Here is a 114880-nt window from a genome sequence, read left to right as displayed (position 1 = left end):
TCGCCGCGAGATCCACGAGGGCACGCTGAGCCGGTTCGACCAAGCCATCTTGCCGGTGCTGGCGGCATTCGGCGGGGTCGTCGTTCCAGCGCTGATCTATCTGAGCTTCAACGCCGTTCCGGGGCGCGGCCACGGCTGGGCGATACCCACCGCCACCGATATCGCGTTCGCTGTGGGCGTGCTGGCGTTGCTCGGAAAATCGATTCCAGGCAACGTCAGAGTCTTTTTGCTGGCGCTTGCGATCATCGACGACATCATCGCGGTGCTCATTATCGCGCTGTTCTACACCAGCGGAAACGATCCCAGCGGCCTCGCGGTCGCGGCGCTCGGCGTTGTCATGGCGCTCGTCTTTCAGCGCCTCGGGATTGGCTCTGCCTATGTCTATGTCGTGCCGGCGTTTATCGTCTGGGCGGGGTTTCTGATGACCGGGGTTCATCCGACGTTGGCAGGGGTCGTACTTGGCCTGATCACGCCGGTGTGGTCGCTCCGTCCCGAGATCCTGCCGCCCGTTATCCGCGTGGAGACGGCGCTGCATCCGTGGGTGGCCTACGTCATCATGCCGATCTTCGCGCTGGCGAATGCGGGGGTCAGCTTCAAGGGCATGGAGCTGTCAGGTGGCCCTCAGCTCGTGACGCTAGGCGTTGCGCTTGCGTTGTGCGCGGGCAAGCCGATCGGCGTGATCGGTACGACATGGCTTGCGGTGCGCATCGGTTGGTGCCGCCTTGCGCCTGATGTCTCATGGTCGGGCGTCTGCCTCATCGGGCTCCTAGCCGGCATCGGCTTCACCATGTCAATCTTCATCGCCATGCTCGCGTTCACGGACGAAAAGTTATTGGATGCGTCGAAGTTTGGCGTGCTGTTCGGCTCGCTTATCTCTGTTACCTTGAGCCTTGGATGGGGGGCGGAATACGCTCATCGGCAACAAAAGGGTGAACGATGAAGGGGTCCGGTTGTGGCCCGAGACCGACATCCAGATGCACGACTTCAACGTCGCCTTGTGACAGCACACCGGACGCGACGAAACCACCCGTAGCTTACGCCCGTCGCATCAGCTTGAGCGACGCCGCAAGGCGCAGGCTGCGCTTGCCGGCGAGCGCAATGCCTTCGAGCTCGCCGCTGTCGGCGGTGCAGGTCCCGGAGAAGCCGATCCCGACCTCGAGACCGCCAAACACGGGATTGTCGTCTTTCGCCGGCGTGTGCTCCTGGTTCAGCATCTCGCCTTTCCAGCGGCCGTCCGCCGAGGAATAGGAGCCGAGATAGTAGAAGAACGCATCGCCCCCGAGGATGCGGCCGTCCATCAGCAGCATCACGCCGGAGAGCCCGGCATCGACGCCGTCGAGCGCGCGGATGTGGATGGCGTAGAGCCCGTTGACGATGCCGTCGGGACCGACCGTGCCGCGCGGCGGCAGAGCCTCGTCGTCGAGCGGCGCGAGATTGGCCCAGAACACGTTGCCCGGCATCGGCTCCGCCCTGCCCTCGAACAGGATCGTCGATCCTTCGGTCCGGCCGCGCACCTTGATCGCAGCGATGTCGGTGCCCATCAACGGCTTGTAATTGGGATCGTCGTTGTGGCGCTCGGTGATGACCTCGCCTTCGATCACGCCGTCCCTGACCTCATAGGAACCGAGATGGGCGAAGGCGGAATTGCCGCCAAGCAGCTTGCCCTTGTGCATGCACATGATGCTGCGGCCGAAGGCGCCGCCAACGCCGTATTCAACCTTGTAGAGCCCGTCCAGCAATGTCATCGACCCGCAAAATCAAAAAAAGAATCGTGGGCTACCTAGCACCGGCGCCCGACCAAGGCCATCCGGCTTTTCCGCGCAGGGCGGCTCGCGGAACCCACTCAGGCATGGTGCCATCATGCCCCTGTTTTGCCCGACGGGTCAAGTTTTAATTCGGTAAATCCGTATCAGGCGATTTCAACCGCCTGGCTACTGTGCATGGGGTTGTTTCGATTTTCTTGTTCGCGCGGCGGGTCGCGCTTCAATGACGCTTGAAGTATTGCACCTCGCGCTCGTGCTTCTCGGCCGCCGCGCGGCTCTTGAACGTGCCGAGGTTGCGGCGCTTGCCGGTCTTGGGATTCACCTTGCGTGAATAGAGGCGATATTCGCCGGATGCGAGTTTGCGGATCATGGCTGCACCTCCCGCTCGTTGCGATGTCAACGGCCCGCACCGGCGCTGGTTCCTTGCGCTCGAAGCTCGGTCGAACCCGTTGGCGCCGGCGCGCGACGAAGAGGCATGACCCAGACAGAGCCATCAGCCGAACAGCAGATCGGGGAATTCATCGCCAGCGCGGCGAAGCAGCCGCTGCTCGATGCCGCCTTCGAACTGTGGCGCTGGCGCTATCGGCTCAATTCGATCAAGGGGCGCCCGACCGCCGAAGAGGTCCGCATCAATCGCACCCTCACGCCGCAGCAGATGTCCGAGAAATACCGCTACGACCGCGACCACGCCCATGAAGGGCCGATGTTCGGCTATCTCAAGCGCGCCCATCCGCGCGCCGATGACGATGCGATCCGGCGGGCCATCATCACCGCCGTCAAGTTCGAAGATGCCACCTTCGAGCACTTCAACTGGAACGGTGATTTCTGGGAATGCGTCGTGCGCGCGGTCGCGCGCGCGGCCGCTCGATATCCGGACTTTCTCGATACGACTTATCGCGACGCCCGCAACAACGTCGCCTACTACTACAAGTGAGCTAGAAGCACAGGGTCGTGACGAGCTGGCCCTGCTTGTTCTTGATCGCATAGGGACAGCGCAGCCGCTCCAGCGCCTTCTTGGCATCCTCGTCGCCGAGCGCTGCGGCGCGCTCGTAATAGGCCTTTGCAGCATCCTTGTCCTTGGGACCGCCGCGGCCTTCCTGCGCGAAGGCGCCCATCCGCTCCAGCGCGCCGGGATGGTTTTGCGCCGCCGCCTTCTCGAACAGCGCGCGCGCCGCGACGTCGTCCTTCTCGCCGCCATTGCCGCTCGCCAGCATCAGGCCGAGCTGGTACTGCGCCTCCGCATTGGTCTCGGCGGCCTTGCCGAGCAGCGCGCGGGCCTGCACGGGATCGGCCGGCGTGCCGCCGCCGGAGCCGCCGAGCGCGGCGAGATTGCTGACGCCGCGGGGATTGCCTGATTGCGCCGCCTTCTCGAACAGTTTTCGCGCCTGTGCTTCATCCTTGGCGACACCAGCGCCGGTGCCATACGCCACGCCGAGTTCGACCATCGCCGCGCTCGATCCCTTCTCAGCCGCCTTGCGCCAGGCAGCGATCGCCTCGTTCGTCTGGCGGTTGGCCGCATAGGCGCGGCCGAGCGCGAACATCGCCCGCCGCGAGGATGACGCGGCCTGCTTGCAAAACCTGATCGCGGTCGCGATGTCAGAGGGCGCGATGTCCGTCACGCCTTTCACATCGGCCGGCTTGTCGGGATCGCTGGGATCGGCGGCGACCCTGTCGCACAGGACGAGATCAGCCGATTGCGCATGCGCCGCCAGCGGCGCCGCGAGCGTCAAGAGGATGGCAAGGAAATAGGTTCGCATGAACGCCACGTTGCGTCCCCGCCCCGGCAAATTCAAGGCTCGAGTCCCGATTGGCGCAACACTGGCACGACCTCAGGCGATGCCAGGTAGCGGAGCAGACGATCCGCGGCCTCCGCATGCTGCGCGCTGCCGATGCGGCCGGCGGAGAACACGGCCGGAGTTTGCAGCTCATGCGGGACCGCGCCGACCACCTCGATGCCATCAACTTGCTTCAGCTCGCTGATCTGCTGCACGGCAAGGTCAGCCTCGCCGCTGACGAGCCGCTCCGCCGTAAACCCCTGCTCGACGATGGTGGCCCTGGCGTTGATCTTCTCCGCGATCCCCATCCGCTGGATCAGCTGGGCGAAGTAGACGCCGCTCGCGCCCAGCCGCGAATAGGCGACGGACCGCGCCGCGAGCAGCGTCGTGCGTAGCGCGGCTTCGGTTGCGATGTCGGGATGGGCCTGCCCTGCCCGCACGGCAATGCCGACAAAGGAGCGCGCCAGATCGGCTGCGCTGCCAGCGATCACGCGGCCCTCACCGATCATCTCGTCGAGGCCTTCGCGCGTGAGGATGACGAGATCGGCGGCCTCGCCGTCGCGCAGACGCTTGAGCAGCGCCAGCGTCGGCGCGAAGTCCGCATCGACATGGATGCCGCTGGCGGCCTCGAACGCGGAGGCCAGGCTGCGCATCGCGCCCATCAGGCCGAGCGTCGAGAGCATGCGAATTGTTTCCATGGGCAATTCCTAAGGGTGCGATCAGGCGCGGTGCATCAGCTTGAGCGCGGCGGTGAGGCGCAGGCTGCGCTTGCCGGCAAGGGCGGTCGCCTCCAGCACCGCCTCTTCGCCGTCATAGCGGCCGGAGAAGCCGATGCCGACCTCGTGGCCGCCGAAGATCGGATCATCCTTGGCCGGCGTGTGCTCCTGGTTCAGGATCTGACCCTTCCAGCGGCCGTTCGCGGCGGTGTAGCTGCCGAGATAGTGGAACGCGGCATCGCCGCCGAGGATACGGCCCCCCTTGAGCAGCATCACGCCGGTGAGGCCGCCGTCGACGCCGTCGAGCATGCGCAGATGCACCGAATAAAGCCCGTCGACGATGCCGCCCTCGCCGACACCGCCGGCGATGGGGACCTCGTCTTCGGTGATCGGCGTCATCACCGACTGGAATGGCACGCCCGGCAGCTCCTTCAATTCGCCCTTGAAGCGATAGAGATTGCCCTCGGCCCAGCCCTTGGCAAGCAAGGTCGCATCGTCGGTGCCCGCCATGGCGCGGTAGTTCGGGTCGGGGTTGTGACGGACGGTCTTGATCACGACGTCGACGCCGTCGTCGGTCTTCTCGTAGGTGCCGATATGGGCGAAGGCCGAGTTGCCGCCGAGCATCTTGCCGTGGCCGGCATGCATCACGCTCCGGCCGACCGCGTCGCCGAGTTGAAACCGCACCTTGTAGAAGCCTTCAAACACCAGCCGTGTCCCCGGCCCTCGCGCGCATCCCGCTGGCACTCTATCCCGGTTTCGGCGGCGGTGGACAGATTTCAAGCCGGCATGGCCGGCAGACCGCAAATGATGGACGTCATCAAAATGAAAAATCCGCCGGAGCTTGTCTGCTCCGGCGGATTGAAGACCAACCCGGGCCAGCCCCCCAGCCCGGACCGGGAGGATGTTAGGCCACGGCCTTCTTGTCGGTCGGCACGGACGAGATCGTCTTCAGGATCTGCGAAGCGATCTGGTAGGGGTCGCCTTGCGAGTTCGGACGGCGGTCTTCCAGATAGCCCTTGTAGCCGTTGTTGACGAAGGAGTGCGGAACGCGGATCGAAGCACCGCGGTCGGCCACGCCGTAGCTGAACTTGTTCCAGGGCGCGGTCTCGTGCTTGCCGGTCAGACGCTTGTCGTTGTCCGGGCCGTAGACGGCGATGTGGTCCATCAGGTTCTTCTCGAACGCGCCCATCAGCGCCTCGAAATACTCCTTGCCGCCGACTTCGCGCATATAGGCAGTCGAGAAGTTGGCGTGCATGCCCGAGCCGTTCCAGTCGGTGTCGCCGAGCGGCTTGCAGTGGAACTCGATGTCGATGCCGTACTTCTCCGTGAGACGCAGCATCAGGTAGCGGGCCATCCACATCTGGTCGGCAGCGGTCTTGGAGCCCTTGCCGAAGATCTGGAATTCCCACTGGCCCTTGGCGACTTCCGCGTTGATGCCTTCATGGTTGATGCCGGCAGCCAGGCAGAGGTCGAGATGCTCCTCGACGATCTTGCGGGCGACGTCGCCGACGTTCGAGAAGCCGACGCCGGTGTAGTACGGGCCCTGCGGCGCCGGATAGCCGGCGGTCGGGAAGCCGAGCGGACGGCCGTCCTTGTAGAAGAAGTACTCCTGCTCGAAGCCGAACCAGGCGCCGGCGTCATCGAGGATGGTGGCGCGCTTGTTGGACGCATGCGGGGTCTTGCCGTCGGGCATCATGACTTCGCACATCACGAGCACGCCGTTGGTGCGCGCGCCGTCCGGGAAGACGGCGACCGGCTTCAGCACGCAATCGGAGCTGTGGCCTTCGGCCTGCTGGGTGGAGGAGCCATCGAAGCCCCAGAGCGGAAGCTGCTCGAGCGTCGGGAACGACGCAAATTCCTTGATCTGGGTTTTGCCGCGCAAGTTCGGAGTCGGCGTATATCCGTCGAGCCAGATGTACTCGAGCTTATACTTGGTCATTGAGCCTCTCTGTAGATGATGCGAAAGGTGGGGTTGAGAGCCCCCGCACATTTGTACCCGGCCATCATCGGCCGCCGCCTTATAAGCACGTTGCGTGCCAAATGGCCGCAGCCCGGGAGGTTTTCCACCACCGTCGGCCTCGGCCCGTTGGGGGCGGACTGTCCACAGCGACGTGCGTCATAGGCGCGCACCTTCGCGTGAAGCTGCACTGCAAAAATCCCGCGGAAAACGCCCGATTCTGAAGCATGCCGACCGTCGCCGGAGGTTGCCGATCAAACGCGCATCAACGTCCGGCAATTTTCGTAAAGCGATGGGCCCCTGCCTAGCAACCTTTGGAATGGCACAGGCGTTGATCATCCCGACGGTGCCTTAGGGGGTGCAGAGGGTCGCCTGCCCACAAATTAGGCTGCAACTGATTTCCTCTTGGGCACTTTCCAATTCGGGAAGCGCGGCCGATATGGGGATTCCAGTAACCACAATCGAACGAGTCGGGCGCACCATGGAGGCCAAGGCGCTTTGACCAAGGAGAAATCGCAATGATGAACAATGGTCTGAGTCAGGGATCTGCAAAGATCTATCAATTTCCCGTCGGGGGCCGTGCAGCTCTCGCCGGACGCCGCTATGGCGAGACCCGCCTTCCCGCCGATCAGGCTTCGCTTCCCGCGAACGTCTCGATCTGCAGCGACAGCTGGTATCACCAGGACGCGGTCGACGAAGCCAAGCCAAAATGGGACCGCTAATGCCTGTGGCAGGGTTGATACCGCCGCGCTCTCTCGAGCGACCGGCGGCAGTTTGAAAAAGGGTCGAAACAACGGTGTTTCGACCCTTTTTGATTCCGGGTGGCCTCCCGTCTAGAGCTGAGGTCTTTCGATTACCGCGCACGCCGTGACTGGCCGCTTGAGGTGCTTGACCGTGGTCGCTCCGGTCTTGCCAATCTTCAGCGTCACCCCTGCCCCCGAATAGCGCGCGCCAGACAGCGTGAGCCGCTTCGCCAGCGTGACCGGTTCGCCGTCGATCTGGAGGAAGGCGCGCTTGTCGTAGTCATAAAACCCCACGATGAATTGCGTACCATCGGCGCAGCGGTAGGTCCGGAACGTCTGCGCGTCGGCCTGCCGCGCGCCGGAAATTCCGCCCGCCAACATGGTGATCGCCAAAACAATGGCCTTGTGCCGGTCCATGATCGCCCCCGTGATAGACTTGAAGGACGCCAGCCGTGCGTCCAGTGGAACCATAACCCAAGCTGATCCGATGCAAGACTCTTCCTTAAAGCACTCCCCTGCCCGTCACCTCGCCTTGCAAGGCGCCAGCAATTTTCGCGATCTCGGCGGCTATCCGACCACCGACGGCCGCACCACGCGCTGGCGGCACATCTTCCGCTCCAACCATCTCGGCCAGCTCACGGCCGCCGACGTCGAGATCATCCGCGCACTGGGCGTGCGCAGCGCGTTCGACTTTCGCGGCGTCGAGGAGCGCGCGGCCGGCATCTGTGTGGTGGAGGAGATCACCGTGCATTCGCTGCCGATCGAGCCGACGGTGGTCGCTGCGCTACGCGCCGAGCTCGTCGCGGGCAGACTGACCGCGCCGGTCGCGAGCGAGATCATGCGCGACTCCTACCGCAACTATGTCCGCCACAACACACACAGCTTCCGCACGCTGTTCGGCCATCTGCTGGAAGACCGTGCGCCGCTCGTGATCCATTGTACCGCCGGCAAGGATCGCACCGGCTTTGCCAGCGCGCTGATCCTGCATGCGCTGGGCGTGCCCGACGACGTCATTGCCGAGGACTATTTGCTGACCAACCAACACTACAAGCGCGATGCGCTGGCCGCCATCGACCTGCCCGAGGATGTGCGCAATGCCATCGGCAGCGTCGAGGCGTCATATCTTGCCGCGGCTTTCGAAGCCGTCGGCAAGGAATATGGCGACCTCGAAACCTATTTGCGCGATGGGCTCAGGATTGGCCCACCGGAGCAGGAGGCGCTGCGGGCGCGTTATCTGCAGTCGTAATCAAGCACCCGCATTTTTTCGTGGCTCCGGTGGCTTTGAGGATCGCCGAACGAAGGGCACGGGCGATGTGCATTGTGCTCCAGTCGCTCTGGTGCAGCTGCAGATCATCGTCCGGGGCAACGAGCTGCTCGAACGACGCCTTGTTGGAGACGTGCCAGTGCCGCATCAGCGCCCACCGCTGGAACAGGTTGACCTTGGCGTCTTGCGCAGCGGTTCGGATCGCTGAAACCATCTTTTCGGCCAGCTCGGCGTTGTCGTCGAACAGCATGGCCGTCGTGTATTGCGGATCGATCAGCACGACATCGATGGTCGGATGGTCGTGCAGGAGTTTCAATCCCTCTGCGATCTTGCCGACCACCTCATCGAAGTTGAACTGTTCCTTGCGAAAGACGGCGTTGGTTCCAACCTGCCAAAGCACAAGCGATGGATTGTCAGCAAAGATGTCGTCGTTGAACCGAGGCACTTCCAGGTTCGCTTCTTCGCCGCCCTTGCCCCGGTTGAATACGTCGATCCGGATGTTCGGACGCTGATCGTGGTCCTTGAAATGTCTTCTCAAATACAGTTCGAGCCGTGCGGGATAGGCAACGACATTGTCGAGTCCGGCCGTCGAAGACGATCCCATCGCCACGATGCGTACGGGCCCCGTTCCGGCCAACGCAGCTCGGAAATTGTCCAGCGGATGTTTGAGATCAACGATCGAAGCGGGAAATTCGAGGGCAGGAAAATTGTCAGGCATGGAACAACCTCCTCTACGATCTAAAGTTGCATTTATAGCCCAGTTTGAAAGCCGCCGCCATTGCAAGTCCAATTCAAGCGGAGCAATAGTCGGCCCGAAGTGAACGAACGGAGTGTTTCGTGCAGGGAAAAGTCATTGTCGTGACCGGTGCGCTCGGCGCACTCGGCAAGGTGGTCGCCGAGACCGCGCAGTCGCGCGGCGCGCGCATTGCCGGCATCGACTATGCGCCCTCGCAATTTTCGGCAACGCCTGAGCGCATCGAGATCGGCGGCATCGATCTGTCCGACGCTGCGCAGGCGAAGACGGCGATCGAGGCCGCTGCGAAGCATTTCGGTCGGCTCGACGCGCTGATCAACATCGCCGGCGGCTTCACCTTCGAGACGGTCGGCGACGGCGACATCAAGACCTGGCAGCGCATGCATGCGCTCAACGTGCTGACGGCGCTCAACGCCTCCCACGCTGCGCTGCCGCATCTCGCCGCCTCGAAGGCCGGCCGCATCGTCAACATCGGCGCGATGGGCGCGCTCCAGGCCGGCTCCGGCATGGGCCCCTACGCCGCGTCGAAGGCCGGCGTGCATCGTCTGACCGAGGCGCTGGCGAACGAGTGGAAAGGCAAGGTCACCGTGAACGCGGTGCTGCCCTCGATCATCGACACCAAAGCGAACCGCGCCGACATGCCCAAGGCGGACTTCTCGAAATGGGTGACGCCGCAAGAACTCGCCGAGGTGATCCTATTCCTCGCCAGCGACGCCGCGAGCGGCGTTACGGGGGCGTTGATCCCGGTCGGCGGGCGCGTCTAGTCCGGCACCAGCAGCCGCAGATCACCCTTGAAGCGGATGCTCTGCTTGCCGGCGAGCGCGATGCCCTCGCCATAGGCGGTCTCGTCGGTATAGGTGCCGCTGAAGCCGATGGTCACCACCTTGCGGCCCCATACCGGGCGCTCGTCGAACGAGGGCGAGTGCTCCTCGTTGGTCAGCTCGCCCTTCCATTTGCCGTTGGCCGAGGCGTAGCTGCCATACGCGAAGAAGAATGAATCGCCGCCGCGCATGGTGCCGTCGCGCAGCACCATGACGCCCTGATTGCCGCCCTCGATGCTATCCAGGAACTTGATGCGGATGTGATAGAGCCCGTTCCTGATCGTCATGTCGCAAGCCCGCCCACCTGTTCCCCGTCCGCAGCATAATCGCACCTTCTGTTCCCGATCAAATGACGCGGAGGGCGAGTCTGATCCGGGTTAGACTGCCGGCAACTGATTCTCCGATCGGACGTCCCGTGGAAACCGCGCTCTATCTTCCCGTCAAACGCTTCCTCGAAGAGCTCGGCTTCACCGTGAAGGGCGAGATCGGCGGCTGCGATCTCGTCGGCCTCAGCGCCGGCGATCCGCCGGTCGTCGTGATCGGCGAGCTCAAGCTCGCGTTCAATCTCGAGCTGATCCTGCAGGCGGTCGATCGTGCATCGGCAGCCGATGAGGTCTGGATCGCCGCCAAGATGTCGATCCGCGGCAAGGGGCGCGAGAGCGATGCGCGCTATCGCAATCTCTGCCGCCGACTCGGCTTCGGCATGCTCGGGGTGACCGATCGCGGCCAGGTCGAAGTGCTGGTGAAGCCGCCGACCGCGGCGCCGCGCCGCGAACCGAAGGTGCGCTCACGTCTCGTCGCCGAGCATCAGCGCCGCCAGGGCGATCCCGTGCTCGGCGGCAGCACGCGCGCGCCGATCATGACGGCGTATCGCCAGCAGGCGCTCGCCTGCGCATCGGCGCTCGCCGACGGTCCGCGGCGCGTGCGCGAATTGCGCGAGCGCTGTCCCGATGCCGGCAAGATCTTGCTTAACAATGTGTATGGCTGGTTCGAACGGGCCGACCGGGGAATCTACGGGCTGACCGAGGCCGGGCACGTAGCCCTGAAACGCTGGCCACAGCAGCGTGTTGGGGTCGACGCCGGTGTCGCGTCACCGCCCTGACACCCGACCGGCGCATAGCTGTGATGCCACACCGATTCCATATTGCAATGCAACATCGGTAGCACTAGGTATCCCGGCATCGAAATGAGGCCGTTATGAGCGCAGACTGGAATACCAAATATGGCACGCGGCGCGTGCGCCACGATCCGCCCACCCTGGACGAGGCGATCTTCGCCGCCGTCGGCATCACCGACGACCAGGAGCAGCAGGCCGAGATCGCCGCAGCGCTGATGGGCATGCCGCTCGACGTCGTTCAGGCCGAGGTGAAGAAGCAGGCCCGCACCAACAGCCGCATTACCGCCACGCGCGTGATCGCCGGCGAACAGGGTGCGCAGCGCTCCGTCGTGGTCGAACGCCGCGTCGTTCGCCGCTTCGGCAACGACAAGCGCACCGGCACCTGAGCGCTCATTTCACGACCCCAAAATACGAAAGCGGACCGGTTTTGCCGGTCCGCTTTTTGATTCGTCTGCTCTTCGAGCTAGGCGGCGCGACTGCCGTACATGCTGGAGATGATCTTCCAGCAGGTCGAGTTGAAGCTGAGAAGCGCGCGACCGGCCTTGAACGGCGCGGCGGCGAGATCGGCGAGCTCGTCTTCGGTCGTCTTGGTGAGATCGATCGTCCCGGTCGATTCGCCATGGCGGAATTGCAGATGCGCGCCGAACTTCCTGGCGAGCGCCCGCATCGCGTGATTCTCGGCGCCGGTGGTGATGCGCAGGCGCTTGAAGCCCTTCCAGCGCGCTTCGGCGATCAGGCGGCTGAACAGGATAGTGCCGACATTCTGGCGGCGCACTGATGCTTCCACGCTGAAGGCCACTTCGGGCAGCGAATCACCTTCCGGCGGATGCAGCTCGGCCGCGCCGCGCACCACGCCATCGACGATGTAGGCGACGATCGCGGTGCCGTCCTCGGCGCAGCGGGCGGCGTAACGCTCGATGAAACTGTCGTCGAGAAAACCGTTGAAGCGGTCGTGCCGGCTTGCGGCATCGAGCCTGAGCAGGTGATCGCGCAGAAGCGGCAATTCTTCCTGCTGGCTCAGGGTCCGCACATAGCCCGGAACGGACCTCGTGCGGGCGGTGTCTTCAAGTACCACGTCAAAACTCCTCTTGGTGTCCCTCGAGGAGGCGTTCGAATCCCTAGGCCTCCAATATTGTGCGTCGCAACAAATTTTTCAAGACGGGAACCTGCCCAACTTAGAGGCATCGGAAGCGACTAATTCGTTAACAAAATCAAGGCCCCGTAATCTTACAGGACCAGCTGGGTCTGGGTCACGATCGCGACCAGTTTGCCGTCCTCGGTCTCCAGCCGGGTGGTCCAGACCTGGGTCCGCCGGCCTCGGTGCACCGGGGTCGCGGTGGCGATAACAGTGGTTCCCTCCTTGGCGCCGCCGATGAAGTTGGTCTTGCTCTCCAGCGTGGTCGTACCCTTGGCGTCCTCGGGCAGGTTGATCACGGTCGCAGCCGCGCCGACGGAATCAGCCAGCGCCATCACCGCACCGCCGTGGATGGTGTGGTGAAGCGTGCAGAGATCGGGGCGGACCGTCATCCGCGCCACCACGCGATCCCTATCGGCCTCGACGAACTCGACGCCCTTGAGCTCGGCGAACGGCATCTTCATCGCTTTAAGTTTCTCGAGCGGCGTCATCAAAAGTCCTCCCAATTTCTTGTTGTCTCAGGGTGAATGGCTTCGCGCGGCAAAGCAATGACGTCCGAGGTAATGGCCGCCGTGACATCGGAGCCCGCATTTGCGCATATGCTCCTCCCATGCGCCACTTCCCGCCCCGCCGCATCGTCTGCCTGACCGAAGAGACGGTCGAAACGCTGTACCTGCTCGGCGAGCAGGACCGCATCGTCGGCGTCTCCGGCTACGCCGTCCGACCGCCGCAGGTGCGGCGGGAGAAGCCGCGGGTGTCGGCCTTCGTCTCCGCGGACATTCCAAAGGTCCTCGCACTGGAACCGGACCTCGTGCTGGCCTTCTCCGACCTCCAGGCCAGTATCGTCGCCGACCTTGTGCGCGCCGGCATCGATGTCCACGTCTTCAACCAGCGCAACATCGCCGGAATTCTCGCGATGATCCGCACGCTCGGCGCGCTGGTTGGCGCGAATGGGCGCGCAGAGGACCTCGCGCAAGGTTTTGAGCAACGCCTCGCCGCGATCGCCGCAACGCCCCGCCCTTCGTCCCGGCCAAAAGTCTATTTCGAGGAGTGGGACGATCCGCTGATCTCGGGCATCGGCTGGGTCTCCGAGCTGATCGAGATCGCCGGAGGCGTGGACGTGTTTCCGGAGCTGCGGCATCGGCAGGCCGCGAAGGATCGGATCGTGACGGCCGAGGCTGTGCGCGAGGCCGCGCCCGACGTGATCCTTGCTTCCTGGTGCGGCAAGAAGGTTGTCCCTGGCCGTATCCGCGCGCGTGAGGGGTGGAGTGACATTCCGGCGGTGCGGCATGATCGCATCGTCGAGATCAAGTCGACGATCATTTTGCAGCCGGGGCCGGCGGCTCTAACGGACGGGCTGGATGCGATCGTGAATGCTCTGTGGGGTGAACGCGCAAGCACCGCCTCTCTGGCGCCGTCATCCTGAGGTGCGAGCTGCGCGGTGCGCAGCACCGTGCAGGGAGCCTCGAAGGATGCACGGCCCCGATGCAGCTCGGCCGTCGCCCTTCGAGGCTCGCCCAGCGGCGCGTCGGCGCCGCCCAGCTCGCACCTCAGAGTGACGGTGATAGATCCTTTCACGTCACCGCATTGACGACCTGATACTCCGGCCGCCGCCACACCTCGCCTGCGATCACCTCCTCGATGATCTCGGCTGCGCGGATGATTTCATCTTCTCCAATATACAGCGGCGTGATGCCGAACCTCATGATGTCAGGCGCGCGGAAGTCTCCGATCACACCGCGGGCAATCAGGGCCTGCATGGCGGCGTAGCCGCCGTCGAAGGCGAACGAGACCTGCGAGCCGCGGCGCGCATGCGCACGCGGCGTCACCAGCTTCAGAGACGGACAACGGCGTTCGACCTCGGCGATGAGCAAATCACCGAGCGCCAGCGAACGCGCGCGGACCTCGTCAATATCAACCCGATCCCAGATATCGAGCGAAGCCTCCAGCGCCGCCATCGCCAGCACCGGCGGCGTGCCGACGCGCATGCGCTCGACGCCGCCGGCAGCCGCATAGCCAAGCTCGAATGCAAAGGGTTTTGCGTGCCCCATCCAGCCCGACAGCGCAGCGCGTGCATCATCGGCATGGCGCGGCGCGACGTAGAGGAAGGCCGGCGCGCCGGGGCCGGCGTTGACGTATTTGTAGGTGCAACCAGCCGCAAAGTCGGCGCCGCAGCCGGCGAGGTCAACGGGCAGCGCGCCGGCCGAATGCGCGAGATCCCACACCGTGACGATCCCAAGCGCATGCGCCTTTGCGGTGAGCGTGGCCATGTCGTGGCGGCGGCCGGTGCGGTAGTCGACCTCGGTGATGTAGAGCACCGCGATGTCCTCCGACAGCGCGGCCTCGATCCGCTCCGGCGCCACCAGGCGCAATTGATGGCCGCGCCCGAACGTCGCGATCAGGCCCTCGGCCATGTAGAGATCGGTCGGGAAATTGCCGGTGTCCGACAGGACGATTTTGCGCGACGCGTTCATATCGAGCGCGGCGGCGAGCGCCTGATAGACCTTCAGCGACAGCGTGTCGCCGACCATCACCGAGCCGGCTTCCGCGCCGATCAGCCGCGCGATGCGATCGCCAACATGGCGCGGCTGGGCATACCAGCCGGCCGTGTTCCAGGCGCGGATCAGCTCATGGCCCCACTCGTCCGTGATAACACGATTGACGCGCTCGGCGACGCCCAGCGGCAGCGCCCCGAGCGAGTTGCCGTCGAGATAGATCACGCCGTCGGGCAGATGAAACAGCGCCCTGGTGTCGTCGTAGACGCGAAGCTTGGTCATGGACATCTCTAGAGAATGGTACGCACGCGCCAGAGCTCGGGGAACAGCTCGACCTCCAGCATGCGCTTGAGATAGCTGACACCGCCGGTGCCGCCGGTGCCGCGCTTGAAGCCGATGACGCGCTCGACCGTCGTGACATGGTTGAAGCGCCAGCGGCGAAAGTAGTCCTCGAAATCGACCAGCTTTTCCGCGAGCTCGTAGAGCATCCAGTGCGTCTCCGGTGCCTCGTACACGATCCGCCAGGCCTGAAGCACGCCTTCGTTGAGACTATGAGTTTCGCGGACGTCGCGCGCCAGTACAGCCGCCGGCATCTTCAGCCCATTGCGATCGGCGAGCCGCAACACCTCGTCATAGAGGCTTGGCGTCGCGAGCTCGTCCTCAAGCAGCTTCGTCGTCTCCGCATCGTGCGCGTGCGGCTTGAGCATGGCGTGATTGCGGTTGCCCAGCAAAAACTCGATCAGCCGATACTGCCGCGACTGGAAGCCCGAGGACTGGCCGAGCTGGGAGCGGAAGCGCGTGTATTCGCTCGGCGTCATCGTTCGCAGCACATCCCAGGCGTTGTTGAGCTGCTCGAAGATGCGCGACATGCGCGCCAGCATCTTCATCGCGGGCTGCACCTCGTCTTTGGCGATGGCGCGGCGTGCGGCGCTCAGCTCGTGGATGGCAAGGCGCATCCACAGCTCGGTGGTCTGATGCTGGATGATGAACAGCATCTCGTCATGCGCTTCCGAGAGCGGGTGCTGCGCGCCGAGGATCGCATCGAGCGCCAGATAGTCGCCATAGGACATGCGCCGGGCGAAATCGGTCTCGGCGCCTTCGCTTGCAGGATCGTAATCGTTGGACGTCATGACAATCCCTCCCGATCGATCACATCCCTGCCCTTGCTCAGTCGAGGCCGATCAGGCGCGCGGTGATCGGCGACGACGGATCCTTCAATCCGTCGATCACGGTGAAATGGTTCAGCCCGGGATCGACGACGAGGCGGGTCGGCACGTCGAACCCGGTCCAGACATTGGCCATCAGATCGGACTGGCGGATGAACTCCGGCCGCTCGCTGCCGCCGACCCAGGCGGTCACAGGCGAATGTCCGCGCGGCAGATGCAGCGCGGCGCTTTCGAGGCTCGCCTCCTCCATGGTCATGCGCAGCGTGTCGTTCATCTTGGTCTTCAGCAGTGGACGCAGATCGTGCAGGCCGCTGATCGAGAGCGTGCCAGCGATGCGGTTGTAGATGGCGCCTTCGAGCCGGCTGTCGTCGCACAGCATGCGGGTGACCAGATGGCCGCCGGCGGAATGACCGGCGAGCCGGATCGGGCCTGCGACAAGCGAAGCCGCTTTCGCAATCGCAGCGGTGATCTCCGCGGTGATGTCGGAGATGCGCGCCGCCGGCGTCAGCGTGTAGCTCGGCAAGCAGACCGTCCAGCCGTGGTGCCGTGCGCCCTCGGCCAGATCCGTCCAGGTCGATTTGTCGAAGCGCATCCAGTAGCCGCCATGGACGAACACGACGAGGCCCTTGCTGTCGCCGTCGGGCAGGATCAGGTCGAGGCGTTGGCGCTCGCCGGAGCCGTAAGCGATGTCAGGGCGAAAATGCTTCAGCCCGGCGCGGTAGGCCGCCGCCCGCTCCGCCCATTGTGCCGGCATTTTGTCGGAGCCCGGGATATGGGCCGAATTGGCGTAAGCATCATCCCAATCGCGCATTGTTGCTCCCGAGGACTCGTCCACCGAACCGGGCGCCAGTCTGCCACCGCTAAAGGCCGCATCCTAGTCTTTCTTTTAAGCTTAAAGGATTTGGGCGCGCCATTGCTTCGGGCAACTGGGCGCTCCAGCCAAGACGTCGTAGGGTGGGCAAAGCGAAGCGCGCCCACGCCCTGGTCATGTCGGATACAACTGGTGGGTACGGCGCAAATCCGCCTTTGCCCACCCTACGAGGGCTGTGACTGCGGCAACGCCTACGCCTTCTCCACCCCGCACCATTCCGCGATGAAGAGCGCCATCGCCTTGGTCGATTGCTTCAGCGAGTCCAGATCGACGAATTCGTTGAAGCCGTGCATCTCGCCGCCGCTGGCGCCGAAGCAGAGGCTGGGGATGCTGTAATTGAGGCCATAGAAGCGGGTGTCGGTGAGCGCGGTGAAGACGAGATCCTCGACCGCGCCGCCATAGACCTTGTTGAAGGCCTTGCCGAACGCGGCTTCCGGCGCGGCGGCGTCGGTCAGTTCATAGCCTTCCGACAGGAAGCCCGACCATTCGACCTCCGGCGGATTGTTGGCAAGAAAGCGGTGGTTGCGTGCGGCGGCGGCGACGCAGGCCAGAATTTCCTTCTGGTGATCGGCCACCGACCAGCCCGGCAACACCGCGATGCGGCAATCGACGTCGCACCAGGCCGGTACGCTGGAGGCCCAATCGCCGCCCTTGATGATGCCGGGGTTGAAGTTGATGGGATGGTTGAGCGTCTTGAAGTGCCGATCGGCTTTGGCACGCTCGTTCCACTCGATCTCGAGCTTCTGCAGCGCCTGGATCAAATGATAGGCCGCCATGATCGCATTCGAGCCCGAGCCGGCAAAGGCAACATGGGTCGGGTGGCCCTTCACGCGCAGGCGAAACCAGATCACGCCGACCTGCGAGCGCACCATCTTGCCGCCGGTCGGCTCCGGAATGAAGCAGGCATCCGCGCGATAGCCACGTTGCAATGTCGAGAGCGCGCCGACGCCGGTGCTCTCCTCCTCGATCACCGACTGGAAGTGGATCCGGGCCGTCGGCTTGAGGCCGGCCGCCTTGATGGCATCCAGCGCATAGAGCGCGCCGATCGTGCCGGACTTCATGTCGCAGGCGCCGCGCCCGAACATCTTGCCGTCCTTGATGACCGGCGAGAACGGCGGGGTGTCCCACAATTCCAAAGGTCCAGCCGGCACCACGTCGCAGTGTCCCTGGAGGATCAGCGATTTGCCGGCCTCGGTCGCGGGACGATAGGTGCCGACCACGCTGCGCGCCTTGGAAAAATCGTGCTCGATCGGGCCGAAGCCGCGCAGATCCTTGAGATCGTCGACGTTGATGTGCCAGTCGTCGACCTCATAGCCGCGCGCGCGCAGGAGGTCGCCGATCATGTCCTGGCACGGTCCCTCCGCACCGCGGGTCGAAGGGATCGCGACGAAATCGCGGGTGGTCGCAAGCTGGGCTTCGAAGCCGGCGTCGACGGCGTCGAGAATCCTTTGCTGCGTTTCGGCATTCATCAGGCAACTCCAGGCATTTCAATGATCCTTGGGAGCGCGAAGCTAGCCGATTTCAGCTGTTCGGGTACTCCACAAAATAAGCATCCCGCAATGCATCTTCGAGCAACCGGCCTTCCGAATAGCCATTGAGCGTCGCAGGGCGCGTTACGCCGTCGAGCAGGCGCGGGCAAGGTTCCGGCGCGCCGAGCACGGTACGGACAGGAATGCGCTCGGCATAGATCGGCAGCGCATAGTCCTCGTCGTCGTCGGCAACCCCCTTGGCGCGGACCTTGGCCGAGGCTTCCTCGATCTCCATCGCGATGAAGGACGTCGCCTTGATCTCCTGCGTGTTGCTTGCCCGCAAGGTGGCGGTGCGATCCGGGAAAAAGCGGTCGACCATGGCGACCACCGCCCGCTTCTTCTCTTCCGCGTCGGTGACGAGATAGGCCGTGCCGAACGCCATCACCGCGCGATAGTCGGCGGAATGGTTGAAGCCGCACCGCGCCAGCACGAGGCTGTCGAGATGAGCGACCGTCAGGCAGACGCGCTCGCCTTTGGTCTGGTTGCGCAGCATGCGGCTGGCGCTCGAGCCGTGCCAATAGAGCTTCGTGCCCTCGCGCCAGAAGAAGGTCGGCGTGCAATAGGGCTGGCCGTCGATGACGTAGGAGACGTGGCACAGCATCGAGGAATCCAGGATGCGATGAACCGTCTCGTGATCGTAGAAGCCGCGGTCATGACGGCGCTTGACCTGGTTGCGCGCCGACGTCGGGTAGGAATTTGGGCTTTCGGTCTGGCTCACGGCCGCTCCTGTCGAGATTGGAACAATTCCAGGAGAGTTGTAGCGGCCGATTTGGTCTGCGATAGTGCCAATTCCATGCAAAAAATTCCGACCAATTCCTCTGCGCCCGCCAAAGCCGAGCTGCCGCTCGATCTCACCGGGGCGCACATCACGCCAGGCGCTTCCGCCGCGCACCGGCTGTACCAGGCGCTGTGCGAAAAGATCGTCTCCGGTCTCGTCAAACCGGGCGAGCCGTTGCCACCATCGCGCACGCTGGCGAAGCAAACCGGCTTCCGCCGCAACGCCGTCGTCACCGCCTATGAGCGTCTGATCGCCGACGGCTTTGCCGAGGCGACCGTCGGCTCCGGTACGTTCGTTGCGGCGCGCATTCCGGCGCGCGCGACTGAGCCGAAGAGTTCGAAGATCGTAGTCGAGGCGCCCCGGCAAGGAGCGTTCGCGCTTGGCTGCACCCATATCGACGAGCGCGCGGTGCAGCGTTTTCGCGCCTTTGTCGGCCGGCGCATGCGCGCCTTCGGGTCCGAGCATCTGCATTATGGCGATCCCCGCGGCAGCCGCGAGCTGCGCGCGGCGATTGCCGATCATCTGCTGTCGGCGCGCGGGCTGCGCTGCGACCCTGATCAGATCATGCTCACGTCAGGTACGCTGCATGCGCTGCGCATCGTGTTGAGCGCAATCCTGAAGGCTGGCGATCAGGTCTGGTGCGAGGACCCCGGCTACCCTGCCGCACGCAAAACCATCGCGCATTGCGGCTATCGCGCGGTCCCCGCTCCCGTGGACGAGCATGGGATGCGTGTCGCCAAGGGGCGTACCGCAGCGCCGTCCGCGCGCGCGGCCTATGTGACGCCATCGCACCAGTTTCCGCTGGGCGTGCAGATGTCGATGCCGCGGCGGCTCGAGCTGCTGGACTGGGCGAGGCAAGCCGACGCCTTCGTGCTGGAGGACGATTACGACAGCGAGTTCCGCTATGACGGCGCGCCGCTGATGTCGCTCGCCGGCATCGACCACCTCCAGCGCGTGATCTACATGGGCACGTTCGCCAAGACGCTGTTTCCGGGCCTGCGCATCGGCTATTGCGCCCTGCCCGAGCGCCTCATCGCTGACGTCGCCGCCGCGCGTGCTGCGCTCGACCGCTTTCCCGGCACGCTGATGGAAGGCGCGGTCGCGGACATGCTCAATTCCGGCGCCTTCGCCGCAAACCTGAAGCGGGTGCGAAAACTCTATCGCGAAGCGCGCGACGTGCTGGCCGAGACGTTGGAAGCCACATCCGAGGGCGCGTTGTCGGTGCCGGTGCCCTCGCAAGGACTACATCTGGTCGCCCGGTTCGATCCAGCGGTCGATCTGTCGGTCGCGGCAGAGGCCAAGCAGGCCGCCGGTGCGGAAGGCTGGCTGCTCGCCGACACCTATTCGCGCGCCCGTCCCCTGCCCGGCTTCGTGCTGGGATTTTCGGGGCACGCGGTTCCTGAGCTCGTCGCCTCTGCCCGGCGGCTGGCGCGGGAATCGCGCGCAGCCTTGCGCGCCAGAAGCAAATCGGCCCGGCGGGCGTGACGAAGGTTCACTATCAGAATCGCGGGCCCGTCCCTACATTGCGGCATCGATGCCGGGACCTCTCATCATGCTTCTGCGCCGTGCAGCCTGCCTCTCGCTCCTGATCTCCGCCGCGCTCGTGACGACGGCGCATGCCGTCACCGTCGGACGCGAGCAGGACATCACCGATCTCAAGCTCGGCCAACGCGTGCAGGTGGACGACGGAACTTGCCCCGCCGGACAGGTCAAGGAAGTGCGGGGCTCGAAGATGACCGACAAGGGCGTGGCGCGGACCGCCACCTGCGTGCCGCGCTATGGTCCGAAATCGAAATAGCGGATCAGGATTTCGCCGGATCGAACATGCACTGAAGGGTCGGCTTGGCGATCTTGGTGAAGGTCGGGCCGATCTCGCTCTGCTTGGACGCCGGCACCCAATCGGTCTCGATCGTCGGCACGCCGGTTTCACTGATGCCGCGCAGCAGCGCCTCGCGCAAATCGCGGTCCTCGACGGCGGCGGCGGCATGATCATGCAGGCAGCCGCACACCTCCTCCGGATGCTCCCAGCGCCCGAGCATGCGCGGCGCACACTGGCGCACGAATTCGCTGCGGGGATCCGGTAGCCTTGATGGAGCGCGCACCTGCGCCTGGGCAGCGCTGATCGTCAGAACAGCTACGAATGCGGCGACGCAGAAACGAGCAATCATATAATGGCCTTCATCAGCTGATGTTCTTGAAGGCGATCAGAAGCGCGCGGCGACCACGATCGGCTGCGGGGCCGGAGTGATGGGCGAGCCGCTGTACTGGAAGGTTCCGACGCCGGGCAGGTTGCCGTCCGGCGTACCCGCAAACGAGGAACCCGCGAGCACGAAACCGAAAGCAAGGATGAAGCTGAGTGCGCGCATGATCGTCTGTCCCATTCGATGGCCGGCGGTCCGTCGTCGTCGTTGGGACGCTGATAACCATGCGTCGTTTCGCGCGTGATGCGCCAAAAGCGGAAAATGGTTTCGTCTTCGTGATAATTGTTTCGTCGCGGCCGGAGCGACGAAACATTCGGCGGAAAATCCCAATCTTTTCAGATGGCTCGCCCGGCCGCTCAAAGCCGATTCGCAAGCACCGTCCACACCGGTAGGGATGCCACGCACCGCACGCCGTCACGCCCGTGCCTTCCGCACTTCACATGCATTTTACGTTTTTCTGCTGAAGAGAAGCCCGAACGAAGGCTGGGCCAAGTCGAACGCGAGACGCATCGGCAGCGACCCAAGCCATCGAAACCAGGACGCCCGGTACACCGGGCGCAATCACGTGAGGGATGGCCATCATGATGGCGCAAGATCGCGCAGCGGCGCGCGACGCAGAGACGGGCCGCGCCGAGCAACAATCCATGCGCAACAGCGTCGCTTCCGTCGGCGCGATGTCGCTCCAGTCAGGCCGCGGCTATGACGCCGCGCCGCAAGCGTTCGTGCGGCTGACCGGCTCGCACCTCGTGCGACCGCAATCCAGCCGCGCCACCGTCACCGGGTGAACACAACTACGTCACTGAGTGAAGAACTCGCCGCACTTCTGGACGTTGGCGTCGGCCGGTCCCCACGGCATGATCGGCACCGTCGAGGTCGAGTTTTTCGGCGAGCCCTCGATCAGCTTGTCCGAATAGACCATGTAGACCAGCACGTTGCGCTTGGCGTCGCAGCCGCGCACGATCTGCATCTTCTTGAAGAACAGCGAGCGGCGCTGGCGGAACATGTCGTCGCCCTGCTCCATCTTGTTCTTGAACTTGATCGGTCCGACCTGGCGGCAGGCCAGCGAGATGTCCGAGACCTCCTCGGCCAGGCCCAGCCACCCCTTGAAGCCGCCCTTCTCCGGCACGGTAAAGTGACAGGCCACGCCCTCGACTTCGGGATCGTCCAGGCCATAGGTCGCGAGCTTGTCGTTCGGGCTCATCCATTTGAACACGGTGGAGCGGCGGAAGATCAGATCAGGCTCATCGGCGGCGGATGCGGAAGTGGCCGGCAGAGCCAAAGCCAGGAGGAATAAAGCGAGGCCCTTCAAGCGGATGCCGGAAAGACCGGGGAAACGAGATGACATGAAGTTCTCCGGTAACAAGTCCCCGCAATGTAGGGCGCGGCAGGCGGACAGGAAGACGACGGCCCGCCAGGCCCGGCCGCCGTTTACCGCTCTGTGAGGCTTTTTTGCTACGTCTTGGACAAAAGTAGCGGACCGCGGAACCGCCGCGCTGGTGAACGCATGACCCCTCTGCGAGACTAATGTCTGATTTGGATTGTGGATTCGAGGATGAACAGCGTGAACGGGTCCGGTTTCTCTACCAAGCCGGCGCGGCTGTGGCAGGTCGCCATTTTGGCGGCGGCGGGTGCGTTCGGCATGACCAGCCGGGCGGACGCAGCGTTTTATTATTGGACGGATTATTCTGACGGATCCTATTACGCCCGGCAGGAGCGGCATCCCGAAATCTCGCGCCAGAAGCCGCAAAGGCAGGGCGTCTCCAGCAAGAAAAAAGGACTCGTCGCCGAGAAGGAAGCCGGCACGAAGCCGCAAGGGCCACTCGTCATCGTCGTCTCGATCGAACGGCAGAAGGTGACCATCTACGACAGCAACGGCGTGTTCGCGGAATCGCCGGTGTCGACCGGCATGAAGGGCCACTCGACGCCGATGGGTGTGTTCAGCGTCATCCAGAAGCACAAATTCCACCACTCCAACATCTATAGCGGCGCGCCGATGCCGTACATGCAGCGGATCACCTGGTCCGGTGTTGCGATGCATGCGGGCGTGCTGCCGGGTTATCCCGCTTCGCATGGTTGCATCCGCATGCCGATGGCATTCGCGGTGAAGATGTGGAACTGGACCAAGATGGGCGCGCGCGTCATCGTCGCGCCCGGCCAGATGTCGCCGCAAAGCTTCTCGCATCCGCTGCTCGCCTCGGTGCGCGTGCCGCCGCAGCCCGCCGCCAGCCTCGAGCCGCAGACCAATGCCGGCGACAAGGCCGACAAGGGCGCGGCCGACGTCAAGGCCGCTGAAGCAAAGCCGGTCGAGACGAAGACTGCGAGCGCCGATGGCGCGCTCGAGCTGCGCGCGTCGGTCGGTCACACCGTGATGTCCGACGTGACGACCGGCAATGCATCGGCCCGCGAGGAGGCAAGGGCGCCGACCGACAAGATCGAAGCGGCCACCCAACCCGAGATGAAGATGGCCGAGGCGTCTGATGCGGCCAAGCCGCCGTCGGACGAAGCCGCCAAGCCGGCGCGTGCCGAAGCCAGGCCCGCGGCCTCCGCCAACGAAAAGCCCGCGGACAAGGTCGAGGCCACCAAGACCGAGCCGGCGAGCGCACCGAAATCCGAACCGGCGAAGTCCGAAGCTGCAAAGTCCGAACCCGCGAAAGCCGAAGCCGCCGACACCGCCAAGAAGCCCGACGCGGCCGTGACCGCGACGGCGCCTGCGCCGGACGCCAAGAAGGATGAGACGCGGGTCGCAGACCCTGCGCCCGCGGCAAAGCCGGAAGCGCCCAAGCGGGCCGGCCAGATCGCGGTCTTCATCAGCCGCAAGGATTCCAAGGTCTACGTGCGGCAGAACTTTGCGCCGCTGTTCGAGGTGCCGATCACGATCGCCGCGAGCGACCGCCCGCTCGGCACCCACGTCTTCACGGCCGAGATCGACAAGACCGATTCCAATGCGCTGCATTGGTCCGTGGTATCGCTGCCGGTCTCGGTCCGCGCCGCCGCGCGCGAGGACGACGGACGCGTGTCGCGCCGCAAGGGTGGTGCCGCCGTGATCCCGGTCGCGGCCAAGCCCGTGGTCACACCGGATAGCCCGGCGGAAGCGCTCGACCGCATCACGATCCCCGCCGACACCATGGCGAAGGTCAACGAGATGCTGACATCGGGCGGCTCGATCATCGTCTCTGACCAGGGCATCAACCAGGGCGAGACCGGCGAAGGCACCGACTTCATCGTTCGCCTGTATTAGCCCGCGCGTCGCCACGTCCGATAACGCGGTGTTGAGCGGCCCGCTCGCGCCGGCGGAGTAACATCCGCGCCGGATTCATTTCGGGGGACGCCGTCATGATGAACCGCAGGACGATGTTGATCGCGGCGCTGGCAGGCACGCTCGCGCCGGCAGGCCGCGCGCTCGCCGACGGCGGCATGAGCCGGATCTCGGCCTACGCCTTTTCCTTCCCCGCTCTGTCAGGCGACGACATCCGCCTTGCCGCTTTCACCGGCAAACCCCTGCTGGTGGTCAACACCGCCTCGCTGTGCGGCTACACCCCGCAATATGCCGGCCTGCAGGAGCTCTGGAGCGAGTTTCGCGAGCGCGGACTGACCGTGATCGGCGTTCCCTCCAACGATTTCGGCGGACAGGAGCCCGGCGGCACCAGCGAGATCACGGAGACCGCGCACCACCAATACGGCGTGACCTTCCCGATCACCGCCAAGTCGGTCGTGGTCGGCGCGAAGGCGCACCCGTTCTACAAATGGGCAGCCGAGGTGCGCCCCCGGGAAGTTCCGCGCTGGAACTTCCACAAATACCTGATCGGCCGCGACGGTTATATCGCCGAGGTATTTTCATCCGCGGTCGAGCCGGCCGACACCCGGGTCAAGACGGCCATCGCGAAGGCACTGGCTGACAGTTGAGGCGCCGCGCCGCAATCCGGCTGGGCACAATTGTGGCGGGGCGCCAAACAGCCGTTGCAATGGCGAGGGCCCACCATCTAGGCTAGGATCGTTTGGGGCAGGATGGGTTTTGCCGGAGGCGAAAAGCCGCGGCGGAACAACGGGATCAATCTCGAGGACAACACCATGCGTGTGGCGGCAGGACTGATTTTGGCAAGCGCGATGTCTCTTGCAATGACCGGCGCGGCATGGTCGCAGACCCCGGCCGCGAAACCCGCAGCTGCGACGCAAGCCGCGCCGGCGGCGGCGCCCGCTGCTGCAGCTCCGGCAGCTGCTCCCGCGGCAGCCGCAGCGCCGGCAGGCTTCGTCAATCCGCCCCCGCCGCAACAGGCGCCGCAGCCGGCGCGCGCGGCCTGCAACACGCCGGGCGCGCTCGGGGTCGCCCGCACCGTCGAGATCGACACCACCGGTGGTCCCGGCTTCGGCTTCGAGCACTTCAAGGAGCTCGACTTCCTGCGCGACCACGAGGTGGTCCTGACCTTCGACGACGGCCCCTGGCCGAAGAACACGCCCGCCGTGCTGAAGGCGCTCGCCGATGAATGCACCACCGGCATCTTCTTCTCGATCGGCAAGCACGCGACCTACGAGCCGGAGATCCTCAAGCAGGTCTATGCAGCCGGCCACACCGTGGGCAGCCACACCTGGTCGCACGCCAATCTCAACAACAAGAAGCTGACTGAAGCGCAGCGCAAGGAAGAGATCGAGAAGGGCCTGTCCGCAGTGAAGTGGGCGCTCGGCGGCATCTCGCCCTCGCCGTTCTTCCGCTTCCCGGCACTCCAGCATCCGCCGGAGATGGTCACCTATCTCGGCAACCGCAACATGGCGATCTTCTCCTGCGACATCGACTCATTCGACTTCAAGGCGTCCAAGCCCGAGAAGGTGATCGAGACCGTGATGAAGAAGCTCGAGGGCAAGGGCAAGGGCATCATCCTGATGCACGACTTCCAGAAGCACACCGCCGAAGCCCTGCCCGAGCTGCTCAAGCGCCTGAAGGCCGGCGGCTACAAGGTGGTGGCGATGCGCGCCAAATTCCCGGCCTCGACGCTGCCGGAATACGACCAGGAGCTGATGAAGGACGTCAAGCTGCCGACAGTGAGCCAGCGCCCGGTCAATTCCGTGGTGACGACCGTTTCCGAATAGCCTGCACTTGTCTTTCCGTTTCGAAGGCTACGTCATCATCTCGGCGGACGGCATGCTTGCCGATCCGTCGCACATCATGCCCTCAACGCTGGTGTTCGAAGGCGACAAGCGCTTTTTCGAGCAGGCGCTCGATCGCGCCGCGATCATCGTGCACGGCGGACACTCGCACGAGCAGCAGCCGAACTCGCCGAAGCGGAAGCGGCTGATCCTCACCCGCAAGATCAAGGCACTCACCGTCGATCCGGAGATGCCGAACGCGACGCTGTGGAATCCGGAGCATGCGAGCTTCGAGGAGGCCTGCGCCTTCGCCGACGTCGCCTCCGGCACCGTCGCGATCATCGGCGGCCCCGTCGTGTTCGACATGTTCATGGACCGCTACGACACGTTCTGGCTGTCGGAAGCTCCGCGCGTGCGGCTGCCCGGCGGTGAAGGTTGTTTCGTCGGCGTGCCAGAGCGGACGCCGCACGAGGTGCTGGCGTCGCATGGGATGAAGCCGGGCGCGCCGTATCTGCTCGATGCGGCGCATGAGGTGACCGTGACTCCGTGGCGGCGGGCCGGAGGCGCGAACTAGACTCCCAAAACAACCCCATGCACAGTACCGGTGCCGTGATACCGGTACGTATCTCACGTTCCCACCGCGGATATCGGACTTCGCGCGTGGCGCTACCGGGCGCTTGATCGGGTCAAACTGCCCTTCTCGAGTTCAGCGCGCACGTCCTGGAGGACGCTGCGCCAATCGCCGGGTTGAGGCTGCCGGAATTGCCGGAGCGTCGGATACCAGGGGCTGTCGTCGCGGTTCAGCAGCCAGCGCCAGCACCGGTCGAAGCGATTGAGCAGCCAGACAGGGCGGCCAAGCGCACCCGCAAGATGCACCACCGCAGTATCAACACCGATGATGAGGTCGAGTGCCTCGATCAGCCCGGCGGTCTCACCGAAGTCGTGGAGATCATCCGTCCAATCGTGCAGGACCAGACCAGGCGGCGGCGACTGGCTCGCCGCCGGCCCCTTCTGCAACGAGACGAAACTCACCCCCGGCAGATCCGCCAGCTCTGAAAATCGATCGAGCGAAACCGATCGGCGCTGATCACCGCTCATCGTCTGATTGCCTGCCCAGACGAGGCCGACCCTGAGGCCGTCGAGCTGCCCGACTCGCTGCCGCCAGGCCGCCGCGCTTTGCGGGGCGGCCTGCAGATAGGGTACCTCTCGCGGGATGGTTTCCAGGGTGGTGCCAAGGGCGCGCGGCAAGCTCAACAGCGGGCAATGCAGATCGAACGTCGGCAGCGGATCGCCGAGCGCGACGATGCTTTGAAGTCCCGGCAGCTCCGCCAAGAGCGGCGCAAGGAGCGGCAGCAGCGCCCGCTGAACCTCGAGAACGACGCGCCACTTCGCCGCAATGGCCGGCACGAAGCGAACGAACTGGAGCGTGTCGCCCAGGCCCTGCTCCGCATGCAGCAGCAGGACCCGATCACCGATGTCTTCTCCACCCCAGAGCGGCTGGCTGAAGCCGCGCAGATGCGGCTTTTTCTTCGCCTGCTTCCACCGCCACTCATATTCCCGCCAGCCTTCGTCGAACTGGCCGGCCAGCAACAGTGAGGCCGCCAGGTTGAAATGCGCGTCGGCATAATCCGGCCTTTGCGACACCGCCGCTCGCAAGGTCTGAATGGATTCATCAGGCCGCCCAAGATCGAACAGCACGGCGCCGAGATTGTTGAGCGCCTCCGGCAACGCCGGATCGTGAGCGAGAGCGACCCGATAGCACGGCTCTGCGTCGTGGAAACGACCGGCCTCGCGAAGGGCATTGCCGAGGGTCAGTTGCGCGGGAAAATAGTCCGGCTCCAGACGCAAAGCTTCCCTGCAGCAGGCTTCCGCCTCGTCCAGCCGCCCCTGCAGTCGCAGCAGGTCACCGAGATTGTTCAGGGCCCCGGGGAAAACTGGCTTGAGCTTGCAGGCTTCGCGAAGATTGACCTCCGCCTCGTCGAGACGGCCCAACTTGATGAGAAGACCACCAAGGTTGTTATGGACATCCGCAAATGCCGGATCGAGGCGCAGGGCTTCACGATAGCAATGCTCGCATTCCTCGAAAGCGGACAGCTCGAACAGCACAGCTCCAAGGTTGCAATGGGCCGCTGCAAAATCCGGGCGCTGCCGCAGCACATGGCGAAACTCGCCGATCGCATCGTCGAACTGCTTCCGCCTCGCCAGCAGATTGGCGAGATTGAAACGGGCATCGACATGCGCGCGCGCGACGTTGCGGTCGAGGCCGGCGGGATGTCGCAGCACGAGCCGATAATGGGCCTCCGCGCCCGCGACGTCGCCGCACTCGCCCAGCAGGGCGCCGAGCTGATTGTGCGCATCCAAGTTGTCGGGCTTGTGCAACAGCGCTTGCCGGTAGCTCGCGATGGCCTCGTCCCTTCGTCCCAGAGCGCGCAGAGCGCCAGCCATGTTGCTGTGATGGACGCTGTTGGAAGGCTGAAGCTTGACGACGCGGATGATGACATCGAGCGCCCTGTCGGGGTGGCCTGCCTGGAGCAAAGCAACTCCCAGCAGGTGCAGACAGTCGGCATGATCCGGCTGGGATGCCAGGATCTGCCGATAGATCGCCTCTGCTTGCGGCAAGCGGCCTGCGCGATGGTGCGCCAGAGCGGCCTCGAATGACACGGAACCCGACGACGCTTCAGCATACATTGCGATGGGCCCTCATCGATGAGATTACGAGAGGTGCGAGGCAGATGCCCCTTCGCGCATTTGAATGCTGAGGATTCCTCGAATCTGCCTCACACCTCGCTCCCCGCCATTCTGCGGCAGCGACCTTGCGTGAAGCTGGGCCCGTCGCGTGCGACCTGCGAGCCTAGACGTCCCCGTAGGCGGACTCGGCCGGGCGCGTGGTGCGGCCGTAGCCGATGATCATGCAGAGCGCGCCGATGATCGCGAGATTCTTCAGCGCGTCGACCACCATCTTGGCGTTCTCGGGCGCTGCCAGATTCCAGAAATCGGCGGACAGGTAGGTCGAGACTGCGATGTAGATGATCATCAGCATCGCGAAGAAGCGTGCGCCGAAATTCAGCGCGATCATCAGGCCCGCGATGATCTCGAGCCCGCCCACCGCGATCGCCAACAGCTGCGGCGTGGTCATCGCGGTCGCCGTCTCGATCTGCTTGGCGTAGGGCTCGATCGCCTCGGGCACCACGATCTTGCTGGCGATGAAATCCGCCGTTGCCTGGATCGCAAAGAGCTTGGTCGCGCCCGTGTAGATGAACAGCACGGCGAACAGGATCCGCCCGAAAGTCACGAACGCTGGCATGATCGGCCTCTTGGCTCAGGCTTATTGAAAATCGGAATTTGGACGAACGCGCCCGGCGATTATGAAGAGTCGTGCGCCGGTTTACAAACGGGGAAATGGAAAACTGAAAGTAATTCAAAGTTGGCGGCGCGGACGTTGCCCCTTCTCCCCTTGCGGGAGAAGGTGGCGTAAGCGGCCTTTGGCCGCCGTTCTTAAGAACGCCGAAGCGAGGCTTCGGCTACGGCGCCGGATGAGGGGTATCTATCCGCGGATCCAATCGTGAAAGGTACTCGCGGAGAGAAACCCCTCACCCGTCTCGCCGCTCCGCGGCGATCCACCCTCTCCCGCAAGGGGAGAGGGTAAGAACGGCGCGCAGTCGCGTGCCTACGTAAACAAAGTCGGCTGCTGCCGCGACGCACGCTCCTGCGCTTCCACCACGGCGACCGCGGTCATGTTCAGGATACCGCGCGCCGTCACCGAGGGGGTGAGGATATGGGCGGGGCGCGCCGGGCCGATCAGGATCGGGCCGACGGGCAGTGCGTCCGCCAGCGACTTGATCATTTGATAGGCGACGTTGGCGGTGTCGAGACTCGGCATGATCATGATGTTGGCCTCGCCCTCGAGCTTGGAGTGCGGCAGTACCATTTTTCGCGCTGCAGCCGAGAGTGCCGTGTCGCCCTGCATCTCGCCGTCGGCCTCGATCTCCGGATGCTTCTCCTTCAAGAGCTGGGTCGCCCGGCGCATCTTGCGCGAGGAGTCGGTGTCATAGCTGCCGAAATCCGAATGCGAGACGAAGGCGATCTTCGGCTTGATGTTGAAGCGCTGGACGTGAACCGCCGCGAGCGAGGCGATCTCGGCAAGCTCCTCCGCGCCCGGATTGGGCCGCACCTGGGTGTCCGCGATGAAGAACGCGCCCTTGGTGGTGATCAGCAGCGCGAGCGCCGCATAGTCGCTGACCCCGGCCGCGAAGCCGACGATCTCGCGGACGTGACGCAGATGGTGCATGTAGCGGCCCTCGACGCCGCAGAGCATCGCATCGGCCTCGCCGCGCGTCACCGCGAGCGCGGCGATGACCGTGTTGTTGGTGCGCACCACCGTGCGCGCCGCATCCGGCGTCACGCCGCGGCGGCCGGCGACCTCGACATAGGACTGCACATAGGAGCGGTAGCGCGGATCGTCCTCGGGATTGACGAGGTCGAAATCCTTGCCGGCCTTGATCGACAGGCCGAAGCGCTTGATGCGCGCCTCCACCACCGAGGGACGTCCGACCAGGATCGGCCGCGCCAGCTTCTCCTCCAGCACCACTTGCGTGGCGCGCAGCACGCGCTCGTCCTCGCCTTCGGCGTAGATCACGCGCACCGGCTGGGTCTTGGCCTTGGCGAACATCGGCTTCATGACGAGGCCGGAGCGGAAGGCGAAGCGCTCGAGCAGCGCGGTGTATTCGTCGAAATTGGTGATGGGGCGCGTCGCGACGCCCGACTCCATCGCCGCCTTCGCCACCGCCGGTGCGATGCGCAGGATCAGGCGCGGGTCGAAGGGGCTCGGGATCAGCGAGCCCGGGCCGAACCCTTGCGTCTCGCCGGTGTCAAAGCCCTGCGCGACCGCGTCCGACGGCGCCTCGCGCGCCAGCTGCGCGATGGCTTCGACCGCGGCGTGCTTCATCTCCTCGTTGATCGCGCTGGCGCCGACGTCGAGCGCGCCGCGGAAGATGAAGGGAAAGCAGAGGACGTTGTTGACCTGGTTCGGATAGTCCGAGCGGCCGGTGCAGATCATCGCGTCCGGGCGTACCTTGCGCGCCTCCTCCGGCATGATCTCCGGTGTCGGATTGGCGAGCGCCATGATCAGCGGCTTGTCGCCCATCGCCTGGGCCATCTCCGGCTTGAGCACGCCGGGCGCCGAGAGGCCGATGAAGATGTCGGCGCCGCCGATGACGTCGGCGAGCGTGCGCTTGTCGGTCTTCTGGGCATAGACCGCCTTCCAGCGGTCCATCTGCGTATTGCGGCCGTCATAGACCAGGCCGTCGATGTCGCAGACCCAGATGTTCTTGCGCTGCGCGCCCATCGACACCAGCAGGTTGAGCGTCGCGATCGCGGCCGCCCCTGCCCCCGACGCGACGATCTTGACGTCGGACAGCTTCTTGCCGTTCAGGCGGAGACCGTTGGTGATGGCGGCGGCGACGATGATGGCGGTGCCGTGCTGGTCGTCATGGAAGACCGGGATCTTCATGCGCTCCTTCAGCCGGCTCTCGATCTCGAAGCATTCCGGTCCGCGGATGTCTTCCAGATTGATGCCGCCGAAGGTCGGCTCGAGCGCGGCCACGGTCTCGACCACGCGATCGATGGTGTCGGCGGCGATCTCGATGTCGAACACGTCGATGCCGGCGAACTTCTTGAACAGGACCGCCTTGCCTTCCATCACCGGCTTGGACGCCAGCGGGCCGATATTGCCGAGGCCGAGCACCGCGGTGCCGTTCGAGACCACGGCGACCAGGTTGGCGCGGGTGGTGAGCGAAGCGGCTTCGGCCGGGTTCTTGGCGATCTCGGTGCAGGCGGCGGCGACGCCCGGAGAATAGGCCAGCGCGAGGTCGCGCTGGTTGGCAAGCGGCTTGCTTGCCTGGATCTCGAGCTTTCCGGGGCGCGGCAGACGATGATAGGCGAGCGCCGCCTGGTGGAGATCTTCAGAATAGGACGACATGCGGTGTCTCGCCTCGCGTTACCGGCCTCAGAATGCACGATCCCGAGCTGCCGCCCAAGCGGACGGTATTTCCGGGTCATGGAAACGGGATGAAGCACGGCCGAAGCCCCGGTGGCAACATCCGATTGCGCCCCCATCAACAGGGCGCATGGTCAAATATCTGATAGCGCTAGCTTTCCCTGGACCGTGCAGCGTTTCCCGAATATGGCAGGTTGCGCGCTGCAAAACGAGCAACTGGAGCTGGGAATGAAGCGAATCCTGATCGGCCTGTTCGTGGCAGCCGTGCTCGCCGCCGGCGGATGGTTCGGCTTCAATCTCTACGCCAAGCACCGGGCGACAGCCGAGATCGAGGCGGCGTTCGAGCAGATCCGTGCGGGCGGCGGCAAGGCGAGCCACGGCAGGATCGGATTCGATGTGATGAGCCGGACGCTGACGATCGAGGACATCAATCTCGAACCCGCCCAGCAGGACCTTGCCCACGTCAAGATCGCCAAGGTCGTGGCCGTCGGCGGACGTCAGGCAGACGATGCCCGGTTTTCGGCCGACAGCATCGACGTGTCAGGGGTCGAGGTCGCCTTCATGTACACCGAGAAGGCAAGGCTGAAAGCGAACTACAAGATCCCGCAGATCACCGCACGCGATTTTTCCGGTCCGACCCGTCCGGCCAACGCGCCGCTCTCCGGTTCGATCATCGACATGTACCGATTCATGCTCGCGCAATACGCAACTGTCTCGGCGTCCTCGATCGTGGCGCCAACCGTTGCGGTTCACGTCGATGCGGGCACCGGCAATGCCGGCAGCGGAGACTTCGCCTATTCCGGTCTTGCGGTCCAGAACGTCGATCGCGGCAAGGTCGAGACGGCGAAAACCGACCGCATCACCTACTCGCTCGACGTCAGCCAGCCGGGCAAGCCCGCGAAAATGACCGGCGAGCTGTCCGGTCTGGCCGCCTATGATTTCGACGCAACCGCAGTGACGGCCGCGCTCGATCCGCTGGGATCGAGCGACGACGGCTTCCACCGGGTCTATCGACGCATCTCGGCCAATTCATACGCCGTCGCAATGGCGCAGGGCGTGCGTGTGCAGATCGACAACATCGCCATCGACGACATTGCGATCCGGCCCTCGAAATTCCGTATGGCCGACATCATGGCGCTCATGCCGGCTGATGGCTCGATCCCGACGCCGGCGCAATCCCGCAACATGATCGAGAAAGTGGCCGACTTGTTCGAGGGCCTTCAGATCGGCAAGGCCGAAATCGGCAAACAAACGGTCGAAACCCCGCAAGGGACGGCAAAGCTCAACGCCGTCAAATACGATCAAGATAGGATTGCGGTGGAAGGCCTCGACATGCCGTCCCCGCAGGGACAGTTCAGGATGGAGCGCTTCGCGCTGAAATCATTCAGCGCGGCCAATCTGATGCGCTGGGCCGGCAGCCTCAGCAATCCCGGCCAGGCCCCCTCGCCCGACCAGATGCTGGGCCTGTTCCGGGTGCTCGCAGGCGCTGAGATCAAGGGCGTGGTCTCGCCGTTCAAGAACACGCGGCAGTTCGTCACCATCGATACGATCAGCCTGGACTGGGGCCAGCTGATCGGATCGATCCCGAGCAAGGCCAATCTGGTCGTGAAGATGGTCACGCCGACCGATCCCACCAGTCCGTCGCAGCGGGCCCTGGTCATTGCCGGCGTCGACAAGCTCGCGATCGACCTCGACCTCGGCGCGGCCTGGACGGAGTCCTCCGGTGCGTTCGCGCTGGCGCCGGCTACGATCGATCTCGGCAATCTCGCCAGGGCGCAGGCGCGCCTCGCGCTCGCCAACGTGCCGCGCACGGTGTTCACGGCCGATCCGGTGCAGGCGATGAGCCAGGCCGGACAGATCGAGGCCGGCGCGATCGAGCTCACCTTGCGCGACAGCGGCGTCGTCGATCTGATCGTGGCGCAGTTCTCGCGCATCCAGAATGTCAGCCGCGACGCCGCGCGCAGCGCCATCGTCGAGATGATCCGGGCCCAGGGTGAGAAGATGGCCGCGTCCAATCTCGATGCCAAGGCCGCGGCGGACTCACTGGCGGATTTCGTCGCGACCTCGGGGCAGACGCTCACCATCAAGCTGACCCCGCTCGGCAAGGTGCCGCTGGTCCAGCTCATGGATGTCCTGAACAGCGAGCCGGTCGTCGCGCTGGCGCAGTTCAGGATCGAGGCGTCGACGGGGCTGTAGGCAACACAGCGGTGGTGCGCTCCCTCGCCCCGTTCTTACGGGGAGAGGGTTGGGGTGAGGGGCTGCTTCCGCAATCACGGTGAGGGTTGGACTCGCGGAGAGTCCCCCTCACCCGCATCGCATCTTCGATGCGACATAGCCGAAGCTACGCTTCGGCGTCTCTTTAGATCGGCCGGTGAAAGCGGCCTACGCTCTCCCCGCGTGCGGGGAGAGCGAAGAGCCTCACTTCTGCGGCAGGTTCACCCGCACATGCAGCTCGCGGAGCTGCTTGGTCGTGGCTTCCGACGGCGCGCCCATCAGGAGGTCCATCGCCTGCTGGTTCATCGGGAACAGCGAGATCTCGCGCAGGTTGGTGGTGCCGCACAGCAGCATCACGATGCGGTCGACGCCGGCGGCCATGCCGCCATGCGGCGGCGCGCCGTACTGGAAGGCGCGGTACATGCCGCCGAAGCGATCGACCACTTCCTGCTCGCCGTAGCCGGCGATCTCGAACGCCTTCACCATCGCTTCCGGCACATGGTTACGGATGCCGCCCGATGCGATCTCGTAGCCGTTGCAGGTGATGTCGTACTGGAACGCCTTGATGGTCAGCGGGTCCTGGCCCTTCAGCGCATCGAGACCGCCCTGCGGCATCGAGAACGGGTTGTGCGAGAAGTCGACCTTCTTGTCGTCCTCGTTGTACTCGTACATCGGGAAGTCGACGATCCAGGCGAGCTCGAACCGCTCCTTGTCGGTGAGGTTGAGCTCCTCGCCGACCTTGTTGCGGGCAAGGCCTGAGAACTTCCAGAACTTGTCGGGATCGCCGGCGACGAAGAAGGCGGCATCGCCTTCCTTGGTGCCGATCTGTGCACGGATCGCGGCGGTGCGCTCGGGCCCGATGTTGTTCGCAAGCGGACCTGCGCCCTCGCCGCCCTCGCGCCACATGATGTAGCCGAGGCCGGGCTGGCCTTCGCCCTGCGCCCACGAGTTCATGCGGTCGCAGAACGCGCGGCTGCCGCCGCCTGCGGCCGGGATCGCCCAGACCTGGTTCTTGGGGTCTTCGAGCATGCGCGCGAAGACCTTGAAGCCGCTTCCGCGGAAATGCTCGGAGACGTCCTGCATCTCGATGGGATTGCGCAGGTCCGGCTTGTCGCTGCCGTATTTGCGCAAGGCTTCTGCGAACGGGATGCGGCGCCAGTTCTTGGTCACCGGCTTGCCCTTGGCGAACTCTTCAAAGACGCCCGTGATCACCGGCTCCATCGCCGCGAACACGTCTTCCTGCGTCACAAAACTCATCTCGACGTCGAGCTGGTAGAACTCGCCCGGCAGACGGTCGGCGCGCGGGTCCTCGTCGCGGAAACAGGGCGCGATCTGGAAGTAGCGGTCGAAGCCCGACATCATCAGCAGCTGCTTGTACTGCTGCGGCGCCTGCGGCAGCGCGTAGAACTTGCCGGGATGGATGCGCGAGGGCACCAGGAAGTCGCGCGCGCCTTCCGGCGAGGACGCGGTCAGGATCGGGGTGTTGAACTCGAAGAAGCCCTGCCCCTCCATGCGCCGGCGCATCGACTTGATGATCTCGACGCGCGTCATGATGTTCTGGTGCAGCTTCTCACGACGCAGGTCGAGGAAGCGGTATTTCAGGCGGATGTCTTCAGGATATTCCTGGTCGCCGAACACCGGCAGCGGCAGGTCGCCGGCCGGGCCCAGCACCTCGATCTCGCTGACATAGACCTCGACCTTGCCGGTCGGCAAATCGTCATTGTCGGTGCCTTCGGGGCGGCGGCGGACCTTGCCGTCCATCTTGACCACGAATTCCGAGCGCAGCTTTTCGGCCAGCGAGAACGCCGGCGAGTCCGGGTCGACCACGCACTGGGTCAGGCCGTAATGGTCGCGCAGGTCGATGAACAGCACGCCGCCATGGTCGCGAACGCGATGGACCCAGCCCGAGAGGCGGATGGTCTCGCCGATGTTGCTCTCGCGGAGCGCGCCGCATGTATGTGACCGGTAGCGATGCATGGTCGTCCCAAAATCAATGTCGGAGGGGTCGAATCGGGCGGCCGTGACGGCCGGTCCGAAGTTGCGGCAGGGTTTACCCGACGAGGCCGGGGGCGGCAACCAAGGGAACGGCCTGATTTGGGCCAGAAGGGCCCATTTTTGGCTTATCGGGGCCGGAGCCTTTGCCATCAGCTGTTCCAGCCTTATCTTGGGGCCATGACCGTGCATTTCCCCTTCCAGAACTCCTATTCAGCGCTGCCGGACAGCTTCTTTGCCCGCGTCGCGCCGACCCCGGTGGCCGCGCCCCGGCTGATCAAGCTGAACCGGCCGCTGGCGGTCCAGCTCGGGCTCGATCCCGACATGCTGGAGACGGCGGAGGGTGCCGAGATCCTGGCCGGAAAGACGGTTCCCGCCGGGGCCGATCCCATCGCCATGGCCTATGCCGGTCACCAGTTCGGGCAATTCGTGCCCCAGCTCGGCGACGGCCGCGCCATTTTGCTCGGCGAGGTCATCGACAGGGACGGCGTCCGCCGCGACATCCAGCTCAAGGGATCTGGCCCCACCCCGTTCTCCCGCCGCGGCGACGGCCGTGCGGCGCTCGGCCCGGTCTTGCGCGAATACATCGTCAGCGAAGCGATGTATGCGCTCGGCATTCCGACCACGCGCTCGCTTGCCGCCGTCGTCACCGGCGAGCATGTCATCCGCGAGACCGCGCTGCCCGGCGCGGTGCTGACGCGCGTTGCCGCGAGCCACATCCGGGTCGGCACCTTCCAGTTCTTCGCCGTCCGCCGCGACACCGACGCGATCCGCCGGCTCGCAGACCACGTCATCACCAGGCACTACCCGGACCTGCTTCACGCCGAGCGGCCCTATCACGCCCTGCTCGCGGCCGCCGTCGCGCGCCAGGCCGAGCTCGTCGCGCGCTGGCTGCTGGTCGGCTTCATCCATGGCGTGATGAACACCGACAACACCTCCATCTCCGGCGAGACCATCGATTACGGCCCGTGCGCCTTCATGGACGCCTACAATCCCGCGCAGGTGTTTTCGTCCATCGACGAGATGGGCCGCTACGCCTATGCCAACCAGCCGCGCATCGGCCTGTGGAATCTGACGCGCCTCGCCGAATGCCTGCTGCCGCTGTTCTCGGACGAGCAGGAAAAGGCGATCGCGGAAGCCCAGGACATCCTCGGCGCCTTCGCCGAGACGTTCAGCGCGGCCTATCAGGCCGGCCTGCGCAAGAAGGTCGGCCTGTTCACCGAGCGCGACGGCGACGACGCGCTGATCCAGGACCTGCTCGACGCCATGGCCAAGAACCAGGCCGACTTCACCCTCACCTTCCGCAAGCTCGGCGATGCCGCAGGCGATGACGGCGCCGACGTCCGCGCGCAGTTCATGGAGCCCGCAGCTTTCGACGAATGGGCCGGCCGCTGGCGAGCGCGCACAGCACTGGAGCCGCAGAGTGCCGCCGACCGGCGCACGGCGATGCACGCCGTCAATCCGATGTTCATCCCACGCAACCACCGCGTCGAGGCCGTGATCCAGGCTGCGGTGAACGACGACGACTACGCGCCGTTCGAGGAATTGGTGAAGGTGCTGGCGAAGCCGTTCGAGGATCAGCCGGATTACGCCGCCTATGCCGATCCGCCGCTGCCGGACCAGCGGGTGTTGCAGACATTCTGCGGGACGTGAGGCTGGCTCGACCGCGCACCACCATCTCTGATTGACGCACGGCATGGATTGCGCGCTGGGCTCGTCCATTCCTGTCCGGCGGGCTTTGTGGACACGTCCCGTTCTCGGGAACCGCTGTCATCAAACTGAAACACACGCGCTCTAACGGGCTGGCAGGCCGTCTTGCCGGAGGCGACCATCCTCCAACAGTCCCGACAGGCGCGCCATGCCGTTCAAATTCATCCACATCACCGACACGCATCTGGCGAACCCCGGGCTGAAGCTCTATGGGCTCGATCCGCGCGCCCGGCTCGATGCCGCCGTCGCCGACATCAACAAGCACCAGTCCGATGCTGCGTTCGTCGTGGTGACCGGCGACCTCACCCATTGGGGCGAGCCGGAATCCTACGCCAATTTCGCCGAGGCGATGGCCGCGCTGAAAATGCCCTACATCGCCATGGTCGGCAATCACGACAAGCGCGTGGCCTGCCTCGACAGGCTTCGGTCCGCGCCGCGCGATCCCAACGGCTTCGTGCAGGGCACCCGCACCACCGAGCACGGCCTGTTCGTTTTCCTCGACACGCTGGACGAGACCAGCCACGCCGGCGAGATGTGCGCCAAGCGCCTCAACTGGCTCGCCGGCACGCTGGCTGCGGCGCCGGACGACATGCCGTTCGTCGTGTTCATGCACCATCCGCCGTTCCCGGTCGGCGTCCACGCCATGGACGAGATCGCGCTGAAGCAGAGCGCCGAATTCGCCGAGGTGATCGCACCCTATCGTTCGCGCATCCGCCACCTGTTCTTCGGCCATGTGCACCGGCCGATCTTCGGCAGCTACGGCAAGATTCCCTTCTCCACCCTGCGCGGCACCAACCACCAGGTCTGGTTCGAGCTCGACCCCGCCGCCACCGACCATCTGGCGAGCCACGAGCCGCCGGCCTACGGCGTTGTGCTGATCGACCAGGAGAACCTCGTCGTGCACAGCCACGACTTCCTCGACCAGAGTCTGCGCTTCCCCTTCGAGCCGCCGGCAGGAGTAGACGGCCGCGATTATGCGCTCAACTTCCCGGCGCGGTGAGATGAGCCTCGCTGAACCCGCGGCTCTCCCGGTCGCGGCATCGGCGCCGCCGCGCCTCAACGTCCTGAAGCGGTTCTCTCACCGCTTCAAAGCCTCGCTGCCGGCCTATCTGCTGCTGCTGCCCTCGCTCGTCTTCCTCGCCCTGTTCACCTATGGTGCGATGGGCCGCGTCATCATCGACGCGCTCTATCAGCGGGCGACGCCGAAGGCGCCGGTGCGCTTCGTCGGCCTCGACAACATCAGCGCGGTGCTGGCCGACCCCGCCTTCATCGGCGCCGTTATCAACAACCTGATCTACGCCGTCGGCACGGCGGTCCCGAGCATCGGCCTTGCGCTCCTGTTCGCGCTGGCGCTGGCGCGCACCAATGCCGTGACCAGCGCGCTGCGCGCCGCGCTGTTCCTCCCCGTCCTGATCCCGATGGTCGCGGCTTCCGCGCTGTTCCTGTTCATCTTCCTGCCCAATGTCGGCCTGCTCGATTACTACATCGGCCGGCTGCTGCCGGTGCTGCCGAACTGGCTCGGCGATCCCGATATCGCGCTGTACGCGATCATGGTCATCACGATCTGGAAGAACGCCGGCTATTACATGCTGTTCTTCCTCGCCGGCCTCCAGTCCGTGCCCGAGGATGTCATGGAGGCCGCCCATCTCGATGGCGCGGGGCCTTGGCAGCGCTTCCGGCACATTACTCTGCCGGAGCTGAAGCCCACCTTCCTGTTCGTGATCGTGATCGCGACGCTCAACGCGGTGACGCAGGTCGACCACGTCTTCGTCATGACCAAGGGCGGGCCGTCGAACGCCACCAACCTCGTGCTGTTCTACGTCTACCAGCAGGCGGTCGAGCATTACGACGTCGGCAAGGCCTCGGCGGCGACGCTGCTGACGCTCGCCGCCCTGATGGGCCTCACCGCGCTCTCGTTCCGCACCATGGCGAACCGCGAGGGCGGGCCATGAAGCTGATCGACGCGCTGTGGAAGGACGCCCCGCTCGCGACCCGCCGCGAGATCACGCCCAAGCTCGGCTTCCTGCTGACCTTGCTGCTCGCGCTGGTCTGGCTGATCCCGTTCCTGTGGATGGCCGTGGCGACGCTGCGCCCGGCCTCCGACGGCATCAACCTGATGGCCGAGCTGATACCGAGCCTCAAGCCTACGCTCGACAACATCAAGGATGCCTGGGAGATCGGCGACTTCCCGCGCTACTTCCTCAACACCACGATCATCTGCACCGGCATCCTGCTGGTGCAGTTCGTCACGATCACGCTGGCGGGCTTCGCCTTCGCCCGGCTCGACTTCGCCGGCAAGACGCTGATCTTCTATTTGTTCCTGATGCAGCTGATGCTGGTGCCGGTGCTGCTGATCGTGCCGAATTTGCGCATCGTCGCGCAGTTCGGCCTCTACGACACGCTCGCCGGCGTGATGATGCCGTTCTTCGCTTCCGCCTTCGGCACCTTCCTGATGCGGCAGGCCTTCGAGGCCATCCCGACCGAGCTGGAGGACGCCGCGCTGATCGACGGCGCGAGCCTGTTCCAGCGCATCCGCCACATCTACGTGCCGCTGTCGCTGCCGAGCTTCTCGGCGTTTGCCATCATCTCCGTGACCAGCCACTGGAACGACTTCCTGTGGCCGCTGATGGTGATCAATTCGCCGGACAAGCGGCCGCTCACCGTCGGGCTCTCGGTCTTCACCGCCACGGCGGAAGGCACCCAGGCCTGGGGCACCATCGCCGCCGGCACGCTGATGGTGATCGCGCCCCTGCTCATCACCTTCCTGATCTTCCAGAAGCGCTTCATCAGTTCTTTCGTCACCTCAGGCATCAAATAGGAGATTTCTCGATGCTGTTTACCCGCAGGCTCATGCTGGGCCTTGCCATGGCAGGCTCTATGGCAGGCGCCCTCGCCGTCCCGGCGATGGCCGAAGGTCCGACCGAGATCGACCTGTTCTTCCCCGTTCCCGTCGACGGCAAGCTCGCCCGCGACATGGGCACGTTGATCAAGGAGTTCAACGACGGTCACCCCAACATCAAGGCGACCGCCGTCTACACCGGCTCCTATGACGACACGCTGATCAAGACGCGCGCCGCGATCAAGGCCGGCAAGCCCCCGGCTGCCGTGATCATGTCGGCGAACTTCCTGCTCGACATGCAGATCGAGAACGAGCTCACCAATCTCGATCCCCTGATCGCCGCCGACGGCACCACCAAGGACCAGTTCCTCGGCCAGTTCTTCCCGGCGCTGCAGGGCAATGCGGTGATCAACCGCTCGGTCTACGGCGTGCCCTTCCACAATTCGACGCCGCTGCTCTACATCAACGCCGACAAGGCCAAGGAAGCGGGCCTCGATCCGAACAAGCCGCCGCAGACCTGGGCCGAGCTCACCGACTGGGCCAAGAAGCTCACCAAGCGCGAGGGCGACAAGGTGACCCAATGGGGCATCGCGATCCCCTGCGCCTATGACTATTGCGGCTGGATGATGGAAACGCTCACCATGACCAATGGCGGGCGCTACTACAACGAGGAGTTCGGCGGCGAGGTCTATTACGACACGCCCTCGATGCTGGGCGCGCTGACCTGGTGGAACGACCTCATCTACAAGCACAAGGTCCACGCCCCCGGCGCCACGCCCGGCCCCGCCGTCAGCACCTCCTTCATCTCCGGCAATGCCGCGATGATGATGCTCTCGACCGGCTCGCTCACCTACGTGCGCGACAACGCCAAGTTCGCCTACAAGGTCGCGTTCATCCCGCGCAACGTCCGCAATGCCGTGCCGATCGGCGGCGCCTCGCTGATCGTCCCGGCCGGCCTGGAAGCCGACAAGCAGAAGGCCGCCTGGACGCTGATCAAGTGGATGACCTCGCCCGAGAAGAGCGCCTGGTGGAGCCGCGCAACCGGCTATTTCGCGCCCAACATGGCCGCCTACAAGACGCCCGAGATGGTCGACTTCCTCAACAAGAACCCGGACGCCAAGACCGCCGTCGAGCAGCTCGACGTCGCCAAGCCCTGGTTTGCGACCTACAAGACCGTCCCCGTCCGCAAGAACCTCGAGGACGAGGTGATGCTGGTCCTCAACGGCAAGAAGCAGCCGAAGGAAGCCCTCGCCGCCGCCCAGAAGGCCGCGGATGAGACGCTCAAGCCGTACAATGCGGAGACGTCGCTGAAGCTGCCGTAAGGGCCGCTGACAGCACGCCAACAAGTTCGGCGCTCCGCCCTGCGGGGCGCCGAACTCATTTGAGGGGCAGCCGCGTCAGTTGCGCTTGCCGTCGAGCCTGAACACCATCTGCGTCGGACGCACGAACCGCAATGCGACCAGGAGCACGGACAACACCGTGCACATGTAGATGACGGCCATTGCATCGATGGAATAGACCGGCCGCACGCCGCCGGCGAAGACGTTGTAGTACAGCGCGACGACCAGGGTCTGCGAGCCGCCGCCGGCAAGCAGGAATGCCAGCTCGAAGTTCGAGATCGTGTTGACGAGGACCAGCAGGCCCGCCGTCAGAATGCCCGGCAGCATCAACGGCAGCAGGATGCGGCGGAAAATCTGCAGCCGGCTCGCCCCGAGCATTTGCGCCGACCATTCCAGGTTCAGGCTGATCTGCTCGAAGAACGGCAGCAGGATGAAGACGGCAAGTGGAACCATGGGGACGAGCACGGCAAGGATGACGCCCAAGACGGTGCCACCCACGCCGAACCCATAGAGCGTCGTGGCGAGCGGAATGCCGTAGGTCATCTGCGGGATCAGCAGCGGCAGGAAATAGAGCAGCAGCAGGATCGGCTTGGCGTTGAAATTCCGCCGGGCCAGCACGTAAGCCGCCGGAAAGCCGATCGCCAGCGCGATGAACACCACCGCGAGTGCAATGAACAGCGTGATGAAGAGAACGTGCGAGAGCTCGAACTCCCGCCAGGCGTAGGTGAACCAGTCGGTCGTGAAGGCCGGCGGCAACGGCTTGCCGAACCAGCGCTTGGCGAACGAGCTCACGACGACATGCGTCACGATTCCGAGCAGGTTCAGGATGAACCCGAGCAGGAACAGGTAGATCGCCAGTTTCCACATCCGTCCGCGCATCAGCATCCCCTCAGCGTTTGCCGACGCCCATGGTCGTCGCGATGGTCATGCGACGGCGCACCAGCACGATGACCACCAGCGCCGCGAGCTGGCAGAGGCCCATGATGACCGCGATCGCGGACGCGTAGGACATGTCATATTGCTCGAAGGCCTGCTGATAGGCCGCGATCGAGATCGTTCGCGTCGAACCGGCCGGCTGGCCGACCATCACCGCTGATGGAAACACGGCAAAGCTCATCACGAAGACAAGCGCGAACGCGATGATCAGGCCGGGCGCGATCAGCGGGAACATGACGCGGCGGAAGATGGTCCAGGGCCCTGCGCCCAGCATGCGGGCCGAGCTCTCCAGGCTCGGGTCGATGCCAGAGATGTAGCCGAGCAGCATCAGGAAGCAGAACGGGAAGTTCTGCATGAACAGCGAGAAGGTGACGCCGATCGAATTATGCGTCAGCTCGAGCGGATTTTCGATCAGCCCAGCCGCGATCAGCAACTGGTTGAGCCAGCCATTGTGACCGTAGAAGCCCAGAATGCCTTCCGACAGGAAGACGACGCCGAGCGAGATCGGCAGCACGAGGATGGTCGTGATGGTCCGCTCGAACCAGATGCCGCGCCGCATCCCGTAGGCCAGGAACAGCGCGACCAGGACGACGGCGATCGTCGTCGGCAACGCCAGCATGAAGGTCGTCTTGATCGTATTGTACTGATAGGCGTCGTTGAAGAACGCGACATAGTTCGAGAACATCCCGGCATCGCGCTTCTTCGGCTGCAGGCTGATGTAGATCCCGTAGAGGAACGGGTAGACGAACATCGCGAGCACATAGAGCAGCGACGGCACAAGACAGAGGATCGCGACGAGGTCGAGTTCGCTGCGGGAATCGGAGCGGATGCGGGCCACGATCTCTTCCCTCACTCGCGCCGCAGCAGCACGAACTTGTCCGCCGGCAATGTCAGATCCAGCGTCTCACCCAGGGTGAGCTTCTCCAGCGAGCGAATCCAGAGCCGCGCGCCGCCATCGAGCGCGATCTCGGCCTCCTGCTCGCGGCCGAGATATTCGACGAGCTCGACCTTGCCGCGCACGGCATTGACGCCATCGGCAACCTTGCCGAGACGCACGTCCTCCGGCCGGATCGCCAGCACGGCCTGCTCGCCCGGGCGGAAGCCGTCCCTCGCCTTCGCCCGCAACATCTGTCCCCTGAAACCGGCTTCGACCGTTCCGTCCGCCGCCATGCCGAGCGTCACGTCGAGAAAATTTCGAAAGCCCATGAAATCCGCCACGAAGACGTTCTTCGGCCGGTCATGGATCTCCTGCGGCGTGCCCACCTGCATGAGCACGCCTTCGCGCAGCACGACGATCCGATCGGAAAGCGAGAGCGCTTCAGCCTGATCATGGGTGACATAGATCGAGGTCAGGCCGAGGCGCGCGTGCAGCTGCTTGATCTCGGCACGCATCTCGACACGGAGCTTGGCGTCGAGGTTGGACAGCGGCTCGTCGAACAGCATCAACCGAGGATGCAGCACCAGTGCGCGCGCTATGGCGACGCGCTGCTGCTGCCCGCCCGAGAGCTGGCCGGGATAGCGGTCTTCATAGCCGGTAAGACGCACCAGACCCAGCATTTCGCGCACGCGCTGGTCTATTTCCGCAGAGGGGCGCTTCTGCAATGAGAGGCCGAACGCGACGTTGCCGAACACGGTCAGATGCGGAAACAGCGCGTAATTCTGGAACACCATGCCGAAGCCGCGCTTTTCGGCTGGCACGTCGTCGATCCGCTGTCCGTTGAGGCGGATCTCGCCGTCGCTTGGCGGCACGAGCCCCGCGATGATGCCGAGCGCCGTGGACTTTCCGCACCCGCTGGGCCCAAGAAAGGTGACGAACTCGCGGCCACCGATCTCCAGCGGAAAGCGGTCGAGCACGACCTTGCCGCCATAGCGCTTGGTGATCGACATCTCGAGTCTATCAATGGAATCGGCCATTCCCTGCCCCGCATACGCGCGCGAGGGCCGCACTTCGCGTGCCCTCGCGTTTTGGTCCCTGTTCTTGTTATTTCTTGACCTGGTCGGCGCCGACCTCGCGGTCCCACCGTTCCATCGCGTAGCTCAGTTCGGTCACGCCGAGCGGAGGCGACACTTTCCACTTGGTGCCGATCTGATCGTACTCAGGACGCCAGAACTCCTTCACCTCGTCCTGGATGTCCTTGGGCGCCGATGCCAGGGTCGCGGCCTTCACGACTGGTCCGATGAAAGCCTTCCAGGTGAGCGCCTGCTGCTCCGGCTTCCACATGAACTTCATGAGGTCGACGATGATGTCGACTTGCTCCTGCGGAACGCCCTTCGGGATGCACCAATAGTGGCCGTCGACCACGAACGTGGTGTTCTCAAGGATCGCGATCTTCGAATCCGGCGGGATCACGCTCTGCGCGCGGGGCTTCATGTCCCATTCCATGATCCCGGCGATCATCCAGCGCTGTCCCTGCGCGAACTCCTTCAGGGTGATCGCGGTGCCGGTCGGATAATATTCGACGGACTTGCCGAGCTCCTTCAGAAAATCCCAGCTCTTGTCCCAGCCCTTCTCGGGATCGAGTGGCTTGGAATCCCCGAGAATGAAGGCAAAGCCCTGCAACATCGCGCGGCCCGGCCCGCTGTTCGCCGGGCGCGCATACATGAACTTGCCCGGGTTGGCCTTCACCCACGACAGCAAGTCCTGTGCGGTCTTCGGCGGGCTCGGCACCTTGGCGGGATTGTAGATCAGCACCGGACCGCCGGCATTGCCGACGGACGGAATGAGAAATCCCTTGCCCTCGTCGTAAAGCGCCTTGCCCGCATCGGTGAGGCCGTCGCGCGGAAAGCTCTTCTGATAGTCGGGGATGGCAATGAGCTGGCCGTTCTGGGCGAGCAGCGAGCCGCCGTCCTGCCCGGTCAGCACCAGGTTGATATCGAGGCGTCCGGCATCCTGCTGCGCCTTGATCTTGGCCGGCAGCTCCGGCGCCGGCGCGCGCTGGATCTTGATCTCGCTGACCTTGTCCGGATTGGCCTTCTTGTAATTCTCGATGATGGTCTGCACCGAGGCGAGGTCGCCGCCGGTATCGATGATCGAAAGGCTGATCGGAGCGGCAAGAGCTCCGCTGCAAAAAGCTGCTCCCATCAAGGCGGCGGCCATCAAGGTCGCGGACCTCATCCTCATTCTCGCCTCCCACGCGCTTTATTTCTTGTTCGACTTGTTATTTATTTGTAAGGCGAGCATCGACGAAATTGCAGCCGTTTGTCAAGCGACCCGTTCTGTCGAGAATTGCTGCTGGGGCCGCGCGCCTCGGTTCACCGGTTGAGATGTTAAAAACTTGTCTGGCGGAGCCGGAGTTGAAAAAGCCTGCGATCAAATCCGCGGAGTTGCCGCTCTCCTCCTCGACCGGACGATTGAGCGACCGGATCTACGACCACGTGCTGGGGCAGATCGCGATCGGCATCCTTCCCGTGAACTGCCGGCTGCCGCCGGAAAACGGCCTTGCTGAACTTCTCGGCGTCTCGCGCCCCGTCGTTCGCGAAGCCTTGACGCGACTGCGCGATGACGGGCTGATCGCATCGCGCCAGGGCGCGGGCTGGTTCGTGACGCGGCGCCCGGCCGCCAATGCCTTCGATTTCGCGCCCGTCAGCAGCATCCCGGACATCCAGCGCTGCTTCGTGTTCCGGATGGCCGTCGAGGGCGATGCCGCCGCGCTCGCCGCCCGCAACCGCGACAGGCAAGCTCTCCGCCGGATCCAGCAGGTCCTGACCAAGCTCGACACCATGGTCGCGCAAGGCCGCGAGGGCGGCCTCGGTGTCGAGGAGGACCTGCTGTTCCATCGCACCATTGCCGAGGCGAGCGGAAACCGGTTCTTTGTCGAGACGCTGGCCTCGCTGCGGGAGCAGATTGCGATCGGCGTCAACCTGAACCGCAACCTGTCGCTCATTCAGCCGCGCGGCCGCATCCTCAGAGGCCAGCAGGAGCACCGCCGCGTGTTCGAGGCCATCGAGGCTGAAGATGAAGAAGGCGCGCGCCGCGCCATGCGCACGCATATCGAGAACGCGCGAAAGCGTATCTTCGAGGGCGGCTGATCGCCGCGCGAACTCAGATCGCGACGATCTCAGATCGTCACCACGATCTCAGATCGTCACCACGATCTTCCCGAACTGGGCGTTCGACTCCAGGAAGCGATGCGCCTCGACGATGTCCTCGAAGCGGAACGTCCCGGCGATGATCGGGTTCAGCGAGCCGTCGGACAGCCCGTCGAGGATGAACGCCTTTGCCCGCGCAAGGCGCACGGGGTCTCGGATGACCTCGTGGACGAGATAGCCGCGCAACACCAGGCTCTTGGTCAACACGTGGAAGAGCGGAAATGGCGTGGGCTCGGGGCTCAGCCCGCCGTACTCGATCAAGATGCCGCCCGGCGCCATCGCCGCGGTCAGCGGCTCGAAGGCGGGACCGCCGACCGCGTCAAAGACAACGCGGACGCCGTTTGATCCGGCGATCGCCGCGAGCCGCGCTCCGACGTCCTCCTCGTCCGAGACGATCACGTGAGCGGCGCCGGCATCGCGCAAAGCAACCCGCTTGGCCGAGGTCCGCGTCAGCGCGACCGGGATAGCGCCGATCCGGTTTGCGATCTGGATGGCCGCGAGCCCGACACTGCTCGATGCCGCCGTGACGGCGACGACGTCCCCTCGCAAGAGTCCGGCGATGTCGACCAGCGCGCCGTAGGCCGTCAGATACTGCATCCACATCGCGGCAGCCGTCTCGAAGCCGAGCTCGGGCGGATGCTTCACGATGAGCTCGGCCGGGAATGTCGCGAGCTCGGCATAGGCCGGCCATCGCACCATCGACAGCGGCGGCACGATGCTGACGATGTCGCCCGGCACGAAGCCGATCACGTCGTCCCCGATGGCCTCGACGATGCCCGCCGCCTCCAGTCCGAGCCCCGATGGGAACACCGCGCTCTCGATATAGGTCCCTCTCCGCAACAGCGCTTCCGCACGGTTGAGGCCGAGTGCCTTGACCCGGATCTGAACTTCACCCCTTGCCGGCGGCGGAACGTCGACGGTCTCAATGCGCAGCACCTCAGGGCCGCCATGATGACGAAAGCGAACGACGCGAGCCATGGGCACACTCCAAACAGTTGAACTGAATGGAGCTATGCCGACCCTGCGAAAGCAGATAAATCGCCTCCACGAGCGAACAGTCGAAACCAGGAGTTTTCAATCATGGACCGCCTGACCAGCATGGCCGTGTTCGTCAGAGCCGTCGACCTCGGCTCGTTCGCCGCTGCGGCCGACGCCCTGGAGATGTCTGGGCCGATGGTCGGCAAGCATGTGCGATTCCTCGAAGAGCGCTTGGGCACCCGCCTCCTCAACCGCACCACGCGGCGGCAGAGCCCGACCGATGCCGGCCAGGCCTATTACGAGCGCTGCCGTGCCGTGCTGAGCGAGGCCGAAGCCGCCGACGCGGTCGTTGCCGACGAACTGTCCGAGCCGCGCGGCAGGCTACGCGTGACCATGCCGGCCCTGCTGGGACGGCACTGCATCGCGCCGCTCTTGATGAAGCTCGCGCGGAAATATCCGCATCTCGAGCTCGACCTCGCCTTCGGCGATCCGATCGCCGACCTCGTCGAAGCCGGCTACGATCTTGCAATACGCACCGGCGATCTCGACGACCAGTCCGGGCTGATCGCGCGACGCATCGGGGGCCAGCGCATGGTGGTGTGCGGCGCGCGCTCGTATTTGCGTGCCAACGGCAGGCCGAAATCGATCGACGACCTCGCCGCGCACCAGGCGATCATCTACCGCCGCTCCGGACGCGTGCGGCCGTGGCTGTTTCCACAAGAGGGCCAACCTCCACGCGAGATCATGCCGTCAGGCCGGCTGAGGCTGGACGATATGGAAGCGATCGCCGATGCCGCCGCGCAGGGCATGGGGCTCGCCTGGCTGCCTTTTTGGCTGGTCCGCGAACGCCTCAACACCGGCGCGCTGGTCGGCCTGTTCGCGGGCCAGAGCGAATTCCTCTACGACTGCCACGCGCTGTGGCCCCGTTCGCCCCGACTGGCCCCAAAAGTCCGTGTCGCCGTGGACAGGCTCGCTGCGGCCTTGCCGAAGCTCATGGCGTGACGCGCGCCCAAAGCCCCCGTTAACCTCTCGTCCACCATCTGGCCCGGCCCGCCGCCGGTAACCACGAGAATTAACAGACCGTCAACGCACCCCCGACAAATCTATCAATGTTTCTGGAGATTTCGCCGTGGATCTGTTGGTTTTCGAGTTCCTGGGACTGGCCCTGGTCGCCATGTGTGTGGTCGTGGTGGCGCTGCCTTGCGCCCGCAAATCCTCGCACCGGATCCGCTACGAATAGGAATTTTCCGCGGAAAGGGCCGATTCCGGCCCGATGCAGGGCTCGAATTCGCTTAGAGCCCCTTGACATCACAGCACTTTCGGCAGAACGGCTGATGGCACGTGTCATGGGCCGTTCATGGATTTAATTACCACCACCGCTGACCTCGCGGCTGCCTGCAGCCGCCTCGCCAAGCACCCCGTTATAACCGTCGATACCGAGTTCCTGCGCGAGACCACCTATTACCCGCTGCTGTGCGTGGTGCAGATGGCCAGCGCCGAGGAGGCCGTGGTCATCGACACCCTGGCCGAGGGCATCGACCTCAAGCCGTTCTTCGAGCTGATGGCCAATGAGAGCGTGCTGAAGGTGTTCCACGCCGCCCGCCAGGACATCGAGATCATCTGGCATCAGGCCAATATCATCCCGCACCCGGTGTTCGACACCCAGGTCGCCGCCATGGTGCTCGGCTACGGCGACAGCATTGCCTACGACCAGCTGGTCGAGAAGGTCACCGGCCACCGGCCGGACAAGACCCACCGCTTCACCGACTGGTCGCGCCGGCCGCTCAGCAAGGAGCAGATGCATTACGCGGTGTCCGACGTCACGCATTTGCGCGACGTCTTCGCTGCGCTCGACGCCGACCTGAAGAAGCGCCGCCGCAGCGAATGGGTCTCGATCGAGATGGAGGTTCTGACCTCGCCCCGCACCTACGACTTCCACCCCGAGCGCGCCTGGGAGCGGCTGAAGACGCGCGTGCGCAAGCCGAAGGACCTCGCCGTCCTGATGGAGGTCGCGGCATGGCGCGAGCAGGAGGCGCAGAGCCGCGACGTGCCGCGCGGGCGCGTGCTGCGGGATGAAGCCATCAGCGACATCGCCACCCACGCGCCGAACACGCTGGAGAAGCTCGCCCATCTGCGCTCGGTGCCGAAGGGTTTTGAGAAATCCAAATGGGGCGCGGACATCGTCGCCGCGGTCGAGCGTGGCCTGGCGCGGGATTTCTCGATGCTGCCGAAGCTGGAGAAGCCGCGCAACAACAATAACGGCGCGGCGATCGTCGAGCTCTTGAAGGTGCTGCTGCGCATGACCGCGGAGCGCCATGCGGTCGCCAGCAAGGTGATCGCCACCGTCGACGATCTCGAGGAGATCGCAGCCAGCGACGAGGCCGACGTCCCCGCCTTGCGCGGCTGGCGCCGCGAGCTGTTCGGCGAGGCCGCCTTGAGGCTCAAGCGCGGCGAGCTGGCGCTGGCGATCGAGAAGGGTCGCGTGGTCGGGGTTCAGCGGGCGTAGCGGTCAGCCGCAACACCCACACCGTCATCCTGAGGTCCGAGCTGCGCGTAGCGCGGCGAGCCTCGAAGGATGAGCGGCCCCCGCTGCAGCCGGGCCGTAGCCCTTCGAGGGCCGCTGAAGAAGCGGCCATCTCAGGGTGACGGAGTTAGACTTGATCGCGAGCCGAAACGCGAGCCCTACGCCGGCGTCAGCTTCGCCACTTCGCCCTTCATATCGTCCAGCACGCCGGAGATCGCCCCGACCAGCTCGTCGATCTGGCCCTTCGTGGTGATCAGCGGCGGGCAGATCGCGATGGCGTCCAGCATGTTGCGGGAGATCACGCCGCGCTCCTGGAGCATGCGGCTGGCAATGCCGCCGACCGCGCCGGGCGTCGCCGCTGCCGTCTTGCGGCCCTTGTCCAGCACGAGCTCGAGCGCCGCGATCATGCCGACGCCGCGGACCTCGCCGACCAGCGGATGGCTGACGAGCTCGCGTAAGCGGCCCTGCATGTAGCCGCCGAGCTCGGCGGCATGCGCGACCAGGCCGCGCTCCTCGATGATCTTGAGATTTTCAAGCGCGATCGCCGAGCCGACCGGATGGCCGCCCGCGGTGAAGCCGTGGCCGAGCACGCCGATCTTGTTGCTCTCGTCCGCGATCGGCTCGAACATGCGGTCGTTCATGATGATCGCCGAGAGCGGGAAGTAGCTCGAAGTGATCTGCTTGGAGACCACGATTGCATCCGGCTTGATGCCGTAGGTCTCGCAGCCGAACATCTTGCCGGTGCGGCCGAAGCCGCAGATCACTTCATCCGCGACCAGCAGGATGTCGTACTTCTTCAGGACGGCCTGGATCTTGTCCCAATAGGTCGCCGGCGGCACGATGACGCCGCCCGCGCCCATCACCGGTTCGCCGAAGAAGGCCGCGATCGTGTCCGGCCCTTCCTTCTGGATCAGCGCGTCGAGCTCCTCGGCCCGGCGCGTCGCGAACGCCTCCTCGCTCTCGCCGGGCGCGCCGTCCTTGTAGAAGTGCGGCGAGCCGGTGTGCAGGATGTTCGGCAGCGGCAGGTCGAACGAGCGGTGGTTGTTCGGCAGGCCCGTGAGGCTGGCCGAGGCAATGGTGACGCCGTGATAGGCGCGCATCCGGCTGATGATCTTCTTGCGCTGCGGCTGGCCGAGCGCATTGGAGCGATAGGCGATCAGCTTGAGGACGGTGTCATTGGCTTCCGAGCCGGAATTGGTGAAGAACACCTTGCTCATCGGCACAGGCGCGAGCGCGACCAGCTTCTCGGCGAGATCGATCGAGGGCCCGTGCGATTTGGCGGAGAAGGTGTGGTAGAACGGCAGCGCCTGCATCTGCTTGTGCGCGGCCTCGACCAGCCGCTTCTCGTTGAAGCCGAGCCCGACGCTCCAGAGGCCCGCCATCGCCTCGAAATAGCGCTTGCCCGCCGCATCGAACACGTAGGGGCCCTCGCCGCGCTCGATCACCAGGGGACCGGCCTGCTGATGGGTGCGCGCATTGGTGTAGGGATGGAGCTGGTAGGCCACATCCCGGGCCTCTTGCGAATTGGGCAGCATGGACATTTGCGTGCTTCCTCAACGGTGCGTCACTGGCGTGATGACGCAGACCAGTGCAAGCGATGAGCTTGTCCAAAGAAAGCGTCGACATCTTGGCTATTGCGGCAGGCCGCAACTTGCAACGTCATTTCGTTGGCAACCGGCGCACATGAGCGTTGCAGGAAAGCAGGCACATCGGCAACCGGTACGCCCCTCGCCTAGCCCCGCCGCGCCAGGACGAAAGCCGCAGCTGCCGCGATCAGCGCCGGGACGGCTGCGGCGCCGAACAGCGGCTGCGGTCCCATGTCGCGGGCCAGCATCAGGCCGCCGATCAGAGGCCCCAGGATTGAACCAATGCGGCCGATGCCGAGCGCCCATCCCACGCCGGTCGATCTGATCGCCGTCGGATAGAAGGTCGCCGTCAGCGCGTTCGAGGCGATCTGTCCCCCGACGATGCAGAAGCCCGACGCGAAGATGGCAATCGTGACCAGTACGATCGAATGACTTGCCATGCCGACGGCCGCGACTGCGACCGCGGCGACCAAATAGGTCAGCGCCAACGCGCGAAACGAGAAGCGATCAATGAAATGGCCGAGCGTGAAAGTGCCGACAACGCCGCCGACCTGCAGCATCGCGCCGATCGCGGCCGCCGCCGAAACCGAGACTCCGAGGTCGTTCAGCACCGTGGGGAGCCAGTTCGACAGGAGGTAAAGGTCGAGCAGGCTCATGAAGAAGACGATCCAGAGCAGAAGCGTCACTGATCCGCGTCCTTCTGCAAACAGATGCGCAACAGGCAGTCCCGTGAGCCTGGGCTCCTGCACAACGAACCTGGCACTCGCCTGGAACGAGGCGCCCGGGACCACCTTCTGGAGCAGGTCAGCCACCTCCCGGTCGCGGCCGCCGATCATCGCCAGGAAGCGGATCGACTCCGGCAACGCCTTGAACAGGAAAGGAAGCAGCAGCAGCGGCCCGAGGCCGCCGACGAGAAACACCGAACGCCAGCCGAAGGCCGGAATCACCGCGGCCGCCAGCAACCCGCCCAGCGCCGCACCAATCGAAAAACCTGCGAACATGATCATCACGAGCGTGGCGCGGCGGCGATGCGGGCTGAATTCGGAGGTCAGGGCAACGGCGTTGGGCATCGCACCGCCAAGCCCGAGACCGGTCAGGACGCGCAACGCGATCAGCCAGGTCGTGTCCGTTGCAAACACCGTGAGCAACGTCCCGATGCCGAACACCAGCGTACTCGAAAGGATGATGCGCCGGCGGCCGATCCTGTCGGCCATTGGCCCGAAGACGAGGGCACCGATCATGAGGCCCAAAAGCCCCGCGCTGAACACAGGTCCAAGGCTCCCGCGTGCCAGCTTCCATTCCTGCGCGACCGCCGGGGCGACGTAGCCGATGGCCTGGGTGTCGAAACCGTCGATGAACAGCACGGCGGCGCAGACCAGCAGAACCCGGATCTGAAAGGCTCCAACCGGCTGAGCATCGACAAAGGCGGGAACGTCGATCGCGTCGATCGTGCCTGGCCCGACCTCATCTGCAGCTGTCACAGCCATGCCAAACCCCTCCCCGGCAGCCCATGCACTATTATTCTTCTCAAAATCTCTTATAATGAGATTATTACGAAGGCAAGTCGTGCAGGTACCGCCGTTTTGCGGCACGCGCGAATGCGGTAACACGGCGAACACGCGAAGCTGGATCTAGCCCCACTTGGTCAAAGCAAACAGTCAGGATCGAGTCCTTGCCGTGCTCGATCTCTTCACGGAGGCACGGCCGCAATGGTCGCCGGACGAACTCATGAAGGAGCTCGGCTACACCAGGCCGACATTGTACCGCTATCTGAAGAGCCTGAAGGAGAGCGGGTTCGTCATGCCGATGCGCGGCGGGCGGTTCGCACTCGGCCCGCGCGTGGTCGAGATGGATTATCTCAGCCGCCGTTCCGATCCGCTGATCGCGGCCGCCACGCCGCATCTGGAACGCCTGTCGGCCATGCATCCCTGCACCGCCCTGGTCGTGCGGTGGTACGGCGAAAAGATGCTGTGCGTAGCCTCGATCGCATCCGCGGTGAATCCCGCGAGCAGTTATCCGCGCGGCCGGCCGATGGCGATGGGACGCGGCGCGATCGCACGCTCGATCATGGCCTTTCTGCCCAGGCAACGCGTGATGCCGCTCGTGACGCGCTACGCGGCCGATCTGCGCAGCGTCGGTGCCGGCAGCACGCCGGACGAAATTCTGGCAACCCTGAAGCGTGTGCGCCGCGCCGGCGTCGCTGTCGCCTTCGGCGAAGTGACGCCGGGCGCGATTGGGATAGCGGCCCCGATCCTCGATGCAAGTTACCCGGTCGCCAGCCTCTGCATCACGATCGCGGGCCAGGATACCAAAGGCGAGTTGATCGATCGCATCAGCGCCGAGGTCCGGGAAGCCGCCCGGCAGATATCCTTGATGACCGACACCAGCCAAGAATAATCTCATTATACGAGATTTTACTTGACGCGTTTCCTGGGGCGTCCCATGTGGACGGACGATCGCGCCTCGCGCGATGACAACCTGGGGAAACGATGTGAGGCAGGTTTCAGCGGACAGTGACGCGCCCGTCGTGGTCGTCGGCGGCGGACCAGTCGGGATGGGCCTGGCGATCGGCCTCGGCCTGCGCGGAATCAAAACCATCGTGATCGAGCGCCACGAACAGCCGCAACCGATCCCAAAGGGTCAGAACCTCACCCAGCGAACGATGGAGCATTTCCATTTCTGGGGCGCCGAAAGCGCCCTGCGCGAAGCTCGCACCATTCCTCCCGATTACGGCATCGGCGGAATGACCAGCTATGGCACGCTGCTCAGCGGCTACAATTACAATTGGCTGCAGCGCGAACTCGTCCGCCCGTTCTATTTCACCGACAACGAACGCCTGCCGCAATATGCAACCGAAGCCGTGTTGCGGCAACGCGCGGCACAGCTCTCCTCCATCGACCTGCGATACGGCTGGACCTGCCGGGACGTCCGGCCCGACGCCGACGGCGTAAGTCTCGACATCGAGCATCGCGACGGCACGAAACAGAGCCTGCGCGCCGACTACGTCGTCGGCTGCGATGGCAGCCGATCGATCGTGCGCGAACGCGCAGGCATTACGCAGACCCGCTCCGACCACGATCGGCTGATGGTGCTACTGGTGTTCCGCTCCGTCGAATTGCATCGGCTGCTTGCGGCCTTTCCGGGCAAGTCGTTTTACAGCGTGCTGCATCCGGAGCTCGAGGGCTATTGGAAGTTCTTCGGCCGGGTCGATCTCGGCAGCACCTGGTTCTTTCACGCCCCAGTTCCCGCAGATACCACGGCCGACAATTTCGATTTCCGCCGCCTCTTGCACGATGCCGCGGGCGCTGAATTCGACGTCGAATTCGAGCACATCGGATTCTGGGATCTACGCTTCACGCTCGCCGACAGCTATCGTGCGGACCGCGTCTTCATCGCGGGAGATGCAGCGCACAGCCATCCGCCCTATGGCGGCTACGGGATCAATACCGGCTTCGAAGACGCCGTGAATCTGGCGTGGAAGCTCGCCGCCAAGCGGCAAGGCTGGGCGCCCGCCAGTCTGCTCGACAGCTATGATGCGGAGCGGCGGCCTGTGTTTGCGTCCACCGCGCGTGACTTCATCGAGACGCCGATCTTCCGCGACCGTGATTTTCTTCGCCGGTATGATCCGGCGCGAGATCGCAGCGATTTCGAGGCCGCCTGGCACGAGCGCCACTCCGGCGCGCGCGCCGAGGTCAACGCCTTCGAGCCGAACTACGAGGGGTCATCGATCGTCTTCGGCCCGGCTGGAGCGATCTGCAGCGCGATCGGCTCGCATGCCTATCCTGCGCGCGCAGGTCACCATCTCACCCCGCAGCCCCTGTCGTCAGGCAAGAACGTGTTCGAGGAACTGGGTAGCGGGTTCACCCTGATTGACCTCGCGGACGGCGCAGCTGCGACAGCATTCGAGCAATCCGCAGGACGACTTCATATTCCGCTGAAGGTGATCAAGGACACCGCCTCTGGCGGACGGGAGCAATACGCGGCGCGGCAAATCCTGGTCCGCCCCGATCAGTTCGTCGCCTATGCGGGCGACGGCAACGGCACCGACGCATCTTACATCCTGCAACGCGCTGTCGGCGGCGCGTAACGAGGTAAACCTCACGCCGCGCTGTCGTCATCCCCGTCGTCGGTGGCCGCGGCTTCGCTCACCTCGACGAGTGCCATCGAGAGCAGATAGACCGTCGTCGGCAGGCCAAGCCGGCGCGCCCGCTCGGCCGCCCGCGACAGATCGCTCGCCAACTCCTTGAGCTCTTCTCCCGGTGACAATGTCTGACCCCATCCGCCGATCGCGGCCGCCTACACCGCAACGGCGCCGCTGGTTCTGATCAGTTCGGCGCTGAAATGAATTGTAGCAAAATTTCCAACGACATTCACTACCGCCTGCTTGTAGGCGTCCGCATCGCCCGTGCCCGCCTGCCGACAGGCTACGGCATCGCCGATCACCTGATAGCGGTGGCTACGGTGAAACCCGTCGATGGCGGTGGCCAGGATGGTTTCGTCGAGCGAAAAGCCGATCAGGATGCAGCGCACATTGCGGATATTGGACATGTAGTCCACAAATCGCGAGGAGCTGTAGGCCGAGGGTAGCGGGTGCTCGAACGTCATCTCGCCCGGCCGTGGCTTCGCTTCCTCGATCCAATCGGTCAGCCTGGATGACGGATTGAACCAGGCCGCCTGCGCGATCCGCTTCAGATGCATCACCGGCTGGAGATTGTTGCGCCACAGCGCCAGCAGCTCCAGGCAGCGCGCCGTGGCGGCATCGCCATCGCGGATGAGATGGCGTCGCCCGGGGGTCAGATATTCGACCTGGAGATCCGCGCAGATCAGGATCGGCGGATCATCGTCAAGAAAGACCGGCATAATCTTGCGCGTAGCTGCACCAGTTTCATCGATCAGCGAGTGCGAGGTCCCGCAGCGGCGAAGTCACCGCCCGCCCCGCGGATGCGTCGAGCACGCCCGGGCGATCCCAATCGCCCTCGGGGCGGATGATCACATAGGGATCGCTCTCCAGCGTGATGGCATCCGGTCCCGGCTCGATCTCCAGCAGCATCTCCGTGTAGGAGAAATCGGAGAAGGTGATCTTGCGATTGTGGCCGAGCGGCTTGGCGCCGAAATGGGCCCAGAAATCGACCAGCCGGTCCTGCGCCTGGCCGTAGATCTTGCGGAACCCCTTGCGCTTCACATAGTCGACGCTGGCCTGCACCAGCTTGAACGAGACCCGCGAGCGTCGATATTGGTGCCGCACCGCGAGCCGCTCCACCTTAGCGAAATCGCCGAAGAAGCGAACCCGCAGGCATCCCGCGGGCTCGTTGCCGACATAGCCGATGAAATGCGCGGCAACCATGTCGTTGCCGTCGAACTCCTCCTCGAACGGACAATCCTGCTCGGCGAGATAGACCGCGGAGCGGATCGCCGTGACCAGCATGAGATCGTTCGGGTCGCGCGCGAGGCGGATGGTGATGGCGCGGGAGTCGGGCTTGGCGAGAGGAATCCTAGTACCGTGCATCTGCAAAACTCCTTGCGTGAATGATCGCGGCCGGCATGCGCATCGGCTGCCTGTGCCAGGGACGCTGGTAGCACCAGAGGTCGGGTTGGAAGCTTGGGACAGGCTCGAATCCTGTCGCCCTCATGATGTCGCGGCCGGCCACGGTTGACGGCTGCGCATAGCAATCGGCGCTGCGAAACCTTAGCTGTCGCAGATGAGCCGCGGCCTTGCCGAGACCGGCGATGCCACGGCCACTCGCCGCGATCGCCCAGATGTAGATGGCAGCAACGTCCTGCCTTGGCGCGGCGAGATAGTGCGTCTCGGGCGCGGTCAGGCAGATCTCGTCGAGCAGCAGCGCATCGTGCCCGCGCTCGCTCAGGAACAGGAAGGCCATGCCGCCGAGCAGCTTGCCCTTGCGGCTGAACGTCAGGATGCTCTGAGGATCAAAGGTGAGATATTTCGCAAGCTCGGCCGCGCCGATCTCTACGCCGGGCACCAGCCGATGCGCCATCTCCGAAAGCGCCGCAATTTCGGAAAATTGCGCGCAACGGACATCGACGTCCGGGCTTTGCGGCAGCGCATCGAAATCATGCCTTGCGGCAAACGAGACCCTTCCCATACTCATGTCGTCCCACTATCGTTCGAAGCCTTCAGCGCCCCGCTACGACATTGAGCTTAGCGGTTGGGGATCAGGAGTATGCAGCAGTTATTGCACCGGGGTGCTGCGATGATGCAGCACCGTGAAGAAGCCCTGGATGCATCCTGGGACGATTTGAAACTGTTTTTAGCGTGCGCAAAATATAAAAGTTTTCGCAACGCGGCCGAGGAGCTCGGGCTCACCTCGACCACCTTGATGCGCAGGATCGACCGGCTCGAAGAGAGCATCGGCTGCAAGCTGTTCCTGCGCGACCAGAGCGGGCTGACGCTCAGCGACGAAGGCACCGCGATGATCGCCGACGTTGCGCACATGGAGCGCCACGCCTTCAACGTCTTCCGCCGCGCCTCGCGCTCGTCGAACGACACTGCGGGCACCGTGCGCGTCGCGGTGACGGAAGGCCCCGGCAATTTCTGGATCCTGCCGCGGCTGATCGACTTCCAGAAGACCTATCACAAGATCACCGTCGACCTGCGCTGCGCGATGGAGCAGGCCGACGTCGCGCGGCTCGAATCCGATATCGCGATCCAGCTCGAGCCGCCGACCAATCCCGATCTGATCGTCACCAAGCTCGGCCGCCTCCACATCTATCCCTTCGTCTCCAGGGAATACGAGACCCTCTACGGCGTGCCGGCAACGCTCGCCGATTTGAAGAACCATCGCATCGTCAAACAGACCGCCCCGCAAATCGACGATAGCGCCTATGCCCGCATTCTCGGGCTGACGTCGCTCGAAGGTATCGTCGGGATCAAGACCAATTCATCCGTCGGGGCGCTCTATGCGGTCGAACGCGGCGCCGGCATCGGCTTCCTGCCGACCGTGTCGATCGCGCTCGGCGCGCCGCTCGTCGCCGTCGATCTCGGCGTCAGCCACCACGCCGATCTCTGGCTCACTTATCACAGGGAGTTCCGCAGTTCCGAACGCCACAAGATCGTGGTCGACTGGCTGAAGAGGATCTTCGATCCCAGGACCTATCCCTGCTTCCGCGACGAGTTCATCCACCCGAACGCGCTGGTGCCGATGATGACGGCCGTGCGCGAAGGGTTTGGACTGAGCGGTTACGTCGCGGCGACGCCGACGTAGAGCATGATGCGGAAAAGTGCGTAGCGGTTTTCCGGAAAGATCAGCTCAAAAAGCGCGATGGTGATTCATCTTCATCCCATCGCGTTTTAGACGCCAGCGGGATCCAGCTTACCAACGATATTCGAAGCCGGCCGTGCCCTGGTGCGACGTCAGCTCGTTGCGGAACTTTCCGTCGTAATTGACGTAGAGCCGCGCCGTGTTGGTCAGGCTGAGCGAGGCCGAGGCGCCGGCATCCATGCCGTAACGGCTCTCGCCGATGCCGGGCACGACGATGCTCTGGGTCCCCAGGCTGACCTGAATCGATCCGAGGTCCTGGTGGAAATTGTCGACGAACTTGCCGTAGGCGGACAGGTCCAGGATCTTCTGGTCGAGGATGAAGTAGCGGCCGATCTCGGCGCCGATCATGACGCGCGCGCGTGAGAGCGTGGTGGAACCGACGTTGAGCGGATCAAGGCCGCCGGCCTCCTGGAATGCCGCGCTGGTGGCGCGCACATATTCGACCGCGCCCTTGGGCACGATGCGCATCTGGTCCTTGGTCCAGTAGTAGCTGATCTCGGTCAAGGCGCCGTCGACCGCAGCACGATAGCCCGCAGTCGCAAGGCCGAAGCCGGTATCCCGGCTGGAGTGGACCTTGCCGAAACCGTGCACCAGCGCGAAGGCCCAGGTCCATGGTCCCTTGTCGACCGAGCCGTTGAAACCGAGCTGCGTCAGGTCAAGCGTTGCGGACTGCAGCGCAAGCGGCACGTCGATGTCGGTGTGGCTCTGGTCGACCGAGAAGCCGAGATTGACGCCAGGCGCAACCCGTGCGCCGAAGCCGGCAACGCCGCCGAAGGTCTTGCGCTTGTCGCCGACGAAGTCGCCTTGCGCATCGGTGCGGACCGAGATGCCGTAGCCCTCGAACCAGGTGCGGTAGCGCGGATCTTCCGTGCTCGCCGACGCGCCGCCGCCACCTGGATTGGTGCGGAAGGCGCGGTTGAAACCGCCCGAGGCCTGGTTGCCGAGCCGCTCCAGAAAGCCCGAGCCGAGATCGAGCGCGGCGTTGCCGGCGGATTGGTCGTCATTGGCCGACGTTGGCGATGGCGTCGGAGGCGGCGGCCGTCTCTGCGCCAAGGCGGGCGTCGCGGCCACGGTCAGGCCAATCGTCACCACAATTGCCATGACAAATGTGGTGACGATTGCCTTGGCGCGCGGGAGCATGGGCATACCACCGCTCCCCTCCAACCGGATCGCCCGCCGTGTCCCCGAGAGCTGCGACGTGCAGCGCATAACGACAAAATCCCAAAGCGAAAAGCGACGCGCAAAAATGCAACACGCGCCACGCTGCATGCGACGATTTGCGCTGAACTGCAACGGTGGGTCAATCGGGTGCAGGGCGCGAGCAGGAGTGATTGCCCCGGATTGTGGTTCCGCTGCCACAGGTTCGAAATAGCGGCTGCAGATAGCCGGACCGCTCTTGAAAATCGCGCGCGGCTTGCTAACGGGCGATTTTCATGTTGCAATATTCGACACAATCGGAATTGGCCGCTCGGCTGTGCGTTTCGCGACATTGAGACTCAAGACTCGAACAGACTTCCGGAAGCCCGTTTGTGGCGTGGCACGCGAAACAGCGGCCGCGTCTTTTTTGTATCTAGTGGAGGAGACTGAGGATGCCGCAAAAGGGCACCGTCAAATGGTTCAACCCGACCAAGGGCTATGGGTTCATCAAGCCGAACGGCGGCGACAAGGACGTGTTCGTCCACATCTCCGCCGTCGAGCGCGCCGGACTTTCGACACTCAACGAGAACCAGGTGGTTGAATACGACCTCGTGGAGAACCGCGGCAAATCATCCGCGGAGAACCTCAAGGTCTCCTGATGCCTCTCAAGCCTAGCGCGAGAGATCATGACGTTGCCCCCGGCTCTGCCGGGGGATTTCGTTTGCGACGACGACTCGCGCTTCAGCCCACCACAGGCGCAACCAGAAAATTCTCCGACGCAGAGCTTCCCGCCGTCCTGCACACATCGCCCTCGATCTGGACCTTGCCAGTTGCGAGCAGCCGCAGCGCTTCGGGATAAATGCGGTGCTCGACTTCGAGGATGCGCTCCGACAGCGTGTCGGCGGTGTCGTGGTCGCTGACGGGCACCGCGCCCTGCATCACGATCGGGCCGGCATCGGTCTCGGGGATCACGAAGTGCACCGTCGCGCCGGACAATTTCACTCCGGCGCGCAAGGCCTGGCCGTGCGGATCAAGGCCGGGGAACGACGGCAGCAGCGATGGATGGATGTTGAGCATCCGCCCGTACCAGGCCTTGGTGAACTCGGCCGTGAACAGGCGCATGAAGCCGCCGAGACAGATCAGCTCGATGCCGTGCTGGTCGAGCGCTGCCTGCAGCACCTTCTCGAAGCCGGCGCGGTCCTTGCCGTACGGCTTGCTCTCGATCACCTGCGTGTTCACGCCGGCCGCCTTGGCCCGTTCGAGCCCGAGGGCGTCGGCCTTGTTCGAGATGACGAGCGCGATCTCCGCAGGGAAATCCGGCGCGCTGGCGGCCGTGATCAGTGCGGACATGTTCGAGCCGCGGCCGGAGATCAGGATGGCGACGCGGCGCTTCATCACAGCGCCAGGTCGAGATGGCCGTTATAGACGACGCGATGCTCGCCCTCGGCCGGGATCACGGTGCCGAGCTGCGCCACGGTCTCGCCGGCGTCGGTGAAGACCCGCACGACCTCGTCGACCTTGTCGGGCTCGACGATCGCGATCATGCCGATGCCGCAGTTGAAGGTGCGCAGCATCTCCAGCTCGGCGATGCCGGCCAGGTGCGCCAGCCATTTGAACACCGGCAGCACCGGCAGGCGTGCGAGATCGATGCCGACGCCGAGATGGCTCGGCAGCACGCGCGGAATGTTGTCGGTGAAACCGCCGCCGGTGATGTGGGCGAGCCCCTTCACCGCGCCGGTCTCGCGGATCGCGCGCAGGCAGGATTTGACGTAGAGCTTCGTGGGCGTCAGCAGCGCGCCACCGAGCGTCATCACCGGTGCGAACGGCGCCGGCGCCTCGAAGCCGAGGCCGGATTGCTCCACGATCTTGCGCACCAGCGAGAAGCCGTTGGAGTGCACGCCCGACGAGGCAAGACCGATCACGGCGTCCCCTGCGGCGATGTCCTTGCGCGGCAGCAGCGTACCACGCTCGGCGGCGCCGACGGCAAAGCCGCCGAGGTCGTAATCGCCATCCTTGTAGAGGCCGGGCATCTCAGCGGTCTCGCCGCCGATCAGGGCGCAGCCGGATTCCCGGCAGCCTTCGGCGACACCCGCGACGATCGAGGCCGTGGCCTCCGGATCGAGCTTGCCGCAGGCGAAATAGTCGAGGAAAAACAGCGGCTCGGCGCCCTGCACCACGAGGTCGTTGACGCTCATGGCGACGAGGTCGATGCCGATGCCGCCATGCAGGCCGGTCTCGATCGCGATCTTGACCTTGGTTCCGACGCCGTCGGTGGCGGCGACCAGGACCGGGTCCTTGAAACCGGCCGCCTTGAGGTCGAACAGGCCGCCGAAACCGCCAATCTCGGCGTCGGCGCCGGGCCGCGCGGTGGCGCGCACCATCGGCTTGATCAGGTCGACCAAGCGGTTGCCCGCGTCGATATCGACGCCTGAATCGGCGTAAGTGAGGCCGTTTTTGCGGTCGGTCATGCCCGATTTCCAGTGGGTTTGCGGCTGGTTACGTCGAATTCCGGGGACGCGCAATGGCAAGCGTGGCGCCCCGCCCTATACTATGTAGAGATATCAACCGGTTCAGCCTCCCTGGGGGCCGGATTCGAGGTCAGACCGGGTGCCGGGAAGCGCCGCGTGAGTATTCCGAACATCATTACCCTGGGCCGCATCATGCTGGTCCCGATCATCGTCTGGGCCATCGTGTCGAGCCAAATGGAGGTGGCATTCGCCGTCTTCCTGATTGCCGGCATCAGCGACGCCGTCGACGGCTTCCTGGCCAAGCGCTTCAACATGACGAGCGAGCTTGGCGCCCTGCTCGACCCGCTCGCCGACAAGGCGCTGCTGGTGTCGATCTACCTCGCGCTCGGCATCTGGGGCGACATCCCGCGCTGGATCGTGATCCTGGTGGTGTCGCGCGACATCATGATCGTCGCAGCGGTGATCGTATCCTGGCTGTTCGACAAGCCCGTCGAGATGAAGCCGTCGAAAGTATCCAAGCTAAACACAGCGGCCCAGGTGTCCTACGCAGCGCTGGTGCTGGCCGCCCTTGCCTTCGGCTTCAAGCCAGCGCCCTATGATATCATCCTGATGGGTCTCGTCACGGTCTTCACGCTCTCCTCGGTGTCGCTCTATCTCGTCGAGTGGCTGCGGCACATGAGCACGATCGAAGCCAAGTGAGTTGGGATCTGTGAGTTGACGACTTTTCGGTGAGGGACTTGGCCCCGCAACAGGCCAACTCCCGCTCGATGAAGTCGAATCTCGTCAAACACGGCCGGCACGCCGGCATGGAGCAAAGCAAGCGTGGCAGGCCGCGTTCATCCCCGACAATTGGCGTTTTCGCTTCCGCATGCGGAGAGCCTCAGCCGGGACAATTTCCTCGAAGGCCCCGCGAACGCCGCCGGCCTCGCCCTGATCGACAGCTGGCCGGAATGGTCGAACCGGATCATGTGGCTGGCCGGTCCCGAAGGCAGCGGCAAAAGCCATCTCGCCGCGATCTGGGCCGAAGAGGCCGGCGCCCGCTCGACCACGGCCAATGCGTTGACCGCCGCAGGCGTCCCGGGCGCGCTCGCCACTGGCGCGCTGGTGGTCGAGGATCTCAAGGCCGGGGATTTTGACGAACGCGCCCTCTTCCATCTGATGAACCTTGCCCGTGAGGACGGTGCCTACATCCTCTTCACCGGACGCGACGTGCCGGCATCGCTCGAGATCGAGCTGCGCGACCTGCGCTCGCGCCTGCGTGCGGTGCCCGTGATCTCGCTGCTGCCTCCCGACGACCAGCTCTTCCGCGGCCTGATCGTCAAGTTCTGCGCCGACCGCCAGCTCACGGTGGACGAGAGCATCGTCAGCTACCTCGCCACCCGCCTGGAGCGGTCCTCGGCGGCCGCCCGACAGGCCGTAGAGCTGCTCGACAGCGAGGCCCTCCGGCTCGGCCGTCCCGTCACACGGGCGCTGGCCGCCGAGCTGCTGCGGGACGCCTGAGCGCCGCTCGGGCGCCCTTTGCCGCTCTTTGCCGCTCTTGCTCCCCTTGTCGCCCTTGGCCGCTTGACGCGGCGCGACGGCGGAACATCAATGTCATCGAAACGTCATCGCACTAACACATGCTCCCGCCGGTTTTTGCGCATAAGTCGCAAGGTGGGGCGAACTGGATGGACCGACTTCTCATGGACTCAGCGCAAGCCGTTGAAACTAAAGAAAAAGCCCCTGAGACCGAGGGCCTGCCGGCAATCGCCACGAGCCCCGAGCGGTTCATCAATCGCGAGCTGTCCTGGCTGCATTTCAACCGCCGCGTCCTGGAGGAATCGGTCAATCCCAGCCACCCCATGCTGGAGCGGGTGCGATTCCTGTCGATATCGGCGAATAACCTCGACGAGTTCTTCATGGTCCGCGTCGCCGGCATCAAGGCCCAGGTGCGCGAGGGCATTGCCGAACGCGCGCCCGACGGCCTGACGCCGTCCGAGCAGCTTGCGCTGATCAACCGCACCGTCTCCCAGCTCGCCTCCGACCAGCAGGCGATCTGGCGCGACCTGCGCGGCACGCTGGCCGATGTCGGCATCGTGCTCGTTGACGGCAAGGACGTCACCAAAGCGGAGCGGACCTGGATCGAGGACTATTTCCTCAACAACGTGTTCCCGCTGCTGACGCCGCTCGCGATCGACCCGGCTCATCCCTTCCCGTTCATTCCGAGCCTCGGCTTCACCATCGCGCTCCAGCTCACGCGCGAGGCCGACGGCAAGCAGATGAACGCGCTGATCCGCATGCCCGGCAAGATCGACCGCTTCATCCGCCTGCCGTCCGAGGGCAAGGCGGTGCGCCTGCTCTCGCTGGAGCAGGCGACCGGCCTGTTCATCAACCGTCTTTTCCCCGGCTACAATCTGCACGGCCAGGGCGCCTTCCGCATCATCCGCGACTCCGAGCTCGAAATCGAGGAAGAGGCCGAAGACCTCGTCCGCCTGTTCGAGACCGCGCTGAAGCGCCGCCGCCGCGGATCGGTGATCCGGCTCGAGATCGACGCCAAGATGCCCGAGGAGCTGCGCAGCTTCGTGCAGCACGCGCTGTCGGCCGCCGATGACGAAGTGTTCCTGGTCGATGGCGTGCTCGCCATGAACGAGCTCTCGCAGCTCACCCGCCTCGACCGGCCCGACCTCGAATTCACCCCTTACGTGCCGCGCCATCCCGAGCGCGTGCGCGAGCATGGCGGTGACATCTTCGCGGCGATCCGCCAGAAGGACCTCATCGTCCACCATCCTTACGAATCCTTCGACGTCGTCGTGCAGTTCCTGCAGCAGGCCGCGCGCGATCCTGATGTCGTCGCGATCAAGCAGACGCTGTACCGCACCTCCAACAACTCGCCGATCGTGCGCGCGCTTGCGGAAGCCGCCGAAGCCGGCAAGTCCGTCACCGCGCTGATCGAGCTCAAGGCTCGGTTCGACGAGGAAGCCAACATCCGCTGGGCGCGCGACCTCGAGCGCGCCGGCGTGCAGGTCGTCTATGGCTTCCTCGAATTGAAGACGCACGCGAAACTCTCGATGGTGGTGCGCCGCGAGGGCGGCAGCCTCACGACTTACGTCCACACCGGCACCGGCAACTACCATCCGGTTACAGCACGCATTTATACCGACCTCTCCTACTTCACCTCCGATCCGACCATCGGCCGTGATGCCGCACGCGTGTTCAACTTCATCACCGGCTATGCTGCTCCGAGCGATCTGGAGAAGATGGCGGTATCGCCGCTGACCCTGCGCAAGCGCATCATCGAGCACATCCAGGGCGAGACCGCGCATGCCCAGCACGGCCGTCCCGGCGCGGTCTGGATGAAGATGAATGCGCTCGTCGATCCCGACATCATCGACGCGCTCTATGAAGCCTCGCAAGCCGGCGTGCAGGTCGAGCTCGTGGTGCGCGGCATCTGTTGCCTCAGGCCCGGCATTCCCGGCCTGTCGGAGAATATCCGCGTCAAGTCGATCATCGGGCGATTCCTGGAACACGGCCGAATCTACTGCTTCGGCATGGGCCAGGGCCTGCCGAGCGCCAAAGCTGCTGTGTATATCTCGTCCGCCGATATGATGCCGCGCAACCTCGACCGCCGCGTCGAGGTGCTGTGTCCGCTGCAAAATCCCACGGTGCATCAGCAGGTTCTCGAACAGATCATGGTCGCGAACCTGAAGGACAATGAGCAAAGCTGGCAGTTGTTGCCGGACGGGTCCTCAACGCGTATGAAGGCCGCGAAGGGCGAGGAGCCTTTCAACGTGCACAACTACTTCATGACAAATCCGAGTCTGTCTGGCCGTGGAAAGTCGCTCAAGGAATCCTCGCCGCGCCGCCTCACGCGCCGTAATGAACGTCATCAATCCTGATCCGGGACCGTCGACGTGAAGCGGCCGCGCAAGCGCGGCTCGAGCGTCGCGGTCATCGACATCGGGTCCAACTCGGTCCGTCTCGTCGTCTATGAGGGGCTGACGCGGAGCCTCCTTCCGATCTTCAACGAGAAGACGCTGTGCGGCCTCGGGCGCGAGGTGCAGAGCACCGGCCTGCTCGCGCCTGACGCCGTCGACAAGGCGCTGACCTCGCTGAAGCGATTCCGCGCCCTGTGCCGCGTGATGCAGGTCGGCCGCGTGTTCGCGATCGCGACCGCAGCCTGCCGCGACGCCTCCAACGGCCCCGACTTCATCGCCAAGGCCGAACGCATCTGCGCGGTGAAGATCGAGATCCTGTCCGGCCCGCGCGAGGCGCGGCTGTCGGCGCTCGGCGTGATCTCCGGCATCCATCTTCCCGATGGTATCGTCGGCGATCTCGGCGGCGGCTCGCTCGAACTGATCGACGTGCGCCGGAACAGCGTGCGCAGCGGCGTGACGCTGCCGCTCGGCGGCCTCGCGCTCCAGGACCTCGCGCACAAATCGCTCAAGCGCGCCGACCGCATCGTGCGCGAGGAGATCGATGAGGTGCCGCAGCTCGTCGCGGGCCGCGGCCGCACCTTCTACGCCGTCGGCGGCACCTGGCGCGCGCTCGCGCGCATCCACATCATCCAGAGCGGCTATCCGCTGCAGGTGATGCACGGCTACTCCATTCCCGCGGCTGAGGCGCTCGACTTCTCGCGCCGTCTGCGCCGCCTTGCCGCCACCGGCATGCTCGCCGACATCGAGGTCGTCGCCGACGCTCGCCGCCCGCTCCTTACCTATGCGGCGCTGGTGCTCGAGCACATCATCCGCGTGGCAAAGCCGAAGACCATCGTGTTCTCGACCTTCGGCGTCCGCGAGGGCCTGCTGCACGAGAAGCTCACGGAAAGCGAGCGCAACAAGGACGGGCTGATCTGCGCGGCCGAGGAGCTGAACCAGCTGCTGTCACGTTCGGCGAAGCATGCCCGCGAGCTGATCGCCTGGACCGATATCCTGGTGCGCGTGGTGAAGCTGCGCGAGACGCCGGAGGATCGCCGCCTGCGCCACACCGCGTGCCTGCTCTCCGACATCGGCTGGCGCGTGCATCCGGACCATCGCGGCGAGCAGACGCTGAGCCTTGTCGTCAACGCCAATTTCGGCGCCATCACTCACACCGAGCGCGCCTTCGTCGGCTTGTCCGTATTCTATCGCTATGCGGGCCTCAGCGAAGAGAACCAGCCGCCGGCCACGATGCAGGAGCTGCTGACGCCGGCCCAGCTCGAACGTGCCCGCCTGCTCGGCGCGGCGTTTCGCGTCGCCCATCTGATCTCGGCGGCACGTCCCGGCGTGCTGCCGGCCACGCATTTCCGCAGCCAGGGCCGCAGTCTGATGCTGGTGTTCGAGCACCGGCTCGTCGACCTCGTCGCCGACCGCGTCGGCAGCCGCTTCCGCCAGCTCGCCCGCCTGATCGGCCGCAACGGCTCGATCGTGCGGCGGTAGACTAGTCTGTTCCACCTGTGAAAGCAGACATCACGTCGTCGAAGACTGAGGACCGCTAAGGGCCACAAGCAGACGTCACGCCTCGGCTCATCCCAGGTGAGTCCGACTTCGCGACGACAAACCAAGTAAGACTTACTTACGTGGCTCGGTCACCACCTTGGTTGATCCGTCCGGCGCTGCCTGCATTCCCGGGGGGCTTTGACCTTGCGGGCTTTCCGGCGGCGCGCCCCCCGATTTCGTGTCCAGCGGTCCGGTCCAACCTTGTGGCTGCAATTGACCTTTTTCTTCTGGTGCCGAGCGTCCAGTTGTCATGTCCTTGGGGTCGGTCTGCGCTGCCGCAAATCCGCACGACAACGCCCAGCCAACCGCCGTTATCAGAATGATCCGCATCGCGAGCCTCCGCTTGGCTGATCGAACCAACAGGCGGGTCCCGCTTCAGTTCCCTCCCCGCAAACGATGTCCGCCTCGGGTCATAGGCTGCAGAGGTGGCCGATCTTCGCGGCTTCCGCTGTACACCCAACTGCGGACGCGTCGGCAGCCACCGGGACCTCCAGCCACGGCCAGGAGCGGAAGCCGCGATTTGGACCACAGGCCCGCTACCATGGTCGGCGATAAGTATCGTACGTGAAGTGGTTCACAAATGGACGAGTTAGACCGCGGTACGCTGACCGGGTTGTTGGCCGACGGCCGCGAGCCCAAGAACGACCAGTCTCTTCGCACAATTCAGAAAGTCGATTGGAGAATAAGCCACACGATAAATCAGATGGAGGATCCGATGGTGAAGAGAGCGATCACGCTTGGCGGTGGGGGCCCGGCAGCAGGGCTGCATATCGGGGTTCTGGAAGCTCTCGCCAATGCAGGAATAACCTTCGACGTGTGGGCATTGTCGTGCATCGGCGCCTGGGTTGGGATTGTCTATAACCAGTTCGACGACAAAGTAGTTGCGAATAAATACAGGGCGAAAAGGACCTATGAATTCTTCAGGGATAACGTGTTTCGCGACGACGAAAGCTACAAGCGCTTTCCCATCAACACGGTGTTCGGCCCGGATTGGGGAACCATCAGCAAGGCTATGTCCGACTTCGTCACAGATGCCAATACCTATAAGCATTTGTGGGATCCGCAGGCGATGGCGAGTGCCGTCGAGAAAACCATGTCGCTCTGGTTCCCTCAACGCCCAAATAGGGGCTGCGGGGGAAGGTTCACGATCCCGGACGAGGGCGACAGAAATAGATGGATTCTCAATCAGGTGTTGGCACCAAATCCTTTCGTTCGCTATGCCACGTCGATGATGTATCTGTCCCATGTGACCGGCCTCTCCAGGATCAACTATCCGCAGAGCCAATTCATGAACGGCATCAATTTCGACGAGCTGAACAAGCCCGAAAAGCCGTTCATATTTCACAACGCCTGGAATCTCGACGATCACAAGCTCGCGTTGTTTTCCAACCGTGAGTTTGATCAGACTCGGAGGGCCAAGGACATTGAGTACAACGTGCCCATCACTGCATCCAGTCTGTGCGCGTGTTCAGCCCTTCCCTTCATCGAAGAAACGGTGGAGATCGACAAGGTTACATATTGCGAGGGAGCGCTGATCGACACGGTCAACTTCGAGAGCCTGATCCAGGAGCATCATAAGCCGGGCGATGAGCTCGACGAAATATGGGTGAGCCGGATCGTCGATGCGAAGCAAGTCCGCAAACCGAAAAACCTTCACGATGCCTTGGCAAATCTCTGCCAATTGTTCGCAGCAACCGTTGGCGAAGACGACGTCAAGCTCTTCAAGTACCACGTCCGGTGCGACGGGAAAAAGGACAGTCGGTGGCAAGGCACAGTCGTGGAGATTCATGTGCCGGGGCACATCAATTTTAAATGGAATCACAGCAACCTGCATGGTGGGCGCAAGTTGGGGAAAGCCGCCGCGGAACAAGCGATTGCCGCATACTACGAACATCAAGATCGTCCGCCGCATCCCGGGCCACATTTCATCAACGAGGATCCGGCGAACGACCATGCGAAGGAATGGCGGGAGGTGCAAGGTACCTATCAGGAATGTCGTCAGCAATTCGACGCTTGACGCCGGGGTAAACCGGCCTTGCAACCTGCTGAGTCACGTCACTCTATCTGTAGTTCAGCCAGAACTACCGCAGGCGGTCGAGCAACGCCTTTGCCTGCTTGACGTCCCGTGTTTCAAAACCCTCGGTGAACCAGGCGTGGATGGGCGCGAGCAGGTCGAACGCTTGCTGGTGCTTCCGCTCATCGATCCACAACGCGGCAAGGTCTGTTGCAGCTCGAAGCTCGAGGGCCTTGGCGTGCTGGCTTCTTGCGATTGTCAATGCGCGATCGAGCAGTAGTTGCGGCTCGGTGCCGGCTTCCGATGCGCCGCGGACGAGCAACGCGCCCGCTTTCAGCCGGTACAGCTCGGCCTCAAATATCCGTTCGCTGTTGCGGCCGGTCGTGGCGAGGCCCTGTTCGATCAGCTCCAGCGTAGGTTCGCGCTGATGGCTCGACAACAAGGCCGGAGCCAGGAGCACGTACAGTGCCGTGATGCCGAGCTGATAGCCCGCGCCACGATATTCATTCATCGCAGCCTGGATTTCCTCGAGCGCGGCGGATGAGGGATCAAGAAAGGTGGCGCTTATCCCCCGGACGGCGCGCGACAATCCCCGCCATTGCCTGAATGCGTGCTCTTCCGACAAGCTGAGACAGCGGTCCGCGTAGCGGTGCGCCGTCAGGAACTCGCCCCGAAGCGCGTGGATAATGGACGCATAATAGGTCGCGTAAGCCTGGGAGTGCGGATGATTGATGGCATCTGCGCGTTCGATGGCAGCATTCACACGTGCGAGCGCCGTATCGGGGTGGCCCAGCAATAACAGCGCCCATGACATCAGAGCAAGGTCGGCCACGCCCGCATCCTGCCCGGCGGCCCGCGCCGCCAATCTGTCCTGCTCGCTGCTCGCCTCGAACGTCTCGAAGGCCCGTTCGATCACCTCGCGCGCGCCCGTGAGATGTCCCATGAAAAGGCGAATCATGCCTTGGCCGCGCATCGCGTTGAGCAGCGTCGGTCGATCGTGGCGCGCTTCGGCGAGATCGAGCAGCGCCGAGATCATTTCCTCGGCGACCGGCAGCTCACCACGAATGACGCTCGCTGTGGTCAACCAGAACATGATCTGCAGTTGTTCGGGGGGATCGTTGAGGCGCTGGCAAAGCGCGCGTGCGCGCGCGAAGGTCGCCACGGCCTGAGGCGAGGCCGGCCCCAGGGTGGCGATCAGGCATGGTCCCAGCTCGAACTGAAAATCAAGCTCCAGCCTGTCCTTCACCGCGCCGTCGGCCAGATGGGCCAAGACCTCGATGCCCTTTCGCAAATGCGCGATGGCTTCGAGGTTGGCGGAGCGCATGGCCGCCTTCCTGCCTGCCTGGAGCCAATAGTCCCTGGCCTTGTCGAACAGTCCCGCCTCCGTCAGGTGGAGTGCGAGGGTTTCGGGTTGAGCCTCCACGATTTCCGGAAATCGTTGCTCGAACGCATCGGCTATGGTGGCATGCAGCGCGGCGCGCCGGCTCTTCAGAAGTCCCGCTTCGGCGGCGTCCCGCACCAGCGCATGCTTGAAGGTATAGACCGCCCGCGGTATCTCGCCCCGGCAGAATATCAGCTCCGCCCGAACCAACTGGGCAAGCGCCTCCTCGAGCCTCTGCGCCGGCAACCCGGCAACAGCGCTCAACAGTTCGTAGGAGAACTCGCGCCCGACGACGGCGCCGATCTGGGCCACGTCCTTCACCGGGGCTAGTCTGTCCAGTCTCGCCATCAGCGATGCGCTCAATGTAGTCGGAATCGCCATCGGAGGCAGCGGACGGCTGAGCGTGTAATGGTCGTCCTGCTCGTGCAACAGCCCGGTTTCGAGCACGGCTTTCGTCAACTCCTCGACGAACAGGGGCACGCCATCGGTACGGGCGAGGATTTGGTCCATGACCTCCTCGGGAAGCGTCTTGCCCGCCGTGACACGCTCGACCAATGCCGCCCCGTTGCGGCGGTTCAGCCGCGTGAGCGAGAGCGTCGTCACATGAGCATGGCTAGGCCAGGGCGGCGTGAACTCCGGTCTCGCGGTGATGAGCAGCAAAACGCGAAGCCGCGGTACCTTCTCCAGTGTGACCGTGAGCAGCTCCAGTGAAGTCGGGTCCGCCCAATGGGCATCCTCGAAGATGACGAACACCGGCTGCCGCGCCGCCAATGCGTCGAGCTGGTCGAACAGCGCGGCAAGCGTGACGTCCTTGCGGTTCTGCGGACTGAGCTCGGGCAGACGGTAGCGGTTGCTGATCGGCAGCGACAGAAGGTTGGCCAGGGGCGGCACGACACGGTCCGCGTCACCACCGAAGCGCAGGAGCAGAGCCTCGAGCTTGGCAAACTTCTCCGTTGGCGTCTCGCCTCGCTCGAACCGGGCGGCGCGTTCGAGGTTGGCGATGAAGGGATGCAGCGCGCTGTTGGTGTGATGCGCCGAGCAGAAATGGCGCACCGTGATGTGCCGTTCCGCCTGCAGCCGCTCTTGCAGCGCCAGTGCTATGTGCGACTTGCCGATGCCTGGCTCGCCGGTGAGAAGCACGACGCAGCCTTCGCCTGACGCAGCATGCTGCCAGCGCCGCAACAGCAGCTCGATCTCTTCGTCACGCCCGATCGGTGGTGTCAGTCGAGTCTTGTGCTGCGCTTCGAAGCGGCTTTCCGCGCCGCTGATCCCGAGCACCTGCCAGGCGGGTATAGGCTCCGACCATCCTTTAAGCGCAACAGGCCCGAGATCGCGATATTCAAAATATCCTTCCGTGAGCTGGTGCGTGCTCTCGGAGATCAGCACCGTGCCGGGCTCGGCGAATTGCTGCAGGCGAGCGGCGAGGTTCGGTGTCTCGCCAATCACCGCCTGCTCCTTGGCGGCGCCTTCGCCGATCAGGTCGCCGACCACGACCATGCCGGTCGCGATGCCGATGCGGACCTGCAACTGGGTGCTGACGTCCGTCTCGAGGTTGGCGACGGCATCGACCAGCGCGAGCCCGGCGCGTGTTGCCTGCTCGGCATCGTCCTCGTGGGCCTGGGGATAACCGAAATAGGCGAGCACGCCATCCCCCATGTACCGCGCGATGATGCCTTGGCTCCGCGCGATGATCTCCGCGATGCAGGCATGATAGGCGCGGATGACCGCGCGCAGATCCTCTGGATCCAGTCGGGCCGAAAGTGCCGACGAGCCCACCAGATCGCAAAACATGACCGTGAGCTGGCGTCGCTCGGCGCTGTCCCGCGGCGCTGGTCCGGCGGCCGCTTGAGCCGATCCGAGGACGTCACCCTTGAGGTCTGCGATCACGCGCAGCAGCTTGCGCCGGTGCCCGAGCAGGACGCCGAGGTCCTTGAGGTCCTGCTCCGTGAGGTCGCCAATGACGGAAAGGTCGATGGCATTCTCGGCGAAACGCTGGGCGTACTCGCCCAAACCGATCGATGCGAGCCACTCTGCAGTACCTGTCATGGGATACCTATGGCCTATGCAATGAGAATAGCACATTGGAACAGCCTGCGAAGGCGCATCTATCGCCAGAAGCGCAGATCGCCCGACCTCTCGCCCAATTGATAAGGGCTCCGGCGAAAACTGGATGCTGGCAAGCGATGTCCGCTAATGGGATGGTCCGGCCGTGCTCCGGCCCTGCCAGCACGAGAAGCTGGCAAGGGGCGCTCAAGACAAGGAGCACGCCATGTCTCAGAAACTCAACGCGGCGATCGCCGTGATCGGCATCGACATCGGCAAAAACTCGTTCCACATCGTGGGTCAGGATCACCGCGGTGCCATCGTGCTGCGGCAGAAGTGGTCGCGCGGCCAGGTGGAAACGCGGCTCGCCAACCTGCCGCCGTGCTTGATCGGTATGGAGGCCTGCGTAGGCGCCCATCATCTCAGCCGCAAACTCCAAGTACTTGGCCACGACGCCCGCCTGATGCCAGCGAAATACGTGCGCCCGTATTCGAAGGGACAGAAGAATGACTTCCGAGATGCGGAAGCCATCGCCGAGGCTGTCCAACGCCCGACCATGAAGTTCGTCGCGACCAAGACCGCCGATCAGCTCGACCTTCAGGCACTGCACCGCGTCCGCGATCGATTGGTCGGTCAGCGTACCGGCGCGATCAATCAGATCCGTGCGTTCCTGCTGGAACGGGGCATCGCCGTGCGGCAAGGCCCGCATTCCCTGCGGTTCGAGTTGCCAGGTATCTTGGCAACACGCACTGATGTGCTCTCGCCTCGCATGTTGCCCATCATCGAGGGTCTGGCGGAAGACTGGCGCCGGCTGGATGAGCGTATCGAGGGTCTATCTGGCGAGATCGAAACACTAGCCCGTCAAGATAGGGCCTGCCAGCGACTGATGACGGTGCCTGGCATTGGCCCAATCATCTCGAGCGCAATGGTGGCTGCGATCGGCACCGGAGACGTGTTCTCGAAAGGCCGCGACTTCGGCGCCTGGCTTGGACTTGTTCCGAAGCAGATATCGACCGGCGACCGCACGATCCTCGGCAGTATATCAAGGCGCGGTAATCGCTACCTGCGCGCGCTGTTCGTGCAAGCCGCGTGGGTTGTTCTGGTAAAGGTCAAGTGCTGGGAGCGCTATGGCCTCAACTCTTGGATCGAAGCCGCCAAGAAGCGATTGCACCACAACGTGCTGGCGATTGCGCTCGCCAACAAGCTCGCCCGGATCGCCTGGGCGGTCCTCAACAAGGGACGCGCCTTCGCGTGCGTCAAGATGGAGGAGACGGTGTCCCGACCTGCTTGATCCTCGCGCCGTGCGCGGGGCCGTCAAGGCGCAGCCTGGCAGCAGGAGAGCAAGACGTCAGGACAGCACGACGGCCGGCTTTGACGGCCCCTTGCGCGCGGCGCGTCTGCGCGCGCAGGCCGGGACGAAGGAACGGCCGCCAGGCACGAACGAAGGAACAGCGCGAAGTGAGGAGCTATCGATGACGTAACAACCCTTACCCGCCGAGGTCTGCGAGAGGATGAGACGACGATGGAGAATCGGTCTTCCCGGCACATGTGAACCCTGGTGACCCAAATGGCCCGGTCGAGGCCTGTCCGCTAACCAGATCACATGCGCGCTGATATCCATGATGGCCCGGAGCACTGCGCTCCAAACAGAGGCCGGATACATTGATGCAAGACCGCATCTACCGGATCGTCGAAATCTTCTTGCACCCCACGGCCGGACCATACATCAGGGTCAAAAGGCGCCATCAGTCGGCGCCACGGCCGCGTGTGCTCAGCCCGCCGAAGGCGGACATCTTGGCGTTCGACATGGATGTCAGTAACGCGCCAGAAACCGAAGGTTGTACCAAGTTTGTGCGGGATTGTCCGCATAGGGACATGACGCTAATGGGATGGTCCGGCCGTGCTCCGGCCCTGCCAGCACGAGAAGCTGGCAAGGGGCGCTCAAGACAAGGAGCACGCCATGTCTCAGAAACTCAACGCGGCGATCGCCGTGATCGGCATCGACATCGGCAAAAACTCGTTCCACATCGTGGGTCAGGATCACCGCGGTGCCATCGTGCTGCGGCAGAAGTGGTCGCGCGGCCAGGTGGAAACGCGGCTCGCCAACCTGCCGCCGTGCTTGATCGGTATGGAGGCCTGCGTAGGCGCCCATCATCTCAGCCGCAAACTCCAAGTACTTGGCCACGACGCCCGCCTGATGCCAGCGAAATACGTGCGCCCGTATTCGAAGGGACAGAAGAATGACTTCCGAGATGCGGAAGCCATCGCCGAGGCTGTCCAACGCCCGACCATGAAGTTCGTCGCGACCAAGACCGCCGATCAGCTCGACCTTCAGGCACTGCACCGCGTCCGCGATCGATTGGTCGGTCAGCGTACCGGCGCGATCAATCAGATCCGTGCGTTCCTGCTGGAACGGGGCATCGCCGTGCGGCAAGGCCCGCATTCCCTGCGGTTCGAGTTGCCAGGTATCTTGGCAACACGCACTGATGTGCTCTCGCCTCGCATGTTGCCCATCATCGAGGGTCTGGCGGAAGACTGGCGCCGGCTGGATGAGCGTATCGAGGGTCTATCTGGCGAGATCGAAACACTAGCCCGTCAAGATAGGGCCTGCCAGCGACTGATGACGGTGCCTGGCATTGGCCCAATCATCTCGAGCGCAATGGTGGCTGCGATCGGCACCGGAGACGTGTTCTCGAAAGGCCGCGACTTCGGCGCCTGGCTTGGACTTGTTCCGAAGCAGATATCGACCGGCGACCGCACGATCCTCGGCAGTATATCAAGGCGCGGTAATCGCTACCTGCGCGCGCTGTTCGTGCAAGCCGCGTGGGTTGTTCTGGTAAAGGTCAAGTGCTGGGAGCGCTATGGCCTCAACTCTTGGATCGAAGCCGCCAAGAAGCGATTGCACCACAACGTGCTGGCGATTGCGCTCGCCAACAAGCTCGCCCGGATCGCCTGGGCGGTCCTCAACAAGGGACGCGCCTTCGCGTGCGTCAAGATGGAGGAGACGGTGTCCCGACCTGCTTGATCCTCGCGCCGTGCGCGGGGCCGTCAAGGCGCAGCCTGGCAGCAGGAGAGCAAGACGTCAGGACAGCACGACGGCCGGCTTTGACGGCCCCTTGCGCGCGGCGCGTCTGCGCGCGCAGGCCGGGACGAAGGAACGGCCGCCAGGCACGAACGAAGGAACAGCGCGAAGTGAGGAGCTATCGATGACGTAACAACCCTTACCCGCCGAGGTCTGCGAGAGGATGAGACGACGATGGAGAATCGGTCTTCCCGGCACATGTGAACCCTGGTGACCCAAATGGCCCGGTCGAGGCCTGTCCGCTAACCAGATCACATGCGCGCTGATATCCATGATGGCCCGGAGCACTGCGCTCCAAACAGAGGCCGGATACATTGATGCAAGACCGCATCTACCGGATCGTCGAAATCTTCTTGCACCCCACGGCCGGACCATACATTTGGGTCACGATCAGGCATCCCGGACTTGTCCGAGCTTGGTCCCCTCATGGCCCAGAAGCGGACGCTCGGATGTATGAGTACGCGCCCTAGCTCGCCCTGATCCTCCTCGGGCGCTTCTTGAGCCACATGATCGCGCCACTGACGAAGAGGACGAGTGGCGCGATGCCGGCTGCGAACACCAACAATCGTCCGGAAAGTCCGAACGTCGCGCCATTGTGGAGCCAGAGCTGTTCGGCCACATAGCGGTCGCCCAGCGACATGGCATCGGACGTGCGATCGTGCAGCACCGCGCCACTCCATGGATCGAGCCAGATCGCCCCTCGTGCCCGCACGGCGGGATCAGCGCCATCCGCGCGGAACTGCACGCGCCACGTGTTGCGCGTTTCGCCTGGCGGGGACAGCATGGCGACCGCCCTGCCCGGCTTGGCCTCCTCTGCGCGTCGCATAATCGCATCGGGAGAGAGCAGCGGTGTCCCGGCGGGAGGCGGTGCTGCGATCCGTGGCGAGGGATCAGGTGTCGGCTGCGACAGAACGCCGACGATGGGACGCACCACGTCCGGAAAAACGAGACCGATGCCGGTGATCGCGAGTCCTGGGAGCACTAACAGCGCCCAAAAGCCGGCGGCGCCATGAACGTCGAAGACAAATCGCAGCAGCGACACGTCCCTGCGGATCGATATCGATCGCCAGAACCGGCCCGGCTTCGGCCACCACAGGAATAAGCCCGACGCCGTCAAGCCCAGCAGCATGAACCCGGCCACGCCGACCAATTCCCTGCCCCACCACTCGTAGAGCAGCAGCGTATAGTGGAGACGATAGACCTTGAGCGCGAACGCATTGATATAGTCACGCCGCCCCAGCACCTTCCCGTTTGACGGATCGACCATGGTCGTCCAACGATTTGGGTAATGACCTCTCTGGGTTTCGTGCGCATGTATGACGACCCAGACCGGCCAGGTCCGATCCGGAACGAGGATCGTGGAAATCGGCGCGGCGTCCGCCGCCGCGGCCGCGCGGATCACCTCGCTCAAGACAACCCTTTGTTCCGGGGTCGCAGGCGCGTAGAGCGCCGGGTTCAGAGCGGCGTCGATTTCGCGATAGAAGACGATGAAGCTTCCCGTGAGGCCGATCAGCACGACGACGATACCTCCGGCCAGCCCGAGCCAGCGATGAGTCCATAGAAGCCCACGCCGCGCACGTCCGGCGAGGTTCCGGCCCCGCAACATCGTCATTGCACGCGTCAAGCCGAGCCGGCTCAGAAATCGGTCGACAGCGACAGGAGCAGGGTTCGCGGATTACCCTGCGACACCGCGGAGAAGCTCGCAACGCCGGCCCAGTAGTTGGTGTCGAACACGTTCTGGACCAGGGCCCGGAGCGTCACCGGCCGGTTGTTGATGCGCGTGGTGTAGCGGGCACCAAGGTCGAGCCTCGTCCAGGCCGGAACGACCTGCGCATTCGCCGCATCGAGATACTGGTATCCGGTATAGACGGTGTTTGCGACCAGCGTCAGACCAGGCGCGAACGGCGTATCCCATTCAGCAGACAGGTTCGCTTGCACCTGCGGCACACCGATCGGCGTCTTGCCGAGATTGGCCGGCGTGCTCGTCTTGGTCAGTTCGGGGTCGATCAGCGTCACGCCGCCAAGAACTCGAATGCCCGGCTGCACCTCTCCGAACACGGTCAATTCCAGGCCGCGATTACGCTGCTCGGCGTCGGCACGGAAGACCTTGTCGACGCCGAGCTGTCCCGACGGCTTGGTGATCTCGAACAGGCTGATCGTGGTGGCCAGCATGCCGAAATCGATCTTGACGCCTGCTTCCTTCTGCTTGCTGAAATAAGGCGTCAGAACCTCTCCGGAATTGCTCGCCGTCGTCGGTGCGATGTCGCCTTTGCTCAGCCCTTCGATGTAGTTGGCGTAGAGCGAAACGTTGCTCCAGGGCTTGACGACGACGCCGACCATCGGCGTGAACGCCGTCTGATCGTAGGAGGCGGTGACGGCGCCTGTCGTGGTGTTGTAATTGTTCGACTTGACGCCCTGCTGCCGCACGCCAACGGTCAGCTGAAGACGCTCCTGGAAAACTGACAACGTGTCTGCCAGCGCAAGGCCGGTCAATTCGGTGTCCGACAGCTTCGGAACGGTCGCGGGCGCTGGAACGAGCTGCTCGGGACGGGCGATCGGCGCATAGATATTGGACAGCACCGGCGTCCCGGACACAGAGCCCCGTCCGATCTGGTCTGTGTAATAGCTCCCCTGGAAAGTCACGGCGTGACTGATCGCGGCGGTGTCGAACCGGGCCCGCACACCGGCGTCGGCCACGTCCCTGTCGATGTCGAATTTGAAGTGCCCCGGTGTCGACGTGGTGTTGCCGGCCGCGTTCAGGATCGTCGGCGTGCCGAACAAGCGATCGACCTGGGTCCGGCCGCCACCGCCATCGGCGAACACCGTCACGGAATCCGTCACGTCGTATTCGGCCCGCGCCAGCAGCGAGTTGTCATGAACCTTGGCCCATTCCCAGGCCTGCGTGACATTGCGCCTGCCAACTGGCGCGGTCGGGACGGCGACGCCTGTTGCGACCAGAAACGGCCTGGTGGGCGCGTCGAACTTTTCCTCCTGATCGATGAAGTCGAGCGACGCCCTGAATCTCTCACCGCGATAGTCGAACGCCGCGGAGCCGACATGTGCCTCCCGGCTCTGATTGTCGAGCGGCGTATCGCCATTGTGATAGCTGCCGTTGACGCGAATGCCGAATTCGCGGTTCTCGCCGAACCGGCGGCTGACGTCGAGATGGGTACCGAACTGCGAGCTCGTCGCGTAGTCAGTCGTCACGCGCGTGAGATCGACATCCCCGGCACGCTTCGGAACGATGTTGATGGTGCCGCCGACGCTGCTGTTTGGGGCCATGCCGTACAGCAGTGCGGTCGGCCCCTTGATGATCTCGATCCGTTCGACGTAGTCGGTGAACACGCGGTAGTTCGGCGCGACACCAAAGACGCCGTTGAAGGCTATTTCTCCGACATTGCCCTCGCCGATAGGAAATCCGCGGATGAAGAAGGAGTCGAGAATGCCGCCGGTCTGCCCCGTGAAGCGAACCGAGGGGTCGTTGCTGACGACGTCGGCGACCGTCGTGGCCTGTTGATCCTCGATCTTCTTGGCGGTGTAACTCGTGATGTTGAACGGCGTATCCATGAAGTCCTTATTGCCGAGCAGACCGACCTGGCCCCCGCGGGCGACCTGCCCGCCCGCGTAGGGCTGCGGGAGTGCGCCCGGTTTCGGCGCGGCGGGATTTCCTTCCGCTTGAACCGCTGGCCGCTCCGTTGCACGCGATCCGGCGCGGGCCGCCGTCCGGCCCGGATTGGAGCGGGGACGCGCGCGCTGCTTCGGCGCATCGCCGACAACGGTCACCGCCGGTAGCGCGGTCTCGCGCTCCGCCGCGGGCGCCGCGCCCTGCGCGTTGACGTGCTGCGGCAGGCCGGCAGTGAACAAGGCGATGGCGGCGATGGAGCCCGTGAAGGCTGTCGATCTGGAGAATCTGGGAAGCGTCGTGGCGGTGGACGCAAGAACAGCAACGGGACGGCAAATGACTCGCGACGGCATCGCACCAGCTTCCGATTTCATGAACATGAACGACGGAGCGACGTGCCGCGGGCAGCATTATCGAGTCAACGAAAGTGGCCTTTAGTTTCAGCAGTTTATAATGAGATAAACTCTAGATCGCCCGGAGGTTGCGAACATTGTGATTCACGCTGCGACATGTCGAAGCGCGTCACGCGAGACTGCTTGACGGGAGAGTTCGCGGGGAGCTGCGGTGCTCGCCGGCGCGTGAGCCGGCAAAACCGATCACGCAACTACGCTTGGGGGATTATTCAGCCGACGCCTTGGCGTGGCGCTCGGAGGATTCGAGCGCGGCCTGGCCGAGGCTGCGCCGGCGCCAGATGGTGCCGACGACCAGCACGACGACGACGCCGAGCGCTGCGCAGAGATACTCGCCGCCACTTCCGCCATGGCCGAATTGCAGCGGGATGCGCATGCCGGTGAGCATCTTGTCCAGGGAGGCGCCGAGCGGCCCCTCGAACAGCGTGTGCAGCCTGGGCGCGACGCCGGGATCGGTCGCGATCACCTCGCCCGCGATCCAGCCGAGCAGCGCAGCACCAGCCCACACCAGCACCGGCAGCTTAGCCAGCAGCGCCATGATCAGCGCCGCACCGGCGACGATCAGGGGAACGCTGATGGCAAGGCCGAGGATCAGCAGCGGCACGCTGCCATTGGCCGCCGCCGCGACCGCAATGACGTTGTCGAGGCTCATGACGATGTCGGCGACGACGACGATCTGCACGGCCTGCCACAGATGCGAGGCGGACTCGACGCCCTCCTCGTCCTCGTTTTCAGGCACCAGCAGCTTGGCCGCGATCACGATCAGCGCGAGACCGCCGACGAGCTTGAGATAGGGCAGCTCCATCAGGCTGGCGACGATGCCGGTGAAGATGATTCGCAGCAGCACGGCCGCGCCGGCGCCGAGGATCATGCCCCAGAGCCGGTGCCGCGGCTTCAGGCCGCGGCAGGCGAGCGCAATCACCAGCGCGTTGTCGCCGGAGAGCAGGATGTTGATCCAGATGATCTTGCCGACCGCAATCCAGAAGGTCGGTTCGGCCATCTCATTGCGGAACTGGGTGAAGAATGCCCCGATCGTAGCGGGATCGAAGATCTGCCAGAGCCAGTTCACAATACGTCCTTTCGCCCCGTCGCCTTGTTAACGCGTCAGCCGAGAGATCAGCCGACGATCTCGTTGCCCGAGAAGAACTGCGCGATCTCGATCGCGGCGGTCTCCGCGGCGTCCGAGCCGTGGGCCGAGTTCTCGCCGATCGACTTTGCGTAGAGCTTGCGGATGGTGCCGTCGGCGGCCTTGGACGGATCCGTCGCACCCATCGCGTCGCGGTACTTGGCGATCGCGTTCTCGCCTTCCAGCACCTGCACGACCACCGGGCCCGAGGTCATGAATTCGACGAGCTCGCCGAAGAACGGGCGGGCCTTGTGGACGGCATAGAAGGTCTCGGCCTGTTCCTTGGTCATGCGGATGCGCTTCTGCGCGACGATGCGCAGGCCCGCCTTCTCGATCACGGCGTTGACCGCACCGGTCAGGTTACGCGCGGTCGCATCGGGCTTGATGATCGAGAAAGTGCGTTCGGTGGCCATAATCTTGTCCTTGAAGGAGAAAGCGGTGGTTTTCGAGTTGCGGGGCTTATATCGGCGCCTTCGCGTTACGGCAAGCGACCGCCCGAACGGCCGCACAGGCGCTTCGCCGCAGGGCCGGGTCCCCAGGATTTAAGCATGGATTACAACAATTTCACCCAGATGAACCCAATCTGAAACCCCCGTCAGGATTGGGTTCAGCTTCACCGGCGTAAGGTCGGGCCTATCGAAACCGAAGCCTGATCCCAAAGCCGATCATTTGGCAGACCGTTTCGGCGGCCCTTTCATCGACGCGATAGCCCCGCGCCGGCAGTCTTTGAGGAGATCACCATGTTGAGGAAACTTTCGCTTGCCGCCGTCGCTGCGGTCGCGCTGGGTGCCGCGCTGGCACCGACCTCCGCCTCCGCTCACTGGCATGGCGGCTGGGGCTGGCACGGCGGTGGTGGCGGCTGGCACCACGGCTACGGCTGGGGCGGCCCGCGCTTCTATGCCCCCGTCTCTTACGGTTATGGCGGCTGCTACGTGCGCCGGCTGGTCCCGACCCCCTGGGGACCCCGCTGGCGACTGATCAACCGCTGCTACTGAGCCCGACAGCACCTTAAGCCCAAGTAAAGCCCCAAGCACCTTCCCCCTAGGTACCTTCCCCCCAGGGTACCTTCCAAGCGAAGCCCCGGCGTCCCCCCCTGCGCCGGGGCTTTGTATTGATCGGATAGCGTGCGCATTCATACAATTTTTACTAGAATGCCGGGCATTCCCCACGGCCAGCGAAACAATTTGGGGGGCCAAGGACTTGGTACCGTGTCTTTACTTTGAGAACACGGAACCTCTGCGATGGCTGGGCCTTCTGCCAATGACAGCGAACAGATCGACCGGCGCACCAGCCGCTCGATTTGCGATGCCGTGGGCGAACGGCTCCAGCAGAGCATCCGCCCCGAACCGCGGCTGCCGACGCATCTCGAGCATCTCCTCGACGAGCTGAGGCGGCGCGACCGCGATCCGCATTGATTTGATTCGGAGCGCTTGAGGTCACGGAAAAACGGGTTGCGTTCGAGGCGCCTTGCGGTGACAAGGCCGCATGCTTTCCATCACCGACCTCTCCATCCGCCTCGCCGGACGCCTTCTGATTGACCAGAGTTCCGTGCAGATCACGCCGGGCTCACGCGTCGGCATGGTCGGACGCAACGGCACCGGCAAGTCGACCCTGTTCAAGGTGATCCGCGGCGAGCTCGCAGCCGAGCACGGTACCGTGACCCTGCCGCCGCGCTGGCGTGTGGGCAGCCTCGCGCAGGAAGCCCCGAACGGCCCGGAGAGCCTGATCTCCGTCGTGCTCAAGGCCGATCTCGAACGCGACGCGCTGCTTCACGAAGCCGAAAGCGCAACCGATCCGCACCGCATCGCCGAGATCCAGACCCGGCTCGTCGATATCGACGCGCATTCGGCGCCCGCACGCGCGGCCGCGATCCTCTCCGGCCTCGGCTTCTCCGCCGCCGACCAGCTGCGTCCCTGCGCCGAATTCTCCGGCGGCTGGCGCATGCGCGTCGCCCTTGCCGCGACGCTATTCGCCGCCCCTGACCTCTTGCTGCTCGACGAGCCCACCAACTATCTCGACCTCGAAGGCACGCTGTGGCTGGAGGATCATCTCGCGCATTATCCGCGCACGGTGATCGTGATCAGCCATGACCGCGATCTGCTCGATAGTTCGGTCGACCAGATCCTGCATTTGGAGCGCGGCAAGCTCACGCTCTACAAGGGCACCTATTCCTCCTTCGAGGAGCAGCGCGCCGCGCGCGAGCTGCTGGATGCCAAGGCCGTCAAGCGCCAGGAAGCCGAACGCGCGCGCCTGCAAGCCTTCGTCGACCGCTTCAAGGCCAAGGCCTCGAAGGCCCGGCAGGCGCAGTCCCGCGTCAAGATGCTGGAGCGGCTGAAGCCGATCACGGCGCTGGTCACCGAAGACGTGCGCGAGATCAGCTTTCCCGCACCGGAGAAAATCCTCTCGCCGCCGATCATCGCCGTCGACAACGCCTCCGTCGGTTACGACCCGGCAGCACCGGTGCTCGGCCGCGTGACGCTCCGCATCGACAATGACGACCGCATCGCGCTGCTCGGCGCCAACGGCAACGGCAAGTCGACACTTGTAAAGTTGCTCGCCGGGCGCCTTGCGCCCTTCTCCGGCAAGGTGACGCGCGCCGACAAGCTGTCGATCGCCTATTTCGCGCAGCACCAGCTCGACGAATTGAACGAAGACGCCTCAGCCTACGACCACGTCCGCAAGCTGATGGGTGATGCGCCCGAGGCAAAAGTGCGGGCGCGCGCCGGCGCGATCGGCTTCTCCGGCAAGGCCGCCGACACCAAGGCCGGCAAATTGTCGGGCGGCGAGAAGGCGCGCCTCCTGCTGGGCCTTGCGACCTTTTTCGGCCCCAACATGATCATCCTGGACGAGCCGACCAACCATCTCGACATCGACAGCCGCGCAGCACTGGCCGAAGCCATCAACGAATTCCCCGGTGCCGTCATCATGGTCTCGCACGACCGCTATCTGATCGAGGCTTGCGCCGACCGGCTCTGGATCGTCGCCGACCGCACCGTCACCAATTACGACGGCGATCTCGACGAGTACCGCCGCCTGGTGCTGTCCGCGCGCAATGCCGAAGAGCCGGCCCGCGAGCGCAATGCGCCGAGTGAAAAGCCGCAGCGTCCGAAGTCGGACAATCGCGGCTCGTTGAAGAAGCGCATCGCCGAAGCCGAGGCAGAGATCGCGCGCGTCACCGACATCATCGCCAAGATCGACACCGCCCTCGCTTTGCCCGACATTTTCACCCGCGATCCCAAGCAGGCCGCCCAACTCTCGAAGGCGCGCGCCAACGCCGCCGACGCGCTGGCGCGGGCGGAGGAGCAGTGGCTGGAGGCGAGCACTCAGTTCGACGAGGCCGCCACCTGACTTCAAGGTCCGCAAAACAACCCCATGCACAGTACCGAAGCCATTGAATAGGCTTAGCTAAGCGGAAAGGCCTAGCGTTCTCGCATGATCTCATGCCGGTAGCGCTGCAATGGCGACAAAAGGTAACTGAGTATGGTGCGTGAGCCGGTCCGGATCTCCACCGTCACGGCCATTCCCGGCGACAGGCTGACCAGGCGGTCGTCCACCTGCATCTGGGTGCGATCGAGCGAGATGCGGGCGCTGTAGCTGAGCTCCTGCCCGGTGGGCTCGCTGCTGTCATGCTGCTGCCCGAGCGCGCGGTCGCCGCGCTCCGGCGGGCGGTCGCGGATAATGGCGTCCTGCGAGACGCTCAGCACGCGGCCTTCCAGCAGGCCGTAGCGGGTAAAGTTGAAAGTGTCGATCTTGATCGCGGCGCCCTGCCCGGCCTCGACGAAGCCGATGTCGCGGTTGGAGATCATCGCCTCGACCTCGAGCCGCGTATCCGACGGCACGATCACCAGCAGCGATTGCGCCGGCGTGACCACGCCGCCGACGGTGTGGACCGCAAGCTGCTGCACGACACCGTCAACCGGTGATGCCAGTTGCTGCAAGCTGGTCCGCTGCTCCGCCTTGATCAGGTCGCGGGCAACGCTATTGGCCTTCTGCTCGCTCTTGGCGAGCTCGTCGGAGATGCTCTTCCTGTACTCGGCCACGGCTTGCGTGCGGGTCTCGCGGATCGCGGCGACCGCGGACTCTGCTTCCTTCAAGCGGCTGTTCTGGACGCGAAGCTCCTCCTGCTGCTCGATCTGGAGCTGAAGCGTCTCGTAATAGGTCAGCTTCGAGCCGATCTCCTTCTCCATCAGCGTCTTGCGGATATCGACGCGTTGCTGCGTGACCGGGAGCAACGCATCGAGTTTGTGGATCGTCGCCGCAATGGTCTGATGCTCGGCGTCCTTCTGCGCCTCCTGGCGCGCAAGCGCCGCGAGCTTGGCACGATGCTCGCCGACCTGGCTCGCGAGCAGCTGCCGCTGCGTCGCGACCAGCACGGGGTCGGCGTCCGCGGGCGGAACGAGATCGACCGAGGCATCTTCGCCAGCCATCAGCGCGGCGCGGAGACGCGCGATATTGAGACGCTCGGCCATGAGATCGTCATGCAGGCGATCGCGCTCGGCGGCATTCACGGTTGGATCGAGCTCGATCAGCACATCGCCGGATTTGACCGCCTGCCCGTCCTGCACGTGGATCGCACGCACCACGCCGGTCTCGAACGGCTGGACCACCTTGCTGCGCCCGCTCGACACGACCTTCCCGGTCGCGGACGCCACGATGTCGATCGTGCCCCAGGCGGACCACGCCAGCGCCGCGCAGACCAGAAGCATCAGGGCGATCGCGATGGCGCGGCCGATCGGCGACGGCGGTGTCTCGGTGATCTCCAGCGCCGCCGGCAGGAACGCGATTTCCTCGCCGCGCCGGGTATTTGCTTTCCTGAAGGGAACGATGGTCTGTTCCGACTTTCGGGCCGGCACGGTGCTAACCGACCTCATAGAGGCCTCCCTGAAGGCGGTGCAGGGCCGCATAGCGGCCGCCGGTCTTGATCAAGGCGTCATGCGTGCCGTCCTCGACCAGACGTCCCCGCTCCAGCGTGAAGATGCGGTCGGCGCCGCGCACGGTGGACAGGCGATGCGCGATGATCAGAACCGTGCGGCCCTTCGCGATCTCCTTCATGTTGTCGTGGATGATCCGCTCGCTCTCATAGTCGAGCGCGCTGGTGGCCTCATCGAAGATCAGGATGCGGGGATTGCTCACCAGTGCGCGGGCGATCGCGATGCGCTGGCGCTGCCCGCCCGACAGCGTCGAGCCGCGCTCACCCACCACGGTGTCGTAGCCTTCGGGGAGCTCCAGAATGAAGTCGTGCGCGCCCGCAAGCCTTGCCGCCGCCATGATGCGCTCCATCGGCAGGGCCGGATCGGCCAGCGCGATGTTGTCCCGCACCGAACGGTTGAACAGCGTGTTCTCCTGCAGCACGACGCCGATCTGCCGCCGCAGCCAGGCCGGATCGGTCATGACGAGATCCATGCCATCGATCAGCACGCGGCCGCCCTGCGGCACGTAGAGCCGCTGCACGAGCTTTGCGAAGGTGCTCTTGCCCGAGCCCGACGAGCCGACGACGCCGACGGTCTGGCCCGCCGGAATGTCGAACGAGACGTCGTGCAGGATTTCCGGTCCATCGACCCGGTAGCGGAACGCGACGTGCTCGAAGCGGATGTTGCCCTGAAGCGGCGGCAGCCCGGCACGGCCGGCGGAGTAAGCCGGCTCCGCCGCGCTGTTGAGGATGTCGCCGAGCCGCGCGATCGAGAGCCGCGCCTGGTGGAAATCCTGCCAGACCTGCGCCAGTCGCAGCACCGGCGCCGAGACTCTGCCTGCAAAGATGTTGAAGGCGACGAGCTCGCCGACGGTCAAGGCGTCACCGATCACGAGCCGCGCGCCGACATAGAGGATGGCGGCGGTGACGACCTTGCTGACGAACTGCACGAGCTGGCTCGCGGTGTTGCCGAGGCTGCTGACGCCAAAGCTCGCCGAGACGTAGCCGGCGAGCTGCTCTTCCCAGCGCCGCTGCATCTGCGGCTCGACCGCCATAGCCTTCAACGTCTCGATGCCGCTGACGCTTTCGACCAGGAACGCCTGGTTCTCGGCGCCGCGGCGGAATTTCTCCTCCAGCATGCGGCGGAACAACGGCGTCGCCACCGCCGAGATCGCGATGTAGAACGGGAACGAGCCCAGCACGATGCAGGTCATGACAGGTGAATAGGCGAACATCACCGCCAGAAACACCGAGGTGAAGACCAGGTCGATGAGCAACGTCAGCGACGATGAGGTGATGAAATTGCGGATATTCTCGAGCTCGCGCACCCGTGCCACGGAATCGCCGACGCGCCTTGCCTGGAACCAGGCCATCGGCAGCGCCAGCAGATGGTGGAACAGCCGCGCGCCGAGCTCGACGTCGATGCGGTTGGTGGTGTGCGCGAACAGATAGTTGCGCAGGATCCCGAGCACCGTGTCGAACAGCGAGACGACGACGAGGCCGATCACCAGCACGTCGAGCGTGGACAATGAGCGGTGCACCAGCACCTTGTCGATCACGACCTGGAAGAACAGCGGCGAGACCAGCGCGAACAGCTGAAGGAAGAACGAGGCGGCCACCACCTCGCCCAGCAGCCGCCGATACTTGCCGATCGCGCCGATGAACCAGGTGATGTCGAAGCGGCGTCCAAGGTCGGAGAGCCCAGCGCGCCGGGCCATCAGGATCAAGCTGCCGTCCCAGAGCGCGACAAGCTCGTCGCGCTCCATGAACACCGGCCGCTGCGCCTGCGGCGACTGCACCAGCACCTTGTCGGCCGTGGCTTTGGCGATGACCATGAAGCTGCCGTCACGCAGCATCGCGATCGCCGGCAGCGGGGTATCCGACAGACGCTTCCATTCCGTTCGATAGGTTCGCGCCTTCAGTCCGAGCGACCTGGCGCAGCGGACGATGTCCGCTGCGCCGAAACGTGTCGTGCCCAGCCGGTGCCTGAGCTGATCGCGGTCGGCCGCGACACCCTGCAGATGCAGCAGGGTGAGCAGCGCGTCGAGACCCGTGTCAGGCAAGACCATGTTCGTCGTCATGGGTGTTCTCCGGAGCGGAGCAGCTGGAGCGGGATGTCTATGGGTTGAGTTGAATTTGGCCTGCAGCAGCGCTTTCTCCGTTCCCTCCCCCCTTGCGGGGGAGGGAACGCACCTTCGTCGACGCGCTAGTTGAGGCTCACCCGCTCGCTGTCAGGCGTGCTGCGGCGGGGCTAGCGTCTGGGTCTGCGCCGTGTGCGGATCGGACAGCGGCATCTCGCCGTGGCCGTCGCCTGCGGGAGCGAAGCTTGCCGCCATGGCCTGGTTGAGCAGCATCGCTGCGGCGAATGCTCCGCCCTGGATCACGACATTGCTACCGCTGCCGCCGTCGAGGACGTCAGCACCTCCGCCGCCAATCAGGACGTCATCGCCTGCCCCGCCGGTCAGCGTGTCGTTGCCGGAACCGCCGATCAGGATGTCGTCGCCGTTGCCGCCGTTGGCGACGAGCTGGATGCCGCCGTGCAGGCCCGAGGCCGTGATGACATCGTCGCCGTCGAGACCGTTGATGACGATCCTGTCGCCCGCGCCGGCATCGGTGATGTTGATGTCCTGGCCAAGCCCCGACACCGTGATGATGCCGTCGTGCTCGGTCACCGTGATGACATCACTGCCGCTGGTGCCGTTGATGTTCACCGTGTCGGCGGCACCGTCACTGGCGCCGAGGTCGAGATTGATCTGGTTCACGCCGGTCCCGGAGAGATCGCCGACCGTGATGTTGTCGGCGCCACCCAGGGCGTTGAAGTTGATGTGCTCGACGCCGTTGAGATCCAAGGCGATGGCGGCGACGTCGCGGGTGAACAGCACCCGGCCGCCATTGGCCGAGATGTTGATGTTCTCGCTGATATTGGCACCGTTGAACTGCAGGGTGTCGGTGCCCTTGCCGCCTTCGACGACGTCGCTGCCGTCGCCGGGATTCCAGACGAAGGTGTCGTCGCCGGCTCCGAGATTGGCGACATCGTTGCCGCGGCCGCCGTTCACGATGTCATTGCCGGCGCTGCCGGTGATCGTGTCGTTGCCGTCGCCGCCGTTGATGTCGAGGCTGAACGGCTGCCCCGGCTTGATCGTGGACGCGTTGATGACGTCGTTGCCCGCACCGCCGTTGACGCTGAGAACGTCACCGGCATCGGAGTGAGCGATCGTCACCTGCGCCGCAAGGCCGTTGACCGCGATCGAGCTGCCCGAGGTCGTCACCGAGATGTTGTCGTCTCCGGCACTGCCGTCCACCGTGACGCGGTCGGCAGCTCCATCGCCGCTGGTGCTGCCGGGGCTGGCGCTGAGGTCGATGGCGACCTGCGTCACCCCGGTCCCGGTCAGGTCGTTGACGGTGATATTGTCGGCCCCGCCGGCAGCCGCGATCTGCACGTGCTCGACGCCATCGAGATCCATGACGATGGCACCGACGTCGCGGGTGAGCAGCGTACGGGTTCCGTTCGCCGAGATCGACATGTTCTCGGCCACATTGGAGCCGTTGAAAACCAGCGTATCCGTACCTGCGCCGCCCTCGACGGTGTCGCTGCCATCGCCGGGATTCCACGTGAAGAGATCGTCACCCGCACCGAGATCGGCGACGTCGTTGCCGCGGCCGCCGGTGACCTTGTCGTTGCCGTCACCACCGATCAGGAGATCGGCGCCCTGGCTGCCGGTGATGGTGTCGTTGCCCGCACCGCCGTCGATGGTCAGTCCGATCACCGCGGGAAGCGCGGACGCGTCGATGACGTCGTTGCCGCCGAGCGCCTGGATCACCAGACGGTCGTTGGCCCCTTCCGCATTCGCGATCGTCACGACTTCCGGCAGGCCTGTCACCGTGACCGTGGTGCCCACGGCCGTGACCGTGATGTGCTGGTTGCCGTTGGTGCCGTTGACGGTCACTGTATCGGCCGCGCCGTCGCCTTGCGTGCCCCCGGGCGTGGCTCCGAGATCGACCAGCACCTGCTTGACGCCGGTGCCGGTGAGATCGCCGACGTTGATGCTGTCGGCGCCGCCGCGCGCATCGAATTCGATCTGCTCGACGCTGTTGAGGTCCATCGTGATGTTGGCGACGTCGCGGGTGAAACGCACCCTTCCGCCATTTGCCGAAATGTCGATCTTCTCGTTGATGTTGGCACCGTTGAACAGCAGCTTGTCGTTGCCCGATCCGCCTTCGACCGTGTCGCTGCCGTCGCCTGGATTCCAGATGAAGGTGTCGTCGCCCGATCCGAGCTGGGCGACATCGTTACCGCGTCCGCCATTGACGATGTCGTCACCGGAGCCGCCGATCAGCAGGTCGTTGCCGTCGCCGCCGGTGATCCTGTCGTTGCCGGCGCCGCCGTCGAGCGTCAGCGAGATCAGTGGAGCGAGCCCGTTGCCCGCGGTGATGACGTCATCGCCGCCGCCGGCGTGCAGCACCAGATTCTCCGTCGTCCCGATGTCGAGCGAAAACGGCGCAGCACCGGTGCCGTCAAATCGCACGCGCGTGCCGTTCGCCACAATCGTGAACGTCTCGGAATCATTGCTGCCGTTGACCTGCGCCGTGTCGATGCCGTCACCACCCTCGAACAGATTGGTGCCGCCGCCGGGATTCCAGATCATGAGGTCGTTGCCAGCTTCGCCGAACAACTGGTTGTCACCGCTGCCGCCGTCGAGCGTGTCGTTGCCCGCACCGCCGAACAGCAGATCGTTGCCGCCGCCGCCCTTGATCGTATCGTCACCGGCCTGGCCGAACAGGAGATCGGCACCCGAGCCGCCCGTAATCTTGTCGTTGCCGTCGCCGCCGAAGACGTGCACCGCCGGCATCGGGCCGTTGGATTCGTTGACGGTGATCGTGTCGTCGCCGCCTTGACCGAAGACGTCGATCTCGTTGGTGTTGGCGACGGTGGGATCGCCACCGGCCGTTTTCACAGAGCCGTTGTTGACCAGGATGCGACCGGACTTGTCGCGGCCGATCACAACGCCGTTATTCGTACCGTCGCCGAAGATGGTGAGCTGGCCCGTAACCGGGGAAAAAACAGAGGTAACAGACATCCAAATGATCCTTCGATCGATCTCGCCCCTCACCTCAATGCGTAGCAGCCGCACATGTGACAATCCTGAAGCGTCGCTTGAGACGCGCGTGATTATTCTGGAGATTTCCTCCAGTTTTGCTTCGCGCTACGTTCCACGGCGGATGCAATGACTCTCACGTGAGAGTCGCGCGATCATGCGTAACGGCCGCGTGATTTTCACGAGCGCGTTCGACGAGGCTGGGCGGCTCGCGCGCAGCGCAGGAACAATGGCTGGAGGCGAGCGCGCAATACGATGAAGCTGTTGGGTAGCTATTGCTCTATGGGACTTGGTTGACGCACGTAATAGATGTCCCACTCCGCTTCGTGCGTCTGCTCGAAGCCGTGTCGTTGATAAAAGCGATTCGCTTCGCTGCCACGCAGTGCATCCAGGCGGATCGAGATACGCTGCGAATCGGCATCTGCGAAGATCTGTCGAAGCACCGCGGCTCCGATCCCCTTTCCCTGTTCAGGCAGGATGATGAAGCGGCACAGCGCGGGCTCGAAGGTTGCCAAAAAGCGATCGCGCGCGCTGCGGATCAAAGCGTCCGACACGCTCCAAGCTCTCGCGCATCGCGGCGATGCGGATGGCCACCAACTCGTCAGCGTCGAACTGCGTCGTGGGCGCGAAAGTCAGCTTCATTGGAAAGCCTGTTAGGCCGCACCAGCTCCGGAGCTACACCGCACGTTAGTCCGTGCTACCGAGCCGAGTCCGGGCTCGGCGTAGCGTCATTCCGCCAATGCTTCGTATCGCCGGGGCATGCCGCGCCGCGTCCGGGGACACGAGCATTCACTTACGCCGACTTCTTCTTTGGCTTCGGCTTGGTCGCCTTCGGCACGACCTGCGGCTCGGGATTGCCCTCGATCGAGGACAGGCGGCCGGACGTGAAGGTGTAGATGCCCGCGCGCGGGCCGGTGGTCCAGGTCACCACGGCGACGCGGCGGCCGCCGGCATCGTTGGAGAGATTGACGTTCGAGGGCGCGCCGATACCGCGCACGACGTCGCATTCGGTGTGGCCGAGCGCAACTGTGCCGCCCACCGGCGCCGGCGCCGTCGTCGACGCATTGGCATCGGAAGGTCCCGGCGGCGGCGCCATGCCGGGACAGGCGCCGTCGGCGCTGACCAGATCCTCGGCCGTCACCGGCTTGTCGGGCGTCAGCGGCGGCGATTCGATCGAGATGCTCTTGATGAAGAGGCGGCCGGGCCGTTGGAACCACTCGGCGTCCTTCGACAGCAGATCGGTCCCGCCCGAACAGCCCGCAACCAGCGGTGCGAGGGCAGCGAGCGCAATTATGAGCGAGCTGGGAAGCTTTTGATGTCGCACGATAAACTAAATTCCCCGCGTGAAGGACGACCCCTAAGCACTTGTCCCACCATCACTTTGCGGCACGAAATTGACCAAAGCCAGTATCGCCCGAAAAGTGCAAATTATCATTAATTGCGATCGACCGCTAATTCCGGCGCTGCCACCGGCCCCGCTCGTCGGCCTGCCAATAGGTGACATCAAATCCCCGCGCCTTGCAATCCGTCCAAGTACTGCGGGCCAAAGCGAGCGCATCCGGATCGTCGCCGTTGAACAGCAGCACCATGCGTTCATAGCCCTGCGCGTCCTGCGGCAGCGCGGCATTGTCGATCAGGAAGCGGACATTGGCGCCGTTCGGATTGTCCTCCGCGATCGCCAGCAGGATCGGCTGATCGGCGGCATCGTTCACGCGCCATGTCGCATGCGGCAGGAAGGAATCGTCGCGATAGGTCCATAAGTGCGCGTCGAGCGCATCGGCGCGCTCCTCCGAGGTCGACTGCACGACGACACGCCAGCCGCGCTCGAGCGATTTCTCGAGAAGCGGCGGCAACACATTCTCCACCGTCATGTTTTGCAGATGGTAGAACAGCACTTCAGTCATCGCGGATCATTTGCGCTCGTAGTGATCTGCCACCAGCCGATCCAGCAGGCGGACGCCATAGCCGCTTCCCCAGCTCTGGTTGATGTCGGTCTTCGGCGCGCCCATGGCGGTGCCGGCGATGTCGAGATGCGCCCAGGGGGTGCCGTCGACGAAGCGCTGGAGGAATTGCGCCGCGGTGATCGAGCCGCCGTGACGGCCGCCGGTGTTCTTCATGTCGGCGAACTGGGAATCGATCAGCTTGTCGTATTCGGGGCCGAGCGGCATGCGCCAGACCTTCTCCCCGCTCTCGATGCCGGCGGCGTGCAGGCGTTCGGCCAGCTCGTCATTGTTGGAGAACATGCCGGCATGCTCGGTGCCGAGCGCGACCATGATCGCGCCGGTGAGCGTGGCGAGGTCCACCATGAATTTCGGCTTCACCCTTTTCGCGACGTACCAGAGCACGTCGGCCAGAACGAGGCGCCCCTCCGCGTCGGTGTTGATGATCTCGATGGTCTGGCCCGACATCGAGGTGACGATGTCGCCGGGGCGCTGCGCATTGCCGTCGGGCATGTTCTCGACGAGGCCAATGGCGCCGACCACGTTGGCCTTCGCCTTACGCGCCGCTAGCGCGTGCATCAGGCCGACGACGCAGGCAGCTCCCCCCATGTCGCCCTTCATGTCCTCCATGCTGCCGGCGGGCTTGATCGAGATGCCGCCAGTGTCGAAGCAGACGCCCTTGCCGACGAAGGCGACCGGCGCCTCGCCCTTCTTGCCCCCGTCCCAGCGCATGATCACGGTGCGGCTTGGCCGCGCCGAGCCCTGGCCGACGCCGAGCAGCGCGCCCATGCCGAGCTTCTGCATCGCCTTGACGTCGAGCACCTCGACCTTGACGCCGAGCCTGCGGAGCTGGCCCGCGCGGCGCGCGAATTCCTCGGGGTAGAGCACGTTCGGCGGCTCGTTGACGAGGTCGCGCGCGATGACGACGCCGTCGACGACGTGGCCGGCCGAGGCGAACGTCTTCTTGGCCGCGCCTGCATCGCCCACCGCGAGCGAGATTTCGGCGCGCAAGCCGCGCTCCTCGCCGTCCTTCTTCTTGGTCTTGTAGCGGTCGAACTTGTAGGCCCGCAGCCGCAGGCCCGAGGCGATCGCCACCGCCTGCTCGCTTGTCATGGCGCCATCAGGCAATTCCGCCATGATGGTCATGGCAGTGGCCTCGGCAGACAGCTTGCTGGCGGCGACGCCGCCGAATTTGAGGAAATCGTTGGCCTTGAGGCTTGCCGCCTTGCCGGCGCCGATCACGACCAGGCGCGTGGCCTTCACCCCCTCCGGCGCCAGGATGTCGAGCGCCGCGCCGCTTTTGCCCTTGAAGCCGGCGGTGGACGCGGCCCGCTTCACCAGATCGGTCGCGCCGCCGAGCGCCTTGGCCGTCGCGGGGCCGAGCTTCAGACCGTCGTCACAGAACACCACCAGGATGCCACGGGGTGCGGCAGACAACGGGACAAAGCCGACCTTGATGGCATCGGACATGAGTAACTCCTTCAAAACATCAGGCTTTTCGCCCTTCTTCGGCTCCCGCAGCGGGTCGGAGCTGAATGGCGATTCACTGGACTTTTCGCACTATGGGCCAGCGGCGCGGCAGATGCCAAGCACCGCCGTGGCCGCCAAGCCACAACGAGCGAAATATTAACCATATGCTGAGGGTGCCACGGGGCAGCCATTTTGTTGACGGATCAAAGGGATGGTAGTGAGTAAGTAAGCTGGCGGAAGAGCTGTTGGTCCGACCTTGGGGATCCCCTTGCGGGATTGGTTGGACGGATGCCATTCCGGCCTGCGTGGGGACTTGGTGGGATTCGTGCGGTAGCGCATGGGGTCAATCGATAGGTATATCTTCCGCACGACGCTGGCGTCGTTTGCGCTGGTCCTGGTCAGCCTCACCGGCGTGATCTGGATTACGCAGGCGTTGCGCGGCATCGACCTGATGACGAGCCAGGGTCAGACCATCCTGACCTTCCTCGGCATCACCAGCCTCGTCGTGCCCGCACTCGTGCTGATCATCTCGCCGATCGCGCTGATGATCGCGATCTCGCACACCCTGAACAAGCTCGCGACCGATTCCGAGATCATCGTGATGAATGCCGCCGGCTTCTCGCCGTTCCGGCTGTTCTATCCGTTCTTCTACGCCACCTGCGTGGTGGCGGCGCTCGTCGCCTTCATCGCGGCTTACCTCGCCCCCGACGGCATGCGGCGGATCAAGCAATGGGACGCCGAGATCACCGCCGACGTGCTCACCAACATCCTGCAGCCCGGCCGCTTCGCCCAGCTCGACAAGAACCTGACGATCCGGATCCGCGAGCGCCAGCCCGGCGGCATCCTCGCCGGCATCTTCATCGACGACCGCCGCGATCCGAACGAGCGCGTCTCGATCGTCGCCGAGCACGGCGAGGTCGTGAAGAACGAGAACGGCTCGTTCCTGGTGCTGAAGGACGGCAATCTCCAGCGCTTCGAGGCCGGCAAGCGCGATCCCGCGCTGGTGGCGTTCGGCCGCTACGGCTTCGACATGTCGAAGTTCGGCAACCAGGGCCGTGACGTCACCCTCGGCATCCGCGAGCGCTATCTCTGGGAGCTGTTCTCGCCGTCCGAGGATGACCCCGTCTACAACCAGATTCCCGGGCAGTTCCGCTCGGCCCTGCATGACAGCCTCCTGGCCCCGATTTATCCGTTTGCCTTTGCCGTGCTGACCTTCGCCTTCCTCGGCGCACCTCGCACCACCCGCCAGAGCCGCAATTTCTCGATCGGCTCCTCGATCCTCGCGGTGTTCGGCCTGCGCATGGCGGGCTTTGCCTGCTCGGTGATGGCAGTGAAATCGCCGGCCCCGGTGCTGGTCCAATACGCGATGGTTTTCGGCGCCATCGGCGTCGGGCTGTGGATGATCGTCGGCGGCATCGTGGTCGAGCCGCCGCCTGGCCTCTTGGAAGCCATCAACAGGTCGAACGCGCGCATCGCGCGACTGTTCGGACGGCCGGCCACCGCATGAGCATGCTCACCAACACGCTCGGGCGCTATTTCGCCGGACGCTTCGTCGTCGCGGCGCTCGGCGTGTTCGCCAGCATCTTCCTGCTGCTGGTGCTGGTCGACTACATCGAGATGGTGCGCAAGACCTCGGGCCTTGCATCCGCCTCCGCGCTCATGGTGGCCGAGACCTCGTTGTTCCGGGTGCCACAGCTGCTGGAGAAGCTGACGCCGTTCTGCATGCTGATCGGCGCCATGACCTGCTATCTCGCCCTCTCCCGCCGGCTCGAGCTCGTGGTCGCGCGCGCCGCCGGCATCTCGGCCTGGCAGTTCATCTCGCCCGCGCTCGGCAGCGCGCTGCTGATCGGGGTGATCGCCACGGTCGCCTACAATCCGATGTCGGCGAACTTGCGCGAACTCTCCAAGCGCATGGAGGCGGAGCTGTTCGGCTCGGCGCCGGGCGGCGGCATCCAGGACGCCACCGGTTTCTGGCTCAACCAGGTCACCAGCGACGGCCAGACCATCATCAATGCCGCGCGCAGCGAGCAGCAGGGCGTGCGGCTCACCGGGCTCACGCTGTTCCGATTCGACACAGATCAGCACTTCAAGGAACGGATCGAGGCGCGTGAGGCCACGCTCGAGTCCGGCCACTGGCTGTTCAGGGGCGTCCGCCGCTTCACGCTGGACTCACCGCCGGTCGACCAGGCCACGTTGGAGATTCCGACGACGCTGACCGAGGCGCAGGTCCGCAACAGCTTTTCCACACCCGAGACTGTGTCCTTTTGGCAACTACCGAGCTACATCCGCTCGTCGGAAAGCTCGGGCTTCGCGACAGCAGGATACCGACTCCAGTATCAAAAGCTCCTGGCGCAGCCGTTTTTGCTGGCTGCCATGGTGATGCTCGCGGCCTCCGTGTCGTTGCGCTTCTTCCGGATGGGCGGCGTGCAGAAGATGGTTTTGAGTGGCGTGGGCGCAGGCTTTCTGCTCTACGTTCTATCGAAAGTGACTGAAGACTTGAGCAAGGCTGAGTTGATGCATCCGATCGCTGCGGCGTGGTTGCCCGTGGTGGTGGGCGGCCTCACCGGCTTTTTGGCCTTGTTGTACCAGGAGGACGGTTAGTGACTGCCGTCCGTCGAGGACCCGTGTCTCGTTTGACGCGGCGCACCGTGGTGCGCGCGAACGGATGCGGCTTGTCCATGCGTAGGCTCCTGCTCGCCATCGTCACGGCTGCCTCGCTCGGCGGCCTGATCGACGTCGCCGCGGTGGCGCCGGCCGCGGCCCAGGGCTTCACCTACAATCCGCTGCCGCCGCGTCCGAAGCCGCCGAAGGTCGCCAACGACAACCAGATGCTGGTTCAGGCGACCGAGGTCGATTACGACTACAACAATTCGCGCGTCTCCGCGGTCGGCAACGTCCAGCTGTTCTACAACGGCACCAGCGTCGAGGCCGACAGGGTCATCTACGACCAGAAGACCAAGCGACTGCATGCCGAAGGCAACATCCGCATGACGGATGCCGACGGCAAGATCACCTATGCCGAGATCATGGATCTCTCCGACGACTACCGCGATGGTTTCGTCGATTCGCTGCGCGTGGATACCGCCGATCAGACCCGCATGGCGGCAAGCCGCGCCGACCGTTCCAGCGGCAATTACACGGTGTTCGAGAACGGCGTCTATACGGCCTGCGCGCCGTGTAAGGACGATCCGAAGAAGCCGCCGCTCTGGCAGGTCAAGGGTGCCCGCATCATCCACGACCAGCAGGAGAAGATGCTGTATTTCGAGACGGCGCAGCTCGAATTCTTCGGCGTGCCGCTCGCCTACATGCCCTATTTCTCGACGCCCGACCCGACCGTGAAGCGCAAGACCGGCTTCCTGATGCCGGGCTTCACGTCGAACACGCCGTTCGGCTACGGCGTCGAAGTCCCGTTCTACTGGGCGATCGCGCCCGACATGGACCTGACCTTCAACCCGCGCTTCACGACCAGGCAGGGCGTGCTGTTCCAGGCCGAATACCGCCAGCGCCTGATGGACGGCGCCTATCAGATCCGCGTCTACGGCATCGACCAGCTCGACCCCGGCGCGCTCGCCGGTCAGCCCGGCGATCGCCAGTTCCGCGGCGCCGTCGACACCAAGGGCCAGTTCGCGCTGAACGACAAGTGGGTCTGGGGTTGGGACGGCGTCGTGATGTCCGACTACTATTTCTTCTCGGACTACCGCTTGTCGCAGTACCGCGATCCGCTGGGCTCGTTCCTCTATCTGCCGACCGACGCACTGTCGCAGCTCTATTTGACCGGCGTCGGCAATCGCAGCTTCTTCGACGCGCGCACGATGTACTGGCTGAGCTACTCGGGCAATCAGAGCCAGGTGCCGGTCGTCTACCCCGTGATCGACTACTCGAACGTGCTGAACTATCCGGTGTTCGGCGGCGAGTTCAGCTACAAGACCAATTTCGTGAACCTGTCGCGTGACAGCGCGGTGTTCGATCCGATCACGACGATCGCCAACACCAACAGCCTGTGCACGACCGCGTCGGCCGATCCGCTCGCGCGCACGCCGTCGCAGTGCCTGTTGCGTGGCTTCCCGGGCACCTACACCCGCCTGACCGCCGAAGCGCAGTGGCGCAAGTCCTTTACCGACCCGCTCGGCCAGATCTGGACGCCGTTCGCCAGCCTCCGCGCCGACGCGATCAATTCCGACGTCTCCAACCAGCCGGGCGTGGCGAACTACCTGCCCACCGGAGACACCCAGGCGTTCCGCTTGATGCCGACGGTCGGTCTCGAATACCGCTACCCCTTCATCAACGTTCAGCCCTGGGGCTCGACCACCGTCGAGCCGATCGCGCAGATCATCATCCGGCCGAACGAGACCTATGCCGGCAAGCTCCCCAACGAGGACGCCCAGAGCATGGTGTTCGACACCTCGAACCTGTTCAGCGTCGACAAGTTCTCCGGCTACGACCGCGTCGAGGGCGGCGGCCGCGCCAATGTCGGCGTGCAGGCGACCACCCAGTTCGACCGGGGCGGCGCGGTCAAGGTGCTGTTCGGGCAGTCCTACCAGCTGTTCGGCCTGAACTCCTTCGCGGTCCAGGACTCCATCAATACCGGTCTTGATTCCGGCCTCGACAAGCCGCGGTCCGACTATGTGGCGAGCGCCGCCTACTCGCCCAACAGCACCTATACGTTCAGCGTCCGCTCTCGCATGGATGAGCAGACCTGGAACGTGCAGCGCTTCGAGGCCGAAGGCCGCGCCAACTTCAATCGCTGGTCGATCGGCGTGATGTACGGCAATTACGCAGCGCAGCCGGAGCTCGGCTATCTGACCCGGCGCGAAGGCATCCTGACCTCGGGCTCGCTCAAGGTCGCAGCCAACTGGGTCGTGACAGGCTCGGCGCGCTGGGACCTCGAGGCCAACAAGATCAACCAATATGTGCTCGGCGCCGGCTATGTCGACGATTGCTTCGTGTTGGCAGCGAACTACATAACTTCGTATAGCTATTCGGCGGGCACCACGCCGCCCGTGCTGAGCCACGCGTTCATGTTCCAGATCGGCCTGCGCACGCTGGCGACGTCGACAGGCAGCAGCAGTTCCGCCGGCCTCCAGTGAACGGTTTGAAGTCCCGGCCGCGTTTGCCTCTTCCCGGGCTTGCGACGGCGGGCATGCGAGCGACACTCATGACGACCCCATTGCCAGTCTTCCGCTTCCTCCTCGCCATCAGTGCCGGGCTGGTCCTGACCGGCCTGCCCTCGCCCTCGCGGGCGCAGAACATCGTCGTCATGGTCAACGGCGATCCGATCACCGATTTCGACATCGAGCAGCGCTCCAAGCTCGACCAGCTGACGACGCAGAAGACCCCGAGCCGGCAGGAGGTCATCAACGAGCTGATCGACGACAAGGTGAAGATCAAGGAAGGCAAGAAGTACGGCGTCGACCCCGGTGTCTCCGACATCAACCAGTCCTACGAGGGCATGGCGCAGCGCATGCGCATCTCGTCGGAGCAGCTCACCAAGTCGCTCGAGACCAAAGGCGTACGCCCCGAGACGCTGAAGGGCCGCATGAAGTCCGAGATGGTCTGGACTAGCCTCGTGCGCGGCCGCTTCAAGGAGAAGCTGATGGTCGGCGAGAAGGACGTTGCCGACAAGGTGCGCGAAGGCGGCAACGAGAAGCTCCAGATCGAGGGCACCGAATACAAGATGCAGCCGATCGTGCTGATCGTGCCGCGCGGCTCGTCCCAGGCGTTCATCGAGACCCGGCACAAGGAGGCCGAGGGCTATCGCGCCCGCGTCGGAAGCTGCGAGGAAGCCAATTCGCTGTTCCGCTCGACACCGAACGCCACCATCCGCGAGAGCGTCACCAAGACCACCGCGGACCTGCCCGAGGCGCTGCGCAAGGTGCTCGACGACACGCCGGTCGGCCATCTGACCCCGCCCGAAGTGACCAGAGCCGGCATCGAGATGGTGGTGCTGTGCTCGCGCAAGCCGACCACGATCGACACGCCGAAGAAGCGCGAGATCCGCGAGAAGATGTATCAGGAGAAGTACGAGAAGACCCAGAAGGCCTATCTCGACGAGCTCCGCAAGGCCGCGATGATCGAATATCGCAACCGCTGATGGCCAGCGCTCCGACAAAGCCCCTCGCCCTGACCCTGGGAGAGCCCGCCGGCATCGGCCCCGACATCACCATCGCCGCCTGGCTCCGTCGCCGCGAGCTGAAGCTGCCTGCCTTCTACCTGCTCGGCGACGAGGCCAGCCTCGCCCGCCGTGCCAAAGCGCTCGGCGCCGATGTCAGGATCGCCGCGGTGAGCCCCGCCGAGGCCGCCGCCGCCTTCACTGAGGCCTTGCCCGTGGTCGCGACCGGCGAGCGCGCGAGCGCCGAGCCCGGCACGCCCGACGCATCGAGCGCGCCGGCCGCGCTCGCCTCGATCCGCCAGGCGGTCGCGGACGTCCGCGCGGGCCGCGCCGGCGCCGTCGTCACCAACCCGATCGCCAAGAGCGTGCTCTACCGCGCCGGCTTCCGTCATCCCGGCCACACCGAATTCCTCGCCGAGCTTGCCGCGGAGAACGGCCACGTGCCGCAGCCGGTGATGATGCTGTGGTCGCCGCGGCTCGCCGTCGTGCCCGTGACCATCCACGTCGCCCTGCGCGATGCGCTGACCGAGCTCACCAGCGAATTGATCGTCTCGACCGTTCGCATCGTCGCGAGCGAGCTGAAATCCCGCTTCGGCATCGAACGGCCGCGGATCGCGATCTCCGGCCTCAATCCGCACGCCGGCGAGGACGGCTCGCTCGGCCACGAGGAGCAGACGGTGATCGCGCCGGCACTGAAAGTTCTGCGCAACGACGGCATCGAGGCAAGGGGTCCGCTGCCCGCCGACACCATGTTCCACGATGCCGCGCGCAACACCTATGACTGCGCGGTCTGCATGTATCACGACCAGGCGCTGATCCCGATCAAGACGGTCGCGTTCGACGATGCCGTCAACGTCACGCTCGGCCTGCCCTTCATCCGCACCTCGCCCGATCACGGCACCGCCTTCGACATCGCCGGCACCGGCAAGGCCAATCCGGCCAGCCTGATCGCGGCGCTTCAGCTCGCAGGCCGCATGGCGGCTGCCAAACCCTGATGAGCGCGATCGACGACCTCCCGCCGCTGCGCGAGGTCATTCGCCAGCACGCGCTGTCGGCCCGCAAATCGCTTGGGCAGAATTTCCTGCTCGACCTCAATCTCACCGCACGCATCGCGCGTGCGGCCGCGCCGCTCGAAGATTCCACCATCGTCGAGATCGGCCCCGGCCCCGGCGGGCTGACGCGCGCGCTGCTCGCGCTCGGCGCAAAGCGTGTCATCGCGATCGAGCATGACGAGCGCGCGATCCCGGCGCTTCAGGATATTTCCGCGCGCTACCCTGATAGGCTCGAGATCGTGCACGGCGATGCCATGACCTTCGACCCGCGACCGCTGCTCGCAGGTGAACGCGCGAAAATCGTCGCCAATTTGCCCTACAACATCGCGACCCAGCTCTTGATCAACTGGCTCACCATCGAGCCCTGGCCGCCCTGGTACGACATGATGGTGCTGATGTTCCAGCGCGAGGTCGGCGAGCGCATCGTCGCGCGCGAGGACGAGGAGGCCTATGGCCGGCTCGGTGTGCTCGCCAACTGGCGCTGCGAAACCAAGATCCTGTTCGACATTTCGCCGTCCGCATTCGTACCGCCGCCGAAGGTCACCTCGTCCGTCGTGCGCCTCGTCCCGCGTCCAGAACCGCAGCCGTGCGATCGCAGGCTGCTCGAGCAGGTCGCAGCCGCCGCCTTCGGCCAGCGTCGCAAGATGCTGCGCCAGAGCCTGAAATCGCTCGGCGTCGATCCCGCGCGGCTTGCGCAAGCCGCCGGCGTCGATGCGACGCGCCGCGCCGAGACCATTCCCATCTCCGGCTTTGTTGCCATGGCACGTGAATTGGCCGATATACGCAGCGAAGAAGCATGATCCGGAAAAGTGTGAAGCGGTTTTCCGAAAGCGATCATGCTCAAACAATGAGCTAATTTCGGAGGAAGGAATATGGCGTTGATGCGTCGGCAGTCCCTGGTCAAATTCGATGCGCCGCTGTGCGAGACCATCGTCGACACGCCCAAGCCGCAAGGACGCGAGGTGCTGGTGCGCATCGAGCGCTGCGGCCTCTGCCATTCCGACCTGCACATCCAGGACGGCTATGCCGATCTCGGTGGCGGCAAGAAGCTCGACACCACCCGCGGCATGACGCTACCCTTCACGCTTGGCCACGAGATCGCGGGAATCGTCGACGAAGTCGGCCCGGACGTTCCGGCCGGGCTCGTCGGTGCCAAGAAGGCGGTCTTCCCCTGGATCGGCTGCGGCCAATGCCGCGACTGCAAGAATGGCGACGAGAATCTGTGCGTGAAGCAGCGCTTCCTCGGCGTTTCCATCGACGGCGGCTTCGCCACCCACGTGCTGGTGCCCGACGCGAAATATCTGCTCGACTACGATCCCCTGCCCGTCAACCAGGCCGCGACATTGATGTGCTCCGGCGTCACCGCCTATGGCGCACTCAAGCGCCTGGTCGACCGTCCGCGCCAGCGCAACCTGTTGCTGATCGGTCTTGGCGGCGTCGGCATGATGGGCCTGTCGTTCGCGCAGGCCATGTTCAGGCAACCGATCACGGTCGCCGATCTCTCCCCCGCCGCGCGCGAGACCGCGCTGAAGAACGGCGCAGCGATCGCATACGATCCGTCCGAGGCCGACGTGATCAAGCGCATCCTGAAAGAGACCGAAGGCGGTTTCGACGAGGTCGTCGACTTCGCCGGCAACGAGAAGTCGATGGCGTTCGCCGTGGCCGTCGCCGCGCGCGGCGGCAAGGTCGTTGTCTCCGGACTGATGGGCGGCCAGTTCACGCTGCCGATGGTGCAATGGGTCTACAAGCGCCTCACAGTCGAAGGTTTCATGGTGGGCACGCTTGCCGAGGCTCACGAGCTGATGGCGCTCGCCCGCGCCGGCAAGATCAAGCCGACGCCGATGCGCGAGGAGCCGATGGGCGACGTGCAGAAATGGATCGACGAATTGCGCGCCGGCAAGGTCGTCGGCCGCATCGTGCTGAAGAACTGATGGCGCCATTCGCGGCGAGGCGCAGGTCTCGCCGCCCCTTTCTCTTGCGCAATTAACTCGGAATTGACGCAAGGCGGGGTTCCGGATTGGGGAACCTCGCGCGTGCGGATTATCGTCCTCGCCAGCTTGCTTCTGGAATTCTGGTGAGACCATGCAGACCATCCGACGCTTTCTGGCCGACGAGTCCGGCGCCACCGCGATCGAGTACGGCCTGATCGCCGCCGGCATCGCGCTGGCGATCATCGCGGTCATCAACAATCTCGGCACATCGCTGAAGACGAAGTTCGGCTCGATCAGCAGCTCGCTGAAGTAACGCACGACTTTTGCTCAAGGGCACGACACCGCGCGGAACGGCTCGGGCTGCTCCGCGTTGGCAGCGCATGACCATTCGCTGCACCGTCGAAAGCGCATTCTTCATCGCCTGGAGCGCCCTCGAGAAGAGCGGCGAGCTCGGTGCTCCCGACGAGTCCGCCAACGTCATTCTCGACGCGATCGAAGCGCAGCTCAGGCTAGGCGAACGCCGGCAGCTGATGCTCGCCAACAGGGCGATCGACGCCTACCGCGCGCATGTAGCGCACAGCCGCTTCCTTCACGACTGCGAAGCGCGCTTCGGCTGACGATCATCGTCCTCAGGCCCGCCGGCCCGGCGGCGTATGGACCGGCGGTCCGTCGGGCAGAGCGCACGCGGTCCGACGCCCGGCGGCTGCCGACATTACGCCGATCCGCAAAGCCACAATGTTCACTCCTGCACAGACCGCGCGAAGACGACCGCATGAGTGCCGCCATGCGGCCGGCGGCTTACGAATTTCCGCAAGCCTGCGCCGCCGACTTTTCAACGTTCGCGAAGCCCTTGTGTGCACTTTGGAACCGTCGGTTCCGCCGATGAAACGTAGGGTTCTGACCGGTGCCGATTCCCGGCCAGAGAAACACATGTGACCGGTCGGCCCCCGAACGATCTTCTCCAGCAGCTCAGCCCTCAGGATTTCGAACTGCTCGCGCCTCACCTCCAACCGGTCGAACTCGAGGCCGGCCATATCCTGCATCACGCCGGCGACGACGTCGCGGTGGTTCATTTCCCCTGCGGCCCGACGCTGGTGTCGTTCGCGGTGCCGGTCGAGGACGACCGCGAGGTCGAGAGCCTGCTGGTCGGCCGCGGGAGCGTGATCGGCATCCCTGCCGGCCGCAACCCTTCGCTGGCCTATTCACGCATCGTCGTGAAGCTCGCCGGCAGCTTGGTGCGGCTGCCGCTGCGTGCGCTCGAGCAGGCGCAGCAGAGGTCAGTGACGCTCCAGGAGCTGTTCTCGCGCCATGCGGACTGTCAGTTCGCGCAGCTGCTCCAGACCGCGGCTTGCAACGCCGCGCATTCGATCGAGCAGCGCGCCGCCAAATGGATCCTCTCCGCGCAGGAGCATATCGGCGGCCCCGAGGTCCCCCTCACCCACGAGCAGCTCGCCGGCATGCTCGGCGTATCCCGCAGCTATGCCAGCCGCGTGATCCAGATGTTCAAGGCGAGGCGCATCCTCGCGACCCGCCGCGGCGCCATCCTGATCCTCGATGCCCTGGCGCTCGAAGCCCGGGCCTGCTCCTGCAACGACTGGGTGAAGAAGCATTTCGACGAAGTGCTGGGTGGCGTGGCCGCGGCCGAAGGCTAGCCATCTGGCGCTACGCGTTCACCGCACCAACTGCGGCTTGAGATGCAGATAGGCCGGATTGAAATCCCCGAGCCGCTGCAATTCGCGCCATTTCAGCACGATCAGCTCGCCCTCGCGCAGATCCATCGTTCCCGTCCGCCTGAGCTCGGCGAGCGTCCGGTTCACTGTTGCGATCGCCATGCCCAGCGTCTCGCCGAGCTGGGTGAGGCTGATCGGCACGCGGCAGCGATTGCCGCGGACGAGCTGCGCGACGCGGGCGCGGTAGAACAGCTCGCAGCACAGATGCGCCATGCGCGCCTGCATCGGCCGGGCGCTGTTGTTGGTGATGGCCTCGCGGAAGATCGCGGCATCGCGCAACGTCTCGCGCCAGACCGCCTGTCCGAACGTCGGCCGCCGCCGGAAAGCGATGAACAATTCGCGATGCGGGATGAAGGCGACCGTGGCGGGCCCGAGCGCGCAGAGCGCATGGTCCATCTGGTCGATGAACAGGCCCTGGGAGTCAGGCAGGTCGCCGGAAAGATGGAACGCGAGATATTGGCGTCGCCCGCTGCCGAGCAGATGGTAGCGCGCCACCATGCCGGAGACGACCAGCGCCGAATGCTCGGGCTCGTCGCCCTGCCGGATGAAATCCTCGTTTGGCGCGAAATCGCGCTGGGTGAAGGTGAGCGCGCGGATTTCGGCGACATCCTCCGCGGCGAGCTTGGTGTGCTCGCCGAGGTTCCGGATCAGCACGTCGTGGGCTTTTTCCATAGCGGCCGCCAAAAATCACGCCAGCTCTATCAAATGATACCTCTGGCCTGCGTTCAGCGGACTAGAACGCGAAGCGGAAGCACAGGTTGCTAACGGAGTCGCGGACGGCACCGGATCGCACCACCCCGTCACCCCGATTGCGGACCGAACCGGCCTTCTCATGATCCCAACGACAATCGTGGAGCGCATCCGCTCTCTGTTCGCAGCGGGTCCGAGCGCGCACCTCGCCAGCATCAGCCACGCCTTCGCAGACGGCACGCTGGCAGAGCCGGTCCGGCCGATGTCGGATCAGGAGTTGGCTCGCGCCATCCGCGAGTTCCGCAGCCTGCCCGTCTCCGACTGGACCATCGCAAAGCTGTCGCAGCGCTTGCGCGAAGCTCCCATGCCGCGGGACGGCTGAGGCGCGTCTCCACTCATGCCGCATCCGAAGTTCATCGCGCGTCTCCAGGCGATTGAAGGTCTCTCCGAAAACGAACGGCGGCAGATCGCCGGCCTGCCGTCGACGCTGCGCCAGGTCGCGGATGGCGAGATCGTTCTGCGCCAGGGCGAGGCCGCCTCGCGCTGTGTCTTCGTCGTCAGCGGCTTCCTCTACCAGGCCCGCATCGTCGGCGATCGCAGCCAGATCCTGGCGTTCCACGTTCCCGGCGACATGCCGTGCCTGCACACGCTGCTGGTCTCGCCCATGGACGCCGACCTCGTCGGCCTCGGACCGTCGGTCGTCGGCTATGTCGCGCACGCCCACCTCAAGCAGCTGCTCGACGGCTCGCTGCATCTGACCCGCGCCTTCTGGCGCGAGACGCTGATCGATGCGGCAATCTCGCGGCAATGGATCGCGCGCCTCGGCGCCCAGGCGGCCCTCCCCAAGGTTGCGCATCTCATTTGCGAGCTCGCCGCAAGGCTCGATATCGTCGGCCTCGTCACCGACGGCTGCTTCCAGATGCCGATGACGCAGCGGCACGTTGCCGATGCCTGCGGACTGTCGATCGTCCACGTCAACCGCACCATCCAGGAGCTGCGGCATCGCGGCCTGATCGCGTGGGAGGGCAGCGAGATCGAGCTGCTCCAGCGCGACGAGCTGCAAGCGCTCGCCGATTTCAGGCCGGACTATCTGACCTGACCGCGCCGCCCTACCCGCTTCGTCGAATCTCCTTGCGCTGCTTTTCGACGTCCTCCGCGTCCTCGTCATCGACCGTCATCGCATCGGCGCGCCCGCCGGCCTTGAGCAGCTCGTCGAGCTTGGCGTGGATCGCCTGGGTGTCGCGGTGCTCGGCGCGCTGGATCACCAGCGTCATGCCCCAGGTCGCCAGCGTCGCGAAGGAGTGCCATTCGAGCCCGTTACCCAGCGTGATCCAGGCAACGCCATAGACCACGAAGACGATGAACGCCGCTGGCCGCGACGTCGCGACGCCGATCTCGGTGAGCCAGCCTTTTGGGTCGGCAGATGACATGCGCGGCAACGCGCGCGGCGGACCGGCGTTCCAACGGGGAAACCGCAGGATGGGGAGAGCCGTTGCGAACGCCTACTTCTTCTTGTCGCCCGTCCTGCGTTCTCTGGACGCATCTTTCGTCTCGGGTGGGTTGACCCGATTGGTGTTCATGCCTGTGGTGTCCATCGCCCCTCTCTCAGTGGCACCGTTCGTATTTTCCGGCCTGTCCATGCCGGTTTGCGGGGCCGGCCCCGTGTTCTGGGCGATGACTGGCCCGGACATGGCTGCAAATACGATCGCCGCAACGAGCGTTTTCATGGGCATCTCCCTCGTCTCATGGATGACGTGGCCGCGTGGGAGTTGTTCCCAGTATTCGTCTGTCGCGCGCGAGCTGCCAAAGCAATGCGTGCGCAGCCCACACCGCGAGGATGCTTGATTTAAGTCAAATCAGACACCGGTGCGAAGCTGAGGTTCTCGGAGGGCGCCGATCCTCACGGCGCAGTATCGCGTCGGTGTTGCACGGCACCCCAACTCACGGAGGAACGCCATGCTTCGATACATTCTCGCTGCGCTGGCAGCTCTCGTCCTGATCACCGCGAGCCTGATTCCAGATGAGGCGTATGCCCGCCGTGGCGGCGGGGGGTATCATGGAGGCGGAGGCATGCGCGGCGCCCACGTCCGGGGCGGTGCTGTTCATGCCGGACGTGTCGGCGGATATCGCGTGGCGGGTCGCGGCTATGGATACCGCCCGATACCTGGACGGCCGGTCGCCAGGGGTGTCTACCGCAATGCCGCCTATCGCGGCGCCTACAGAGGCGCAGCCTATGGTCTGGGAGCGGCTGCGGTAGGAGCCGCCGCGGCAGGAGCTTACGGCTACTACAACAACAATAGCGGCTGCACCTACGATACCTACGGCAATTGGGTTTGCCCGGGTCAGTACGGCTATCGCTACTGACCTGCCGCGGGAAGGAGAAGGCGCGTTCGCAATCTGGATTGATCGCCGCTCTATCTCGCGGTCACCCTGAGGTGCCGGAGGGTAGTGGAGGCCTCGAAGGGCGACGGCCCGGCTAGGCGCTCGGCCGTTCATGCTTCAAGGCTCCCCACGCGTCGCATTGCGGCACGTGGCGGACCTCCTGCACGGGCAACGGCGTGACCTTTACCGGCGCCGGCCGCCTCGCGGGACGAAGCGGTTCCGGCACCTGGCGCTGTTCCGACGGCTGCGGTGGAACCTGGCGTTCGACGAAGCAATAACGTTAAGGAAGATGCCTTAATTCGCGGTGGAACGACCATCGCGCGGGCCCGATTCAAGCCACATCCTCTCCGGATTTGCGGCTCATTGCCACCCAAGTCTTTGATGACAAAGCGGCAGTTGAGAGTTGCGTCATGCGTAAACGGGAGACCAGGATGGGCAACCGCACCGCAAAGTTCATTTCCGCGCTGATCGGCAGCATCGTTGCCGGCGCGCCCATAGCTGCCGTCTCGCAGAACGCGCCGGCTGCATCGAGCGCGGCCAACGCCGCCGCCGACTGTCTCGCCTCGCCGAAGGGCATCGCGCCGCAGGGCCAGCACTGGTACTACCGCGTCGAGCGCTCGACCAAGCGGCAATGCTGGTATCTCCGTGCCGAAGGCGGCAAGGACAGCGCAAAGCCGGTGCAGACTGCGGCCGACACACCCGCGGCGGATGCAGCCGCGCCGCCCCAGCGCGCGGTGCAGGACGCACGCGCCGAATATGTGAAGCCGCAGCAGACCGCCGCCGCACCGGCTGCGCCCGCACAGGCCGTCCCGACGACGCCGGCGCCGACGCAACAGGCTGCGAACCCCTCCGCTGACAGCAGCGCGCAGCAGCCCGCCGTCGCCTCGCCCTGGCCCGATGCCTCCGCGGCCACATCACCCGCGCCGGAGCCGGCGCCCGCGCCTGTCGCAACGCCGGGCACAAAGGCTTCAAAATCCCCGGCGCTCGCGGCCGCAGACAGTAGCACCTACAATCCGGCCGGCTCGCTCCAGATGGTGCTGCTCGTGATCGGCGGCGCGCTGGCGTTGGCCGGCGTCCTCGCCAGCATCATCTACCGCGTCGCTGGCAGGCGCACCCGCCAGGCCGACCGCCGCGCGCATTGGGACGATTGGGAGCCGCAGGACGAAAATCCGGGCCGCGCCCCCTGGCTCGATGACGCCTCGCGCGCGCAGAAGGCCGGCCCGGTGGATTTCGATGCCGTGCGTCCCCAGATCATACAGCCCCAAGCCGCGCAGCTGAAAGCTGCGCCACCAAAAGCCGCGCAGCTCGTCGAATTCAGCAGTGCGATCGGCAGGATCGCAGCGCACTCCGCTCCCGCTCGCAAAGTGATCGCAGATCTCGACGAGGCCGACATATTCAACGGCGAATTCAAGATCGAGACGTCAGCGCCGCAGTTCGCGGCCAACGAGGCTTCCGAAGAAGCTCCGGCCGATCGCGACTCGGATGAAGGCAAAGAGGATGCGCACAAAGAGGATGCGGTCGACATCGACGTGATCACGGCGATGCTGGAACGGCTGGCGCAGGAAGGACCGCGGCTGAGGCAGCCTAGCCTTGAAGCTGACCTTGCAGACTTCGCACAAATCCCACGAGGCCAATCCGCCGCTCGCGCTTGAGGCGCTCGGCCTTCAGGATCGACTGCACCTCGGCGAAGGCCTCATCGACATCGTGGTTGATGACGATGTAGTCGTACTCGGCCCAGTGGCTCATCTCGTGGCTGGCGCGGCTCATGCGCTTGCGGATCACCTCGTCGGAATCCTGCGCGCGCGAGTGCAGGCGCTTCTCGAGATCTGCCGCCGACGGCGGCAGGATGAAGACGCTGACGACATCCGCCCGCGCCTTCTCGCGCAGCTGCTGCGTGCCCTGCCAGTCGATGTCGAACAGCACGTCCTGTCCCGATGACAGCGCGGCTTCGACTGGTGCGCGCGGCGTGCCATAGCTGTTGTCGAACACGGTCGCCCATTCCAGCAGCTCGTTGCCCTTCACCATCGCCTCGAACCTGGGCTTGTCGACGAACAGATAGTCGCGCCCGTCGACCTCGCCGGGCCGCTTCGACCGCGTCGTCGCCGAGACCGACATGCGCAGGCCCGGCATCCGGTCGATCAACAGACGCGACAGCGTCGTCTTGCCCGCGCCCGACGGTGAGGACAGCACGAACATCAATCCGCGCCGTTCGACCCCGTCAGTTCCGTGACCGCCTGCTGTCATCGATCACTCCAGATTCTGGACCTGTTCGCGGAACTGCTCGACCACGTTCTTCATGGCGAGCCCCGTATTGGTCAGCTCGATGTCGTTCGACTTCGAGCAGCAGGTGTTGACCTCGCGGTGAAACTCCTGCGCCAGGAAGTCGAGCTTGCGGCCGATCGGGCCGCCCTTGCCGATCAGCTCGCGCGCCTGCGCGATGTGCGAGGCGATGCGGTCGAGCTCCTCGCGGATATCGGCCTTGGTGGCGATCAGGATCGCCTCCTGCATCAGGCGGTCGGAATCGAAACGGTCGGAGGTGTCGAGCAGCGTCGCGATCTGCTCGGCGAGCCTCGCCTTGATCGCCTCGGGCTTGCGGCCCGGCGCGGCCTCGGCCTGCTTCGACAGCTGCTCGATCTCGTCGACGCGCTGGGTCAGGATCTGCCCGAGCGAGGTGCCCTCTCGCTTGCGCATCGCAACGAGCTCGGAGAGCGCCTTGTCGAAGGCCTCGGCCGCGGCAGCACGCGCGGCCTTGTCCTCCTCCTCGTCGCCCTCGGGCTCGGCGACCTCGACGACGCCCTTGATGGCGAGCAGGCCGTCGATGCTTGGCGCCACGGCGTCAACCTTGCCGGAGATCAGCGCGGCGGCCTTGAGCACGGCATTGAGCACGTCCTCGTTGACGCGTACGGAGGCCGCAGCGTTGGCGCGCTTGACGTTGAGATTGGCGTAGACGGTGCCGCGCGAGAGCAGCTCGCCGGCGCGTTTCTTGGCATGGGCCTCGAGCTCGTCGAACCCCTGCGGCAGCCGCACCCGCAAGTCAAAGCCCTTGGCGTTGACCGACTTCAATTCCCATTCGAACGTATACGGCCCGCTTGCGCCGTGGCTTCGGGCAAAGCCGGTCATGGACGACAGCGCCATCAGGTCAATTTCTCCGGAAACGCAGGATTCGCGAGGCATCAAGCCACGCGAATCTTAAGACTATTTTGCAGGAAAGTGGAATCCGCAAAGTCCCGTAGCAGACCTGCAGCCAGCCTAGCGCTGGACCACCGGCGGCGAGGGCTGCACCGCGCCCTGCCGGGCCGGAGCGGGATTCGCCGGGCGGGCCGGCGGCTTCTTCTGCTGGTTGGGCCGCGCCGGCGTGGTCGCGGTGGGCGTATCGGCCGCGGCGGGCGCGGCGGCGGCCGGCGGCGGCGCATCCTCGGCCGGCTCGACCGTGTCGTTCTGGATCTGCTTCTCCATCGCGCGCAGCTTGGCAACGTTCTTCTGGTGCGCGTCGTAGGTCTCGGTGAAGGCATGCCCGCCGGTGCCGTCGGCGACGAAATAGAGGTCGCGGGTGCGGGCCGGATTGGCGGCGGCTTCCAGCGAGGCGCGGCCGGGATTGGAGATCGGGCCGGGCGGCAGGCCCTCGATCACATAGGTGTTGTAGGGCGAAGGCTGCGTGATCTCGCTGCGCTTGATCGGACGGCCGAGCGTGCCTTTGCCGCCGACGAGACCGTAGATGATGGTCGGATCGGACTGCAGCTTGATCCGCTGCTTCAGCCGATTGACGAACACGGCAGCAACACGGCTGCGCTCGTCCGGCTTGCCGGTCTCCTTCTCCACGATCGAGGCCAGCGTCACCAGCTGCTCCGGCGACTTGACCGGAATGTCCTGGCTGCGGCGCTCCCAGATCTCGGCCAGCACGCGCTTGTGCGCCTGCTGCATGCGCTGGATCACCTGCTCGCGCGTGGTGCCGCGCGGGAACTTGTAGGTCTCCGGTAGAAGCGTGCCCTCGCGCGGCAGCTCGCGCACGCTGCCCGTGAAAATGTCGTTGTCGGACAGCCGCGCCACGATCTGCTCGGAGGTCAGGCCCTCCGGTATCGTCACGGCGTGCTGCACCACCTTGCCCTCGACGATGGTGGCGATGACGTCACGCAAGGACGCATTCTTCTGGAACGAATACTCACCCGGCTTGAGGTCCGAGCTCGCCTTCAGCGCGGCAACGCTCGCAATGAACACCCATGGGTTGACGTCGGTCACGCCTTCCCGGTTCAGCGTCTCGGCGATGTCGCGTTTGCCCGCGCGCTGCGGGATGTTGACGATCTTGTCTTCCTTCAGCGGCCCCGCCGCCTCGAGCACCTGCCGGCCGTAATAATAGACGCCGCCGGCGCCGAGCATGGCGATCAGCAGCAGGGTGATGATGGCGTTGCCGACGACCACGAAGGGATTGCGCGCGCGGTCCGATCGCTTCGGCGGCGGCGGGACCTGCTCGGGCTCGAGCGCAGCCCGCGGGCTCCGGGGCGAAATGGGCGGCCTTTCACTCATCGAAGCAACCTGAATCCTGCCGGTTCAATCGCAGCCTGGCAATCGCTTGCCCTGCCAATGCACGCGCCCGCTTCCATGACTATCGCCGAATACGGCAAAACGGTGGATTCGTCGCAACCACAAACTAATGGACCAGGCGCCGGACGATCACCGACGCGTTGGTACCGCCAAAACCGAAAGAATTCGACAACGCGACGTTGATCTCACGCTTCTTCGCCTTGTGCGGCACGAGGTCGATCGCGGTCTCGACCGACGGATTGTCGAGGTTGATCGTCGGCGGCACGACATTATCGCGAATCGCGAGAATGGCGAAGATCGCTTCGATCGCGCCGGCCGCACCGAGGAGATGGCCGGTCGACGATTTGGTCGAGGACATCGCGACCTTGGAGGCGGCGTTGCCGAGCAGGCGCTCGACCGCACCGAGCTCGATCTCGTCGCCGAGCGGTGTCGAGGTGCCGTGCGCGTTGATGTAGTCGAGATCCGACGGCGACAGGCCTGCACGCTTGAGCGCCGCCGACATGCTGCGGAAACCGCCATCGCCATCGGGCGACGGCGACGTAATGTGATAGGCGTCACCCGAAAGGCCGTAGCCGATCACCTCGGCGTAGATCCTGGCGCCGCGGCGCTGGGCGTGCTCGAGCTCCTCGAGCACGAGGACGCCGGCACC

At 64.7% G+C, this 114880-nt stretch carries 110 protein-coding genes (2 of these 110 only partly in view); 53 read left to right on the top strand and 57 right to left on the bottom strand.

Annotated features, from left to right (window positions below; genetic code table 11):
- On the top strand, positions 1-940 hold the 3' portion of the coding sequence (gene nhaA, locus WN72_RS22060) for a Na+/H+ antiporter NhaA (protein ID WP_092219212.1). Its footprint begins 293 nt before the window's first position; 940 of the gene's 1233 nt are visible here — the last part of the coding sequence; its start codon lies beyond the left edge, outside the window; the stop codon is at positions 938-940.
- A 94-nt stretch (positions 941-1034) separates the two neighbouring features.
- Here nhaA and WN72_RS22055 read toward each other — a convergent pair whose 3' ends face one another.
- Positions 1035-1739 (bottom strand): GrlR family regulatory protein, encoded by a 705-nt coding sequence (locus WN72_RS22055; protein WP_027557672.1) that lies wholly within the window; start codon positions 1737-1739, stop codon positions 1035-1037.
- A 244-nt stretch (positions 1740-1983) separates the two neighbouring features.
- On the bottom strand, positions 1984-2133 hold the full coding sequence (locus tag WN72_RS22050) for a hypothetical protein (RefSeq protein ID WP_007609497.1): 150 nt from the start codon (positions 2131-2133) through the stop codon (positions 1984-1986).
- A gap of 105 nt (positions 2134-2238) precedes the next feature.
- Here WN72_RS22050 and WN72_RS22045 point away from each other — a divergent pair, with 105 nt between their 5' ends.
- Positions 2239-2697: a hypothetical protein gene (locus WN72_RS22045; protein ID WP_167381098.1), complete on the top strand. Its 459-nt coding sequence runs from the start codon at positions 2239-2241 to the stop codon at positions 2695-2697.
- A gap of 1 nt (position 2698) precedes the next feature.
- Here the strand turns inward: WN72_RS22045 and WN72_RS22040 are convergent, their stop codons facing one another.
- The 4 genes from WN72_RS22040 to WN72_RS22025 form a co-directional block, all read right to left on the bottom strand.
- Positions 2699-3520 (bottom strand): tetratricopeptide repeat protein, encoded by an 822-nt coding sequence (locus WN72_RS22040; RefSeq protein ID WP_167381097.1) that lies wholly within the window; start codon positions 3518-3520, stop codon positions 2699-2701.
- A gap of 32 nt (positions 3521-3552) precedes the next feature.
- A complete protein-coding gene (locus WN72_RS22035; protein WP_092219207.1) occupies positions 3553-4236 on the bottom strand; it encodes a substrate-binding domain-containing protein in 684 nt (227 codons plus the stop codon).
- Between the two features lie 21 nt (positions 4237-4257).
- A complete protein-coding gene (locus WN72_RS22030) occupies positions 4258-4959 on the bottom strand; it encodes a GrlR family regulatory protein (RefSeq protein ID WP_092219205.1) in 702 nt (233 codons plus the stop codon).
- Between the two features lie 199 nt (positions 4960-5158).
- Positions 5159-6193 carry a glutamine synthetase beta-grasp domain-containing protein gene (locus tag WN72_RS22025; RefSeq protein ID WP_027557667.1) on the bottom strand — a complete coding sequence of 345 codons (1035 nt, stop codon included), beginning with the start codon at positions 6191-6193 and terminating at the stop codon, positions 5159-5161.
- 536 nt (positions 6194-6729) lie between these two features.
- Here WN72_RS22025 and WN72_RS22020 point away from each other — a divergent pair.
- Positions 6730-6933, top strand: a complete 204-nt coding sequence (locus WN72_RS22020; RefSeq protein ID WP_027557666.1) for a DUF2735 domain-containing protein — start codon at positions 6730-6732, stop codon at positions 6931-6933.
- A gap of 111 nt (positions 6934-7044) precedes the next feature.
- Here WN72_RS22020 and WN72_RS22015 read toward each other — a convergent pair whose 3' ends face one another.
- Entirely contained in the window at positions 7045-7371 is a 327-nt protein-coding gene (locus tag WN72_RS22015; protein WP_092219230.1) for an MliC family protein, read from the bottom strand.
- A 70-nt stretch (positions 7372-7441) separates the two neighbouring features.
- Here WN72_RS22015 and WN72_RS22010 point away from each other — a divergent pair, with 70 nt between their 5' ends.
- Positions 7442-8200: a tyrosine-protein phosphatase gene (locus WN72_RS22010; protein ID WP_092219203.1), complete on the top strand. Its 759-nt coding sequence runs from the start codon at positions 7442-7444 to the stop codon at positions 8198-8200.
- Here the strand turns inward: WN72_RS22010 and WN72_RS22005 are convergent.
- Positions 8145-8936 carry an SGNH/GDSL hydrolase family protein gene (locus tag WN72_RS22005; protein WP_092219201.1) on the bottom strand — a complete coding sequence of 264 codons (792 nt, stop codon included), beginning with the start codon at positions 8934-8936 and terminating at the stop codon, positions 8145-8147. The two genes, WN72_RS22010 and WN72_RS22005, sit on opposite strands and share 56 nt — an antisense overlap.
- A gap of 119 nt (positions 8937-9055) precedes the next feature.
- Here WN72_RS22005 and WN72_RS22000 point away from each other — a divergent pair, with 119 nt between their 5' ends.
- Positions 9056-9736: an SDR family oxidoreductase gene (locus WN72_RS22000; protein WP_092219199.1), complete on the top strand. Its 681-nt coding sequence runs from the start codon at positions 9056-9058 to the stop codon at positions 9734-9736.
- On the opposite strand, the gene WN72_RS21995 is transcribed toward WN72_RS22000, so the two are convergent.
- On the bottom strand, positions 9733-10080 hold the full coding sequence (locus WN72_RS21995) for a GrlR family regulatory protein (RefSeq protein ID WP_027557662.1): 348 nt from the start codon (positions 10078-10080) through the stop codon (positions 9733-9735). The two genes, WN72_RS22000 and WN72_RS21995, sit on opposite strands and share 4 nt — an antisense overlap.
- 128 nt (positions 10081-10208) lie before the next feature.
- On the opposite strand from WN72_RS21995, the gene WN72_RS21990 reads away from it, so the two are divergent.
- Positions 10209-10895, top strand: coding sequence for a DUF2161 domain-containing phosphodiesterase (locus tag WN72_RS21990; RefSeq protein WP_092219197.1), 687 nt, complete (start codon positions 10209-10211; stop codon positions 10893-10895).
- A 95-nt stretch (positions 10896-10990) separates the two neighbouring features.
- Positions 10991-11296, top strand: coding sequence for a hypothetical protein (locus WN72_RS21985; RefSeq protein WP_015686575.1), 306 nt, complete (start codon positions 10991-10993; stop codon positions 11294-11296).
- A gap of 77 nt (positions 11297-11373) precedes the next feature.
- Here WN72_RS21985 and WN72_RS21980 read toward each other — a convergent pair whose 3' ends face one another.
- Entirely contained in the window at positions 11374-11985 is a 612-nt protein-coding gene (locus tag WN72_RS21980; RefSeq protein ID WP_092219195.1) for a GNAT family N-acetyltransferase, read from the bottom strand.
- 152 nt (positions 11986-12137) lie between these two features.
- Positions 12138-12536, bottom strand: a complete 399-nt coding sequence (locus WN72_RS21975; RefSeq protein WP_092219193.1) for a PaaI family thioesterase — start codon at positions 12534-12536, stop codon at positions 12138-12140.
- Between the two features lie 119 nt (positions 12537-12655).
- Between WN72_RS21975 and WN72_RS21970 the strand changes: the two genes are divergently transcribed.
- Complete coding sequence (locus tag WN72_RS21970) at positions 12656-13471, top strand: cobalamin-binding protein (protein ID WP_092219191.1); 816 nt, start codon at positions 12656-12658, stop codon at positions 13469-13471.
- A 148-nt stretch (positions 13472-13619) separates the two neighbouring features.
- On the opposite strand, the gene kynU is transcribed toward WN72_RS21970, so the two are convergent.
- The 5 genes from kynU to WN72_RS21945 all read right to left on the bottom strand — a co-directional run bounded on the left by kynU (position 13620) and on the right by WN72_RS21945 (position 18824).
- The gene (gene kynU / locus WN72_RS21965; RefSeq protein ID WP_092219228.1) at positions 13620-14822 is read right to left on the bottom strand and encodes a kynureninase; all 1203 of its coding nucleotides are present in this window, start codon (positions 14820-14822) and stop codon (positions 13620-13622) included.
- Between the two features lie 8 nt (positions 14823-14830).
- A complete protein-coding gene (gene kynA, locus WN72_RS21960; RefSeq protein ID WP_092219188.1) occupies positions 14831-15670 on the bottom strand; it encodes a tryptophan 2,3-dioxygenase in 840 nt (279 codons plus the stop codon).
- A gap of 37 nt (positions 15671-15707) precedes the next feature.
- Entirely contained in the window at positions 15708-16517 is an 810-nt protein-coding gene (locus WN72_RS21955; protein ID WP_092219186.1) for an alpha/beta hydrolase, read from the bottom strand.
- Positions 16518-16768: 251 nt separating this feature from the next.
- Positions 16769-18046 carry an ArgE/DapE family deacylase gene (locus WN72_RS21950; protein ID WP_092219184.1) on the bottom strand — a complete coding sequence of 426 codons (1278 nt, stop codon included), beginning with the start codon at positions 18044-18046 and terminating at the stop codon, positions 16769-16771.
- A 52-nt stretch (positions 18047-18098) separates the two neighbouring features.
- Positions 18099-18824, bottom strand: a complete 726-nt coding sequence (locus WN72_RS21945) for a pyridoxamine 5'-phosphate oxidase family protein (protein ID WP_027557653.1) — start codon at positions 18822-18824, stop codon at positions 18099-18101.
- Positions 18825-18899: 75 nt separating this feature from the next.
- Between WN72_RS21945 and pdxR the strand changes: the two genes are divergently transcribed.
- Together pdxR and WN72_RS21935 are read left to right on the top strand one after the other, a co-directional pair.
- Entirely contained in the window at positions 18900-20369 is a 1470-nt protein-coding gene (pdxR, locus tag WN72_RS21940; RefSeq protein ID WP_092219182.1) for a MocR-like pyridoxine biosynthesis transcription factor PdxR, read from the top strand.
- Between the two features lie 67 nt (positions 20370-20436).
- A complete protein-coding gene (locus WN72_RS21935; protein WP_092219179.1) occupies positions 20437-20682 on the top strand; it encodes a DUF6719 family protein in 246 nt (81 codons plus the stop codon).
- A 4-nt stretch (positions 20683-20686) separates the two neighbouring features.
- Here WN72_RS21935 and WN72_RS21930 read toward each other — a convergent pair whose 3' ends face one another.
- Positions 20687-21052 carry a hypothetical protein gene (locus WN72_RS21930; RefSeq protein WP_027557650.1) on the bottom strand — a complete coding sequence of 122 codons (366 nt, stop codon included), beginning with the start codon at positions 21050-21052 and terminating at the stop codon, positions 20687-20689.
- Positions 21053-21088: 36 nt separating this feature from the next.
- Positions 21089-21250, bottom strand: a complete 162-nt coding sequence (locus WN72_RS21925; protein WP_167336512.1) for a hypothetical protein — start codon at positions 21248-21250, stop codon at positions 21089-21091.
- A 416-nt stretch (positions 21251-21666) separates the two neighbouring features.
- Here WN72_RS21925 and WN72_RS21920 point away from each other — a divergent pair, with 416 nt between their 5' ends.
- A complete protein-coding gene (locus WN72_RS21920) occupies positions 21667-21870 on the top strand; it encodes a hypothetical protein (protein WP_027557649.1) in 204 nt (67 codons plus the stop codon).
- An 11-nt stretch (positions 21871-21881) separates the two neighbouring features.
- Here WN72_RS21920 and WN72_RS21915 read toward each other — a convergent pair whose 3' ends face one another.
- Positions 21882-22430 carry a CreA family protein gene (locus WN72_RS21915; protein ID WP_027557648.1) on the bottom strand — a complete coding sequence of 183 codons (549 nt, stop codon included), beginning with the start codon at positions 22428-22430 and terminating at the stop codon, positions 21882-21884.
- Positions 22431-22637: 207 nt separating this feature from the next.
- Here WN72_RS21915 and WN72_RS21910 point away from each other — a divergent pair, with 207 nt between their 5' ends.
- From WN72_RS21910 to WN72_RS21895, 4 genes are all read left to right on the top strand, one after another.
- On the top strand, positions 22638-24323 hold the full coding sequence (locus WN72_RS21910; protein ID WP_167381096.1) for a L,D-transpeptidase: 1686 nt from the start codon (positions 22638-22640) through the stop codon (positions 24321-24323).
- 95 nt (positions 24324-24418) lie between these two features.
- Positions 24419-24988, top strand: coding sequence for a glutathione peroxidase (locus WN72_RS21905; protein WP_092219175.1), 570 nt, complete (start codon positions 24419-24421; stop codon positions 24986-24988).
- Positions 24989-25153: 165 nt separating this feature from the next.
- Positions 25154-26167, top strand: a complete 1014-nt coding sequence (locus WN72_RS21900; RefSeq protein WP_027557645.1) for a polysaccharide deacetylase family protein — start codon at positions 25154-25156, stop codon at positions 26165-26167.
- A gap of 7 nt (positions 26168-26174) precedes the next feature.
- Positions 26175-26738 carry a dihydrofolate reductase family protein gene (locus tag WN72_RS21895; protein ID WP_027557644.1) on the top strand — a complete coding sequence of 188 codons (564 nt, stop codon included), beginning with the start codon at positions 26175-26177 and terminating at the stop codon, positions 26736-26738.
- 92 nt (positions 26739-26830) lie between these two features.
- Here WN72_RS21895 and WN72_RS21890 read toward each other — a convergent pair whose 3' ends face one another.
- The 3 genes from WN72_RS21890 to WN72_RS21880 form a co-directional block, all read right to left on the bottom strand.
- Entirely contained in the window at positions 26831-28852 is a 2022-nt protein-coding gene (locus WN72_RS21890) for a tetratricopeptide repeat protein (protein ID WP_092219173.1), read from the bottom strand.
- A gap of 163 nt (positions 28853-29015) precedes the next feature.
- Positions 29016-29468, bottom strand: coding sequence for a DoxX family protein (locus tag WN72_RS21885; protein ID WP_092219171.1), 453 nt, complete (start codon positions 29466-29468; stop codon positions 29016-29018).
- Positions 29469-29831: 363 nt separating this feature from the next.
- Positions 29832-32141, bottom strand: a complete 2310-nt coding sequence (locus WN72_RS21880) for an NADP-dependent malic enzyme (RefSeq protein ID WP_027557642.1) — start codon at positions 32139-32141, stop codon at positions 29832-29834.
- 246 nt (positions 32142-32387) lie between these two features.
- On the opposite strand from WN72_RS21880, the gene WN72_RS21875 reads away from it, so the two are divergent.
- The gene (locus WN72_RS21875; RefSeq protein ID WP_092219224.1) at positions 32388-34355 is read left to right on the top strand and encodes a hypothetical protein; all 1968 of its coding nucleotides are present in this window, start codon (positions 32388-32390) and stop codon (positions 34353-34355) included.
- Positions 34356-34577: 222 nt separating this feature from the next.
- Here WN72_RS21875 and aspS read toward each other — a convergent pair whose 3' ends face one another.
- Positions 34578-36350: an aspartate--tRNA ligase gene (gene aspS, locus WN72_RS21870; RefSeq protein ID WP_092219170.1), complete on the bottom strand. Its 1773-nt coding sequence runs from the start codon at positions 36348-36350 to the stop codon at positions 34578-34580.
- 195 nt (positions 36351-36545) lie between these two features.
- On the opposite strand from aspS, the gene WN72_RS21865 reads away from it, so the two are divergent.
- From WN72_RS21865 to WN72_RS21845, 5 genes are all read left to right on the top strand, one after another.
- On the top strand, positions 36546-38018 hold the full coding sequence (locus WN72_RS21865) for a protein adenylyltransferase SelO (protein WP_092219167.1): 1473 nt from the start codon (positions 36546-36548) through the stop codon (positions 38016-38018).
- Positions 38019-38223: 205 nt separating this feature from the next.
- The gene (locus tag WN72_RS21860) at positions 38224-39075 is read left to right on the top strand and encodes a phosphodiesterase (protein ID WP_092219165.1); all 852 of its coding nucleotides are present in this window, start codon (positions 38224-38226) and stop codon (positions 39073-39075) included.
- Between the two features lies 1 nt (position 39076).
- Positions 39077-40027 (top strand): carbohydrate ABC transporter permease, encoded by a 951-nt coding sequence (locus tag WN72_RS21855; RefSeq protein ID WP_027557637.1) that lies wholly within the window; start codon positions 39077-39079, stop codon positions 40025-40027.
- Positions 40024-40893 carry a carbohydrate ABC transporter permease gene (locus WN72_RS21850; protein WP_092219159.1) on the top strand — a complete coding sequence of 290 codons (870 nt, stop codon included), beginning with the start codon at positions 40024-40026 and terminating at the stop codon, positions 40891-40893. The genes WN72_RS21855 and WN72_RS21850 overlap by 4 nt, the downstream gene beginning before the upstream one ends.
- Positions 40894-40904: 11 nt before the next feature.
- Positions 40905-42236: an ABC transporter substrate-binding protein gene (locus WN72_RS21845; protein WP_092219158.1), complete on the top strand. Its 1332-nt coding sequence runs from the start codon at positions 40905-40907 to the stop codon at positions 42234-42236.
- Positions 42237-42311: 75 nt separating this feature from the next.
- Here WN72_RS21845 and WN72_RS21840 read toward each other — a convergent pair whose 3' ends face one another.
- From WN72_RS21840 to WN72_RS21825, 4 genes are all read right to left on the bottom strand, one after another.
- Entirely contained in the window at positions 42312-43133 is an 822-nt protein-coding gene (locus WN72_RS21840) for an ABC transporter permease (RefSeq protein WP_027557634.1), read from the bottom strand.
- 10 nt (positions 43134-43143) lie between these two features.
- Positions 43144-44028 carry an ABC transporter permease gene (locus WN72_RS21835; RefSeq protein ID WP_027557633.1) on the bottom strand — a complete coding sequence of 295 codons (885 nt, stop codon included), beginning with the start codon at positions 44026-44028 and terminating at the stop codon, positions 43144-43146.
- Positions 44029-44039: 11 nt separating this feature from the next.
- Entirely contained in the window at positions 44040-45104 is a 1065-nt protein-coding gene (locus WN72_RS21830) for an ABC transporter ATP-binding protein (RefSeq protein WP_092219156.1), read from the bottom strand.
- A 67-nt stretch (positions 45105-45171) separates the two neighbouring features.
- The gene (locus WN72_RS21825; RefSeq protein WP_092219154.1) at positions 45172-46311 is read right to left on the bottom strand and encodes an ABC transporter substrate-binding protein; all 1140 of its coding nucleotides are present in this window, start codon (positions 46309-46311) and stop codon (positions 45172-45174) included.
- Between the two features lie 173 nt (positions 46312-46484).
- Between WN72_RS21825 and WN72_RS21820 the strand changes: the two genes are divergently transcribed.
- Positions 46485-47219, top strand: coding sequence for a FadR/GntR family transcriptional regulator (locus tag WN72_RS21820; protein ID WP_208617517.1), 735 nt, complete (start codon positions 46485-46487; stop codon positions 47217-47219).
- Positions 47220-47267: 48 nt separating this feature from the next.
- Here WN72_RS21820 and WN72_RS21815 read toward each other — a convergent pair whose 3' ends face one another.
- Positions 47268-48257 (bottom strand): zinc-dependent alcohol dehydrogenase family protein, encoded by a 990-nt coding sequence (locus WN72_RS21815; protein ID WP_092219150.1) that lies wholly within the window; start codon positions 48255-48257, stop codon positions 47268-47270.
- 102 nt (positions 48258-48359) lie between these two features.
- Here WN72_RS21815 and WN72_RS21810 point away from each other — a divergent pair, with 102 nt between their 5' ends.
- Both WN72_RS21810 and rnd read left to right on the top strand, forming a co-directional pair.
- Positions 48360-49259, top strand: coding sequence for a LysR family transcriptional regulator (locus WN72_RS21810; protein ID WP_092219149.1), 900 nt, complete (start codon positions 48360-48362; stop codon positions 49257-49259).
- 355 nt (positions 49260-49614) lie between these two features.
- The gene (rnd, locus tag WN72_RS21805) at positions 49615-50763 is read left to right on the top strand and encodes a ribonuclease D (RefSeq protein ID WP_027557627.1); all 1149 of its coding nucleotides are present in this window, start codon (positions 49615-49617) and stop codon (positions 50761-50763) included.
- Positions 50764-50939: 176 nt separating this feature from the next.
- Here the strand turns inward: rnd and WN72_RS21800 are convergent, their stop codons facing one another.
- Together WN72_RS21800 and WN72_RS21795 are read right to left on the bottom strand one after the other, a co-directional pair.
- Positions 50940-52322 carry an aspartate aminotransferase family protein gene (locus WN72_RS21800; RefSeq protein WP_092219147.1) on the bottom strand — a complete coding sequence of 461 codons (1383 nt, stop codon included), beginning with the start codon at positions 52320-52322 and terminating at the stop codon, positions 50940-50942.
- Positions 52323-52513: 191 nt separating this feature from the next.
- On the bottom strand, positions 52514-53854 hold the full coding sequence (locus tag WN72_RS21795) for an MFS transporter (protein WP_194483029.1): 1341 nt from the start codon (positions 53852-53854) through the stop codon (positions 52514-52516).
- A 190-nt stretch (positions 53855-54044) separates the two neighbouring features.
- On the opposite strand from WN72_RS21795, the gene WN72_RS21790 reads away from it, so the two are divergent.
- Together WN72_RS21790 and WN72_RS21785 are read left to right on the top strand one after the other, a co-directional pair.
- On the top strand, positions 54045-54764 hold the full coding sequence (locus WN72_RS21790) for an IclR family transcriptional regulator (RefSeq protein ID WP_244553938.1): 720 nt from the start codon (positions 54045-54047) through the stop codon (positions 54762-54764).
- 157 nt (positions 54765-54921) lie between these two features.
- Positions 54922-56454 carry an FAD-dependent monooxygenase gene (locus WN72_RS21785; protein ID WP_244553940.1) on the top strand — a complete coding sequence of 511 codons (1533 nt, stop codon included), beginning with the start codon at positions 54922-54924 and terminating at the stop codon, positions 56452-56454.
- A gap of 11 nt (positions 56455-56465) precedes the next feature.
- On the opposite strand, the gene WN72_RS21780 is transcribed toward WN72_RS21785, so the two are convergent.
- The 4 genes from WN72_RS21780 to WN72_RS21765 are packed head-to-tail and all read right to left on the bottom strand — an operon-like array spanning position 56466 to position 58477.
- Complete coding sequence (locus WN72_RS21780; protein WP_167381095.1) at positions 56466-56633, bottom strand: hypothetical protein; 168 nt, start codon at positions 56631-56633, stop codon at positions 56466-56468.
- Between the two features lie 30 nt (positions 56634-56663).
- The gene (locus WN72_RS21775) at positions 56664-57227 is read right to left on the bottom strand and encodes an isochorismatase family protein (protein WP_027557622.1); all 564 of its coding nucleotides are present in this window, start codon (positions 57225-57227) and stop codon (positions 56664-56666) included.
- Between the two features lie 25 nt (positions 57228-57252).
- Entirely contained in the window at positions 57253-57873 is a 621-nt protein-coding gene (locus WN72_RS21770; protein WP_027557621.1) for a GNAT family N-acetyltransferase, read from the bottom strand.
- Entirely contained in the window at positions 57860-58477 is a 618-nt protein-coding gene (locus tag WN72_RS21765) for a hypothetical protein (protein WP_167381094.1), read from the bottom strand. Before WN72_RS21765 ends, WN72_RS21770 begins: the two co-directional genes overlap by 14 nt.
- A gap of 72 nt (positions 58478-58549) precedes the next feature.
- On the opposite strand from WN72_RS21765, the gene WN72_RS21760 reads away from it, so the two are divergent.
- Positions 58550-59590: a LysR family transcriptional regulator gene (locus tag WN72_RS21760; RefSeq protein ID WP_092219138.1), complete on the top strand. Its 1041-nt coding sequence runs from the start codon at positions 58550-58552 to the stop codon at positions 59588-59590.
- 108 nt (positions 59591-59698) lie between these two features.
- Here WN72_RS21760 and WN72_RS21755 read toward each other — a convergent pair whose 3' ends face one another.
- A complete protein-coding gene (locus tag WN72_RS21755; protein WP_430640402.1) occupies positions 59699-60748 on the bottom strand; it encodes an autotransporter outer membrane beta-barrel domain-containing protein in 1050 nt (349 codons plus the stop codon).
- Between the two features lie 488 nt (positions 60749-61236).
- On the opposite strand from WN72_RS21755, the gene WN72_RS21750 reads away from it, so the two are divergent.
- Positions 61237-61443 (top strand): cold-shock protein, encoded by a 207-nt coding sequence (locus tag WN72_RS21750; RefSeq protein WP_008551638.1) that lies wholly within the window; start codon positions 61237-61239, stop codon positions 61441-61443.
- A gap of 82 nt (positions 61444-61525) precedes the next feature.
- Here WN72_RS21750 and purN read toward each other — a convergent pair whose 3' ends face one another.
- Both purN and purM read right to left on the bottom strand, forming a co-directional pair.
- Positions 61526-62179, bottom strand: coding sequence for a phosphoribosylglycinamide formyltransferase (gene purN / locus WN72_RS21745; RefSeq protein ID WP_167381093.1), 654 nt, complete (start codon positions 62177-62179; stop codon positions 61526-61528).
- On the bottom strand, positions 62179-63252 hold the full coding sequence (gene purM, locus WN72_RS21740) for a phosphoribosylformylglycinamidine cyclo-ligase (protein ID WP_092219134.1): 1074 nt from the start codon (positions 63250-63252) through the stop codon (positions 62179-62181). Before purM ends, purN begins: the two co-directional genes overlap by 1 nt.
- 156 nt (positions 63253-63408) lie before the next feature.
- Here purM and WN72_RS21735 point away from each other — a divergent pair, with 156 nt between their 5' ends.
- From WN72_RS21735 to ppx, 4 genes are all read left to right on the top strand, one after another.
- Positions 63409-63951 (top strand): CDP-alcohol phosphatidyltransferase family protein, encoded by a 543-nt coding sequence (locus tag WN72_RS21735; RefSeq protein WP_027557615.1) that lies wholly within the window; start codon positions 63409-63411, stop codon positions 63949-63951.
- A 123-nt stretch (positions 63952-64074) separates the two neighbouring features.
- Positions 64075-64752, top strand: coding sequence for a P-loop NTPase family protein (locus tag WN72_RS21730; RefSeq protein ID WP_092219132.1), 678 nt, complete (start codon positions 64075-64077; stop codon positions 64750-64752).
- Positions 64753-64934: 182 nt separating this feature from the next.
- Complete coding sequence (locus tag WN72_RS21725; protein WP_027557613.1) at positions 64935-67127, top strand: RNA degradosome polyphosphate kinase; 2193 nt, start codon at positions 64935-64937, stop codon at positions 67125-67127.
- Between the two features lie 15 nt (positions 67128-67142).
- Positions 67143-68645, top strand: a complete 1503-nt coding sequence (ppx, locus tag WN72_RS21720; protein ID WP_092219130.1) for an exopolyphosphatase — start codon at positions 67143-67145, stop codon at positions 68643-68645.
- Positions 68646-68777: 132 nt separating this feature from the next.
- On the opposite strand, the gene WN72_RS21715 is transcribed toward ppx, so the two are convergent.
- Entirely contained in the window at positions 68778-69035 is a 258-nt protein-coding gene (locus WN72_RS21715; RefSeq protein ID WP_141262990.1) for a hypothetical protein, read from the bottom strand.
- 250 nt (positions 69036-69285) lie between these two features.
- On the opposite strand from WN72_RS21715, the gene WN72_RS21710 reads away from it, so the two are divergent.
- Positions 69286-70722 (top strand): patatin-like phospholipase family protein, encoded by a 1437-nt coding sequence (locus WN72_RS21710; RefSeq protein WP_244553937.1) that lies wholly within the window; start codon positions 69286-69288, stop codon positions 70720-70722.
- Positions 70723-70786: 64 nt separating this feature from the next.
- Here WN72_RS21710 and WN72_RS21705 read toward each other — a convergent pair whose 3' ends face one another.
- Complete coding sequence (locus WN72_RS21705) at positions 70787-74146, bottom strand: adenylate/guanylate cyclase domain-containing protein (protein ID WP_092219129.1); 3360 nt, start codon at positions 74144-74146, stop codon at positions 70787-70789.
- A 223-nt stretch (positions 74147-74369) separates the two neighbouring features.
- On the opposite strand from WN72_RS21705, the gene WN72_RS21700 reads away from it, so the two are divergent.
- On the top strand, positions 74370-75434 hold the full coding sequence (locus WN72_RS21700) for an IS110 family RNA-guided transposase (RefSeq protein ID WP_194482925.1): 1065 nt from the start codon (positions 74370-74372) through the stop codon (positions 75432-75434).
- Between the two features lie 669 nt (positions 75435-76103).
- Positions 76104-77168, top strand: a complete 1065-nt coding sequence (locus WN72_RS21695) for an IS110 family RNA-guided transposase (RefSeq protein WP_194482925.1) — start codon at positions 76104-76106, stop codon at positions 77166-77168.
- Between the two features lie 523 nt (positions 77169-77691).
- Here WN72_RS21695 and WN72_RS21690 read toward each other — a convergent pair.
- Together WN72_RS21690 and WN72_RS21685 are read right to left on the bottom strand one after the other, a co-directional pair.
- Positions 77692-78741: a PepSY-associated TM helix domain-containing protein gene (locus WN72_RS21690; RefSeq protein WP_231164348.1), complete on the bottom strand. Its 1050-nt coding sequence runs from the start codon at positions 78739-78741 to the stop codon at positions 77692-77694.
- Positions 78742-78860: 119 nt separating this feature from the next.
- Entirely contained in the window at positions 78861-80792 is a 1932-nt protein-coding gene (locus WN72_RS21685; RefSeq protein WP_092216767.1) for a TonB-dependent receptor, read from the bottom strand.
- Between the two features lie 289 nt (positions 80793-81081).
- Here WN72_RS21685 and WN72_RS21680 point away from each other — a divergent pair, with 289 nt between their 5' ends.
- Positions 81082-81285 (top strand): hypothetical protein, encoded by a 204-nt coding sequence (locus WN72_RS21680; RefSeq protein ID WP_143130624.1) that lies wholly within the window; start codon positions 81082-81084, stop codon positions 81283-81285.
- 180 nt (positions 81286-81465) lie between these two features.
- On the opposite strand, the gene WN72_RS21675 is transcribed toward WN72_RS21680, so the two are convergent.
- Together WN72_RS21675 and ndk are read right to left on the bottom strand one after the other, a co-directional pair.
- Positions 81466-82326 carry a TerC family protein gene (locus WN72_RS21675; protein WP_027557607.1) on the bottom strand — a complete coding sequence of 287 codons (861 nt, stop codon included), beginning with the start codon at positions 82324-82326 and terminating at the stop codon, positions 81466-81468.
- A gap of 47 nt (positions 82327-82373) precedes the next feature.
- A complete protein-coding gene (gene ndk, locus WN72_RS21670) occupies positions 82374-82796 on the bottom strand; it encodes a nucleoside-diphosphate kinase (protein WP_092216643.1) in 423 nt (140 codons plus the stop codon).
- A gap of 327 nt (positions 82797-83123) precedes the next feature.
- Here ndk and WN72_RS21665 point away from each other — a divergent pair, with 327 nt between their 5' ends.
- From WN72_RS21665 to WN72_RS21655, 3 genes are all read left to right on the top strand, one after another.
- Positions 83124-83378: a hypothetical protein gene (locus tag WN72_RS21665; protein WP_027557605.1), complete on the top strand. Its 255-nt coding sequence runs from the start codon at positions 83124-83126 to the stop codon at positions 83376-83378.
- Positions 83379-83624: 246 nt separating this feature from the next.
- Positions 83625-83798, top strand: coding sequence for a hypothetical protein (locus WN72_RS21660; protein ID WP_167336514.1), 174 nt, complete (start codon positions 83625-83627; stop codon positions 83796-83798).
- Positions 83799-83868: 70 nt separating this feature from the next.
- Entirely contained in the window at positions 83869-85731 is a 1863-nt protein-coding gene (locus tag WN72_RS21655; protein WP_092216644.1) for an ABC-F family ATP-binding cassette domain-containing protein, read from the top strand.
- Positions 85732-85802: 71 nt separating this feature from the next.
- Here the strand turns inward: WN72_RS21655 and WN72_RS21650 are convergent, their stop codons facing one another.
- From WN72_RS21650 to WN72_RS21620, 7 genes are all read right to left on the bottom strand, one after another.
- On the bottom strand, positions 85803-87254 hold the full coding sequence (locus WN72_RS21650; RefSeq protein ID WP_092216645.1) for an HlyD family type I secretion periplasmic adaptor subunit: 1452 nt from the start codon (positions 87252-87254) through the stop codon (positions 85803-85805).
- Positions 87241-89373 carry a type I secretion system permease/ATPase gene (locus tag WN72_RS21645; protein ID WP_092216646.1) on the bottom strand — a complete coding sequence of 711 codons (2133 nt, stop codon included), beginning with the start codon at positions 89371-89373 and terminating at the stop codon, positions 87241-87243. The genes WN72_RS21650 and WN72_RS21645 overlap by 14 nt, the downstream gene beginning before the upstream one ends.
- Before the next feature lie 150 nt (positions 89374-89523).
- Complete coding sequence (locus WN72_RS21640; protein ID WP_092216647.1) at positions 89524-92370, bottom strand: beta strand repeat-containing protein; 2847 nt, start codon at positions 92368-92370, stop codon at positions 89524-89526.
- 290 nt (positions 92371-92660) lie between these two features.
- Positions 92661-92942: a GNAT family N-acetyltransferase gene (locus WN72_RS21635; protein ID WP_208617499.1), complete on the bottom strand. Its 282-nt coding sequence runs from the start codon at positions 92940-92942 to the stop codon at positions 92661-92663.
- A gap of 239 nt (positions 92943-93181) precedes the next feature.
- Positions 93182-93712: a hypothetical protein gene (locus WN72_RS21630; protein WP_035729822.1), complete on the bottom strand. Its 531-nt coding sequence runs from the start codon at positions 93710-93712 to the stop codon at positions 93182-93184.
- A gap of 127 nt (positions 93713-93839) precedes the next feature.
- Positions 93840-94292, bottom strand: a complete 453-nt coding sequence (locus WN72_RS21625; protein WP_027557599.1) for a DNA polymerase III subunit chi — start codon at positions 94290-94292, stop codon at positions 93840-93842.
- 6 nt (positions 94293-94298) lie between these two features.
- Complete coding sequence (locus tag WN72_RS21620) at positions 94299-95798, bottom strand: leucyl aminopeptidase (RefSeq protein ID WP_027557598.1); 1500 nt, start codon at positions 95796-95798, stop codon at positions 94299-94301.
- Between the two features lie 337 nt (positions 95799-96135).
- On the opposite strand from WN72_RS21620, the gene lptF reads away from it, so the two are divergent.
- The 10 genes from lptF (at position 96136) to WN72_RS21570 (ending at position 106542) form a co-directional block, all read left to right on the top strand.
- Positions 96136-97305, top strand: coding sequence for an LPS export ABC transporter permease LptF (gene lptF / locus WN72_RS21615; protein ID WP_092216648.1), 1170 nt, complete (start codon positions 96136-96138; stop codon positions 97303-97305).
- Positions 97302-98399 (top strand): LPS export ABC transporter permease LptG, encoded by a 1098-nt coding sequence (gene lptG / locus WN72_RS21610; RefSeq protein WP_027557596.1) that lies wholly within the window; start codon positions 97302-97304, stop codon positions 98397-98399. Before lptF ends, lptG begins: the two co-directional genes overlap by 4 nt.
- Entirely contained in the window at positions 98399-100885 is a 2487-nt protein-coding gene (locus WN72_RS21605; protein ID WP_167380866.1) for an LPS-assembly protein LptD, read from the top strand. Before lptG ends, WN72_RS21605 begins: the two co-directional genes overlap by 1 nt.
- 68 nt (positions 100886-100953) lie before the next feature.
- Positions 100954-101889, top strand: a complete 936-nt coding sequence (locus WN72_RS21600) for a SurA N-terminal domain-containing protein (RefSeq protein WP_027557594.1) — start codon at positions 100954-100956, stop codon at positions 101887-101889.
- Entirely contained in the window at positions 101889-102902 is a 1014-nt protein-coding gene (gene pdxA / locus WN72_RS21595) for a 4-hydroxythreonine-4-phosphate dehydrogenase PdxA (protein ID WP_092216651.1), read from the top strand. Before WN72_RS21600 ends, pdxA begins: the two co-directional genes overlap by 1 nt.
- Positions 102902-103759, top strand: a complete 858-nt coding sequence (gene rsmA, locus WN72_RS21590) for a 16S rRNA (adenine(1518)-N(6)/adenine(1519)-N(6))-dimethyltransferase RsmA (protein ID WP_027557592.1) — start codon at positions 102902-102904, stop codon at positions 103757-103759. The genes pdxA and rsmA overlap by 1 nt, the downstream gene beginning before the upstream one ends.
- 72 nt (positions 103760-103831) lie before the next feature.
- Complete coding sequence (locus WN72_RS21585; protein WP_092216652.1) at positions 103832-104890, top strand: alcohol dehydrogenase; 1059 nt, start codon at positions 103832-103834, stop codon at positions 104888-104890.
- A 151-nt stretch (positions 104891-105041) separates the two neighbouring features.
- A complete protein-coding gene (locus tag WN72_RS21580; protein ID WP_027557590.1) occupies positions 105042-105203 on the top strand; it encodes a Flp family type IVb pilin in 162 nt (53 codons plus the stop codon).
- Between the two features lie 67 nt (positions 105204-105270).
- On the top strand, positions 105271-105507 hold the full coding sequence (locus tag WN72_RS21575) for a hypothetical protein (RefSeq protein WP_027557589.1): 237 nt from the start codon (positions 105271-105273) through the stop codon (positions 105505-105507).
- Between the two features lie 315 nt (positions 105508-105822).
- Positions 105823-106542, top strand: a complete 720-nt coding sequence (locus tag WN72_RS21570) for a Crp/Fnr family transcriptional regulator (RefSeq protein ID WP_092216653.1) — start codon at positions 105823-105825, stop codon at positions 106540-106542.
- Between the two features lie 18 nt (positions 106543-106560).
- On the opposite strand, the gene WN72_RS21565 is transcribed toward WN72_RS21570, so the two are convergent.
- Complete coding sequence (locus tag WN72_RS21565; RefSeq protein WP_092216654.1) at positions 106561-107292, bottom strand: Crp/Fnr family transcriptional regulator; 732 nt, start codon at positions 107290-107292, stop codon at positions 106561-106563.
- Between the two features lie 160 nt (positions 107293-107452).
- Between WN72_RS21565 and WN72_RS21560 the strand changes: the two genes are divergently transcribed.
- Together WN72_RS21560 and WN72_RS21555 are read left to right on the top strand one after the other, a co-directional pair.
- The gene (locus tag WN72_RS21560) at positions 107453-107692 is read left to right on the top strand and encodes a hypothetical protein (protein WP_092216655.1); all 240 of its coding nucleotides are present in this window, start codon (positions 107453-107455) and stop codon (positions 107690-107692) included.
- 15 nt (positions 107693-107707) lie between these two features.
- Positions 107708-108409, top strand: a complete 702-nt coding sequence (locus WN72_RS21555) for a Crp/Fnr family transcriptional regulator (protein ID WP_092216656.1) — start codon at positions 107708-107710, stop codon at positions 108407-108409.
- Between the two features lie 10 nt (positions 108410-108419).
- Here the strand turns inward: WN72_RS21555 and WN72_RS21550 are convergent, their stop codons facing one another.
- Positions 108420-108740, bottom strand: a complete 321-nt coding sequence (locus WN72_RS21550) for a low affinity iron permease family protein (RefSeq protein WP_027557584.1) — start codon at positions 108738-108740, stop codon at positions 108420-108422.
- Between the two features lie 72 nt (positions 108741-108812).
- The gene (locus tag WN72_RS21545) at positions 108813-109037 is read right to left on the bottom strand and encodes a hypothetical protein (RefSeq protein WP_141262992.1); all 225 of its coding nucleotides are present in this window, start codon (positions 109035-109037) and stop codon (positions 108813-108815) included.
- A 229-nt stretch (positions 109038-109266) separates the two neighbouring features.
- Between WN72_RS21545 and WN72_RS21540 the strand changes: the two genes are divergently transcribed.
- Together WN72_RS21540 and WN72_RS21535 are read left to right on the top strand one after the other, a co-directional pair.
- Positions 109267-109674 carry a hypothetical protein gene (locus WN72_RS21540; RefSeq protein WP_084334123.1) on the top strand — a complete coding sequence of 136 codons (408 nt, stop codon included), beginning with the start codon at positions 109267-109269 and terminating at the stop codon, positions 109672-109674.
- A gap of 449 nt (positions 109675-110123) precedes the next feature.
- On the top strand, positions 110124-111344 hold the full coding sequence (locus tag WN72_RS21535; protein WP_167380867.1) for a hypothetical protein: 1221 nt from the start codon (positions 110124-110126) through the stop codon (positions 111342-111344).
- On the opposite strand, the gene gmk is transcribed toward WN72_RS21535, so the two are convergent.
- From gmk to fabF, 4 genes are all read right to left on the bottom strand, one after another.
- Entirely contained in the window at positions 111277-111936 is a 660-nt protein-coding gene (gene gmk, locus WN72_RS21530) for a guanylate kinase (RefSeq protein ID WP_027557580.1), read from the bottom strand. The two genes, WN72_RS21535 and gmk, sit on opposite strands and share 68 nt — an antisense overlap.
- A 3-nt stretch (positions 111937-111939) precedes the next feature.
- Complete coding sequence (locus WN72_RS21525) at positions 111940-112827, bottom strand: YicC/YloC family endoribonuclease (protein ID WP_027557579.1); 888 nt, start codon at positions 112825-112827, stop codon at positions 111940-111942.
- Between the two features lie 114 nt (positions 112828-112941).
- Positions 112942-114213 carry an endolytic transglycosylase MltG gene (gene mltG, locus WN72_RS21520; RefSeq protein WP_092216658.1) on the bottom strand — a complete coding sequence of 424 codons (1272 nt, stop codon included), beginning with the start codon at positions 114211-114213 and terminating at the stop codon, positions 112942-112944.
- Positions 114214-114337: 124 nt separating this feature from the next.
- Positions 114338-114880, bottom strand: the 3' end of a protein-coding gene (fabF, locus tag WN72_RS21515) for a beta-ketoacyl-ACP synthase II (protein ID WP_092216659.1). The gene runs 723 nt beyond the window's last position; only the last 543 of its 1266 coding nucleotides appear in the window; its start codon lies beyond the right edge, outside the window — the gene reads right to left on this strand; it ends in the stop codon at positions 114338-114340.

Source organism: Bradyrhizobium arachidis (genome assembly GCF_015291705.1).
GTDB lineage: Bacteria > Pseudomonadota > Alphaproteobacteria > Rhizobiales > Xanthobacteraceae > Bradyrhizobium > Bradyrhizobium arachidis.
The sequence above is the reverse complement of the archived record's forward strand: the minus strand, read 5'-3'. Positions and strand labels throughout refer to the sequence as shown.

Coding starts and splice junctions, on each gene's coding strand:
- WN72_RS21665 (WP_027557605.1), top strand. CDS start 83,124: ATGTTGAGGAAACTTTCGCTTGCCGCCGTCGCTGCGGTCGCGCTGGGT.
- WN72_RS21775 (WP_027557622.1), bottom strand. CDS start 57,227: ATGCCGGTCTTTCTTGACGATGATCCGCCGATCCTGATCTGCGCGGAT.
- lptG (WP_027557596.1), top strand. CDS start 97,302: ATGAGCATGCTCACCAACACGCTCGGGCGCTATTTCGCCGGACGCTTC.
- pdxR (WP_092219182.1), top strand. CDS start 18,900: ATGCAAAAAATTCCGACCAATTCCTCTGCGCCCGCCAAAGCCGAGCTG.
- WN72_RS21640 (WP_092216647.1), bottom strand. CDS start 92,370: ATGTCTGTTACCTCTGTTTTTTCCCCGGTTACGGGCCAGCTCACCATC.
- WN72_RS21545 (WP_141262992.1), bottom strand. CDS start 109,037: ATGAAAACGCTCGTTGCGGCGATCGTATTTGCAGCCATGTCCGGGCCA.
- gmk (WP_027557580.1), bottom strand. CDS start 111,936: ATGACAGCAGGCGGTCACGGAACTGACGGGGTCGAACGGCGCGGATTG.
- WN72_RS21950 (WP_092219184.1), bottom strand. CDS start 18,046: ATGAATGCCGAAACGCAGCAAAGGATTCTCGACGCCGTCGACGCCGGC.
- WN72_RS21715 (WP_141262990.1), bottom strand. CDS start 69,035: ATGCGGATCATTCTGATAACGGCGGTTGGCTGGGCGTTGTCGTGCGGA.
- WN72_RS21600 (WP_027557594.1), top strand. CDS start 100,954: ATGACGACCCCATTGCCAGTCTTCCGCTTCCTCCTCGCCATCAGTGCC.
- WN72_RS21800 (WP_092219147.1), bottom strand. CDS start 52,322: ATGTCCATGCTGCCCAATTCGCAAGAGGCCCGGGATGTGGCCTACCAG.
- WN72_RS21925 (WP_167336512.1), bottom strand. CDS start 21,250: ATGCGCGCACTCAGCTTCATCCTTGCTTTCGGTTTCGTGCTCGCGGGT.
- WN72_RS21645 (WP_092216646.1), bottom strand. CDS start 89,373: ATGACGACGAACATGGTCTTGCCTGACACGGGTCTCGACGCGCTGCTC.
- WN72_RS21890 (WP_092219173.1), bottom strand. CDS start 28,852: ATGTATGCTGAAGCGTCGTCGGGTTCCGTGTCATTCGAGGCCGCTCTG.
- WN72_RS21840 (WP_027557634.1), bottom strand. CDS start 43,133: ATGCGCGGACGGATGTGGAAACTGGCGATCTACCTGTTCCTGCTCGGG.
- rsmA (WP_027557592.1), top strand. CDS start 102,902: ATGAGCGCGATCGACGACCTCCCGCCGCTGCGCGAGGTCATTCGCCAG.
- WN72_RS22020 (WP_027557666.1), top strand. CDS start 6,730: ATGATGAACAATGGTCTGAGTCAGGGATCTGCAAAGATCTATCAATTT.
- pdxA (WP_092216651.1), top strand. CDS start 101,889: ATGGCCAGCGCTCCGACAAAGCCCCTCGCCCTGACCCTGGGAGAGCCC.
- WN72_RS21935 (WP_092219179.1), top strand. CDS start 20,437: ATGCTTCTGCGCCGTGCAGCCTGCCTCTCGCTCCTGATCTCCGCCGCG.
- WN72_RS21985 (WP_015686575.1), top strand. CDS start 10,991: ATGAGCGCAGACTGGAATACCAAATATGGCACGCGGCGCGTGCGCCAC.
- WN72_RS21755 (WP_430640402.1), bottom strand. CDS start 60,748: ATGGCAATTGTGGTGACGATTGGCCTGACCGTGGCCGCGACGCCCGCC.
- WN72_RS21550 (WP_027557584.1), bottom strand. CDS start 108,740: ATGTCATCTGCCGACCCAAAAGGCTGGCTCACCGAGATCGGCGTCGCG.
- WN72_RS21565 (WP_092216654.1), bottom strand. CDS start 107,292: ATGGAAAAAGCCCACGACGTGCTGATCCGGAACCTCGGCGAGCACACC.
- WN72_RS21725 (WP_027557613.1), top strand. CDS start 64,935: ATGGACTCAGCGCAAGCCGTTGAAACTAAAGAAAAAGCCCCTGAGACC.
- WN72_RS21885 (WP_092219171.1), bottom strand. CDS start 29,468: ATGCCAGCGTTCGTGACTTTCGGGCGGATCCTGTTCGCCGTGCTGTTC.
- WN72_RS21770 (WP_027557621.1), bottom strand. CDS start 57,873: ATGCACGGTACTAGGATTCCTCTCGCCAAGCCCGACTCCCGCGCCATC.
- WN72_RS21930 (WP_027557650.1), bottom strand. CDS start 21,052: ATGATTGCTCGTTTCTGCGTCGCCGCATTCGTAGCTGTTCTGACGATC.
- lptF (WP_092216648.1), top strand. CDS start 96,136: ATGGGGTCAATCGATAGGTATATCTTCCGCACGACGCTGGCGTCGTTT.
- WN72_RS21815 (WP_092219150.1), bottom strand. CDS start 48,257: ATGGCTCGCGTCGTTCGCTTTCGTCATCATGGCGGCCCTGAGGTGCTG.
- WN72_RS21660 (WP_167336514.1), top strand. CDS start 83,625: ATGGCTGGGCCTTCTGCCAATGACAGCGAACAGATCGACCGGCGCACC.
- WN72_RS21535 (WP_167380867.1), top strand. CDS start 110,124: ATGGGCAACCGCACCGCAAAGTTCATTTCCGCGCTGATCGGCAGCATC.
- WN72_RS21915 (WP_027557648.1), bottom strand. CDS start 22,430: ATGTCATCTCGTTTCCCCGGTCTTTCCGGCATCCGCTTGAAGGGCCTC.
- WN72_RS21795 (WP_194483029.1), bottom strand. CDS start 53,854: ATGGCTGTGACAGCTGCAGATGAGGTCGGGCCAGGCACGATCGACGCG.
- WN72_RS21525 (WP_027557579.1), bottom strand. CDS start 112,827: ATGGCGCTGTCGTCCATGACCGGCTTTGCCCGAAGCCACGGCGCAAGC.
- WN72_RS21695 (WP_194482925.1), top strand. CDS start 76,104: ATGTCTCAGAAACTCAACGCGGCGATCGCCGTGATCGGCATCGACATC.
- WN72_RS21825 (WP_092219154.1), bottom strand. CDS start 46,311: ATGAGGATGAGGTCCGCGACCTTGATGGCCGCCGCCTTGATGGGAGCA.
- WN72_RS22045 (WP_167381098.1), top strand. CDS start 2,239: ATGACCCAGACAGAGCCATCAGCCGAACAGCAGATCGGGGAATTCATC.
- WN72_RS21685 (WP_092216767.1), bottom strand. CDS start 80,792: ATGGATACGCCGTTCAACATCACGAGTTACACCGCCAAGAAGATCGAG.
- WN72_RS21995 (WP_027557662.1), bottom strand. CDS start 10,080: ATGACGATCAGGAACGGGCTCTATCACATCCGCATCAAGTTCCTGGAT.
- WN72_RS21830 (WP_092219156.1), bottom strand. CDS start 45,104: ATGGCCGATTCCATTGATAGACTCGAGATGTCGATCACCAAGCGCTAT.
- rnd (WP_027557627.1), top strand. CDS start 49,615: ATGGATTTAATTACCACCACCGCTGACCTCGCGGCTGCCTGCAGCCGC.
- WN72_RS21850 (WP_092219159.1), top strand. CDS start 40,024: ATGAAGCTGATCGACGCGCTGTGGAAGGACGCCCCGCTCGCGACCCGC.
- WN72_RS21875 (WP_092219224.1), top strand. CDS start 32,388: ATGAAGCGAATCCTGATCGGCCTGTTCGTGGCAGCCGTGCTCGCCGCC.
- WN72_RS21880 (WP_027557642.1), bottom strand. CDS start 32,141: ATGTCGTCCTATTCTGAAGATCTCCACCAGGCGGCGCTCGCCTATCAT.
- WN72_RS21860 (WP_092219165.1), top strand. CDS start 38,224: ATGCCGTTCAAATTCATCCACATCACCGACACGCATCTGGCGAACCCC.
- WN72_RS21625 (WP_027557599.1), bottom strand. CDS start 94,292: ATGACTGAAGTGCTGTTCTACCATCTGCAAAACATGACGGTGGAGAAT.
- purM (WP_092219134.1), bottom strand. CDS start 63,252: ATGACCGACCGCAAAAACGGCCTCACTTACGCCGATTCAGGCGTCGAT.
- WN72_RS21855 (WP_027557637.1), top strand. CDS start 39,077: ATGAGCCTCGCTGAACCCGCGGCTCTCCCGGTCGCGGCATCGGCGCCG.
- WN72_RS21765 (WP_167381094.1), bottom strand. CDS start 58,477: ATGAGTATGGGAAGGGTCTCGTTTGCCGCAAGGCATGATTTCGATGCG.
- WN72_RS21760 (WP_092219138.1), top strand. CDS start 58,550: ATGCAGCAGTTATTGCACCGGGGTGCTGCGATGATGCAGCACCGTGAA.
- WN72_RS21560 (WP_092216655.1), top strand. CDS start 107,453: ATGATCCCAACGACAATCGTGGAGCGCATCCGCTCTCTGTTCGCAGCG.
- WN72_RS22005 (WP_092219201.1), bottom strand. CDS start 8,936: ATGCCTGACAATTTTCCTGCCCTCGAATTTCCCGCTTCGATCGTTGAT.
- WN72_RS21905 (WP_092219175.1), top strand. CDS start 24,419: ATGATGAACCGCAGGACGATGTTGATCGCGGCGCTGGCAGGCACGCTC.
- WN72_RS21540 (WP_084334123.1), top strand. CDS start 109,267: ATGCTTCGATACATTCTCGCTGCGCTGGCAGCTCTCGTCCTGATCACC.
- WN72_RS21580 (WP_027557590.1), top strand. CDS start 105,042: ATGCAGACCATCCGACGCTTTCTGGCCGACGAGTCCGGCGCCACCGCG.
- WN72_RS21750 (WP_008551638.1), top strand. CDS start 61,237: ATGCCGCAAAAGGGCACCGTCAAATGGTTCAACCCGACCAAGGGCTAT.
- WN72_RS21650 (WP_092216645.1), bottom strand. CDS start 87,254: ATGAGGTCGGTTAGCACCGTGCCGGCCCGAAAGTCGGAACAGACCATC.
- WN72_RS21975 (WP_092219193.1), bottom strand. CDS start 12,536: ATGACGCCGCTCGAGAAACTTAAAGCGATGAAGATGCCGTTCGCCGAG.
- WN72_RS21575 (WP_027557589.1), top strand. CDS start 105,271: ATGACCATTCGCTGCACCGTCGAAAGCGCATTCTTCATCGCCTGGAGC.
- WN72_RS21845 (WP_092219158.1), top strand. CDS start 40,905: ATGCTGTTTACCCGCAGGCTCATGCTGGGCCTTGCCATGGCAGGCTCT.
- WN72_RS21705 (WP_092219129.1), bottom strand. CDS start 74,146: ATGACAGGTACTGCAGAGTGGCTCGCATCGATCGGTTTGGGCGAGTAC.
- kynA (WP_092219188.1), bottom strand. CDS start 15,670: ATGACGTCCAACGATTACGATCCTGCAAGCGAAGGCGCCGAGACCGAT.
- aspS (WP_092219170.1), bottom strand. CDS start 36,350: ATGCATCGCTACCGGTCACATACATGCGGCGCGCTCCGCGAGAGCAAC.
- WN72_RS21920 (WP_027557649.1), top strand. CDS start 21,667: ATGATGGCGCAAGATCGCGCAGCGGCGCGCGACGCAGAGACGGGCCGC.
- WN72_RS21620 (WP_027557598.1), bottom strand. CDS start 95,798: ATGTCCGATGCCATCAAGGTCGGCTTTGTCCCGTTGTCTGCCGCACCC.
- WN72_RS22035 (WP_092219207.1), bottom strand. CDS start 4,236: ATGGAAACAATTCGCATGCTCTCGACGCTCGGCCTGATGGGCGCGATG.
- WN72_RS21585 (WP_092216652.1), top strand. CDS start 103,832: ATGGCGTTGATGCGTCGGCAGTCCCTGGTCAAATTCGATGCGCCGCTG.
- WN72_RS21700 (WP_194482925.1), top strand. CDS start 74,370: ATGTCTCAGAAACTCAACGCGGCGATCGCCGTGATCGGCATCGACATC.
- mltG (WP_092216658.1), bottom strand. CDS start 114,213: ATGAGTGAAAGGCCGCCCATTTCGCCCCGGAGCCCGCGGGCTGCGCTC.
- WN72_RS22010 (WP_092219203.1), top strand. CDS start 7,442: ATGCAAGACTCTTCCTTAAAGCACTCCCCTGCCCGTCACCTCGCCTTG.
- WN72_RS22050 (WP_007609497.1), bottom strand. CDS start 2,133: ATGATCCGCAAACTCGCATCCGGCGAATATCGCCTCTATTCACGCAAG.
- WN72_RS21900 (WP_027557645.1), top strand. CDS start 25,154: ATGCGTGTGGCGGCAGGACTGATTTTGGCAAGCGCGATGTCTCTTGCA.
- WN72_RS21810 (WP_092219149.1), top strand. CDS start 48,360: ATGGACCGCCTGACCAGCATGGCCGTGTTCGTCAGAGCCGTCGACCTC.
- kynU (WP_092219228.1), bottom strand. CDS start 14,822: ATGACCAAGCTTCGCGTCTACGACGACACCAGGGCGCTGTTTCATCTG.
- WN72_RS21785 (WP_244553940.1), top strand. CDS start 54,922: ATGGGCCTGGCGATCGGCCTCGGCCTGCGCGGAATCAAAACCATCGTG.
- WN72_RS21955 (WP_092219186.1), bottom strand. CDS start 16,517: ATGCGCGATTGGGATGATGCTTACGCCAATTCGGCCCATATCCCGGGC.
- WN72_RS21910 (WP_167381096.1), top strand. CDS start 22,638: ATGAACAGCGTGAACGGGTCCGGTTTCTCTACCAAGCCGGCGCGGCTG.
- WN72_RS21710 (WP_244553937.1), top strand. CDS start 69,286: ATGGACGAGTTAGACCGCGGTACGCTGACCGGGTTGTTGGCCGACGGC.
- WN72_RS21555 (WP_092216656.1), top strand. CDS start 107,708: ATGCCGCATCCGAAGTTCATCGCGCGTCTCCAGGCGATTGAAGGTCTC.
- WN72_RS21970 (WP_092219191.1), top strand. CDS start 12,656: ATGCGCCACTTCCCGCCCCGCCGCATCGTCTGCCTGACCGAAGAGACG.
- ndk (WP_092216643.1), bottom strand. CDS start 82,796: ATGGCCACCGAACGCACTTTCTCGATCATCAAGCCCGATGCGACCGCG.
- WN72_RS21865 (WP_092219167.1), top strand. CDS start 36,546: ATGACCGTGCATTTCCCCTTCCAGAACTCCTATTCAGCGCTGCCGGAC.
- WN72_RS22040 (WP_167381097.1), bottom strand. CDS start 3,520: ATGCGAACCTATTTCCTTGCCATCCTCTTGACGCTCGCGGCGCCGCTG.
- WN72_RS22025 (WP_027557667.1), bottom strand. CDS start 6,193: ATGACCAAGTATAAGCTCGAGTACATCTGGCTCGACGGATATACGCCG.
- WN72_RS21655 (WP_092216644.1), top strand. CDS start 83,869: ATGCTTTCCATCACCGACCTCTCCATCCGCCTCGCCGGACGCCTTCTG.
- purN (WP_167381093.1), bottom strand. CDS start 62,179: ATGAAGCGCCGCGTCGCCATCCTGATCTCCGGCCGCGGCTCGAACATG.
- WN72_RS22015 (WP_092219230.1), bottom strand. CDS start 7,371: ATGGACCGGCACAAGGCCATTGTTTTGGCGATCACCATGTTGGCGGGC.